The 113,545-nt window shown below is 62.5% G+C and carries 105 protein-coding genes, 4 tRNA genes and 1 pseudogene (1 of these 110 cut by a window edge); 63 read left to right on the plus strand and 47 right to left on the minus strand.

Annotated elements, in window-relative coordinates:
* A pseudogene (locus ABRA89_RS09400) lies at positions 1-443 on the plus strand (transposase); the annotation flags it as partial.
* Positions 444-693: 250 nt separating this feature from the next.
* Here the strand turns inward: ABRA89_RS09400 and ABRA89_RS09405 are convergent.
* Positions 694-1,320, minus strand: coding sequence for a regulator (locus tag ABRA89_RS09405; RefSeq protein ID WP_349941214.1), 627 nt, complete (start codon positions 1,318-1,320; stop codon positions 694-696).
* Between the two features lie 90 nt (positions 1,321-1,410).
* On the opposite strand from ABRA89_RS09405, the gene ABRA89_RS09410 reads away from it, so the two are divergent.
* Entirely contained in the window at positions 1,411-2,337 is a 927-nt protein-coding gene (locus ABRA89_RS09410) for an AraC family transcriptional regulator (protein ID WP_349941215.1), read from the plus strand.
* A 248-nt stretch (positions 2,338-2,585) separates the two neighbouring features.
* On the opposite strand, the gene ABRA89_RS09415 is transcribed toward ABRA89_RS09410, so the two are convergent.
* Positions 2,586-5,762 (minus strand): bifunctional cytochrome P450/NADPH--P450 reductase, encoded by a 3,177-nt coding sequence (locus tag ABRA89_RS09415; protein ID WP_349941216.1) that lies wholly within the window; start codon positions 5,760-5,762, stop codon positions 2,586-2,588.
* Between the two features lie 251 nt (positions 5,763-6,013).
* Between ABRA89_RS09415 and ABRA89_RS09420 the strand changes: the two genes are divergently transcribed.
* Positions 6,014-6,652 (plus strand): TetR/AcrR family transcriptional regulator, encoded by a 639-nt coding sequence (locus ABRA89_RS09420; protein ID WP_349941217.1) that lies wholly within the window; start codon positions 6,014-6,016, stop codon positions 6,650-6,652.
* 372 nt (positions 6,653-7,024) lie between these two features.
* Here ABRA89_RS09420 and ABRA89_RS09425 read toward each other — a convergent pair whose 3' ends face one another.
* Positions 7,025-7,693, minus strand: a complete 669-nt coding sequence (locus tag ABRA89_RS09425; protein ID WP_463671271.1) for a TetR/AcrR family transcriptional regulator — start codon at positions 7,691-7,693, stop codon at positions 7,025-7,027.
* Between the two features lie 289 nt (positions 7,694-7,982).
* Here ABRA89_RS09425 and ABRA89_RS09430 point away from each other — a divergent pair, with 289 nt between their 5' ends.
* Positions 7,983-8,747, plus strand: a complete 765-nt coding sequence (locus tag ABRA89_RS09430) for an SDR family NAD(P)-dependent oxidoreductase (protein ID WP_349941219.1) — start codon at positions 7,983-7,985, stop codon at positions 8,745-8,747.
* Between the two features lie 75 nt (positions 8,748-8,822).
* Positions 8,823-9,221, plus strand: a complete 399-nt coding sequence (locus ABRA89_RS09435) for a DUF4260 domain-containing protein (RefSeq protein WP_349941220.1) — start codon at positions 8,823-8,825, stop codon at positions 9,219-9,221.
* Positions 9,222-9,550: 329 nt separating this feature from the next.
* On the opposite strand, the gene ABRA89_RS09445 is transcribed toward ABRA89_RS09435, so the two are convergent.
* Complete coding sequence (locus ABRA89_RS09445) at positions 9,551-9,895, minus strand: Atu4866 domain-containing protein (RefSeq protein WP_349941221.1); 345 nt, start codon at positions 9,893-9,895, stop codon at positions 9,551-9,553.
* A 19-nt stretch (positions 9,896-9,914) separates the two neighbouring features.
* A complete protein-coding gene (locus tag ABRA89_RS09450) occupies positions 9,915-10,637 on the minus strand; it encodes an SDR family oxidoreductase (RefSeq protein WP_349941222.1) in 723 nt (240 codons plus the stop codon).
* 99 nt (positions 10,638-10,736) lie between these two features.
* Between ABRA89_RS09450 and ABRA89_RS09455 the strand changes: the two genes are divergently transcribed.
* Together ABRA89_RS09455 and ABRA89_RS09460 are read left to right on the plus strand one after the other, a co-directional pair.
* A complete protein-coding gene (locus tag ABRA89_RS09455; protein ID WP_349941223.1) occupies positions 10,737-11,660 on the plus strand; it encodes a LysR family transcriptional regulator in 924 nt (307 codons plus the stop codon).
* A 1,281-nt stretch (positions 11,661-12,941) separates the two neighbouring features.
* A complete protein-coding gene (locus tag ABRA89_RS09460) occupies positions 12,942-13,574 on the plus strand; it encodes a LysE family translocator (RefSeq protein ID WP_349941224.1) in 633 nt (210 codons plus the stop codon).
* Here the strand turns inward: ABRA89_RS09460 and coaE are convergent.
* From coaE to ABRA89_RS09475, 3 genes are read right to left on the minus strand one after another with little or no spacing between them, the layout of a single operon-like run.
* Complete coding sequence (gene coaE / locus ABRA89_RS09465; protein WP_349941443.1) at positions 13,571-14,158, minus strand: dephospho-CoA kinase; 588 nt, start codon at positions 14,156-14,158, stop codon at positions 13,571-13,573. The genes ABRA89_RS09460 and coaE overlap by 4 nt on opposite strands.
* 16 nt (positions 14,159-14,174) lie before the next feature.
* Complete coding sequence (locus ABRA89_RS09470; protein WP_349941225.1) at positions 14,175-15,203, minus strand: shikimate dehydrogenase; 1,029 nt, start codon at positions 15,201-15,203, stop codon at positions 14,175-14,177.
* Positions 15,196-15,795, minus strand: coding sequence for a Maf-like protein (locus ABRA89_RS09475; RefSeq protein WP_349941226.1), 600 nt, complete (start codon positions 15,793-15,795; stop codon positions 15,196-15,198). Before ABRA89_RS09475 ends, ABRA89_RS09470 begins: the two co-directional genes overlap by 8 nt.
* A gap of 204 nt (positions 15,796-15,999) precedes the next feature.
* On the opposite strand from ABRA89_RS09475, the gene ABRA89_RS09480 reads away from it, so the two are divergent.
* Positions 16,000-19,689, plus strand: a complete 3,690-nt coding sequence (locus ABRA89_RS09480; protein ID WP_349941227.1) for a hydantoinase B/oxoprolinase family protein — start codon at positions 16,000-16,002, stop codon at positions 19,687-19,689.
* The gene (locus ABRA89_RS09485) at positions 19,686-20,747 is read left to right on the plus strand and encodes a Gfo/Idh/MocA family protein (RefSeq protein ID WP_349941228.1); all 1,062 of its coding nucleotides are present in this window, start codon (positions 19,686-19,688) and stop codon (positions 20,745-20,747) included. The genes ABRA89_RS09480 and ABRA89_RS09485 overlap by 4 nt, the downstream gene beginning before the upstream one ends.
* On the opposite strand, the gene ABRA89_RS09490 is transcribed toward ABRA89_RS09485, so the two are convergent.
* Both ABRA89_RS09490 and guaB read right to left on the minus strand, forming a co-directional pair.
* A complete protein-coding gene (locus ABRA89_RS09490; protein ID WP_349941229.1) occupies positions 20,736-21,887 on the minus strand; it encodes a Gfo/Idh/MocA family protein in 1,152 nt (383 codons plus the stop codon). The two genes, ABRA89_RS09485 and ABRA89_RS09490, sit on opposite strands and share 12 nt — an antisense overlap.
* A 279-nt stretch (positions 21,888-22,166) precedes the next feature.
* Positions 22,167-23,669 carry an IMP dehydrogenase gene (gene guaB, locus ABRA89_RS09495; RefSeq protein ID WP_349941230.1) on the minus strand — a complete coding sequence of 501 codons (1,503 nt, stop codon included), beginning with the start codon at positions 23,667-23,669 and terminating at the stop codon, positions 22,167-22,169.
* Positions 23,670-23,978: 309 nt separating this feature from the next.
* On the opposite strand from guaB, the gene ABRA89_RS09500 reads away from it, so the two are divergent.
* From ABRA89_RS09500 to ABRA89_RS09515, 4 genes are all read left to right on the plus strand, one after another.
* Complete coding sequence (locus ABRA89_RS09500) at positions 23,979-24,983, plus strand: adenosine kinase (RefSeq protein ID WP_349941231.1); 1,005 nt, start codon at positions 23,979-23,981, stop codon at positions 24,981-24,983.
* A 172-nt stretch (positions 24,984-25,155) separates the two neighbouring features.
* Positions 25,156-26,118, plus strand: a complete 963-nt coding sequence (gene mepA / locus ABRA89_RS09505) for a penicillin-insensitive murein endopeptidase (RefSeq protein WP_349941232.1) — start codon at positions 25,156-25,158, stop codon at positions 26,116-26,118.
* A gap of 122 nt (positions 26,119-26,240) precedes the next feature.
* Positions 26,241-27,722, plus strand: coding sequence for a peroxidase family protein (locus ABRA89_RS09510; protein WP_349941233.1), 1,482 nt, complete (start codon positions 26,241-26,243; stop codon positions 27,720-27,722).
* Between the two features lie 159 nt (positions 27,723-27,881).
* The gene (locus tag ABRA89_RS09515; RefSeq protein ID WP_349941234.1) at positions 27,882-28,913 is read left to right on the plus strand and encodes a glucokinase; all 1,032 of its coding nucleotides are present in this window, start codon (positions 27,882-27,884) and stop codon (positions 28,911-28,913) included.
* A 26-nt stretch (positions 28,914-28,939) separates the two neighbouring features.
* Here ABRA89_RS09515 and ABRA89_RS09520 read toward each other — a convergent pair whose 3' ends face one another.
* Entirely contained in the window at positions 28,940-30,133 is a 1,194-nt protein-coding gene (locus ABRA89_RS09520) for a D-alanyl-D-alanine carboxypeptidase/D-alanyl-D-alanine-endopeptidase (RefSeq protein WP_349941235.1), read from the minus strand.
* A gap of 100 nt (positions 30,134-30,233) precedes the next feature.
* Positions 30,234-31,658, minus strand: coding sequence for a Si-specific NAD(P)(+) transhydrogenase (gene sthA / locus ABRA89_RS09525; protein ID WP_349941236.1), 1,425 nt, complete (start codon positions 31,656-31,658; stop codon positions 30,234-30,236).
* Positions 31,659-31,823: 165 nt separating this feature from the next.
* On the opposite strand from sthA, the gene gshB reads away from it, so the two are divergent.
* Together gshB and ABRA89_RS09535 are read left to right on the plus strand one after the other, a co-directional pair.
* Positions 31,824-32,765, plus strand: a complete 942-nt coding sequence (gene gshB, locus ABRA89_RS09530; protein WP_349941237.1) for a glutathione synthase — start codon at positions 31,824-31,826, stop codon at positions 32,763-32,765.
* 197 nt (positions 32,766-32,962) lie between these two features.
* On the plus strand, positions 32,963-34,495 hold the full coding sequence (locus tag ABRA89_RS09535; RefSeq protein WP_349941238.1) for a YifB family Mg chelatase-like AAA ATPase: 1,533 nt from the start codon (positions 32,963-32,965) through the stop codon (positions 34,493-34,495).
* A gap of 51 nt (positions 34,496-34,546) precedes the next feature.
* Here the strand turns inward: ABRA89_RS09535 and pheT are convergent, their stop codons facing one another.
* Together pheT and ABRA89_RS09545 are read right to left on the minus strand one after the other, a co-directional pair.
* Complete coding sequence (gene pheT / locus ABRA89_RS09540; RefSeq protein ID WP_349941239.1) at positions 34,547-36,967, minus strand: phenylalanine--tRNA ligase subunit beta; 2,421 nt, start codon at positions 36,965-36,967, stop codon at positions 34,547-34,549.
* 232 nt (positions 36,968-37,199) lie between these two features.
* On the minus strand, positions 37,200-37,676 hold the full coding sequence (locus ABRA89_RS09545) for a hypothetical protein (RefSeq protein WP_349941240.1): 477 nt from the start codon (positions 37,674-37,676) through the stop codon (positions 37,200-37,202).
* A 280-nt stretch (positions 37,677-37,956) separates the two neighbouring features.
* On the opposite strand from ABRA89_RS09545, the gene ABRA89_RS09550 reads away from it, so the two are divergent.
* The 6 genes from ABRA89_RS09550 (at position 37,957) to ABRA89_RS09575 (ending at position 42,409) form a co-directional block, all read left to right on the plus strand.
* Positions 37,957-38,478, plus strand: a complete 522-nt coding sequence (locus ABRA89_RS09550) for a L,D-transpeptidase (RefSeq protein ID WP_349941241.1) — start codon at positions 37,957-37,959, stop codon at positions 38,476-38,478.
* A gap of 217 nt (positions 38,479-38,695) precedes the next feature.
* Positions 38,696-38,772: transfer RNA gene (locus ABRA89_RS09555), tRNA-OTHER, on the plus strand.
* Positions 38,771-38,843, plus strand: a tRNA-Asn gene (locus ABRA89_RS09560). Before ABRA89_RS09555 ends, ABRA89_RS09560 begins: the two co-directional genes overlap by 2 nt.
* A gap of 455 nt (positions 38,844-39,298) precedes the next feature.
* A complete protein-coding gene (locus ABRA89_RS09565; protein WP_349941242.1) occupies positions 39,299-40,453 on the plus strand; it encodes a slipin family protein in 1,155 nt (384 codons plus the stop codon).
* A gap of 154 nt (positions 40,454-40,607) precedes the next feature.
* On the plus strand, positions 40,608-41,285 hold the full coding sequence (locus tag ABRA89_RS09570; RefSeq protein ID WP_349941243.1) for a DUF1007 family protein: 678 nt from the start codon (positions 40,608-40,610) through the stop codon (positions 41,283-41,285).
* A 5-nt stretch (positions 41,286-41,290) separates the two neighbouring features.
* Entirely contained in the window at positions 41,291-42,409 is a 1,119-nt protein-coding gene (locus tag ABRA89_RS09575; RefSeq protein ID WP_349941244.1) for a nickel/cobalt transporter, read from the plus strand.
* 33 nt (positions 42,410-42,442) lie between these two features.
* Here the strand turns inward: ABRA89_RS09575 and ABRA89_RS09580 are convergent, their stop codons facing one another.
* The 7 genes from ABRA89_RS09580 to ABRA89_RS09610 form a co-directional block, all read right to left on the minus strand.
* Positions 42,443-42,625 carry a hypothetical protein gene (locus ABRA89_RS09580; protein ID WP_349941245.1) on the minus strand — a complete coding sequence of 61 codons (183 nt, stop codon included), beginning with the start codon at positions 42,623-42,625 and terminating at the stop codon, positions 42,443-42,445.
* An 85-nt stretch (positions 42,626-42,710) separates the two neighbouring features.
* Positions 42,711-43,181 (minus strand): NfeD family protein, encoded by a 471-nt coding sequence (locus ABRA89_RS09585; protein ID WP_349941246.1) that lies wholly within the window; start codon positions 43,179-43,181, stop codon positions 42,711-42,713.
* Between the two features lie 4 nt (positions 43,182-43,185).
* Entirely contained in the window at positions 43,186-44,244 is a 1,059-nt protein-coding gene (locus tag ABRA89_RS09590) for an SPFH domain-containing protein (RefSeq protein ID WP_349941247.1), read from the minus strand.
* A 110-nt stretch (positions 44,245-44,354) separates the two neighbouring features.
* Positions 44,355-44,738 (minus strand): diacylglycerol kinase, encoded by a 384-nt coding sequence (locus tag ABRA89_RS09595; RefSeq protein ID WP_349941248.1) that lies wholly within the window; start codon positions 44,736-44,738, stop codon positions 44,355-44,357.
* Between the two features lie 209 nt (positions 44,739-44,947).
* Positions 44,948-45,023: transfer RNA gene (locus tag ABRA89_RS09600), tRNA-Glu, on the minus strand.
* A gap of 114 nt (positions 45,024-45,137) precedes the next feature.
* A complete protein-coding gene (locus ABRA89_RS09605; RefSeq protein WP_349941249.1) occupies positions 45,138-46,202 on the minus strand; it encodes a YcbK family protein in 1,065 nt (354 codons plus the stop codon).
* 345 nt (positions 46,203-46,547) lie between these two features.
* On the minus strand, positions 46,548-46,988 hold the full coding sequence (locus tag ABRA89_RS09610) for a VOC family protein (protein WP_349941250.1): 441 nt from the start codon (positions 46,986-46,988) through the stop codon (positions 46,548-46,550).
* A gap of 230 nt (positions 46,989-47,218) precedes the next feature.
* On the opposite strand from ABRA89_RS09610, the gene ABRA89_RS09615 reads away from it, so the two are divergent.
* The 6 genes from ABRA89_RS09615 to rplT all read left to right on the plus strand — a co-directional run bounded on the left by ABRA89_RS09615 (position 47,219) and on the right by rplT (position 50,647).
* A complete protein-coding gene (locus ABRA89_RS09615; protein ID WP_349941251.1) occupies positions 47,219-47,737 on the plus strand; it encodes a hypothetical protein in 519 nt (172 codons plus the stop codon).
* A gap of 96 nt (positions 47,738-47,833) precedes the next feature.
* Entirely contained in the window at positions 47,834-48,193 is a 360-nt protein-coding gene (locus tag ABRA89_RS09620; RefSeq protein ID WP_349941252.1) for a hypothetical protein, read from the plus strand.
* A 390-nt stretch (positions 48,194-48,583) separates the two neighbouring features.
* Positions 48,584-49,159, plus strand: a complete 576-nt coding sequence (locus ABRA89_RS09625) for a cold-shock protein (protein ID WP_349941253.1) — start codon at positions 48,584-48,586, stop codon at positions 49,157-49,159.
* Positions 49,160-49,318: 159 nt separating this feature from the next.
* Positions 49,319-49,789: a DUF192 domain-containing protein gene (locus ABRA89_RS09630; protein WP_349941254.1), complete on the plus strand. Its 471-nt coding sequence runs from the start codon at positions 49,319-49,321 to the stop codon at positions 49,787-49,789.
* A 190-nt stretch (positions 49,790-49,979) separates the two neighbouring features.
* Positions 49,980-50,180, plus strand: a complete 201-nt coding sequence (rpmI, locus tag ABRA89_RS09635; RefSeq protein ID WP_007068519.1) for a 50S ribosomal protein L35 — start codon at positions 49,980-49,982, stop codon at positions 50,178-50,180.
* A gap of 44 nt (positions 50,181-50,224) precedes the next feature.
* On the plus strand, positions 50,225-50,647 hold the full coding sequence (gene rplT / locus ABRA89_RS09640; protein ID WP_349941255.1) for a 50S ribosomal protein L20: 423 nt from the start codon (positions 50,225-50,227) through the stop codon (positions 50,645-50,647).
* Positions 50,648-50,751: 104 nt separating this feature from the next.
* On the opposite strand, the gene ABRA89_RS09645 is transcribed toward rplT, so the two are convergent.
* Complete coding sequence (locus ABRA89_RS09645; RefSeq protein ID WP_349941256.1) at positions 50,752-51,141, minus strand: GFA family protein; 390 nt, start codon at positions 51,139-51,141, stop codon at positions 50,752-50,754.
* Between the two features lie 137 nt (positions 51,142-51,278).
* Positions 51,279-52,181, minus strand: coding sequence for a LysR family transcriptional regulator (locus ABRA89_RS09650; protein WP_349941257.1), 903 nt, complete (start codon positions 52,179-52,181; stop codon positions 51,279-51,281).
* Between the two features lie 69 nt (positions 52,182-52,250).
* Between ABRA89_RS09650 and ABRA89_RS09655 the strand changes: the two genes are divergently transcribed.
* The 13 genes from ABRA89_RS09655 (at position 52,251) to ABRA89_RS09715 (ending at position 64,907) form a co-directional block, all read left to right on the plus strand.
* Positions 52,251-53,189 (plus strand): DMT family transporter, encoded by a 939-nt coding sequence (locus ABRA89_RS09655; RefSeq protein WP_349941258.1) that lies wholly within the window; start codon positions 52,251-52,253, stop codon positions 53,187-53,189.
* Between the two features lie 430 nt (positions 53,190-53,619).
* A complete protein-coding gene (locus ABRA89_RS09660) occupies positions 53,620-54,114 on the plus strand; it encodes a hypothetical protein (protein ID WP_349941259.1) in 495 nt (164 codons plus the stop codon).
* The gene (locus ABRA89_RS09665; RefSeq protein WP_349941260.1) at positions 54,114-54,869 is read left to right on the plus strand and encodes a hypothetical protein; all 756 of its coding nucleotides are present in this window, start codon (positions 54,114-54,116) and stop codon (positions 54,867-54,869) included. Before ABRA89_RS09660 ends, ABRA89_RS09665 begins: the two co-directional genes overlap by 1 nt.
* Before the next feature lie 121 nt (positions 54,870-54,990).
* Positions 54,991-56,505, plus strand: a complete 1,515-nt coding sequence (locus ABRA89_RS09670) for a type II and III secretion system protein family protein (protein WP_349941261.1) — start codon at positions 54,991-54,993, stop codon at positions 56,503-56,505.
* Complete coding sequence (locus ABRA89_RS09675) at positions 56,486-56,767, plus strand: hypothetical protein (protein WP_349941262.1); 282 nt, start codon at positions 56,486-56,488, stop codon at positions 56,765-56,767. Before ABRA89_RS09670 ends, ABRA89_RS09675 begins: the two co-directional genes overlap by 20 nt.
* A gap of 143 nt (positions 56,768-56,910) precedes the next feature.
* Entirely contained in the window at positions 56,911-57,750 is an 840-nt protein-coding gene (gene cpaB, locus ABRA89_RS09680) for a Flp pilus assembly protein CpaB (protein WP_349941263.1), read from the plus strand.
* A gap of 3 nt (positions 57,751-57,753) precedes the next feature.
* Positions 57,754-59,043 carry an AAA family ATPase gene (locus tag ABRA89_RS09685; protein ID WP_349941264.1) on the plus strand — a complete coding sequence of 430 codons (1,290 nt, stop codon included), beginning with the start codon at positions 57,754-57,756 and terminating at the stop codon, positions 59,041-59,043.
* A 75-nt stretch (positions 59,044-59,118) separates the two neighbouring features.
* Positions 59,119-59,574 (plus strand): TadE/TadG family type IV pilus assembly protein, encoded by a 456-nt coding sequence (locus ABRA89_RS09690; RefSeq protein ID WP_349941265.1) that lies wholly within the window; start codon positions 59,119-59,121, stop codon positions 59,572-59,574.
* The gene (locus ABRA89_RS09695; RefSeq protein WP_349941266.1) at positions 59,571-59,960 is read left to right on the plus strand and encodes a TadE/TadG family type IV pilus assembly protein; all 390 of its coding nucleotides are present in this window, start codon (positions 59,571-59,573) and stop codon (positions 59,958-59,960) included. Before ABRA89_RS09690 ends, ABRA89_RS09695 begins: the two co-directional genes overlap by 4 nt.
* Positions 59,961-60,188: 228 nt before the next feature.
* A complete protein-coding gene (locus ABRA89_RS09700) occupies positions 60,189-61,619 on the plus strand; it encodes a CpaF family protein (RefSeq protein WP_349941267.1) in 1,431 nt (476 codons plus the stop codon).
* A complete protein-coding gene (locus ABRA89_RS09705) occupies positions 61,619-62,632 on the plus strand; it encodes a type II secretion system F family protein (RefSeq protein WP_349941444.1) in 1,014 nt (337 codons plus the stop codon). Before ABRA89_RS09700 ends, ABRA89_RS09705 begins: the two co-directional genes overlap by 1 nt.
* Positions 62,633-62,652: 20 nt before the next feature.
* Positions 62,653-63,618: a type II secretion system F family protein gene (locus ABRA89_RS09710; RefSeq protein ID WP_349941268.1), complete on the plus strand. Its 966-nt coding sequence runs from the start codon at positions 62,653-62,655 to the stop codon at positions 63,616-63,618.
* Positions 63,615-64,907, plus strand: coding sequence for a TadE/TadG family type IV pilus assembly protein (locus ABRA89_RS09715; protein ID WP_349941269.1), 1,293 nt, complete (start codon positions 63,615-63,617; stop codon positions 64,905-64,907). The genes ABRA89_RS09710 and ABRA89_RS09715 overlap by 4 nt, the downstream gene beginning before the upstream one ends.
* A 221-nt stretch (positions 64,908-65,128) precedes the next feature.
* Here the strand turns inward: ABRA89_RS09715 and ABRA89_RS09720 are convergent, their stop codons facing one another.
* The 8 genes from ABRA89_RS09720 to ABRA89_RS09755 form a co-directional block, all read right to left on the minus strand.
* Positions 65,129-66,055: a carbohydrate ABC transporter permease gene (locus tag ABRA89_RS09720; RefSeq protein ID WP_463671272.1), complete on the minus strand. Its 927-nt coding sequence runs from the start codon at positions 66,053-66,055 to the stop codon at positions 65,129-65,131.
* 40 nt (positions 66,056-66,095) lie between these two features.
* On the minus strand, positions 66,096-66,947 hold the full coding sequence (locus ABRA89_RS09725) for a carbohydrate ABC transporter permease (protein WP_349941446.1): 852 nt from the start codon (positions 66,945-66,947) through the stop codon (positions 66,096-66,098).
* A 412-nt stretch (positions 66,948-67,359) separates the two neighbouring features.
* On the minus strand, positions 67,360-68,679 hold the full coding sequence (locus ABRA89_RS09730; protein WP_349941270.1) for an ABC transporter substrate-binding protein: 1,320 nt from the start codon (positions 68,677-68,679) through the stop codon (positions 67,360-67,362).
* A 118-nt stretch (positions 68,680-68,797) separates the two neighbouring features.
* Positions 68,798-69,862 carry an ABC transporter ATP-binding protein gene (locus ABRA89_RS09735; protein ID WP_349941271.1) on the minus strand — a complete coding sequence of 355 codons (1,065 nt, stop codon included), beginning with the start codon at positions 69,860-69,862 and terminating at the stop codon, positions 68,798-68,800.
* A 193-nt stretch (positions 69,863-70,055) separates the two neighbouring features.
* Positions 70,056-71,027 carry a D-erythronate dehydrogenase gene (denD, locus tag ABRA89_RS09740; protein ID WP_349941272.1) on the minus strand — a complete coding sequence of 324 codons (972 nt, stop codon included), beginning with the start codon at positions 71,025-71,027 and terminating at the stop codon, positions 70,056-70,058.
* A 30-nt stretch (positions 71,028-71,057) separates the two neighbouring features.
* A complete protein-coding gene (locus ABRA89_RS09745) occupies positions 71,058-71,855 on the minus strand; it encodes a FadR/GntR family transcriptional regulator (RefSeq protein ID WP_349941273.1) in 798 nt (265 codons plus the stop codon).
* 522 nt (positions 71,856-72,377) lie between these two features.
* Complete coding sequence (locus ABRA89_RS09750) at positions 72,378-72,695, minus strand: antibiotic biosynthesis monooxygenase family protein (RefSeq protein ID WP_349941274.1); 318 nt, start codon at positions 72,693-72,695, stop codon at positions 72,378-72,380.
* A gap of 135 nt (positions 72,696-72,830) precedes the next feature.
* The gene (locus tag ABRA89_RS09755; RefSeq protein ID WP_349941275.1) at positions 72,831-75,053 is read right to left on the minus strand and encodes a TonB-dependent hemoglobin/transferrin/lactoferrin family receptor; all 2,223 of its coding nucleotides are present in this window, start codon (positions 75,051-75,053) and stop codon (positions 72,831-72,833) included.
* A 194-nt stretch (positions 75,054-75,247) separates the two neighbouring features.
* Between ABRA89_RS09755 and hemP the strand changes: the two genes are divergently transcribed.
* The 4 genes from hemP to ABRA89_RS09775 are packed head-to-tail and all read left to right on the plus strand — an operon-like array spanning position 75,248 to position 78,245.
* A complete protein-coding gene (gene hemP / locus ABRA89_RS09760; protein ID WP_463671273.1) occupies positions 75,248-75,436 on the plus strand; it encodes a hemin uptake protein HemP in 189 nt (62 codons plus the stop codon).
* Between the two features lie 11 nt (positions 75,437-75,447).
* On the plus strand, positions 75,448-76,350 hold the full coding sequence (locus tag ABRA89_RS09765) for a heme/hemin ABC transporter substrate-binding protein (protein WP_349941276.1): 903 nt from the start codon (positions 75,448-75,450) through the stop codon (positions 76,348-76,350).
* Between the two features lie 53 nt (positions 76,351-76,403).
* Positions 76,404-77,432 (plus strand): FecCD family ABC transporter permease, encoded by a 1,029-nt coding sequence (locus tag ABRA89_RS09770; RefSeq protein WP_349941277.1) that lies wholly within the window; start codon positions 76,404-76,406, stop codon positions 77,430-77,432.
* A gap of 24 nt (positions 77,433-77,456) precedes the next feature.
* The gene (locus ABRA89_RS09775) at positions 77,457-78,245 is read left to right on the plus strand and encodes a heme ABC transporter ATP-binding protein (RefSeq protein ID WP_349941448.1); all 789 of its coding nucleotides are present in this window, start codon (positions 77,457-77,459) and stop codon (positions 78,243-78,245) included.
* Between the two features lie 142 nt (positions 78,246-78,387).
* On the opposite strand, the gene ABRA89_RS09780 is transcribed toward ABRA89_RS09775, so the two are convergent.
* The 3 genes from ABRA89_RS09780 to ABRA89_RS09790 form a co-directional block, all read right to left on the minus strand.
* A complete protein-coding gene (locus ABRA89_RS09780; protein ID WP_349941278.1) occupies positions 78,388-81,819 on the minus strand; it encodes an acyl-[ACP]--phospholipid O-acyltransferase in 3,432 nt (1,143 codons plus the stop codon).
* 154 nt (positions 81,820-81,973) lie between these two features.
* Positions 81,974-82,264 carry a YiaA/YiaB family inner membrane protein gene (locus tag ABRA89_RS09785; protein WP_349941279.1) on the minus strand — a complete coding sequence of 97 codons (291 nt, stop codon included), beginning with the start codon at positions 82,262-82,264 and terminating at the stop codon, positions 81,974-81,976.
* A 36-nt stretch (positions 82,265-82,300) separates the two neighbouring features.
* Positions 82,301-82,990, minus strand: coding sequence for a PspA/IM30 family protein (locus ABRA89_RS09790; protein WP_349941280.1), 690 nt, complete (start codon positions 82,988-82,990; stop codon positions 82,301-82,303).
* 105 nt (positions 82,991-83,095) lie between these two features.
* Here ABRA89_RS09790 and ABRA89_RS09795 point away from each other — a divergent pair, with 105 nt between their 5' ends.
* On the plus strand, positions 83,096-83,692 hold the full coding sequence (locus ABRA89_RS09795) for a TetR/AcrR family transcriptional regulator (protein ID WP_349941281.1): 597 nt from the start codon (positions 83,096-83,098) through the stop codon (positions 83,690-83,692).
* 383 nt (positions 83,693-84,075) lie between these two features.
* Here the strand turns inward: ABRA89_RS09795 and ABRA89_RS09800 are convergent.
* Positions 84,076-84,165, minus strand: a tRNA-Ser gene (locus ABRA89_RS09800).
* A 339-nt stretch (positions 84,166-84,504) separates the two neighbouring features.
* On the opposite strand from ABRA89_RS09800, the gene ABRA89_RS09805 reads away from it, so the two are divergent.
* The 7 genes from ABRA89_RS09805 (at position 84,505) to ABRA89_RS09835 (ending at position 92,342) form a co-directional block, all read left to right on the plus strand.
* The gene (locus tag ABRA89_RS09805; RefSeq protein ID WP_349941282.1) at positions 84,505-84,783 is read left to right on the plus strand and encodes a hypothetical protein; all 279 of its coding nucleotides are present in this window, start codon (positions 84,505-84,507) and stop codon (positions 84,781-84,783) included.
* A 71-nt stretch (positions 84,784-84,854) separates the two neighbouring features.
* Entirely contained in the window at positions 84,855-85,523 is a 669-nt protein-coding gene (gene msrA / locus ABRA89_RS09810; RefSeq protein ID WP_349941283.1) for a peptide-methionine (S)-S-oxide reductase MsrA, read from the plus strand.
* 235 nt (positions 85,524-85,758) lie between these two features.
* Entirely contained in the window at positions 85,759-86,700 is a 942-nt protein-coding gene (locus tag ABRA89_RS09815) for a nucleoside hydrolase (RefSeq protein ID WP_349941284.1), read from the plus strand.
* 228 nt (positions 86,701-86,928) lie between these two features.
* Positions 86,929-88,206 carry an imelysin family protein gene (locus ABRA89_RS09820; RefSeq protein ID WP_349941285.1) on the plus strand — a complete coding sequence of 426 codons (1,278 nt, stop codon included), beginning with the start codon at positions 86,929-86,931 and terminating at the stop codon, positions 88,204-88,206.
* 345 nt (positions 88,207-88,551) lie between these two features.
* Entirely contained in the window at positions 88,552-90,084 is a 1,533-nt protein-coding gene (locus ABRA89_RS09825) for a di-heme oxidoreductase family protein (RefSeq protein WP_349941286.1), read from the plus strand.
* Positions 90,084-91,211, plus strand: coding sequence for an imelysin family protein (locus ABRA89_RS09830; RefSeq protein WP_349941287.1), 1,128 nt, complete (start codon positions 90,084-90,086; stop codon positions 91,209-91,211). Before ABRA89_RS09825 ends, ABRA89_RS09830 begins: the two co-directional genes overlap by 1 nt.
* A 6-nt stretch (positions 91,212-91,217) precedes the next feature.
* Positions 91,218-92,342 (plus strand): DUF1513 domain-containing protein, encoded by a 1,125-nt coding sequence (locus ABRA89_RS09835; protein ID WP_349941288.1) that lies wholly within the window; start codon positions 91,218-91,220, stop codon positions 92,340-92,342.
* Here ABRA89_RS09835 and ABRA89_RS09840 read toward each other — a convergent pair.
* The 4 genes from ABRA89_RS09840 to ABRA89_RS09855 are packed head-to-tail and all read right to left on the minus strand — an operon-like array spanning position 92,312 to position 95,120.
* Positions 92,312-92,731, minus strand: coding sequence for a helix-turn-helix domain-containing protein (locus tag ABRA89_RS09840; protein ID WP_349941289.1), 420 nt, complete (start codon positions 92,729-92,731; stop codon positions 92,312-92,314). The two genes, ABRA89_RS09835 and ABRA89_RS09840, sit on opposite strands and share 31 nt — an antisense overlap.
* Before the next feature lie 10 nt (positions 92,732-92,741).
* A complete protein-coding gene (locus ABRA89_RS09845) occupies positions 92,742-93,284 on the minus strand; it encodes a Smr/MutS family protein (RefSeq protein ID WP_349941290.1) in 543 nt (180 codons plus the stop codon).
* Entirely contained in the window at positions 93,281-94,387 is a 1,107-nt protein-coding gene (gene mltA, locus ABRA89_RS09850; protein ID WP_349941291.1) for a murein transglycosylase A, read from the minus strand. Before mltA ends, ABRA89_RS09845 begins: the two co-directional genes overlap by 4 nt.
* 13 nt (positions 94,388-94,400) lie before the next feature.
* Positions 94,401-95,120: a Tim44/TimA family putative adaptor protein gene (locus ABRA89_RS09855; RefSeq protein WP_349941292.1), complete on the minus strand. Its 720-nt coding sequence runs from the start codon at positions 95,118-95,120 to the stop codon at positions 94,401-94,403.
* A 213-nt stretch (positions 95,121-95,333) separates the two neighbouring features.
* On the opposite strand from ABRA89_RS09855, the gene ABRA89_RS09860 reads away from it, so the two are divergent.
* Both ABRA89_RS09860 and secB read left to right on the plus strand, forming a co-directional pair.
* Positions 95,334-95,894, plus strand: coding sequence for an FxsA family protein (locus tag ABRA89_RS09860; RefSeq protein ID WP_349941293.1), 561 nt, complete (start codon positions 95,334-95,336; stop codon positions 95,892-95,894).
* Positions 95,895-96,113: 219 nt separating this feature from the next.
* The gene (gene secB, locus ABRA89_RS09865; protein ID WP_463671276.1) at positions 96,114-96,635 is read left to right on the plus strand and encodes a protein-export chaperone SecB; all 522 of its coding nucleotides are present in this window, start codon (positions 96,114-96,116) and stop codon (positions 96,633-96,635) included.
* 261 nt (positions 96,636-96,896) lie between these two features.
* On the opposite strand, the gene rsmD is transcribed toward secB, so the two are convergent.
* Positions 96,897-97,454: a 16S rRNA (guanine(966)-N(2))-methyltransferase RsmD gene (gene rsmD / locus ABRA89_RS09870; protein ID WP_349941449.1), complete on the minus strand. Its 558-nt coding sequence runs from the start codon at positions 97,452-97,454 to the stop codon at positions 96,897-96,899.
* A gap of 3 nt (positions 97,455-97,457) precedes the next feature.
* Entirely contained in the window at positions 97,458-99,323 is a 1,866-nt protein-coding gene (locus tag ABRA89_RS09875; RefSeq protein ID WP_349941295.1) for a pseudouridine synthase, read from the minus strand.
* A 179-nt stretch (positions 99,324-99,502) separates the two neighbouring features.
* Between ABRA89_RS09875 and ABRA89_RS09880 the strand changes: the two genes are divergently transcribed.
* The 4 genes from ABRA89_RS09880 (at position 99,503) to minE (ending at position 102,064) form a co-directional block, all read left to right on the plus strand.
* Positions 99,503-99,949 (plus strand): nucleoside deaminase, encoded by a 447-nt coding sequence (locus ABRA89_RS09880; protein ID WP_349941296.1) that lies wholly within the window; start codon positions 99,503-99,505, stop codon positions 99,947-99,949.
* A 208-nt stretch (positions 99,950-100,157) separates the two neighbouring features.
* Positions 100,158-100,943 carry a septum site-determining protein MinC gene (gene minC / locus ABRA89_RS09885; RefSeq protein ID WP_349941297.1) on the plus strand — a complete coding sequence of 262 codons (786 nt, stop codon included), beginning with the start codon at positions 100,158-100,160 and terminating at the stop codon, positions 100,941-100,943.
* A gap of 42 nt (positions 100,944-100,985) precedes the next feature.
* Positions 100,986-101,801 carry a septum site-determining protein MinD gene (gene minD, locus ABRA89_RS09890; RefSeq protein WP_349941298.1) on the plus strand — a complete coding sequence of 272 codons (816 nt, stop codon included), beginning with the start codon at positions 100,986-100,988 and terminating at the stop codon, positions 101,799-101,801.
* Complete coding sequence (gene minE / locus ABRA89_RS09895; protein ID WP_349941299.1) at positions 101,798-102,064, plus strand: cell division topological specificity factor MinE; 267 nt, start codon at positions 101,798-101,800, stop codon at positions 102,062-102,064. Before minD ends, minE begins: the two co-directional genes overlap by 4 nt.
* A gap of 293 nt (positions 102,065-102,357) precedes the next feature.
* Here minE and putP read toward each other — a convergent pair whose 3' ends face one another.
* The 6 genes from putP to ABRA89_RS09925 form a co-directional block, all read right to left on the minus strand.
* Positions 102,358-103,863, minus strand: coding sequence for a sodium/proline symporter PutP (gene putP / locus ABRA89_RS09900; RefSeq protein ID WP_349941300.1), 1,506 nt, complete (start codon positions 103,861-103,863; stop codon positions 102,358-102,360).
* 87 nt (positions 103,864-103,950) lie between these two features.
* Positions 103,951-105,294 (minus strand): glycolate oxidase subunit GlcF, encoded by a 1,344-nt coding sequence (glcF, locus tag ABRA89_RS09905; RefSeq protein WP_349941301.1) that lies wholly within the window; start codon positions 105,292-105,294, stop codon positions 103,951-103,953.
* An 84-nt stretch (positions 105,295-105,378) separates the two neighbouring features.
* Positions 105,379-106,626, minus strand: coding sequence for a glycolate oxidase subunit GlcE (gene glcE, locus ABRA89_RS09910; RefSeq protein ID WP_349941302.1), 1,248 nt, complete (start codon positions 106,624-106,626; stop codon positions 105,379-105,381).
* Positions 106,623-107,168 (minus strand): Uma2 family endonuclease, encoded by a 546-nt coding sequence (locus ABRA89_RS09915; protein WP_349941303.1) that lies wholly within the window; start codon positions 107,166-107,168, stop codon positions 106,623-106,625. Before ABRA89_RS09915 ends, glcE begins: the two co-directional genes overlap by 4 nt.
* A gap of 47 nt (positions 107,169-107,215) precedes the next feature.
* Positions 107,216-108,709 carry an FAD-linked oxidase C-terminal domain-containing protein gene (locus ABRA89_RS09920; protein ID WP_349941304.1) on the minus strand — a complete coding sequence of 498 codons (1,494 nt, stop codon included), beginning with the start codon at positions 108,707-108,709 and terminating at the stop codon, positions 107,216-107,218.
* A gap of 121 nt (positions 108,710-108,830) precedes the next feature.
* Positions 108,831-110,111 (minus strand): DUF3422 family protein, encoded by a 1,281-nt coding sequence (locus ABRA89_RS09925; RefSeq protein ID WP_349941305.1) that lies wholly within the window; start codon positions 110,109-110,111, stop codon positions 108,831-108,833.
* 150 nt (positions 110,112-110,261) lie between these two features.
* Between ABRA89_RS09925 and ABRA89_RS09930 the strand changes: the two genes are divergently transcribed.
* The 5 genes in view from ABRA89_RS09930 to ABRA89_RS09950 are tightly spaced (at most 13 nt apart) and all read left to right on the plus strand, a layout consistent with a single transcriptional unit that may run on beyond the window.
* Entirely contained in the window at positions 110,262-111,056 is a 795-nt protein-coding gene (locus ABRA89_RS09930; protein ID WP_349941306.1) for a (Fe-S)-binding protein, read from the plus strand.
* A complete protein-coding gene (locus tag ABRA89_RS09935) occupies positions 111,053-111,592 on the plus strand; it encodes an O-acetyl-ADP-ribose deacetylase (protein WP_349941307.1) in 540 nt (179 codons plus the stop codon). Before ABRA89_RS09930 ends, ABRA89_RS09935 begins: the two co-directional genes overlap by 4 nt.
* Positions 111,589-112,053, plus strand: coding sequence for a DUF29 domain-containing protein (locus ABRA89_RS09940; protein ID WP_349941308.1), 465 nt, complete (start codon positions 111,589-111,591; stop codon positions 112,051-112,053). The genes ABRA89_RS09935 and ABRA89_RS09940 overlap by 4 nt, the downstream gene beginning before the upstream one ends.
* Before the next feature lie 13 nt (positions 112,054-112,066).
* Positions 112,067-113,518, plus strand: coding sequence for a LutB/LldF family L-lactate oxidation iron-sulfur protein (locus ABRA89_RS09945; protein ID WP_349941309.1), 1,452 nt, complete (start codon positions 112,067-112,069; stop codon positions 113,516-113,518).
* Positions 113,515-113,545, plus strand: the beginning of a protein-coding gene (locus ABRA89_RS09950; protein ID WP_349941310.1) for a LutC/YkgG family protein. It continues 641 nt past the right edge of the window; 31 of the gene's 672 nt are visible here — the first part of the coding sequence; it begins with the start codon at positions 113,515-113,517; its stop codon lies beyond the right edge, outside the window. Before ABRA89_RS09945 ends, ABRA89_RS09950 begins: the two co-directional genes overlap by 4 nt.

A 113,545-nucleotide genomic window follows, 5' to 3' on the forward strand; every position in this document is an offset into this window, starting at 1 on the left:
CGATCGACCGCCGTCATGGCGTCATCCGCAAGTCTCTCGTTACGGACGCTGCGGCCCATGACGGCGCACGTCTGCGCGAGGGCCTGATCGATCCGGACAACACCGCGTCCGACGTCTGGGCGGGTGAGACAGGCCCGTGACTGTCGAACGCGTATCGCTCGGCCGAGAACGAACGCTTTCTGGGCAAGGCGGGCAAGACCAGCCGCATTCACCGGCGCAAGCCGAAAGGCAAACCCATGCTGGTCGCGACCCGCAAGGCCAACGCGGCGAAGTCGGCCGTCCGATCATGTGTCGAGCATGTCTTCGCCCGCCAGAAGGGGCCGATGGGCATGGTGGTCCGAACGATCGGAATCACCAGAGCGAAGGCGACGATCACGCTTGCCAACATGGCCTACAACATGAACCGATGGCGATGGCTCGACAGCCGAACTGCGTCCGCATGAGCCAGAAACGGCGGTAGAGCACGCCGTTCGGCCCGGAATTGGCATCAGAGAACAGCCGATTGGGGCAAGAGGGAACCAAATCCGCCTACCAAACGGAAATCATCGGGTTTCCGGAGGTGTCCATCTTCATTGAGAGTGAACTGACGCGGTGGATGCCCCCACCCGTCGGCATCTTGTATGCCATCACGGTTCTATAGGAACCAAGCGGAGGGTGCATAGAAGCTGTACTACGAGAATGATCAACGTCGGTTCAATATGGGATGTAGGGTTGAACAGGTGTTTCTTGACCTTCCAATAGCCCCTTGAAATCATTCAGTCCAAGTGTCGCGATCGTCTCGTGATCTGGTCCGAGTATTTCGTAAATCGTGCCATCTGTGCCGCGATTGCTGAACCAGGCAATGCAGTCCACCTCTCCGCCGCCTTCTGTGTGAGGCGCCCCGCCAGCTGGCTTTTCCACGAAACTCGCAGTCGGGCGCACCTCTCTTAATGCGCCTGTCTCGTCGTAGATACGCAGTTCGCCCTGAATGACGAAGGTGCTGTAATCGGCGTGATGGCGGTGCAGAAGAATGCGCTGATTGGCTGCGAACTTCAGCAGCAAGTCGACGATCTTGGCTTCAGGATCGACTTTCAGAATATGGTACCAAACGTGCTCGATCCCCTCCAGCACGTTCCATTTGATGTTGGAGTCATCGAAAATGGCTGCAGCGGGAATCGCCGATGCCGCATCTGTCTTCGTCACATCAGACGCCGCGGCTGTTTCGCTGTGCGCCATTTCCTCGCGCTGATTGAATATTGCTTCGTTCACAGTTCCCTCCCGATCGCCATGCCTTTCCATCATCGCATACGCCGACTTTGAGTTCTTGCCATTTGGTGCCAATCTTCCTCGAGGAGGGAAGACATGAGAGGTTACACTCGCGCGAGCGCACTGGGACCGATCTCCGACTTCGTCGAGTCGCGCGGAGGTTCGATGAAACGGGTATTTCAGCGCGTGGATCTGCCCTTAAAACTGCTCGATGAACCCGACCTGCCATTTCCTCTCAAAGTTCAGTTCAGTGTGCTGAGCGAAGCGGGACGAGAAATTGGTGACCCTTTCTTCGGCGCGTCCCTCGGGCGTTTCGCCCGAATGGAGAAGCTGAGCGCCTTCGGGGCGTGGGTCTCTGGCGCGGCGACGCTTGGAGGAGCAATTGATCGATCGAACAGAGGTCTCAATCGGTACTTCCAGACAGCGACGGCTCTTCAGCTTCGAGTCTTCGGAAATACGACGCGCTGGTCGATCGAATTTCTCGATCCTGGACGTGACGGCCGGTTTCAAAATGAACTTCTTGGCGTCAGCTATCTTATCGATGGCGTGCGATATTTTGCCGGGCCCCGATGGATGCCGGCGTTGGTCAGATCGACTTGTCGGACCTTGAAGCAAGCCGCTGCCCTCGAAGAGCATTTCGGCGCGTCCGTTCTGCACGGCTGCGCAGTGACGGCGGTCGAGTTCGACACGGCGCTTCTTACGGCCAGGAGGTGGCGGCGACCTGACCCACATGTTGAATTGGAACCTCTGATCCCGCTGCTTCGCGGTTCTCGCGCCGAGGTCACCGCGCTTCTTGCGATAGCCTTGCTCGAAGGGCACCCGAAGATCGATTGGGTCGCATCCAAGCTGGAAACGAACCGCCGCGCGCTTCAGCGTTCGCTTGACCAGGAAGGTTTCAATTTTTCGGGCTTGCTGGAAGAATTGCTCAAGGAAAGGGCGATTACCCTGCTGCGGTCGACCGACCTCAATGTGACCGATGTGGCGCTTCAACTGGGTTACAGTGACAGCGCCCATTTCTCACGAGCATTCAGACGTTGGACGGGAACGCCACCTTGTCGTTATCGAAGCGAAATAAGGCTGCCGAACCAATAGCGCAGTGGGGTTACGGCAGCAGCCGATCGCGAACAAACGCCATCCCTGCGCCCATTGCGGGCGCTCCGATGAATGCGTCGGCCGTTTGAAAGCGGACCATCGATGCGACGGGAGTAGCAGCTCCATTGTGGGATCGAACGAGTGCTGAAGAGCGTGCCACTCATCCCGATGTCAAAGCTTGAGCTCATATCGCGTCACGCGTAGCGAGGGTGCGTGCTGGATCGGTCACACTCGTCAAGCACGGTCAATTAGACGAATACATCCGCGACATAGCGGATCGCCTCGCGCTCGATCCGTTCGGCCCAGCTTTCCGCTTCTGCCCGGCTGATCTTCATGACTTCCTGGTAGATGCGCACGAAGGTGTCGCGCACGGTAGGCGCCATCTTCGCGCCGTCGCCGCAGACGAAGACCCGACCGCCCACGCAAAAGAGATCGGCGATTTCGGTTCGATCGCGCCAGATCGCGTCCTGCACGTGAGCCATCCTGTCGACGGACCTTTGCGAGAAAGTCATGCGTAGATCGATTACGCCTTCGGCCTGCTGCTCCTGCAGGAAATCGCGATAAAGGAAGTCCATGTCGGGGTCGCGCACGCCGAAGAACAAAAGGGCGGGACCGATGGGGGCGCCGGTCTTCTTCAGTGCCGCGCGCTCCTCGATGAAGCCGCGGAAGGGCGCAATGCCGCTGCCGGCTGCCACCATGACGATCGGAAGGCTTGGATCTTCGGGCACATGGAATCCGCTCTGGCTTGGCCGGACAGCCGCCGCGAACGTGTCTCCCGCCGAAAGACAAGAAAGAAAGGTCGATGCCACACCTTGATAGAGGTGATCGCCCCCGAAGGCGTTCGCAGACAGGACGGAAATCGTCAGTGCGCATCGCGTCGGGTCGACACGCGGGGAGGATGCAATGGAGTATTGCCGAGCCCGCATCGGCGGCATGGCGGCAATGAAATCGGCCAAGGCGTAGTCGGCCGAGGCAAAGCGCTCCAGAAGATCGAGCATGGTCACGCGCCTGTCGAGCACCTCCGCTTCATAGACACTCGCACTGGCAAGACGCTGAGCGGCCTCGCGCTCCGGGAGACAGGAGATCGTGTCCGCCAACGCCGAGACCTGCCCGGCCGTGGCAGGCTGCTGAAGTTCCAGATAATCGGCGAACAGCGTCTCGGCGGGCACCGGACGGTCCACCGGAAGCGAGGATGACACGCCCGGCGCGCCGTGAATGAAGATCTCGCTGTCGGGAGCAAGAGAAAATCGCGCGAGGGCGCGCCGCACCGTGCGCGGCGGATTGCTCGGCAGAACCGCCAGATAATCTCCCGGACGATAGCTCGCCCCTTGCGGCAAGGCGATCTCGATATGGCGCTTCGACCGGGCGCCGGGTTTGGAAAGATCGACGAGTTCGTGGTTTGCGATGACGGTGGCGCGCTGAAGCTCCGTGAGCTTTAGTGCCTCCTTGCGCGTGTCGTGCCGCACATTGATCTTGAGGGAGGCCAACCGGGCCGCGCTCGCTTGGCGCCCCTCGCGGGCGGCGAGCGCCGGCCAGAGCGCGGCATCCCAGCTTTCGAAATCACCGAACAGATTGCCGGCGGCATCGCCCGCGCCGCGCGGCAGAACGGCCTGTCCGCCAGCCTTCTTCAGCGCCGCCTCGACGCGTTTTGGAATGGCCTGATATGTCCGTGCCCATTGCCGGTTGCCGCAGCCGAAGACGGCGAAGCGGCGGGAGGCAAGGGCGCCCTTGGGCAAGGCTTCGATCGCCGCCAGAAACCGGCCGGCATTGGCGGGCGGGTGCCCCTCGTAGGAGGCCGTGACGACGATGAGAGGACCTTGCGCCGGCAGGTTTTCGGCATAGTCATCCATCGGCGCGATGGAAACCTCGTAGCCCCGCGCGCTCGCTTCGCCGGCGATGCGCTGCGCGAAGGCCTCGCTCGTGCCGGAATTGCTGCCGTAAAGAACCGCGATGGGTCCGAGATCCGCCTTGGCTTTGGCCGGTTCGGACGCTGGGACCGGCTCCGCCATCGCCGCGCGCACTTGATCGAGCGGGTTGCGAGCGGCCGAGTCGCGGCGTCGGGCGTAAATCCTCAAGCCCTTGGGCTTCAGGGTCAGCGTCTCGCTGACCATGAGCTTGTAATCGCGGTCGGCAAGCTCGATGTCGAAGCGCTGCAACATCATGGCAAGCACGAGCACCGCCTCCTGCATGGCAAAGCCTCGGCCAATGCAGGCTCTCCGGCCGTTGCCGAAAGGCTTCCAGGCGTTCGGTGGCAGCTTTGCGGCGGCCTCGGGCGAGAAACGTTCGGGACGGAAGGCGTCCGGCGCGTCCCACACCGTCGGATCGCGGTGCAGAACCGGCGTCAGGATCAAAAGCGTATCATAGGGGGTAACGCGATAACGTCCGCCGATCGTCGTTTCTCGCCTTGCTTTCACGCCGAAGGCCGGTGCCGTAGGCCACAAGCGCAGGGTCTCCTGCAAGACCTGCTCGATGTAGGAAAGTCGGCCGATATCGTCGACGCTCGGCACCCTGCCTTCGAGAACCGCATCCACCTCAGCGCGGGCCTTTGCCAGCACATCGGGATGCGTCAGAAGCAGCCAGGTGGCAAAGCTCAGGAGCCCGCTGGTCGTCTCGTGGCCGGCGACCAGGAAGGTTATCATCTGATAGCCGATATTCTCCCGGCTCAGCGTCTCGCCGGTCCCGGGATCCTTGGCGGTCAGCATACGGTCGAGAAGGTCGCCGCGTTCACCCAGTCGCGGATCATGCATGCGCTCTTCGATCAGCCGGTCGGCGACCTCGCGTAGAACGCGCGTATCCGCATCGAACATGCGGGCGCGCAAGAGGTTGAACCGGCCCATGTTATGGGGCAGACGCGCCCGTCGCCCTGCTTCTTCCAAGGCTCTCGACATCGCCGTGACGAAAGGATGCAGTTCACTCTGGTAAAAGCTGTTGAAGCGGAAGTCGAAAGCCGACAGCGCTATGGTGTCGAGGGTGAGCCGCGTCATGTTATCCGCGACGTCGATCGCCTGCGCCTCGCCGAAACGCTCCCAGCGCGTCATCATCTGTTCGGCGATGTCGAGCATGCGGCCGAACATCGAACGCAGGCCCATCGGGCCGAAAGCCGGCATCAGCAACCTGTGCGCCTTGCCCCAGTTCGGCTCCTCGTCTCGGGCCGTGAAGAGGCCGTCACCGGCCACGGTGCGCGCCTCCTCGAGCGGGCGATGGAGGGCCTTCTCAAAGCGGGTCTCGTCGCATAATTCGTCGGTCAGCGCCTGACTGCCGACGATCAACAACGCGTTTCCAAGCAGCTCGATCCGGAAGAACGACCCGTTGCGCTCCGCGAGGCGGACAATGCTTTGAACGGGGGCTTTGGGATCGATATCGGCTATGTTGCCGATCAGGGGCAATCCCTTGGCCTGCGGTATCGCCACGCTCATGCTTTCCATGGCTCTGTCTCGTTCTTCGGGGGCGGCGAGCACGCGTCATTAAACGCCGCATGTTCGCACTCCATACCTGATATAGGTGCCTGTCGGGCTTCTGGAAACCAGCCGGTTTCCTACGCTCGCTTTTGAAAGCATCGGTGACCTTCTCGGAGTTCAGTGGATCGCATCTCGCAAACGAACTTTGTTGCCGCGGCAAGCGTAGCGCCTGTTAAGGTCCGCCGAATGAACGAGGTGACCAAACCCAATATCCGGACATGACCGATGTAACCCCGACGATCGAACTTCCTGAGCCTTTGCTGGAAAGCGCGCTTGCCGAGTTTCGGCAGCATGGTTTTTCCGAGGCGAATGTCGCGAGGATCGCCTCATCAGCCGGAATATCGAAGAAGACCGTTTACCGGCATGTGGAGTCGAAGGAAGCTCTTCTGGAGGCGGTGATGGTCGTCATGGTCACGCGATCCGTCGGTCCTGTCGTTACCGCCGATCCTGATCTCGAACCCTCGCAATGGCTGAGGTCGTACATGAAGGCTTTTGCCGCGCTCACCTTCTCCGACCATGGGATCGCGTCCTATCGGGTCGTGATGAGCGAGGGGCAGCGCTTTCCTCACGTCGCACATCTTTATATCCAGACTGTCAGGCGCCTTGCGATCAAACCGCTCGCCGAGCAACTCGAAGCTTACGGCGAGCGCGGAAAGATTCGGATCGTAGCGGCCGAACGAGCTGCCATGATGCTTGTCTCTATGATCGTCGCCGATGGGCTTCGCGATGCGGTTCTCGGTCTCGCCGAGCCACCTCGAGGCGACGCGCTGGATGAGCTGGTCAACGAGGGCGTCGATGTTTTCCTGGGAGGCATCGCACGCGAAGCGCCCAAGGAAGAAGTGCCACTTGCAAGGTGATCCTTCGCGCTCCTCGGGTACGACCCGCCGGGAAACCGAATTTGCGTGTTGACGATCGGTCCGCCCGATGATGGCGCACCATCGACCATCACCTTCGTAGTCCTCCGACAGACCGAATAGGTTTGTCAGCATGCCCCTCTTTGCGAGAAGCCAATCTGCTCCAGAAGAAGCGAGAGCCTAAAGGCAGCTTACGGCTTCTGCCTCTTACGAGCCGCCGGTCAGCACACGGCGCATCCGAGGTCTAGCCGTTCTGGACGAGCTTCCGGCGAGGTCTGGTTCGTGGCGGCCTCACCGATGTCGAGCGGGTGCGCTCGGTGCCGGACTTCGGCGACACCTGTTGTGTTTGCGGATGTCGTCTGACGTGGGCGCTTTTCAGCCGTCTTTTTGCGCTTTCGACTGCGTCCGGGCATCCCAACCGCACATTGCGATCTCCGCCACGGTTTCCAGTTCGCTCTGGGTCGCGCCGTCCCGAGCAAGGATGGACATGCCAGCCTGAACCGACTGAACGAAACGCGCCAGCGCCTGGGGATCGGCCGATGCCGCGATCTCGCCATCCGCAACTGCCTGCGAAAAACGTGTCTCCAGCCTTTCCAGCGTTACGCCTCGTGCGCTGCGAACGATCTCTCCGAGTTCGGCATGCCCCTCGCTTCCAACGGCCGAGAGTGTGATCATGCAGCCCCGCGGCGCTTTTTCGACGCCGCCGGTCAGTGCTGCGGCGGAATCCATGAGATACGCAGCAACTGCATCTCGGGCGGTGACAGCAGCCTGGAACCTGGCCCAGACGAAATGCTCATTGGCCTCTGCATAATGCCGCAGAGCTTCGGTGTAGAGCCCCGCCTTCGACCCGAACGCCGCGTACAGGCTGGGTGAACCGATGCCCATCGCCTGCGCGAGGTCGGAGATCGACGTGGCCTCATAACCCTTTTCCCAGAACAGCCTGGTCGCCTGGGCAAGTGCGGCGCCCCGATCAAACGCACGAGGCCGCCCACGTAAACGGGGCGCATCATTCCTGATCTTCACTGAGTCCGACTTATTTTGCATCGGCCGTTACATAAATGCGTTGACCGCCCACGACAAGGCATATACGTATTATGTAATGATCGACACAGAAAGATACGGCTATGAGTGAATTTACTGGAAATCTTGCCCGGAAAACACGAGGAGTCGGCGCTGCGCCAGCCCGAACTCTCACTCACACAGAAGGAAAAGGCCCGCGCAATTACGCGCGAACGGCCGAGGTCGTGAACATGAATGAGACGGCAGGCAGGGGTCGTTTCGCAGGCGTGACCCGGTTTCAAAATCTCGCCCCCCAGCCGAGGAATTGCGCGGCATGACTTACGATACTGCAAAGACCCGTTCGGGGAATAACAACGCGGCGCAAGTCGTCCTCATTACTGGCGGAACTTCGGGCATCGGCCACAGTCTTGCAAAAGCCTTTCTGGCGCAGGGTGCCCAGGTTGCAATCTGTGGCCGGTCAGAACAAGCGCTCGAGCAGTTCAGGACGGATCATCCAGAGGGGCTTGCCATAAGGGCGGACGTGACGATCGCCGCGGACAGAGCTTCGATGCTGGACGCCGTTGCAGACAGGTTCGGCAGGCTCGATGTCCTGGTCAACAATGCGGGCACATTTGTCGAGCGAGATTTCGCCGGGAGCGCGGAGGCGACCCAAGGCCTCGAGGCGGAGATCGCGCTCAATTTGACCGCACCGATCCAGTTGACGAGCGAGGTTCTCAATCGCTGGCCCGCGGTTTCGTCCCTGATCTTCGTCACGTCCGGATTTGCACTGGTGTCGCCGACGAGAGCTCCGACCTATGGCGCGGTAAAGGCCGGCCTGCACGCCTTTTCAGAGTCGCTTCGCCGGCAGCTTGCCCCTCGCCGGATTCACGTTCTCGAGCTTCTGCCGGGCCTGACGGACACGCCGATGAACGCGACCCATCCGGGCAAGAACAAGATGTCGCCTGAGGCGGTCGCAGACATTACACTCAAAGCCCTGGCGAACGGCACATCATTGGCGCTCCCAGGCATTGTCAAGGCGCTTCCGATACTATTACGCCTTGCGCCCAGTATGACGAAGCGAATGGTTTCTCAAAGTTGATGCAGCTGCTCGGGGGTAATGGTTTTAACCTTGCACGCCATGCGAGCGATCAGGCAATGAAGGGGGCTGCACATAATGACTGGGTTCGCGACCGGAACACCAAAATTGTTGCTACGTGCGGAGGCCGCAATTGTGTTGGCGGTCGCAATTTCAATCTACCATCATATCGGCGCCAGCTGGACGCTATTTGCGCTTTTGCTACTGGTGCCCGATCTGTCGATGCTTGGCTTCTTGGCCGGACCTCGGATCGGCGCAAGAGTTTACAATGCAGCGCACTGGTACGGAACGCCGATGATCGCTTGCTACGTGGGTTTCCTCTGGGACGTTCCCATGCTGCTCGCCATCGGCCTTATATGGATTGCTCACATCGCCTTCGACCGCCTTATCGGCGCAGGCCTCAAATACGAAAACGGATTCCGGTTCACTCACCTTGGAGAATACGGGGCGAAGCCGCTCCAGACTCGAAGCGATTGAGTGCGATGATCTGTGGCGGTTGGCGCGGAGAACCGAAATTCGGCCGAGGTTATCCGTCCTTTGGCCGCGACGGCCGAAAAAGTTATTCGGGCGCGCTCTGTTCTTCTGCAAGAAAACCCGCTTGGCCGCAAAAGGCCATTTAACGCCGCGGGAAATCCGGCATAGACCGACATCTGGATCAGAATCTCCACGATTTCATCGCGCGTCAACCCCAGTTCAATCCGGCGCGATATCGGCCAGTTAATCGATAACCGCCTGGCCGGCGGTACCGTCGATCCTGTCCAGCATCCACTTGCCGCGATCCAGCCGCGTTTCACTTGTTTCGGTCATTATTTTGCTCGGTCGCGCGATTGTACCCGTTGCCGGTACAGAACCATACCGGCGTGATAGAGGACGTCGTCGATGAAATCGCCATCGGCGGTGAAGCCGGTGTCATCCCAATACTCGATATGGGCACCAGTCACCTCGTAGCGCCCCTCATAGGCCCGTTCACGCGATCCGCGCGCCTCGACGTATCGGCTATTCGGCAGAAGTTCGTGTCGAATCCGGTCGTCTTCGGTAGCCCAAAGGCCGACGTAAGGGTGATCTGCTGTCATGTCTTTCTCTTCAGCGGTGGCAGACTGGACGGTGACAGTTGCGGCAAGAACGGCTGCTGCTGCGGTTGTGCGTTTCATGTCCGGATCCTTTCGCCGCTCAGTTGGGGGATGCGGTCGGGCGGATGGTGATCTCGGTCGTGTCCACGCTGTCTGGCGCTTCGATCACCTGCCGCAACGCGCGGGCGATGTCGGCAGGCTGAAGGGCGATGGCGCGATAGGCTTCTATCGCCGCCACGGTCTCGTCGTGGGTGATCGTTGAGGCGAGCTCGCTTTCCACGACGCCGGGGTTGACGCAGGTGACGCGGATCTTGGCGCTTTCCTGCCGCAGCCCATCCGAGATTGCGCGAACCGCGAACTTGGTCGCGCTGTAAACGGCTGCCGTGGGGACCACGGATAGCGCTCCGATGGAGCCGATATTGATGATCTGGCCGTGACCTTGCGCTTCCATGACAGGGAGCACTGTCCCGATGCCCCAGAGCACGCCCTTGATGTTGACGTCGATCATGCGGTCCCATTCGTCCAGCTTCCCGGCGGCGAGCGGCGAAAGCGGCATGATACCCGCATTGTTGACCAGAACGTCGATACGGCCCCAAATCTGCAGGGCAGCCTGCGCGAATTCATGCATCGATGCACGACTGGTCACGTCAAGCGCGACAGCCCTGGCGGTGCCGCCCGCAGCGTTGATCTCGGCAGCAGCGGCTTCGATCCGATCAAGCCGCCGGGCGCCTAACAACACCTTCGCGCCTGCGGCCGCAAGTTCCTTCGCGATTCCTTCACCGATACCACTGGATGCGCCGGTAATCAGAATGACCTTGTCCATAATCTTGCTCCTTGCTCCAAACGTTCAGTGAGTATGGACCCGGCGCAGTGTTCCCGGTACTCGTCCTGTCTTTGACTGGGTGGTTAGCGAGACTGGACAATGAAGCTTGATCTCAACCTCCTCCCGGTCCTTCTCGCTGTTGCCGAGGAGCCAAACTTCCGCGCTGCCGCCGATCGCCTCGGTGTCACGCGCTCCGCCGTAAGCCAGGGTATTCGGCGGCTGGAGGATGCGCTCGGCACGGCATTGGTTCTACGCACCACCCGCTCTGTGCGCCTCACAGAGGCGGGAGAGCGCCTGCACGACGCGCTGCGTCAGCCGCTTGCGGATCTCGGAGAAGCGATAGAGCAGATCGCCGAGGAGACTGCCCCAAGTGGGCTTCTTCGGATCGCGGCCACCTCCATCGCCGAACAGTTTCTGTCCGGGCCGCTCATCGCCGCCTTCGCGGAAACCCATCCGCGGATTACCCTCGACATTACGGTCACCGATGAGGAGTTCGATATCGTCGCCGCGGGGTTCGACGCCGGCGTCCGGCTCGGCGACGTGATCGAGCAAGACATGATCGCGGTGCCGCTGACCGGGGCGCAGCGCGAAATGGTGGTCGCGGCCCCCGCTTATCTGGAGACGCACGGAGCGCCGGCTCATCCGCGCGAGCTGATCCGTCACCGCTGTATCGGCTGGCGCCCCGCGCCGAACACCGCACCTTATCGCTGGGAGTTTGAGGAAAACGGGGTGGCCTTCGACGTGGCGGTTGAGCCGCAGATCACCACGAACGATCTGCGACTGATGCTCCGCTCCACGCTATGCGGCGGCGGCATTACCTTCGCGATGGAGGAGACATTCACCCCTTATGTGAAGAATGGCGACCTCATTCCCCTACTCGAAAATTTCCTGCCCCAGTTTCCTGGCTTTTTCCTCTACTTTCCGCACCGTCGGAACATGGCACCGAAACTTCGGGCCATGATTGACCATGTTCAGGATTGGCGTAGCAGAGCACCTAGCTCGTCGCTCTCGAGGACGACCTGAAGCACGAACAGGAATGCTGCGCGATATTACCGGAAGCTCGACGCGACCATTTTGCTGAGACGATGCATGTGCCACACGGCTTAGCCTGCGAGGGTCGGATTTACCGCCAAGTTGAGCTGAGAGTTTGCCAAGAGCAACGCGATGCGGCTCTCATATTTGTCGCTGGTCTTGTTAGTGCGGGAAGGCGGCTATTCAAAAAACGCGGCGAAGTCAATTGCTTGAAGAGAGATCGCCATCCCAGCGCGGCCTCCAGAGTCCAGTGCCCAGTTTTGTCCTCTGGGGCACGCCATTGCCCGCGCGGCCCATTCCGATGAAATGGTTTGAAGTTCTACCCCATAGGATGGACCCGATGCACAGCTTGTTGGTCCCGGCATGGGCGACCAACTAGGGTTGTTCTATCCAGACCTTGTAGATCGCTTCGTATTGAGCTTGGAGCTTTTCCGCATGTCGCTCCCGATCTCAGGCAGAGATAAGATGCCATGGCGGAGAGGGCAGCGATGCAGGCACGACCGTGTCAGGTTCGGAACGTCACCTCGAGAACATGGAAGCGGCCGTCGAGCGATTGCAGGAGATGGCGCAGCAAGGCTACGGAGACCGCCGCCTCTCCGCCGAACGGCACGGCCAACTGTGGTTCCGTCGGGCCAATTCTCCCATTAGCGGTCGAAATTCGCCGCTTCCACTTCACTTCAGTCTTGGGATTGACACTGCAACACTTGTTCAGCCCCTCAGCCGCTCTTGAATAAACTGTATAGCTCGACGGAGGACTACCGCTGCGCCGTAGCGCTTGCGTGGTGAACCTGTCCTACAGCGCGCCTAAACGTGACCAGGAAAGTCTGCACCACCGAGGCCCCGCATCAAACGGCCATCTCATATCTTGCGCGCAAACAAAAAGGCCGCCCCCTTTTGGAAGCGGCCTCCGTGATTTCGAGCCGGTGGGGCCATCGGCTAGCGATGAAACCCGGCCGTAAACCATCAGGCGAAGCGAAGAGGCTGCTCCCCGCGCACCGTCAGACTCAAAGACCCAACCGGCTTCAGACAATCACTCGACATTGGATCACCTCCTTTCGCTTCGTTAAACACAGTCCGAGTATGGGGACGGCAACAGGAACGCGCAAGCGTGAACTGTTGGCATGGTTGATCTTTTTCGCCGCAGGCTGGCTGTTTCGAAGGCAGATCGAAGCTGCTCTCGGCACCAAAGCATATCCCGGAGCTTACATTTTCGTCGGCGTCCGGTGGATTGTCGGACGGCCTTAAACACTTGCTGCTTCGGGAAATCCGCGAATGAACCATCTTCTCGTTCTCTTGCCGATCTTCGCGGTGTTCATTCCGGCCCTGATGACCCCGGGTCCCGATTTCGTCACTGTCGTCCGCGCGTCCATGAGCCGCGGGGCAAGGGCCGGAATTCTGACGACGATGGGTGTGTCGATCGGGCTGATCTTCTACGCAAGCCTCAGTCTTTGCGGCCTTGCGGCCTTCATGGCCGAATATGTCTGGGCGACCTGGCTGGTTCGGGTGATCGGCGGCGCCTATCTCATCTATCTCGGCATCAAGCTCTGCTTCGCACAACCCAAGGCGATCGACCTGGCGGAGGCCACCCAGCCGCCGCGCGGCCGAACGTTGGTGTTTGGTCTTCTCGGGACGCTCACCAATCCGAAGGCGATCATCCTGTTCTCAAGCGTCTTCGCGACCGGCGTCAGCGCGACGACGCCCCTCTGGTTGCTGTGCTTCATGGTCGCGCTGGTCGGCTTCAGCGCATTCTCCTGGTATTGCCTCGTGAGCCTCTTCATGGCTTCGGCACCAGTCGTGCGGCGTTTCGAGAAAACGAAGCACTGGATCGAGCGCCTTGCCGGCGCATCTTTTGTTGCGCTCGGCGGCAAGGTTCTGATGGATGCGAGAAGCCCGGTGAACCCTTAACGCGCAGCGCGGAGCTCTTCGACGATCCGCCGAACATCCGCCCTCGCCGCATCTATCCCCGTCGACGTATCGATCAGGAAATCGGCCCGTTCTCGCTTTTCCGCATCCGGCATCTGGGCAGTAAGGATGCCCTCGAACTTGGCCTCGGTCATGCCGGGCCGCGCAAGAACGCGCTCGTACTGGATATCGGCTGGTGCGGTGACAACCACCACCTTGTCGCAGCGGGCGTCTCCACCGGTCTCGAAGAGAAGAGGGATATCGAGCACGGCGACGGCAGCGCCATCCTCCCGAGCACGGTCGAGGAATGCCATCTCCTCCTCGCGCACCAGCGGGTGGATGATCGCCTCCAGCCGCTTCATCGCCGCGCGATTGCCGAGGACGGCTTCGCCGAGCTTCTGCCGGTCGACCGTTCCATCGACCACCGTGCCAGGAAAAGCGGCTTCGATCAGCGGCGCGGCGCGGCCCGAATAGAGGCGGTGGACTGCCGCATCCGCCGAATAGACCGGCACGCCTTCGGCCTCGAACATCTCGGCGGTCGTCGACTTGCCCATGCCGATCGAACCGGTGAGGCCGAGGACCATCAACGCGACCACCTCCACATCAGCCTTCGATCCCAAGATCCTTGAGGACGAGCGTCCGCAATTCCTCCGTCACCTCCGGGCGCTTGCCGAACCAGCGCTCGAAGCCCGGCACGGCCTGATGCAGGAGCATACCGAGGCCGTCGCAATGCTTCAGCCCCTCCTTCTCGGCCGCCCGAAGGATCGGCGTCATCAGCGGCGAATAGACGATATCCGTCACCATCGCGTCGCGCTTCATCATGGAAAGATCAGGGAGCTTGTCAGGAAACCAGGCCGGCAGTTCGGGATCGCGCTCGGGCACCGGCGCGGTGTTGACGACGAGGTCTGCGATCTTGAGGAGATCGTCACGCTCGTCCTCGCCATGGGCGGAAAGCTTGAGGCCGAAATCACGCACCAGGTTCTCCGCACGCGAAACCGTGCGGTTGATCAGGAAGATGTGGGTCACGCCGCGCTCGATCAGCGCGTGGATCACCGCCCGCGCAGCGCCACCGGCGCCGATCACGACTGCATATTCAGCAGCGTCCCAGCCTTGAAGCCGCTCGTCGAGATTGGCCGCGAACCCGTAGGCATCCGTATTGCCGCCGATCAGTCGGTCATCCTCGAACCAGAGCGTGTTCACCGCGCCGATCGCCTCGGCCGCAGCGTCCCGCTTATCAACATGGCGGAAGGCGGCCTCCTTATGCGGGATCGTGACGTTGCCACCGGCAAAGCCCTTTTCACGCAGCTTCTTCAGGAAGAACGGAAACTCCTCCGGCGGCACGCCCTGCCGGCCGTAGGAGCCAGCGAGATTGTGCGTCTTCAGCCAATGGCCGTGGATCATCGGCGAACGCGAATGCCATACCGGCCAGCCAGTGATGAAGGCGGATGGGCCTTCGATCTTCGGCTTGTTGAAGTCCGGATCGAAGATCGAGTTCTCGCCTCTCGTGCGGATCTCACCGCTGACATAGGGTTTCGGCTCCCAGGCCGCGTCCCGCTCGGCAATCGTCTGCTTGCGCCGTTCCATCTCGGCGGGATCGAGCTCCGCCGGATGGTCGTCCTTCGTCTCAGCCATCGATTTCCCCGCGAGCCCGGAGTTCCTTCAGGAGCGGCAACAGCGGCAGGCCGATGATGGTGAAGTAGTCACCCTCGATCTTTTCCATCAGCTGGATGCCCTCCTTCTCGATCTGGTAGCCGCCGACGCTAGTGAGCGACTTCTGTCCGCACTGGGCGAGATAGCGGCCAACGAAACCGGGATCGAGTTCGCGCATGGTAAGCGCCGCGATCGAGGTGTGGCGCCACACGACCTCGCCGTTTTCGACCAGAACCACGGCGCTGTTGAGATGGTGGGTCTTCCCCGACAGCGTCAGCAGCGCCCGCCGGGCCTCTTCCATATTGGCCGGCTTGTGAAACACGGTATCGCCAAGGGACAGGGTCTGATCGGCGCCGATGACGAGGCTTTTCGGATGCCGCTCGGAAACATCGACCGCTTTGGATTCGGCGAGGATCTGAGCAATCTCGTCCGGCGACACGCCGCTATCCTTCAGCGGAGCCTCAACGCTGCGCTCATCGATCTCCGCCGACTCGGTGATGAAGTCGACGCCGGCATTCTTCAGAAGCTCGCGGCGATGGACGCTCGACGATGCGAGCACGATGCCTTTCGACATGGACTGATGCCTCCCGGAAATCTCGATTGCCGGCGTTTGTCCGAGTTGCGCCGGTCGTTTGTCTGGATTGCTTGTCGTGATTTTCGTTTTTCGGCGCAAGGGGGCTTCACCGGAACATGCCCATCTGGTCTCCTGCGCCATATGCACCGAGGGTGGGACCGCAGCATGCGGTCGCCTCGTTGAACGGGTCAAGGAATGCCGGCAATGACGACTGAAAATGCGGCGACGGGCGCTTACGATTTCTGGATCGACCGGGGCGGCACGTTTACCGATGTCATTGCAAAGGGGCCGGACGGCACGCTCTCGCCGCTGAAGCTGTTGTCGGAGAATCCCGGCGTCTACGAGGATGCAGCGCTTGAAGGCATCCGCCGGACACTGGGCATCGAGCCCGGCGCGCCGATCCCACCCGCACGCATCGGGACGGTGCGCATGGGCACGACGGTCGCCACCAACGCGCTGCTCGAAAGGAAAGGCGACCGGACTCTGCTTCTCATCACAGAAGGTTTCCGTGATGCCCTGAAGATCGCCTATCAGGCGCGGCCTGATATCTTTGCCAAAGAAATCATCCTTCCCGAGCAGCTCTACGAGCGCGTCGTCGAAGTGCCGGAGCGGGTGCTCGCCAACGGGACCGTCGAGACCGAATTCGACGAGAGCGCGACGCGTGAGGCACTGAAGGCCGCAAAGGCGGACGGCATCGATGCCGTCGCGATCTGCTTCATGCATTCCTGGCGCTATCCGGACCACGAGAAGCGGGCGAAGGCGCTCGCCGAGGAGGCGGGCTTCAGCCAGGTCTCGACCGGCCACGAGGTTTCACCGCTCGTCAAGCTCGTCGGGCGCGGGGACACGGCGGTGGTCGATGCCTATCTGACGCCGATCCTGCGCCGCTATGTGGACAAGGTCGCCTCCGCGCTCGGGGCGGAGACCGGCGACGATAAGGCCCCGTCGCTCCAGTTCATGATGTCCTCGGGCGGCCTGACGGCGGCCGAGATGTTCGACGGCAAGGACGCGATCCTGTCCGGTCCCGCCGGCGGTGTGGTCGGCATGGCCGAGACGGGCAAGGCGGCCGGCTTCGAGAAGATCATTGGCTTCGACATGGGCGGCACCTCGACCGACGTCACCCACTATGCCGGCTCCTTCGAGCGAGCGCTCGATTCGGAGGTCGCGGGCGTGCGCATCCGTGCGCCGATGATGCGTATTCACACAGTGGCGGCGGGCGGCGGTTCGATCCTATCCCTCGATCAGGGCCGCTTTCAGGTGGGCCCCGCCTCGGCCGGAGCCCATCCAGGCCCGGCGGCCTATGGCAAGGGCGGGCCGCTGACGGTCACCGATGCGAACGTCATGCTCGGCAAGCTGCGGCCCTCGCTCTTCCCCGCGGTCTTCGGCGAAAACCAGGACCAGCCGCTTGATGCCGATGTCGTGCGCGAGAAGTTCGAGACCCTGCGTACGGAGATCGGCGGCGAGCGTTCGCTGGAGGAGATCGCCGAGGGTTTCCTCACCATCGCGGTTGAGAACATGGCGAATGCGGTGAAGAAGATTTCCGTCCAGCGCGGCTACGACGTCTCGACCTATCTCCTCAATTCCTTCGGCGGCGCGGGCGGCCAGCATGCCTGTCTCGTCGCCGACGCGCTGTCTATGGAGACGGTGCTTATCCATCCGATGTCGGGGCTTCTTTCCGCCTACGGGATTGGCCTGTCATCGCTGTTCGCGAGCCGATCCCAGGCGCTGGTGATCGCTCTCGATGAGGACGCTCCAAGCGAAATCAAACCCCTCGAAAACCGCCTCACCGACGAGGCGACCGGCGAACTGACGAGCCAGGGCCTTTCCGACGATCGCATCGAAAGAGAAACGATCCTCCAGCTTCGCTACGACGGTACCGATACGACCCTGCCCGTCACCTGGGCCGGCGATCTCGACGCGGCGCGGGGCGATTTCGAGGCTGCCCACAAGGCGCAGTTCGGCTTCATCTACGAGGGCCGGGCGATCACCGTCGAGACGGTGTCGCTGGAGGCGAGCGAAATCCGTGAGGGGGAACCGTCCGAGAAGGGCGCGGCTCAGGCCGGAGCGGACGCCGAAGCCTCGGAGACGGTGGAGATCTTCACCGATGGCAAGCATCGCTCCGCCGGCGTCTACCGCTCCGAGACGCTGTCCACCCATACGACCCTCAACGGCCCCGCGCTCATTATCGAGCCGAACCAGACGATTGTCGTCGAGCCCGGCTGGCGCGCCGAAAAGACTGAAGCCGGCGACATCCTCATGAAGCGGACCGAGAAAAAGCCGCGCCTCGCCGCGCTCGGGACCGGGCAGGCCGGCAAAGAGGGGGCCGATCCGGTACTGCTCGAAGTCTTCAACAACCTCTTCATGTCGATCGCCGAGCAGATGGGCGTGACGCTGCAGAACACGTCTTCCTCGGTGAACATCAAGGAGCGGCTCGACTTCTCCTGTGCAGTCTTCGACGAGAGTGGCGCGCTTGTCGCGAACGCCCCGCACATGCCGGTCCATCTCGGCTCGATGGACCGTTCGGTGGAAGCGATCATCAAGGCGAACGAGGGCAAGATCCGGCCAGGCGATGTCTTCGCGCTGAACGCGCCTTACAACGGCGGGACGCATCTGCCGGATATTACGGTCGTGACGCCTGTCTTCGAGGAGGACGATGGGCAGGAGAAAAGGCGCATCCTCTTCTACGTCGCCTCGCGCGGGCATCACGCCGATGTCGGCGGTATTGCGCCGGGCTCGATGACACCGCGTGCCACCAAGGTCGACGAGGAAGGCGTCCTCATCGACAATCTCAAGCTTGTCTCAGAAGGAGCGTTCCAGGAAGACGCCGTTCGCAGCGTCCTGACGGATCATGCCTACCCCGCCCGAAAGCCCGAGCAGAACATTGCCGACCTCAAGGCCCAGATCGCGGCCAATGAAAAGGGCGTCACGGAACTTCGCCGCATGGTGGAAACCTTCGGCCTCGACACCGTGCAGGCCTATATGGGCCATGTGCAGGATAATGCGGCGGAAGCCGTGCGAGGCCTCATCGAGAAGCTGTCGGATTGCGAATGCGATTATCCGACAGATACCGGCCAGACCATCCGCGTGAAGATCACCGTCGACCGGAAGACCCGAACCGCGAAGGTCGATTTCTCCGGCACGTCCGAGGCGCGCGAGAACAATTTCAATGCGCCCGAACCGGTGACGCGCGCAGCGGTGCTCTACGTCTTCCGGGTGATGGTGGAAAAACCGGTCCCGATGAATGCCGGCTGTTTGCGCCCCATCGAGATCGTCATTCCGGACGGCTCCATGCTGAAACCGAGCTACCCGTCCGCCGTCGTTGCCGGCAATGTGGAGACCTCCCAGCATGTGACGAACGCGCTGTTCGAAGCCTTCGGCGCGCTCGCCAACCATCAGGGCACGATGAACAATCTCACCTTCGGCAACGAGACCTATCAGTATTACGAGACCATCTGCTCCGGTTCGCCGGCCGGGCAGCGCAACGATGGCACCGCCTTTGCAGGCACTTCGGGCGTCCACTGCCACATGACGAATTCTCGGCTCACGGACCCCGAAATCCTCGAAATGCGCTATCCTGTCGTGCTGGAAGATTTCCACATAAGAAAGGGCTCGGGCGGGAATGGCGCAAAACGTGGCGGTGACGGCACCGAGCGCACCATCCGCTTCCTCGAATGCATGGACTGCTCGATCCTCTCCTCCCACCGCACGCGCCCGCCGGAAGGAATCGAGGGCGGAGAGCCGGGCGAAAAGGGCGCGACTCTCGTCCGGCGCTCGAACGGCGAAATGGAAGAGCTGAAGCCCTGCGACCAGACGGTGCTCGAAGCGGGTGAAGCCGTGATCGTCCGTACCCCGACATCCGGCGGCTTCGGCAACGCGAATTCGAGCGAGGAACGATGAGCGAGCCGAAACTGCGCTGGGCGATCATCGGCACCGGTCATATCGCGCGAAAATTCGCCTCCGATCTGCGTTATTCGAAGACCGGAACCCTCGCGGCCGTCGGCTCCCGCCGGGCCGAACGCGCCAAGGAATTCGCGGCTGCGATGGGCGGCGTCGAGATCGCAGGCGACGAGACTGCTGCCGTTCTCGAACGCAGCGATATCGACGCGGTCTATGTCGCAACGCCCAATCCGGACCATGCGAGAAGTGCGATCGCCGCGCTTCAAGCCGGCAAACCGGTTCTGATCGAAAAACCGGCCGCGATCTCGGCAGACGAGGCACGCTCGATCCGCGAGGCGGCAGAGGCAGCAAACCTCCTTGCCATGGAGGCGATGTGGATACTCTTCACGCCAGGCATTGTCCGCCTGCGCGAGTTAATCCGAGAAGGCCGGATCGGCGCCATGCGGTCGTTTGCGGCGAGCCTTTCCTATGCCCGCCCGCATATCGAGGGCGACAAGCTGTTCGATCCTGCCTCCGGCGGCGCGCTTCGCGATCTCGGCGTCTACCCGGTCGCGCTCGCACAGAATTTGCTTGGGGCGCCGGATGAAGTCTCCGGTCTCGTTTCCCGGCGCGAAAATGGCAGCATCCGGCAGGCCTCGCTCTCCCTACGCTTCGGAGACGCAATTGCGAACATTGCCTGCGGCTTCGAGGCGGAAGGACCGAACACGGCGACAATCACCGCCACCCAAGGCTATGTCTCGACCAAGGGCCCGCTTTTGTGCCCACCGGCCCTCGCCTTCAAGACAAAATCTCCGCCCGCGCCCTATATGCCTGCAGAGCAGAAGCCTGTCGCGCCGCTCGACAAGCCATCGCGTTTCTCCCGGATTTCCAATGCCCGAAAGATCGCCTCGGCCTATCGCGAGAGGCTGATCACGACGCCGTTCGAAGGCACCGGATTGCACTATCAGGCCGATCACTTCGCAGATTGCCTGCATCGTGGCGCGACCCAAAGCCCGATCCATCCGCTGACGGCGACCGAGGCGGTTCTCGAAACGATCGAGAAAGTCTCAGGCCGGTAGGGCGAAACTCGATTTCGGCCGATAGGGCATAGGGTGCTTGTCTGCGTTCTGGATGATCAGCGCGAGTTCGGTGACATGAAGCGCGAAGTCCGCGCCGAAGTCGAGCGTACGCCCCTTCCCCGCTGCCTCGGCGATCGCCGCCGGGCCGCGCGAAAAATCCATCTTCGAATTCGTGGCCGGCAGCTTGTCGGCCGAGCGCCGGGTCTTCACCCGCGTTCCAAACCATTGCCGGCCCGGCATGAACGGCTCCAGCCGGCGTACCACCTTGCCCAGCGCGGCCGGCCGGCTCAACCATCGGCCTAGAACGTCGCGCCGGTAGATCGAGGACCGGTAGTTCCAGCCGTCCGAGAGCGCCAGCATGCCCTCCGTGCCGATGACGTGGATCGACCTGTCCTTCGGCGCGGCGAGCCCGCAGGTGAGACGCGCGGTGACGCCGTTATCGAACCGCATACAAGCAACGGAAAAGTCGTTGGCGAGGTTTTCGGCCAGTTGCCCTGTGCCCTTGTCGTCGAAGCAGAGTGCAGCGAAGGCCGTCAGCTCGCGCACCGGCCCGAAGAAGGCGCAGAGCCAGGTGAGATAATAGCCGGCATGCTCCAGCGTCGCACCGATCTCGAATTCATGCGGCCCAGGCCACGGCGCGCCGGAGGGGCTCTTCCAGCTTTCGTAATTGTCGCGGAAGACCATGGCGTCCTCCATCTCGGCATAGACGAGCCGGGGCTCGCCGATCCGGCCCGAACGAATTTCCGCGTTCAGCGACTCGGCCGCCTCGCCCAGATAGGAGCAGGGCGCCGCGCCCAGCATCAGCCCCTTTGCCTTGGAGAGTTCGACGAGCACCTCCGCATCCTCGAAGCTCATCGCAAGCGGTTTTTCGGAATAGACGTGGTGACCGGCTTCGAGGCTTGCTCGCGAGATCGCGTAATGGCTTTCCGGCGTCGTGAGGTTCAGCACCAGTTCGAGCCCCGGCGCCTGAAGCAACGCCTCGAAGCTCTCGAACATCGATACCTTGAAGTAATCGCCGAACCGCTTCGCCGCCGCCGGATCGCGGTCATAGGCGCCGACCAACTCCAGTTCGGGATGGTTCGCGAGCGTCAGCATATAGTAGTCGGCGACATAGCCACAGCCGACGATCGCGATCTTCATGAGGCAGGCTCCGGTACCAACGAGCGTTCTTCCCACGGATGCGATCACCTGCGGGCAACGTCCCAGTTCATACCGGCAGGCGAATAGGATTTGGTAAACCGTACGGAAGGGATTCCGGCGGTAATGTGTGTACAGGGCAGCGCGTTCGTTCGCGGCGTGTCTTTGGTGGTGAGGGCCTTTCGTGGAGCCACACTCCCCCGACTCTCGTCATCCTCAGGCCCCGTCCCGAGGATGACGAACCGCCAGTTTAAAGGTCTGTGTCCGAGTAGAGCAGAGCAATCAGCCCGCCATCGGGTAGTTCGGGCTTTCCCGCGTGATCGTCACGTCGTGGGCGTGGCTCTCGCGCAGGCCCGCATTCGAGATGCGGACGAATTCGGCCTTGGTGCGGAATTCCTCGAGATTCTTCGCGCCCACATAGCCCATGGCCGCCCGAAGACCGCCGGCGAGCTGGTGGAGGACTCCGGAGACCGGTCCCTTGTAGGCGACCTGACCCTCGATGCCTTCCGGCACGAGTTTGAGCGTGTCGCGAACTTCCGCCTGGAAGTAACGGTCGGCCGAGCCGCGCGCCATCGCGCCGACAGAGCCCATGCCGCGATAGGCTTTGAACGAGCGGCCCTGGTAGAGATAAACCTCGCCGGGGCTTTCGTCCGTGCCCGCGAGCAGCGAACCAACCATGGCGCCAGCAGCGCCTGCGGCGAGCGCTTTCGCAAGATCGCCCGAGAACTTGATGCCGCCATCGGCGATCACCGGTACGCCCTGCTTGGCCGCTTCCTCTGCCGCGCCCATCACTGCCGCGAGCTGTGGCATGCCGACGCCGGCGACGACGCGGGTGGTGCAAATCGAGCCCGGCCCGATACCAACCTTCACGCCGTCCGCACCGGCATCGATCAGCGCTTTGGTACCGGCGGGCGTCGCGACGTTACCGGCGATGATCTGAACGCTGTTGGAGCGCGCCTTCACGCGGGAAACCATGTCGAGAACACGCTGGGAATGGCCATGCGCGGTGTCGATGACGAGAAGATCGACGCCGGCATCGATCAGCCGCTCTGCGCGCTCGAAGCCGTCTTCGCCAACGCTCGTTGCGGCGGAGGCGAGTAGCCGACCCTGCTGGTCCTTCGCGGCCATCGGATGCAGCTGCGACTTCTCGATGTCCTTCACAGTGATGAGGCCGATACAGAAGCCCTGGGAGTCCGTCACCAGAAGCTTCTCGATGCGGTGCTGGTGGAGAAGACGCTTGGCCTCCTGCTGGGTCACGCTCTCGTCGACGGTGACGAGGTTCTCCTTGGTCATCAGCTCGTGGATCGGCTGGTCGTCGTCGGAGGCGAAGCGCACGTCGCGGTTCGTCAGGATGCCGACGAGCTTACCGCGCGCGGTCCCGCCATTGTTGCCCTTGTCGACGACCGGGATGCCGGAGATGCGGTGTTGCGCCATCAAGGCTCGGGCGTCGCCAAGGGTCGCTTTCGGGCCGATCGTCACCGGATTGACGACCATGCCGCTTTCGAACTTCTTGACCTGACGTACCTGTTCAGCCTGCTCGACCGGCGTGAAATTCCTGTGGATGACGCCGATACCACCCGCCTGGGCGACGGCGATCGCAAGGCCGGACTCGGTCACCGTGTCCATCGCGGCGGACAGGATCGGGATGTTCAACGCGATTTCGCGCGTGATCTTCGTTGCGACTTCGACCTGGCCGGGCATGACTTCGGAATGCCCTGGCTGTAGTAGAACGTCGTCGAATGTAAGAGCGGTGGTGCCGGAAGCGGTCTCGATGATGCGGGCCATGCCAGTCCTTTCGAAGAGCCTCTAGACGACACGCGGGCGGACGCGCGTGCGGTGCAAAAGGATGGCGGCATCCGCTAGCATGCCTCCTTGACATTGGGAAGACGAAGAGCACGAGCAAATCCGCGCTCGCCCTGCAAACCGGACACGCTTGCGTCAGATCGCAGGTGCGTTTCGCCAGGTCATGACGGCCCTCGCCTAGCCAGATGCGCCTCATTTCGTTAACTAGATGGCCGAACCTCGTCATCGAGAAGCGCGTGGCGCCAGGCTGAACGGCGACGCGCCTCGGGCAATCAGAGACAAAGGATTTTCATGGCCGAATACGACCTCCTGTGCATCGGTAACGCGATCGTCGATGTCATTTCCCACTGCGAGGACGACTTCCTGACCACAGAGTCCATCCAGAAGGGCGGCATGACGCTGATCGACACGACCCGTGCCGAACAGCTCTACGGCGCGATGCCCCCCGGCATGGAAGCCTCCGGTGGCAGCGCGGCCAATACGATCGCCTGCTTCACCAGCCTCGATGGCAAGGGCGCGTATATCGGCAAGGTCGCGGACGACCAGCTCGGCTCGATCTTCAGCCACGACATCCGCTCGATCGGCATCGCGTTCGATACCGCACCGAATACCGGTGAAGGCGAGCCGACAGCGCGCTGCCTCATCCTCGTAACGCCCGATGGCGAGCGCTCCATGAACACCTTTCTCGGCGCCTGCACCGAGCTTGGCCCGGAGGATATCGACGAAGAGCTCGTGAAAGCTTCGAAGATCACCTATTTCGAGGGTTACCTCTGGGATCCACCGCGCGCCAAGGAGGCGATCGTCAAGGCCGCCAAGGCCGCGCACGAGGCGGGCAACGAGGTCGCCATGACGCTCTCGGACTCCTTCTGCGTCGAGCGTTACCGCGCTGAATTCCTCGATCTCCTGCGCTCAGGCACGGTCGATATCGTTTTCGCCAACGAGGCCGAAGCTCTGTCGCTTTACGAGACCGACAATCTCGACGACGCGCTCGACGGGCTCGGCCGCGACGCGCCGAAGCTTGCCGTCGTCACGCGCAGCGAAAAGGGCTGCATCGTCGTCGAGGGACAGGCCCGCACGGTGGTACCGGCCCAGAAGGTGGAGAAGGTCGTCGATGCGACGGGCGCAGGCGATGCCTTCGCCGGCGGCTTCCTGAAAGGCTATATCGACGGCATGCCAAGCGAGATCTGCGGCCGCCTCGGCGTCGAATGTGCCGCGCATATCATCGAAAAGGTCGGCGCGCGTCCGGACAAGCCGCTGAAGGAGCTCTCCGCGATCAAGACCATGCTCGCGGCCTGATCCTTCGAGCTAGCGATTTGAAAGCGACGGCCCGGATTTCGCTCCGGGCCGTCATCGTTTCGACCAACCGTTTCGCCATGAAATCTCTTAAGCTCCGCGATATCGGAGTTGCATAACTTCCGGGCCGGACAAGCTGATTGCGGCGCGGCTACACGGATCAACGAGGCGAATCATGGGCGTTTCACGGATGTTTTCGGCTTTGCCGAAGGCGGTCATTCTCGGCTGCGCGCTGAGCCTTGCTCCCTTCACAGCAGATGCGGAACCTGCCGCCAAGAAACTCTTCGAGACCGCGCATTCACCCGCGCCTCTGCCGCCCGAAAGCCTCGGCTTCTACTCCAAGGGATGCTTGGCGGGCGCCGCCCAGCTTCCCGCCGACGGTGAAGCCTGGCAAGCCATGCGCCTCTCGCGAGACCGGCGCTGGGGCCACCCGGTTCTCGTTTCCTTCCTGAAGAGCTTTGCCGCCGAGGCTCAGCGCCGCGGCATCTGGCCGGGCGTCCTCTTCGGCGACATGTCGATGGCACGCGGCGGCCCCATGCCCTTCGGTCATTCCTCCCACCAGATCGGCCTCGACGCCGATGTCTGGCTTCGCCCCATGCCGCGCCAGTGGCTCAGCCCGGCACAGCGCGAGGATTACCCGTTCCGCTCGGTGCTGAAGGAAGGCGGCCTCACCGTCGACGATAATGTCTGGAACGACAGCTATCGCGACATCATCCAACTCGCGGCATCCGACTCGCGGGTCCAGCGGATTCTGGTCCATCCCGGCATCAAGAAGAAACTGTGCGAGACGACGCGCGGCGACCGGCGCTGGCTGAACAAGATCCGCCCTTATTACGGCCATGACTCCCACTTCCATGTCCGCCTGTTCTGTCAGCCCGGATCACCGAACTGCGAGCCGCAACGCTCGACCGGCACCGGCGACGGCTGCGGCGATCTCGACTGGTGGTTCGATGTCGCCCTCCAGCCGCCTCCGCCGAATGCAAAGCCCTACAAGCCAAAGCCGGACCTGACGATGTCCGACCTCCCCCGTGCCTGCCAGCGGGTTCTGACGGCAGGACCAGCCGGCGCGCCGGCGCTGGCTGCGTTGACGCCCGACCTCGGCGATATTCCGCTGCCGAAACCGCGACCACGCCGCTGACCAAAAAAGCGCGCTCCAATCAGAAAAGAAACCGCTTTTACCTCATTCGAGGCATGAAGCGCTGGGCCGTGCATTGGTAATGTAGCCTTAAGGGACGTCTTACTTCCTTTGAGGAGGCGTTGATGCGCCACGGTTTAAGCAAGTTCGAAACACTTCTCGTCGAAGCATCCGATGCTCCGAAGGTCGTTCTTCCCGACACCTTCGGCTATCTTCTGAAGCGCAATCCGCTGACCGGAAATCTCAAGCGCAGGGCGATTGTCGAGGCCTACGAAAAGCTCGTCGACGGCATGTCCAGCAGCGACACCGTCGAAGGGCCGGCCGATGCCGGGATGACCTTCCTCGGCCAGTTCATAGACCACGACATCACGCTCGACGCCACGAGCGAGCTCGGAACGCTGATCGATCCTCGCTCGATCCGCAATCTGAGAACCCCCAATCTCGATCTCGACTGTGTCTACGGCGATGGCCCGGAAGCCTCGCCCTACCTCTACTCACACGAGGAGAAGACGAAAAACTTCCTCATTTTCGGCCGTAAAGACAGCCCCCTGGACCTGCAGCGCAATTCCTATGGACCAGACTCCCATGGCCGCGCCCTCATCGGCGATCCGCGCAACGACGAGAACATTATCGTCAGCCAGATTCAGGGCGCCTTTATCTGCCTTCACAACATCCTCATGAGCCATGCGAAGGCGGGACAAGGCGTCGAGCACGACATCGAATCCTGCGCCCTGATGAACGTGCGCAGCAAGGCGTGGGAGGATTTTGTCCCCGACCACAAGAAGCTCTTCGAGGAGGTTCGGCGCTTCATCCGTCTCCACTATCAGTGGATCATCCTCAACGACTTCCTGCCCTCCTTCGTCGATCCAGCCGTCATCCGAAAGGTCGCCAATCACGATCCGTTCGGCGCCCATGCGCCGATCATGCCGGTCGAGTTCTCCGTCGCCGCCTATCGCTTCGGCCATGCCACGGTTCAGCCGACCTATTGTCTGCGCGATGGCACCAGTCCGGTACAGCTCTTCAAGATGGAGGGTTTCAAGCCGCGCGGGACGGAACAGGATATCGAAATGGGACAGTTCTTCTCACATGGTGGTGGGAAGGCCCAGAAGGCCCGGCCCGTCGGCCCTTCGATGGCGGATATCCTCTTCACGCTGCCGGACAACGTCGCCAATGACATGCCGGAATGGGGCGGCGTGAAACTCACAAAGGCCCAGGGCAAGAAACTTGGCCTGCGCAACATCCTTCGCGACCGCGCGACGCTCGAAGTTCCGTCAGGCCAGCAGATGGCCCGCCATCTCGGCATCAAGGAACTCGCGGCGCCGCCGGCTCTCAAGGAAGCGCATATCGACAAGACGCCGCTCTGGTTCTACTGCCTTCAGGAGGCTGGCGAGATGGGCCATGGCAAGCTCACCGGCGTCGGCGGCACCATCGTCGCCTCGGTCATCATGCGCATCCTCCGATTCGATCCGGACAGCGTCCTCCACGTGCCCGATTTCAAACCCTGGGCAGGTTTCGGCGGCGAGAACTGCACTTTCGCCTCCATGGTGCATTTCGTCGAAGAGCATCGCGACGCGATCCCGGAGCGCAAGGACCTCTATTACAAATAGGCCAGGACGCCGCACGTCCGCGTCTTTCCCGAATGGATCGGATGATCGACCGGCCTCGATGCCGGTGGGTCGTCTGCCCTTGAAGATCGGCCCATTCCCCGCTTTGCCTTTGAACCAAGGCCGGCTAAATGGCTGTGTGGTCAGAATGGGGATCTAGACATGGCATCGCGGCGCCAACCAGACACGTTCCTGAAGTTTCCGATCCTGATCGGTGACATCGGCGGCACGAATGCCCGCTTTGCCATTCTGAAGGACGCCTTCGCCGAACCGAAGCTCTTCGAGATCGCCGAGACCGAGAAGTTCGAGACGATCGACGAGGCGATCCAGACCAATGTCCTCGACCGGACCTCCATCCAGCCCAAGAGCGCCGTCCTCGCCATCGCCGGGCCGATTGACGGAGACGAGATCGATCTCACCAACTGTCACTGGGTGATCCATCCTCGGCGTATGATCGCCGATCTGGGGCTCGAGGAAGTCGTGGTGATCAACGATTTCGAGGCGCAGGCCCTCGCGATCTCCTCGCTCGGCGAGGACGCGCGTGAGGAGATCGGCAGCGGCATCCATCGGGAGGGCGCGAGCCGCGCCGTTCTCGGGCCCGGAACAGGCCTCGGCGTCGCCGGTCTCGTGCGTGCCCGCAACATGTGGATTCCGGTCGCCGGAGAAGGCGGGCATATCGATCTCGGCGCCCGCACCGAGCGCGACCGCGCAATCTGGCCCCATCTCAAGACAATCAAAGGCCGGGTTTCTGGCGAACAGATCCTGTGCGGCCGCGGCCTCGTGAACCTTTATCAGGCGATCTGCAAGGCCGACGGCGTGGACCCGACGCACACCAAGCCCGCAGAGGTGACCCAAGCGGTGGAAGCCGGAAACGATCCACAGGCGCGTGAGGCGGTCGATCTTTTCTCCATCTATCTCGGCCGGATGGCGGGCGACGTCGCGCTGATCTTCATCGCGCGCGGCGGCGTCTATATCGCTGGCGGCATCTTCAAGCGCATCATGAAGCTGGTGGATCAGGCGAAGATCCGCGAGGCCTTCGAGGACAAGGCACCCCATTCCGACCTGATGCGCGAGATTCCGCTCTATGTGATCACCGAGCCGCAGCCGGCCCTGACGGGCCTTGCCGCCTTCGCCCGCTCACCGCGCTTCTTCGGCCTCGAAACCACCGGCCGGCACTGGGGCAACGGGAAATAGGCCGAACCGCCAGCCCTCCTCCACAGCTACAGCCCGCGCTCGATAGCTGATAGAATGCGAAAGCGCAGCTTGCCCGTATTTCCCGTGAGCGAAATCACGAAGGGAGCGCTGCCGTGGCCCGAGGTCTTGGCAAAGCCCGCAAGCGTGCGCACGCCTGAAAACGTCCCCGTCTTGTAACGCGAGCCCGCTCGCGTCGCGCGCAGCAATTCGGCGTGGGGCCTGAAATCGTCGAGTAGTTTGGCGAGGCCCCGCGCGGTGAAGCTGTTGTCGCGGCTGATTCCCGAACCTTCGACCAGCTGAATGGCATCGGATAGGCCCCGCTCGGCCAGGAGTTCGTTGGCGACCGCGAGCGATTTTCCGAGGCTCACCGGTCCGCCTTTCTCATGGGCTCCGACTTCGAGGAAAAGCTGATTGGCGATGTAATTGTTCGAGCCGAGCAGCATCTGAGAAACGATCTCTGACAGCCTGCGCGACTGCTCATGAACATAGACCGGCTCAAGTTCCTCGGGCACGCCGCCCGTCGTGATCTCGCCTTCGACCTGACCGTCTGCGCGTTCGATAAAAGCTCGCAGCAGTTCTCCGGCATAAAGAAGGCTCACCTCCGGGTCTTCCTGGGCAAGGCTGATGCGGCTGCGGCCATTCGGTCCCCGCGCCAGGAACTGGCTGATCGCGAGCGGGGTAATCGGCGTCTGCTCTTCGGCCGAGCGCACGGTGCTTCCCCGGCGCACGGCGTGTATCGTGTTGAAATTCACCGCGAAGGCGGAATTGCGCGCGTCATAGGCCTCGTCGGTATCCTCGATCCCGGGAATACGAAGATCATCCGGATAGTAGCTCGCATCGAGCACCATGCCAGTCAGCGGCTCCTCGCCGACAGCCCTGACGAGCTCCAGCGCGAGGAGCGCGAGTTCCTCCGAAACCAGAAACGGATCGCCGCCGCCGCGTACGTAAAGGACACGATCTTCGTCCATGTAAAAGCGTGTCTTGAAGCGGTAGTCGCCGTTCAGAACCTTTATCGCAAGCCATGCCGTGACGACCTTGGCGACGGAGGCCGGTACGAACGGCTTGCCGGTATTCTGGGCGACAAGATCCTCGCCATCCTCGTCGAGAACGAGCACAAGCCCCGACGGCGCCATCGCGGCGATCCTGTCGGCGGTATCGGCGGAGGCCGGAACGATCAGAAGAGCGAATGCGCAGACAAAGGCGAGCGGCTTGATCAGCATGGCGTATCCGGATGTTGGAAGCAGTCGCGGCCAAAGATGCGACACTACAGACATCCGGGCGCCGGGCCAAACTCAGGCTATCGCGATGCAGCCCAGCGCTCTACTCCGCTGGCATGTCGCTGACTTCTGCGACCTTCGTACCACCCATGCGGTTGTAGGCGTCGAGTGCCGCGATCTTGTAGGCTTCCGCGAGCGTCGGATAGTTGAACGTATTCTCGACGAAGTATTCGAGCGTGCCTTTAAGGTTGAGAACCGCCTGACCAATATGGATCAGCTCCGTCGCCCCCTCGCCGACGATATGGCAGCCTAAGAGGCGCCTCGTCTTCAAGGAAAAGATCATCTTCAGCATTCCCGAGTCGAGGCCCATGATATGACCGCGCGAGGTTTCGCGGAGTCGGGCGACACCAATTTCGTAAGGGATGTCACGTTCCAGAACCTCTTTTTCCGACATGCCGACGGTCGAGATTTCCGGCACCGAATAGATGCCGTAGGGAAAGAATTCCGGCGGCTGGTGGGTCGGTGCGTTGAGCGCGTGGCAGGCGGCTATCCGGCCCTGTTCCATTGAAGTGGACGCAAGGCTCGGGAAGCCGATCACATCCCCCGCGGCATAGATATGCGGCACGTCCGTCTGGAGCGTCTTCGGATTGACCGAAAGCCGGCCGCGATGATCTGCGGAAAGACCGGCCGCTTCGAGACCCAGCCGATCGGTGGAGCCCATACGCCCGGCGGCGAAGAGCACCATCTGCGCGCGAACCTTGCGGCCGCCTTCGAGCGCAATCTCACAGCCCTCGCCCACGCGCTTGACGGCCTCCACCTTCTGGCCGAACCGCATTGCGACCCCCCGATCCCGCAGATCGTAGGTGAAATCGTCGAGGATATCGTCGTCGATGAAGTCGAGCATTGTCTGGCGCGGCTCGACCAGCGTTACCTTGACGTCGAGCGAGTTGAAGATCGAGGCGTATTCGACACCGATCACGCCCGCACCGATCACCGCCATGGAACGCGGCAATTCAGGAAGCTCCAGAATCTCGTCGCTGTCGAAGATGCGTTCTCCGTCGAAGGGAATATAGTCCGGCCGAAAAGGCTGGGTGCCGACGGCGATCATGAAGGTATCGGCAGTAAAGCGCTTTGTCTCTCCGCCCTCGCTCTCCACCTCAACCGTATGGGGATCCACGAAGCGCGCCTCGCCACGCAGCGTCGAGACCTTGTTGCGCGCGAACTGGTGTTCGAGCACCTCGACCTCGTGGGTCAGTGTCTTGTGGAGCCGCTCACGCAGATCGCCGGCGGTGATGTCCTTCTTCACCCGGTAGGAGCGGCCGTAGAAGCCGCGCTCTCGCCAGCCTGACAGGTTGAGCGCCGTCTCGCGGATGGTCTTCGACGGGATCGTGCCGGTGTGCACAGAGACCCCGCCGACCCGGCGGCCGCGCTCCACGACGAGAACACTGCGATTGAGCTTGGCGGCCTGGATCGCCGCCCGTCGGCCCGACGGCCCGCTGCCGATCACCAGAAGATCGAAATGGTCCACGTGATTCCCCTCAGATCGTGTGCCCTTCCCTGCCGCACGCGACATTCCAATGCCCGGCACCCAATTACAAGAGCCGGAAGCTCGGTAAGCTCAGCCCATTGCCATGGCGAGCGGGCCACCTTACCTCGCTCCTCGTTACAGTGGTGCTCGCAGAAAGGTCAGGGCATGGGTCTCAAAACCGCCGTCCAGATGGATCACGTGTCCTCGATTCAAATCCGCGGCGATTCGACGTTCGCGATCGGCCTGGAAGCCCAGAAGCGCGGCCACGAGCTCTGGCACTACACACCTGACCGCCTTTCCATGCGCGGCGACACGCTCACCGCCCGTGCCGAAAAGATGGAGCTTCGCGAGGTAGAAGGCGATCACTTCACGCTGGGTGAAACCGAAAAGATCGATCTTGCCGAGATGGACGTCGTCCTCCTGCGCCAGGATCCGCCCTTCGACATGAGCTACATCACGTCCACCCACCTTCTGGAGCGGGTTCATCCGCAGACGCTCGTCGTCAACGATCCGGCCTCGGTGCGCAACGCGCCGGAGAAGATCTTCGTCACCGAGTTTCCCGATCTCATGCCCGAGACGCTGATCACCAAGGACATCGAGGAGGTGAAGGCCTTCCGCGCCGAGTTCGGCGAGATGATCATGAAGCCGCTTTACGGGAACGGCGGCGCCGGCGTCTTCCACATCACGAAGGAGGACAAGAACCTCTCCTCCTTCATGGAAATGTTCGGCATGCTCTATCGCGAGCCGTTTATCTGCCAGCGCTATCTTCCAGGCGTTCGCAAAGGCGACAAACGCATCATCCTGATCGACGGCGAGATTGCGGGCGCCATCAACCGGGTGCCGGCAGAGACCGACGCGCGCTCCAACATGCATGTCGGCGGACGGGCCGAGGCGACCGATCTTACCGAGCGGGATCGCGAGATCTGCGCACGCATCGCGCCAGCGCTCAAGGAACGCGGGCTGATCTTCGTCGGCATCGACGTGATCGGCGACGTGATGACCGAGATCAACGTCACCTCGCCCACCGGCATACGCGAGGTGAAGCGCTTCGGTGGCGCCGATATTGCGGCGCTTCTGTGGGATGCGATCGAGGCCCGCATCGGTTGATGTTCGCTGCTTCACTCGCGCGATAGAAACGAACGGTAAGGTACACGATCAGAAGGGGCACCACATTGGATGTTCCTATCCGTGATCGCCCCGCCATTTTGTTCTTGTTTTATTCTTTTCACTGTGCTTACCTCGGGTCGCATAGGCGCGACTTCTTCGCTTCTTTTGGAGGAGTCGCTCTCGCTAGGAGGCTCGTCATGGTCGCGCGCGTGAAAACCGTCGCTTTTCAGGGGATCGAAGCCCGACCGGTGGATGTTCAGGTCATGGTCGCGCCGGGTAAGATGGGCATTCAGATCGTTGGCCTGCCGGACAAGGCGGTCGCCGAAAGCCGGGAGCGCGTTCAGGCGGCGCTCCACGCTTCGGGCCTCGCGATGCCGCCCAAGCGCGTTACGGTCAATTTGGCGCCAGCCGATCTTCCGAAGGAAGGCAGCCATTACGACCTGCCGATCGCGCTCGGCTTGATGGCGGCGCTTGGCGCGATTCCCGCCGATGCCATCGCCGGCTTCATGGTTCTCGGCGAACTCTCGCTCGACGGAGCGATCACCTCGGTAACCGGCGTTCTGCCGGCCGCCATGGGGGCAAACGGTCTCGGCTTAGGCCTCATCTGTCCGGCCGAATGCGGCCCCGAGGCGGCCTGGGCCGATTCTGAGATGACGATCGTGGCGGCCCGAAGCCTCATTCAGATCGCCAACCACTTTCGCGGAACACAGGTCATTTCACGACCGGAACCTGCCGTGCGCGCCCTCCCCGCCAACCTCCCGGACCTTGCGGAGATCAAAGGCCAGATCGTCGCCAAGCGGGCTCTGGAAATCGCTGCTGCGGGCGGGCACAACCTGCTGATGGTCGGGCCACCCGGCTCCGGCAAGTCGATGCTGGCCCAGCGCCTGCCCTCGATCCTTCCGCCGCTCGGCGCGCGGGAACTTCTCGAATGTTCGATGATCGCCTCGATCGCGGGCGAACTGTCCGGCGGCAAGCTATCGGACCGCCGGCCGTTCCGCGCGCCGCATCATTCAGCCTCCATGGCCGCGATGGTCGGTGGCGGCCTGCGGGCCAAGCCCGGCGAAGTCTCGCTGGCGCACAGAGGCGTCCTTTTCCTCGACGAGTTTCCCGAATTCAGCCCGGTGGTTCTGGATTCGCTCCGCCAACCTCTCGAAGCGGGAGAGAGCGTGATCGCACGAGCCAATCACCGGGTGACCTATCCCGCCAAGATGCAGCTCGTCGCGGCGATGAATCCCTGCCGGTGCGGGATGGCAGGCGAACCCGGCCACACCTGTTCGCGCGGCGCCAAATGCGCCTCAGACTATCAGGCTCGCATCTCAGGCCCGCTCCTCGACCGCATCGACCTGCGCGTCGATGTGCCGGCCGTCACGGCGAGCGATCTCATCCGGCCGCATGCCGCCGAAACGTCCGAAACCGTCAAGGCACGCGTCCTTCGGGCACGCGCCATCCAGACCGAGCGCTATACGAGCCTCGGTCTTGCAGCCGAAACGGTCAACGCCCATTGCTCGGCCTCTATGATCGAGACGATCGCGGAGCCGGATGCGGGCGGGCGCCAGCTTCTCAACGACGCGGCAGAACAGATGAAATTCTCCGCGCGGGCCTATCACCGCATCCTGAAAGTGGCGCGAACGCTCGCCGATCTCGACGGCAGCGACGTGGTCCGAAGAATTCACCTCGCCGAAGCGATCTCATACCGCATAGCCGGCGAAAGGCTGCCGGCCGCGGCCTGAGCCATGACTTGGCTCGCCTGTGATCTGAGCGAGCCAAGCCGTTCCGGCGTTTCAGCCCCGCAAGGAGCCGCCGGTCGCTTTTTCCACATTGGCAACGATCTTGTTCGAGACCGCCTCCAGGTCTTCCTCCGTCAGCGTCCGCTCCACCGGCTGCAAAGCGACCTCGATCGCGACCGACTTGTTGCCTTCGCCGAGTGCCCCGCCGGTGAAGACATCGAACACGCGGACTTCGTTGATCAGCGTCTTATCGGCGCCGCTTGCTGCCTTGATGATCGCTTCGGCCTCGATATCGCTTCCGACAACGAAGGCGAAATCCCTGCGCACCGGCTGCAGCGTCGAAATATTGAGAACGGGCTTCGTCTTGGTCGCCTTGCGCTTCGGCTCCGGCAGAGCATCGAGAAACACCTCGAAACCGCAATGCGGACCTGCCGCGCCAAGCTGCTTCAGCACCTTGGGATGAAATTCGCCGAATTCCGCCAGAACGACCTTGGGTCCGAGCTTGAGCCGGCCGGACCGCCCTGGATGATACCAGGCGCTCGCCTCGCGATCGATCATCAGCCGCTCCACCGGCGCGCCGGCTGCTTCCAGAACCGCAAGAGCATCGGCCTTCGCATCATAGATCGAGACGGCAGCGGCAGCGCCGCTCCAGGCACGTCCCGGTCCTTCGAGGCCAGCCGTGCCGCGCCGCATACCGCCGGCGACCCGTTTCTGATCTCCGGGCGTATCGCCGCGATAGACGCCGGCCACTTCGAAGATCGCGGCATCGCCATATCCGCGCGCGGTGTTGCGCGCGGCAGCGGAAATCAGACCCGGCAGCAAGGACGGCCGCATATCCGACATGTCGGCAGAAATCGGGTTCGTGAGGCGCAGCGCATCGACCCCGCCGCCGAAAGCCTGCGCATGTTCGCGCGGAATGAAGCTATAGTTGACCGCCTCGACCATGCCGCGCGCGGCGAGCGCCCGACGAGCCGCGCGATCGCGGGTCTGTGCAAGGGTCAGGATGCGCGTGTTGACGGCACCCGCCGCCGCAAGCGGCTGCGGTGCGATCTCGTCGACGCCGACGATCCGCATCACCTCCTCGACAAGATCGGCCTTGCCGTCGATATCCGGCCGCCAAGTCGGCACGGTCACGCGGATTTCGGCGTCATTTGCGCCGGGATCAAGCTTGAACCCCAGACCTTCCAAAATGGCGCGCTGGCGTTCCGGCGGAACTTCGAGGCCAGTGAGGCGCCGAACTTCCGTAAAGGGGAAATCGATTACCGGCATCCCGACCGGCGCGACACCTTCGACGACACGCTCGGAGGCAGCGCCGCCGCAGATATCGAGAACTAGCTTCGTCGCAAGATCGAGGCCGGGTTCCATTTCAGCCGGATCGACGCCACGCTCGAAGCGATAGCGCGCATCCGTCACGATGCCGAGGGAACGCCCGGTGCGTGCGGTCGCCAGCGGATCCCACAGCGCAGATTCGATGAGAACCTCGGTCGTCATATCGTCACAGCCCGAGGCTTCGCCACCCATGACGCCGGCCAGCGATTCGACGCCGTTCTCGTCTGCGATGACGCAGATCGTTTCGTCGAGATCATAGGTCTTCTCGTCGAGTGCAAGCAGTTTCTCGCCCGCCCTCGCCTGCCGGACGACAAGATTACCGTGCACTTTCTTCGCGTCGAACACGTGCAACGGCCGGGCTCGATCGAAGGTGATGTAATTGGTGATGTCGACGAGCGCATTGATGGGTCGCAGGCCGATCGCCTTCAGCCGCTTCTGCATCCAGTCCGGCGACGCGCCGTTAGCAACACCCGTTACCATGCGCAGTGCGAAGCCGCGGCAAATCTCGGTCTCGACGCTGACCGACACAGGGCAGGTGCCCGCGCCCTCGATCCGCTCAATGGGCGGGGACTTCACGGTGCCGAGACCGGAGGCGGCGAGATCGCGGGCGATGCCGGCAACGCCCATCGCGTCCGGATGGTTGGGCGTCAGATTGATCTCGATCACCGGATCGGCGAGCTCGGCATAGTCGGCAAAGCGCGCACCCACCGGCGCATCGGCCGGAAGATCGATGATCCCGTCATGCTCTTCGGAGAGTTCGAGTTCTCGCTCCGAGCACATCATGCCGAAGCTTTCGACGCCCCGGATCTTACCGACGCCGAGCGTCGTATCGAGGCCCGGAACGTAATCGCCCGGCCGGCCGAGAACGCCGACGAGACCCTCGCGGGCATTCGGCGCGCCGCAGACCACCTGTATCGGCTTGCCCTCGTTCACCTCAGGCCCGGCCTCGACCATCAGGACGCGCAGCTTGTCGGCGTCCGGATGTGGCTTGGCAGAGACGACCCGTGCAATTCGGAACGCGTTGAAGACAGCGCGGTCGTCGACAGCCTCGACATCGAGACCGATCGCCGTCAGGCGCTCGCAAATCTCTTCCAGCGTTGCATCGGTCTGAAGATGATCCTTCAGCCAGGACAGGGTGAACTTCATCGGGTCGGATCCCACAGAATGAATGCGGCACAAAATCCTGCCGCGCATGATGGGCCGCAACGAACGACGGGACGATCGGCAGGATGCCATCTTCCATGCAGACCATCTGGTTCGAAGACGATCGGGACGATGGCGCTGGTGATTTCGAACCGTCGCGGCGCCGGCGACGGTTACGCACTAGAACAGGGGGCGGAACAGAAGCAAGACGCCGGAGAGCGCTGCCGCATCATCGTCAGTTGCCGGAGCCACCATCTCCGCCGGCGCCGGCATCACCATCATGTCCACCATCGCGATGATGCAGCGGACCACTATCCGCTGTACCGCTCATGTCGCCCGCCACCTTTCGAACCGCTGCATTCGCGTGGACGAAGCGATAGGTGAGGAGCGCGATCGCCGAGAACAGAAGTGTCATGAAGACAAGGACGGGGGTCGACTGGCCACTCTCGAAGGCGAGGCCGAAGAACATCCAGGTGATGATGGTTCCCACAAGGAGACAAGCGAGCGCAGCCGGTGTCGCAGGAAGCTTATGATAGATAAGCGAAAAGATGATCACCGTTGCGAGAGCCACGATCCAGCGGCCCGGCGAGGCGAAAAGATCGAAGAAGCTCTCATCGAAGAAGAGAGCCGACACCCCGTCGAAAAGGAGTTTGCCGATAATCGTGCCCGACAGTACGGCAATGACTTCGAGGGTGAGCGAACGCGGACTCATCGATGGGCGGCCTTATGCTTCGGATATCTGAGGGAATGACCGGCAGGACTATCATGTTCCGACCTAGCACCGATCGGGCAGCGGACAACGGCGACACCGGGATACCAGTGTGAATTGTCGGAACGGCGTTCGGACAGCGTGAATCGAAATCGGCGCCGCGTCGCGCCGGGCTCGAAGACTGCTGCGGAAAAATCACAAGGGGATCACTCCGCGCACATTTTCGGGCCGAGGCATAGCCCATTAACACAAGCTCCACGCAAGCTGTGCTAGCCAACCGGCTATGACAACGACCCTTCGCCTCGCTCTGTGTGCCATCCTCGCGCTGTTTTCTTCGACGCCGTCGCAGGCGGCGATCGGCACGCTCGAAGCGCGGCCCGAAATCAGTTTCCAGGCAGAGGCCGACCCCGGAACCATTGTCGTCAAGACATCGGAGCGGAAGCTCTATCTGATTACGGCGCCCGGCAAGGCCATGGTCTACGACATCGCGGTCGGCAAGCCGAGCGAGCAGTGGTTCGGAAAGAGCTGGGTTTCGCGTAAGCGCCGTGCTCCCACCTGGGTGCCGACACCTTCCATGCGCGAGCGGAATCCGCGTCTGCCCCAATCGATCGGGCCGGGACCGAAAAATCCGCTCGGCGAGCGCGCCATCAATCTCGGCTGGGGTGCATACCGCATCCACGGCACGAACAATCCGCGCTCCATTGGCAGCGCGGCCTCGGCGGGGTGTTTTCGTATGCGCAATGCGGATGTGAAGGACCTGTTCGAGCGCGTTCATGTGGGGGCCGAGGTGCGGGTCCTGCGCTGACGAAGCAAGGCGAAGGGATTCGACCATCGACCTTTTTAGAAAAATTCTAAAAATTTTTACTTCTGCGGGTTGCGGTGACGGTCGAGCCGGCTTATAGGCGCTCTCCCGGTCGTCGGATCGGGGATGGATGGCAACGGTTCGGGTCTTCACATGGCCCGCCCGCACGGGGCGCTCTGCGCTGTTCCGTGTACGGCCGGCATCCTCGGAGGACTGGTTTCGGAATGTAGCTCAGTCAGGTGAGAGCGCCGGCTTTTCGTCCGGAGGTCGCGAGTTCGAATCTCGCTTTTCCGTCCATTGGATAGCTCAGTGGGTTAGAGCAACGAACTGTTAATTCGTTCAGCGCGGGTTCGAATCCCGCTCCAAAACGCTGACTTGAAAATCAGCACTGGCTTTCGACGCCAGCCGCCTACAAAGCGGTTTCAAATGAGGGACCCGAAGGATGGTCCGCCGAAGGCAGGATGGTGCGGGACCGGCTCCAAAGGGGCTGGAACCGACCGGAATGCCGCACGCCATGGTCGCATTGGCCGAATGCCGGTGAAGGCCGGGCCGCGCATTGCGCCGCAAGGCACCGTTTTCGAATGGTGCCGAGCCGCCTTTCGCGCCGCTCGCGCCCTCTCACCCGCGTGTTCCGCCGGGCATCATGTCCATCCTTCGGTGTTCCGCAGGTTTTCGCGGGCATCCGAACGGGCGCCCGCCCTCGCGCCTTTGCGCGAAACGAGCTCCGGTTCACTGAATGAACCCGAGGCAACCGGCCGCTTGCGGCCAAACGGAAAAACGAAAGGAGGCCGCGTGACATAGGTTGCGACGGAAGGTGAGTGTGATGATGAAGACGCTTTTTCAGCGGCTTATGGGCCGCCAGCGCGTGACGGTGATGGAGAACCGTCGTGCGCTCTACCTCAAGGACGGACAGCTTGACGCGATCCTGACGCCCGGTCGGCACTTTGTGCCCGCGGGGAGCGATCGGGTCGAGCTCGAATGGCATGATCTCGCTGCGCCCGACTTCAAGTCGCGTTACGAGACTGTGCTCTTCGACCGCCTGCCAGACGATGCCTCGCGTCATCTCACCGTCTTTCGGACCGATGCGCACGAAGTCGCCGTGATCGAGCGCGACGGCATGGTCGCGAGCGTGATGGGCCCGGACACGCGCCGGATCGTCTGGACCGCCGCAGGCCCGTGGACCGCGACGCATATCGACGTTTCGGAGATGCCCGCCATCGCCCCGAAGCTGATGCGTCGGCTGGCCTCGGCTGGCCGGACTGCGTTCACGTTCGTCACGGCCGCCGACGTGCCGGAAGGCCATGCCGGTCTTCTGTTCGTCGACGGTGCGCTCGTTCACCGGCTGTCGCCCGGCGCGCATGCCTATTGGACGCCGGGCCGTCAGGTGCGCCTGAAGCTTGTCGACCTTCGGCTCATGCCTCTCGAGGTCTCGGGTCAGGAGATCCTGACGAGAGACAAGGTGTCGGTGCGGGTGAACATTGCCGCACAGTACCGGGTCACCGATCCGGTGCTCGCGGTGACGACCGTGCCCGACTTCGGCCAGGCGCTTTACGGCGCGCTGCAGCAGGCGTTCCGGCGCATGCTCGGCGGCGAGACGCTGGACGCGCTTCTCGAGCGCAAGAGCGCGCTCGACGAAGAGCTGACGGCCGAGGTGCGGACTGCGATGGCCGAGATCGGCATCGAGGTGACCTCGATTTCGCTGAAGGATGTGATCCTGCCCGGCGAGATGCGCGAGATCCTCAACCGCGTCGTCGCGGCGGAGAAGGAGGCGGAAGCCAACGTCATCCGCCGGCGTGAGGAAACGAACGCCACGCGTTCGCTGCTCAACACGGCCAAGGTCATGGCGGAAAATCCCGTCATGCTGCGGCTGAAGGAGCTCGAAGCGCTGGAGACGATCGCTGGCCGGGTGGACCGCCTGACGATCCACAACGGTGCCGATGGCCTGATGAAGGGCCTCGTCAACCTTCAGGACGCCTGATCGTCCAGGATGAGACCAGCCCCGGCGGACCGATCCGCCGGGGTTTTCTTCGCCCGCAGCTCATAAGGTCAATTGTGGCCCGCCCCAAACTTCGGCCATTCTTTTCCGGCAGATGATCCGGCACGGGGATGATTTCGAAATAATCGGGGGATCGATGGGCGCTCTTTCGCGACTGACGACACTGGCGGCTCTCGGCGTGGCCGGAGCACTGGCTTCGACACCGGCGCTCGCTCACCCGCATGTCTTCGTCGAGTCCAATGTCGAGATTGTCGGCGACGAGACTGGCAAGTTCACCGCGATCCGCAATGTCTGGCGCATGGACGAGCTTTTCTCGTCCTCCGTGGTCGTCGACTTCGATGCCAATGCCAATGGCACGCTGGACCCGGAAGAACTTGATGCGGTGGGCGAAACGATCCGCGGCTCGATCGCCGAATGGGGCTTCTACACCTTCGCCGAGCTCGGCAGCCGCGACGTGAAATTTACCGCCCCGGAAAAGATCCATACGCTCTTCGAAGACGGCCAGCTCATTCTCTTCTTCGAAATGCCGGTCGCGGAAGAAATCGACCTGCGCACGCAGCCGATCAAGGTCTCCAATTTCGATGAGAGCTTCTTCGTCGCCTTCGACTTCAAGGATGTCGATGCATTCAAGCTGATCGATCTGCCGGATGGCTGCCGCAAGTCGCTGAACGTTCCCGACGAGGACGACGCGGCCCAGCAGTGGATGGACAGCATCGCGACGCTCGGGCCGGATGAGGAAGTGGGCGATGCAGGCGCCCAGTTTGCCGATGTGATGGCGACCCGTCTCGAAGTCTCCTGCGGAGCGCAGAGTTGAAACCCATGACGGTTCTGCGGATTCTCGGTGGCGGCCTTCTCGTCGCGATCTTTCTTGTCGCGGATGCGGTCGCAAAATCATCGCTCGGCATCGGCACAGCCGATACCACTGCACCTGCCGGCGGCGGCCTCTTTTCCGGCATTTTCACCCAGATCGCGGTCTGGCAGCGCGACTTCTTTTCCGCGCTACGCCATGCGCTGGTCGGGCTGAAGCGCGGCGATGGCGCGCTCCTCTATCTCGTCGGGTTGTCGCTCGCCTATGGCGTCTTCCATGCGGCCGGGCCGGGTCACGGCAAAGCGGTGATCTCGGCCTACATGCTGGCCAGCCGCGCGCAGCTGAAGCGCGGCATCCTCCTCTCGTTCGTGTCCTCGGGCGTGCAGGGCCTCACGGCCATCGTCGTCGTCGGCGGAGCCTGGTATCTCCTGCGCGGCACCGGTATCTCGATGACCGATGCGACGAACGGCGCGGAGATCGCATCCTATGCGCTCGTCCTGCTGGTCGGGCTCTATCTTCTCTTCAAGGCACTGAGAAAGCTGGCTCGCGATTCGATCGTGACGGCCTTCGCGCGGCGAAGCTTCGCGCCATTCCAGCGCCTCTTGAAACGCGAGCGTGAAACCGGGCTCTCCCTCGCCTTTTCCGGAGCGGGTACGGCGGACTGGCGTAATTCGGACCACGCGGCCCCAATCCGCACTTCCCGCTTTGCCGCGTCCGAAGGCTTCGAGAAGGGCACCATCTGCGCGGAAAGCCCGGAGGCCTGCGACTGCGGTCGCGCGCATATGCCGGCGCCGGACGCCGTCTCGCAACCGCTGACGCTGCGCTCGGGCCTTGCCGCCGTCTTCGCAGTCGGGCTTCGGCCCTGCACCGGCGCGATCGTCGTTCTCACCTTCGCACTTCTCAACGAGCTTTATGCGGGTGGCATCCTGTCCGTCTTCGCCATGTCACTCGGAACGGCGACGACGGTCTCGATCATCGCAACCGTTACCGTGCTGGGGCGCGGCGGGCTGGAGCGGGTCGGCGGGAAGACACGCTATGCCGGAATACTTGGCCGAAGTCTCGAAATCACCGGCGCCCTCCTCCTGACGCTGGTTGGCATCGGCCTTCTCGGCGGAGCACTTGCGGGCTAGGCTTCCGAAGCCAAACGAAGCCAGATCTGATCCTCAGCCTGCGAATGCGGCGAGCGCGGTATCGACTGCCAGAGGAAAGAGCACCAGGCCCATTGGCGCGAAACAGAGCGCCAGAACGTTGAAGACGACGACCCAAAGCACGAGCCTGTCGGAGCGCGACATGGGCTGTTTGGCGGGTTCCGGTGGATGCCACTCGTTCTTTTCATCGAGAAACATTGCGATCCGCGCTCTTTTGATCCGTCGAAACAAGCACTTATCTTAACCTATCGACTGATCACTGTATCGGCTACGCAACTTTCTGTCACACCGCATCTGGAGGCCTTGCCGCTTCGACCGGGTCCACCTTTAGGATGCTCGACGAAGCGTCGCGCACGCGAACGCGGGTGCCTTCGGGCAAATCCGGCCCTTCCACCGTCCACCAGCTGTCGCCGATCTTCGCACGCCCCCTGCCCAAGATGATCGCCTCGCTGAGGATCGTCTCCCGCCCCACGAGACGCCGCGCCGGATTGTCGGGTTTGTCGCTCCCTTTGCCGCGGCTCGAGCGATACCACCGCCCACCGAGATAGATCGCCGCTGCGCTGACGGTCGCGAAGGCGATCAGCTGCTGGCTGATGCCGAAAAGGCTTTCGGGCAGGAAGAACGCGTTGGTGCCAACGACGAGGGCTGCAAGGCCGAAGAACAGCAGGTAGACGCCGGGAGAGGCCAGTTCGAGGGCGAGCAGCACGAAGCCCGCGATCCACCACCAATGTTCCGGCTCGAAGGATCCGAGCATCGGTTCAGCCTCCGTTGCCGTCCCAATTCGAGCGGGTGGTGAATTCCGGCGGGCTGGCCTGCGGACCAGTCGGCCCGCTCGGACGGCTCGGCCGCGATCTCGCCGGACTTGCTGCAGGTTTCTGAGCCGTCGGAAGGTCGCCGAAGGTCGCTCGAGCCAGTTCCGAGATACCGGCAATCGAGCCCATTAGTGAGGATGCTTCGAGCGGCATCAGGACGACACGCTGATTGGGTGCGGAGGCGATCTGGCCGAGCGCCTCGGTATATTTCTGCGCAACGAAATAGTTGATGGCCTGGACATCGCCGGCGGCGATCGCCTCGGACACCATCTGGGTCGCCTTAGCTTCGGCTTCGGCCTGGCGTTCGCGGGCCTCCGCGTCGCGGAAGGCGGCGTCGCGCTGGCCCTCGGCCTTCAGAATGGCGGACTGCTTGTCGCCTTCGGCCCTCAGAATGGCCGCGCTCTTTTCGCCCTCTGCCTCCAGAATCTCGGCGCGCTTCTCGCGCTCAGCCATCATTTGCCGCGCCATGGCATCGACGAGGTTCTTCGGCGGATTGATGTCCTTGATCTCGATCCGCGTGATCTTGATGCCCCAACTATGGGACGCGTCGTCAACCACCCGCAGGATGCGCTCCGAGATCGAATCGCGGTTCGACAGCAGATCGTCGAGATCCATCGAGCCCATGACCGAGCGCAGGTTGGTCATGACGAGATTGAGGATCGCATATTCGAGGCCGGACACCTCGTAGGCAGCCGCCCTGGCATCGAGGATCTGGTAGAAGGCGACGCCATCGGCAGCGACCGAAGCGTTGTCCCGTGTGATGACCTCCTGGGTCGGCACATCGAGCACCTGTTCCATCATGTTCATCTTGTGCCCGACACGTTCGATGAACGGGATGAGAAGGCTGAGGCCCGGCGTTAGCGTCCGCGTGTAGCGGCCGAAATTCTCGACGGTCCAGTTGTAGCCCTGGGGCACGATCTTGATGATCGAGGACAAGATGAAGACCGCGATGATGACGAGAACGACAATGGCGATAAGGCCGGGAGAAACTGCGAAAATATCCATGCGATGACACTCGAAAAGATGCGGCCTTGAGACCAGTGACAGGGAGTATCATCCTCAGTGGCGGACGAGGCAAGCATTTGCCACCCCCGACCCGTGCACGATGGCGAATATCAGCTGAAGAAGACCGCCAGGGCGACGAGTCCGTTGGCGGTCAGCAGGCAGGCCACCGCAAACGAGCCGAGATCCTTGCCGTGCTTGGCCGTCTTGCTGAAGTCCGGCGAGATGTGATCGAGAAGTTCCTCGAGCGCCGTGTTGAGCGCTTCCACCGCGAAAAGCACCAGCGCGGCAACGCCTTGGACAACGAAAAGCCAGAGCGACGATCCGAAGGCGAGGTGCCAGATGATGACGCCGACGAATGCGGCGAGTTCCTGCCGAAATGCCGCCTCGCGCGAAAGCCTCACAAAGCCGGCAAAAGAATAGCGCGTCGAATGGAGGAGATGGCGCAGGCCCTTTTCCTTCTGCGGAACGTCGCGGTCGTTGTGCGGTTCGTTCAACGGGAAAGGTCCTGTCTGATGCGGGGTCTTCTTGGCACGCATCGACTATCGGCAGCACGCGGTCGCGGCAAGCATCGGTCGAGGGTCTCGCTCAGGACTGTTCTGGAAACCCGAATCGCAAGGCGCTGCCGAAGTCCGCGAGGCACTCGGCGATGATAGCCATATCGCGTTACGCGTCTGGCTTCAGCATCGATGACGTTGTGGGATGTTGGTACGCCCAACGGGACTCGAACCCGTGTTTCCGCCGTGAAAGGGCAGCGTCCTAGACCGCTAGACGATGGGCGCAACGCGGCGGTATCTACGAGGTGTGAGCCGATCTTGCAAGCGTAGATTTTCCAAAAACGAAAAGAATTTGGAAGGCCCGCTGCAAGTCCCCCCACGCGACGAATGCGCAGCCCCTCAGCGACCGCGCCGGCAGCGCCAGTTCCACTCGCGCCGTGGGCCGGTATCGATATGGATCGCCTTGGTGTGACAATAGGTGCCGACACCGCCACGCCCCGGAAGGCTCTTCGCGAAAGCGGCCACGGCCAGATTATTTGCGTTCGGAATGATAATGTCGGCGGCCTTGCACGACATATGCTGCGAACGCTTGGCGCCGCGCACCCGGCGATTGTGTGCCGGGCTGCGATAACCGGAGGTTACGATGACGCGCTGGCCGAATCGCTGTTCGATCGCATGGATCATGCCAACCAGCTGACGCGGGAAACAGTCGGTCCGCACGCTCTCGCGCTGGACCCGAAGGCCGTTCGGGCTGAGGCGCGCAAATCCACCGCCGAGCGATGCTACCTCATATGCGGCATCCTCGAGCGCATCTTCGTCGGCCGATGCCCGCTGCCCGATTTCGAAGATCGAGTTCGGATCGACGCCCGGCAGGGACTCATCGGCGCCCGAAGGCGCACCTTCACGATTGAGCACGACGCGGCGTCCCTTGCCACGCTCGGCATTGGCGATCGGCGTTCGTGCCTGCTTGCGGGCGAAAAGCGACTGGAAGAGCGATCCGCCACCGTTTGATGTCGCGCCGCTCGCTGCGCCACCCTCGCCCACGCGGCCGCCAGCATAGGCTGCAACGGTTTCGCCGCCCGTCGAAAGCGGGACGAGTGCCCCGTTCCGCTTCTCGGCCGTCGCTGGCGTCGCATCAGCGACTTCACGGGCTGCTTCTTCGGAAACTTTTGGCTCGGGCGCGGCCGCATCGTCACCAAGGGTGGAAACATCCACCTCGGGCGCATCGCTCACATCGACCGGCGCGTTGCTTTCTGCGACTGTCGTCGACGGTGTCAGGCCGAAGGAGCTGATGTCGCTGATTCCCGACATGCAACCGGACAGAAGAGGAGACAGGATCAGGGCGGTCCCGAGAAACACTGTCGATTTGAGACGGCGGGGCTTCACCCGGCTGAGCGAGATCGATCTCAGGTTATCCGCTTGCGCACAGGCGGATTGAGGACGGCATGCGTCGTCGGTCGTCACTCTATCAATCCCTCTCCAGCAAAGCGGCCCGTGCCCATACCGCTTCCCAAGTTCGAAACCGCCCCGATCATCCCCATGACCAAACCGGATCGATTGCGCGGGGCATATCTGCCACCGCTTCGGGAGCGCCTTTCCCAAGAGGCAAAACCGCTCCGTTCAAATACAACTCGCAATGCGGATTGTATTTCAAGTCCATTGCCGGACCGCGAACAGTCAACGCGAGTCCCGGCGAAGAGTCAAACGAGGCCGGAATTTTTCGGCCCCGCTTCGTCCCATGATGACGAAATCTTCATGATTGGAGAATGAGGCGGGTTTGTGGACTCGCCCGCCCTTTGACCGCCGCGATCACCAGGAACCGGTATTGCCCATGGACGCCCAGGGTTCCTTGGGTTGCAGCGCGTCGCCCTTCTGCAGAAGCTCGAAGGAGATGCCGTCCGGCGATTTGACGAAAGCCATATGCCCGTCGCGCGGGGGCCGATTGATGGTGATACCGTTGTCCATCAGCTTCTGGCAGATATCGTAAATATCATCGACGGCGAAGGCGAGATGGCCGAAATTGCGCCCGCCCGTGTAGTTCTCCGGATCCCAGTTATAGGTCAGCTCCATCAGCGGAGCCTTGGTATCCTTCGCCTGGGGCATGTCGTCAGGCGCGGCGAGGAATACGAGCGTAAAGCGCCCTTCCTCGCTTTCCTTCCGGTTTGTTTCGACGAGCCCCAGCTTGTTACAATAAAAGTCGAGCGACTGGTCGAGATCGCTGACACGGACCATTGTGTGCAGATAACGCATGACGGTTTCTCCGATTTTCGCATTTTCGGTAGACCCAAAACGAAAGGGGCCCTTTCGGACCCCTTAAGCTTGGTCTTTCAACCTCGAATGCCCAGAGGGCGCAACGAGGAAATTACATCATCGACTCACGTGCCTGCTCGACGGCGGCCATGCAGGCTTCTTCATTGCCCTCGTCGAGCGCCATCTGTGCTGCGGCGAGATGAGCCGAGACCATCTGCTGGTCACCAGCCATGTCGGATCCTTCTCCCATCGACGACGAGCCGGACGACGTCATGTCGCTGGAGCCGGCTGCCATATCCGACGAACCGGAGTCCGTGCTCATCGAAGAGTCCGTCGAAGAAGCGCTATCCGAAGCGGCCATATCGGTCGAAGCCGAGCTGTCCATGCTCGACGACGAGTCGGACGACGCCATGTCGCTGGAGCCGGCTGCCATATCAGACGAACTGGAGTCCGCGCTCATCGAAGAGTCCGTCGAAGAAGCGCTATCCGAGGCGGCCATATCGGTCGAAGCCGAGCTGTCCATGCTCGACGACGAACCGTCCGTCGAAGCAGAAGAACCTGTCGCGCCGTTAATCGAGGTAGAACCGCTCGATGCCGTATCGGACGAAGCGGTATCCATCGAAGAGCTATCGGACGTTGCCATGTCCGATGAACCGGAATCAGAGCTCATCGAGGATCCGGACGAGGAAGACGCGCTGCCGGACGCGGCCATGTCACTGCCACCCGAAGAAGCGCCTTCTTCTCTTTGACCGGCCTCGTCGGCAGCGGCCTGTTCGGACGCGTCGTCATTGCCCGACGCCTCGTCCGTCAGCGCGGGAGTTGGCGCGACACCGGAAAGAGCGCCGGTGGAATCTTCCGTATCGCTCTGGCCTTCGACATCGCCGGATGCCGTGAAGGTCGGATCGTCGGTGCTGACGGCAGTCTGGTCTGTCTCACCGGGAGTGGAACCAGACGATGCCGAGCTCGAGCTATCGGAAGACATGTCAGAACTCGAAGAGCTGTCCATCGAACTGGAGCCGGAAGCAGCCATGTCGCTCGAGCCGGAGGTCGAAGCGCTCGTATCGGTGTTCATGGTCGCCGAGCCGGTATTGGCCATCGAGCCGACCTCTTCCTTCAGCTGCGCGAGTTCGTCCGAACATGCGGCAATCGCGCCGCTTGCGGTGATCGTCGCAGCAGAGAGCGTCAGTGCAGACGCGAGAATATGAAGACGTTTCATGATCTTTCCTCCCAGGGAAAATTCGTCGTGCCCTCCCTCCAACCGGCTCTTGTCGGCATCGGTTCCCCCAGCGGCTCTTTTGAACGCCCGTCATTTTCGACAGGCGGCTAATTACTCTTTCCGATTTGAGATCAACGGCTTTTGCTGACCGGGCCACCCGCAAGAAGCAACCATCAAAATCTTCGGCCGTATTACTGATGAGATCGGCCACCCCGGCGAAAACATGCGGCGCAGAAGACACGCTTGCATGACGGTTTCGAGCGAACCTTGCGTAAAGATGGGGGCAATTCGCATTCGAATAACCTCTGCCCCTTGCGCCGTTGTGACCAATTAATGCTAAAGTCGAGCCAATTCGGTTGCGTAAAGGCGGATCATCCGAATGGCGGAGCGGACGTCCACTGGTCTGAACATTCACGACGAGGAAGTCGAGACGACGGCGAATATCGGCGTCGGTGTCGTGTCTGGTCATATCAAGTGGTTCGACGTCGCCAAGGGTTTTGGCTTCATCGTGCCGGATGACGAGAGCGAGGATGTCCTCATCCACGTGACATGCCTTCGCCGCGACGGATTCACGACGGCGCTAGAAGGCGCCCGGGTGGTCTGCGAGGTCCAGCGCGGCGATCGAGGCCTCAGCGCTTTCCGCATTCTCTCCATGGATACCTCCACCAGCGTCCATCCCTCACAGATGCCGCCGGCCCGGACCCATAACCAGGTCACACCGTCGAGCGACCTCGTCACCGCGACCGTGAAATGGTTCAACCGGACCAAGGGTTACGGCTTCCTGACGACCGGCGAAGAGGACGAGGACATCTTCATTCACATGGAAACGCTGCGGCGTTTCGGCATGGCGGAACTGCGGCTCGGTCAGGAGGTGAAGGTTCGCTACGGCATCGGCCATAAGGGAAAGATGGCGGCGGAGGTGCATCCGGTCGATGCGAGCCCGGCTTCGCACTGACAGCTCCTCCTGCTTCGCTTTCCATCCGGCTGAAGCGACGCGGTATTGCCTGCCCATCTTGATGTAGCTCTTCGACCCTGCCATGTCCTTGTCATGCTCCCGCCGATCGCATTCGGCGATTTTCTGGCCGGGTGCTTCGCTCAAAGGACGCCCTACCCCATGCGCATGCCAGTCCGGATCATCGTAGCCGCTTCGCTTTTGCTCGCAGGTTTCGCCTTTCTCGGCCCCAGGACGGCTACGGCCGATGAAGTGCGGCTCGTCACCGAGGAAGCCACCCATGTCATCGACGCCGAGATCGCGGACACCGAGGAAGAACGCCGCACCGGCCTGATGTTCCGTGAGGAAATGGCCGAGGATGCCGGCATGCTCTTCGAGTTCGGCATGACCCGCGAGGTCTCGATGTGGATGAAGAACACGCTCATCCCGCTCGACATGCTGTTCATCGAGGAGGACGGCACGATCCTCTCTATCGCACGCAATACAAAGCCGCTCTCGCTCGACGTCATTCCGTCCGGCGGCCCCGTACGATACGTGCTGGAGTTGAACGGCGGCGCGGCCAAACGCCTTGGCGTCGAACCCGGTGACAAGGTCGAGCACGAATCGATCCCGCCGGCTGAAAGCGATAGCTGATCGCCCTTGCAATAGCGGCTTTCAGGCGTTATCAGGCATCCGTTGATCGAGCCGTCCGGCAGGGCATGCCGTGGCGGCTCTCGATGCTTTCGCGGCGCTTTTGACGGGATCGCGGGTGGTTTTCCTTCTCGGAAAGCCGGACCGACGGTCTCCTTTGGCGCGAAGCGAACCTTAAGCCAAGGAGAGCAAAATGCCCAAGATGAAGACCAAGTCGAGCGCCAAGAAGCGCTTTTCCATGACCGCCACCGGCCGCGTCAAGGCCGGTCATGCCGGCAAGCGCCATGGCATGATCAAACGCTCTAACGACTTCATTCGCGACGCGCGCGGCTCGAAGCTTCTGTCGAAGCCCGACGAGCGTATCGTCAAGCTTTACATGCCCTACGACCGCTGAAGCGGCTTTTTCGGCATCACGAAAGAATTCAAGGAGATTAGATCATGGCACGCGTAAAACGGGGCGTAACGGCCCATGCCAAGCATAAGAAGGTTCTGAAGGCAGCGAAGGGCTTCTACGGCCGCCGCAAGAACACCATCCGCGCCGCAAAGGCCGCTGTCGACCGGTCCAAGCAGTACGCGACGCGCGACCGCCGCGTTAAGAAGCGCAACTTCCGCGCACTCTGGATTCAGCGCATCAACGCCGCGGTCCGCGAGCATGGCCTGACCTATGGCCGCTTCATCGACGGCCTCAACAAGGCCGGCATCGAAGTCGACCGCAAGGTTCTCTCGGACATCGCGATCCACGAGCCGGAAGCTTTCGCAGCTCTCTGCGATCAAGCCAAGACCGCCCTCGATTACCTCAAGGGCGACGGCCAGTTCCCGAACGCCTACGAGCGCGCTGTCGGCGAGAAGAAGGCCGCTTAAGAAGCGCAATCTTCCGCTATCGGAATTTCAAAAAGCCCGTGGTTCGCGTCGCGGGCTTTTTTGCATATCATTCAGGCACGAGAGAGCGGCACGGCAATCGCCGCCTACTCGGTCCGGACGCTCTCATCCCGATCCCGCTCGTATCGCGCCATGCCTGGAAAGTCCGGCAGCCAAGTTTCGCGACGGCTGGTCCAGAGTTCATATGTCGGCGTCATCTGGTCCGGCGCATCGAGCGAGCCGAGATTGATCTCGATCTCGTCGCCAGTTCGCGAAAAGACGGACGAGCCACAGCGCGGACAGAAGTACCGTCCCTCATAGCTGTCCGGATTGCCTTCAATGGTCACCGCACTCTCTGAGAAGATCGCCGACGCATGAAACAGAGCGCCGTGATGCTTGCGGCAGTCGAAGCAATGGCACAGTCCGACACGGTAGGGCTTACCGACTGCCACGAGCCGAACCGATCCGCAGAGACAGCCGCCGCTCACTCTATCCATGGCTGTGTCTCCCTTACGCGTTCGAATCTCACCAAGGCCAGGTCCGCTAAACCATCGTCAACAAAACGGCCGGAGGGCGAATCCCACCCGACGCCTACGCAATCGGGTAGCCCGGCAAATCGCGTACCATGCGTCCTTCATCGGACCTCGAACTCCTCGCGAAGCCATTGGATGAGCGCATCCGTCTCCCTGTGGTGACTGCGTCGCGTACCGCGAAAGACGGATATCTCCGTCGGGCGGAACACCGACTCGGCCGAGACCTGGACGAGTTTACCTTCTGTGATCAAGCCGGCCACCGTCCGCTTCCACCCGAGCCCAATTCCCTGCCCCGACACCGCCGCCTGGAGAACGAGAGGAAAGCTGTCGAAGGCGATGGTCTCTGTTGCAGAAGGATACGTCCATCCGATAGCGGCATACCAGTCCGGCCAATCCATCCAATCCTGCGGCACGACCCGATGCGACAGCCTCGGATAGGCTGCAAGATCACGTGGCGAGAGAGGCAATTCGGCTTGCGCGATAAGCTGCGGCGCGGCGACGGGAAAGACTTCATCCGACGCTGTAAAGACGAGCCGCCCCGCCCCGGAAGCCCGACCGCTCGTCTGGATCGCGACATCGAACGGCTCGGGGGATGCGGTGAGCGGCGCCAGAGAGCTGACGACACGCACCTCCAGCCCCGGATGACGCTCGTGAAAGCGCGAAAGCCGCGGCATCAGCCAATAGAAGGCCTCGCAAAGCTGGCAATGCAAGACGAGGCCGCCCCGCTGTAATCCGCCGGATAATCGAATCGCCTCCGTAGATATCTCGGACAGCGCCGCGCTGACGACCCGCCCGAATTCACGCCCTGCTTCCGTCGGAAAGACCGCCCTGTTTCGCCGCTCGAAGAGTTTCACACCGAGATGGTCTTCGAGCGCGGCGATCTGCTTGCTGACGGCCGTCTGGGTCAGGCCGAGTTCTTCCGCCGCGGCCGTGAAACTCTCGTGGCGCATCGCAGCCTCGAAGGCAGGCAATCGGGACAGCGGTGGCAACGCCCGTCGATCCATTCCTGATCCTCATGCATTTTCGCGAATTTCTCATTTTATGAGCACTCGCGTGACTGCTTTCAAAAGAAGATGGCATGGATAATCGACAAATTCACCAGCCGCGGCGGCGACACGGCACGCGGCATCGCTGCAATCAGTGCGGCTGTCTTTCTTCTTTCCTTCTCGGATGCACTGGTGAAGTTCGCAGGCGACGGCTTCGGGCTTGCCCAGCTTGTCTTCCTTCGATCTCTCGTGGCACTCGTCCTCCTCGCGGCCGGGCTGGTCGTCTTTCGCGGCCAAGCCGCGCTGAGGCTAAGGTGTAGTCGATGGGTCTGGCTCCGCAGCCTGTCTCTCGCGGCCATGTGGCTTTGCTACTATGCCGCCCTGCCGTCCATTTCCTTCGCGCTCGCGGCCGCCTGCTACTACACGTCGCCGGTCTGGATGGCGCTTATGAGCCGCTTCTTCCTCGAAACGTCGATGAGCGTTAGGGACTGGACGGCGATCGGCCTTTCCGTCGCGGGAGTCGTTCTGGCGGTCGATCCGCGACCGGACAACTTCTCCCCCACACTCCTGCTCCCGCTCGCGGCCGCCGGTTTCTACGCGCTCGCGGGGATCATCACCCGGAGCCGCTGCCAGCGAGATACCGCGGGCACCATGGCCTTGAATCTCAATCTCTGCCTGTGCGCCGTCGCCGGAACTGGTCTCGCCGCCCTCACACTTTTCGGTCCGCTCGACGATCGCAGCTTCGTCCTCCGCATCTGGCCGACGCTTACCTTGAACGACTGGGCACTCATTGTCCTGCTAGGCGGCCTTCTCACCATCATTACGACGCTTGTCGCCCTCGCCTATCGCCTGGCTCCGACGCCAACCATCGGCGTGTTCGACACCTCCTACCTTGGTTTCGCCGCCCTGTGGGGTCTCGTCTTCTTCGCCGATGTCCCAAGCGTGCAGGAAGGTTTGGGACTCGGCCTCATTGCAGCCGCCGCGATAGCGACGAGCCGTAAACCGAGAAGCAATAGGGGCGGTTGAAACAGTGGGTCGGGAAAATCCCAGGACTATGGCAGTTCCCAAAGTAGCATTGTCCGTCCCACTCCATCTCGCCGCTCAATTCTTCGAGCCTGAGGGAGAGGAAACTGAGCGACGCTATCGGATTATGATTCACCTCCGTCGTCGAGACGAAGGAGAATCGGAATGCCCCCGGATGATACCGCTCGGCTGGAGCATCGCCGTGAATGCGCTCGCAATCCAAGCGAATTGACGGAGTGGGAGTCGGCTCAAGGGATCGCCGGTGCGCTTATCTCAATGGCCTGCCGACTGCGAATCTATTACTCGCACATTCTTGGCAGCATCAATCGCCCATTAATAAGGCACCGATAATTTGCACGATTGAGGTTGGGCGTTTTTCGACTGCGTGAACGAACGTCCGTCCGAATGCATCGTTTGCGAGTATCGAGTACCGATGATCAGACCAATCGCATCCATCTACCTTGCAGGATTATTGGCGCTGGCCGGATGCCAGTCAGCCAGCCTCGATTCCGGCAGTTCGGTAGGGCTTTTCGGTTATCCGTCCGGCGCTTCAGAGGGATCGCAGGCGCGCAAGGTCGAGGCGAAGACGCAGTTTCGGGCCGAGAACTACAATGCGGCCTATGACATCTTCAAAGAGATCCTCGACGCCGATCCGAGCGACAGCGACGCATGGCTCGGCTTTGCGGCCTCGGCCGACAGGCTCGAGCGATTCTCAGCGTCCGACGACGCCTACGGCAAGCTTGCCAAGCTGAAGCCGGGCGATCCGACCGTCTACAACAATCTCGGCTATTCCCATCTTCTGCGCGGCAATGTGAAGCGCGCCTATGCCTATCTGGCGCAGGCCAAGCAGCTCGCACCCGGCAATCAGCGGATCGCCAACAACCTCGAGCTCCTTCGAGCAGGCGCGAAGTCGAAGGACAAGCGGTGATGTCGGCGATCCGCGCGGGCGAAACCGAAACACCTCGACCGACGGCCAAGCTCTTCTCGCTCGCCGATGCGCGTGCGGATGCGAAGGCCGAGCCTCAGATCACCGTCAAATCCGCTTCTGCCGCGACACGGCCCCGGATCGCATGGGAGAAGCCGGCCGCGACCGCTGGCAGCGGAGCAAAGGATGGCGATCGGCCTTGGAAATGGCCGTATATCGTTCTGTGTCTCAATGTCGCATGCCTCACGGCAACGGTATCGATCGGCGCGATCCTTGCGGCGAGCTACCAGCCCTGGCAGACGCTCGACGCCATGAACGAAAAGCTCGGCAGGATGGAAGGCGCCGAGCAGCGGCTGAGCAGGGAGATCATCCACACGTCCTCCCGGACCGACGGTCTCATCCAGCTGCGCATGGACCAGTCCGACGCCAAGCAGTACGAACTTCTAAGCGGCCTCGGTAGCCTGCGTGACAGCATCGACGATACCGTCGGCGCGATCCGTGAAAGCGACGTGCATGTCGAGGACCGACTGTCGGAAATGATGATGTCGATTTCCGACCTGCAAACCGCGTCGATTTCCACGCCGGGCGAGCGCCGGAGCGGTCCGAAAACGGTCTCGGCCGTGCTGCCAGCCTCTGAGAGCGAGACCACCAGCGTCCCCGCGCCGACACGCTCGCCCGGTCAAGTCCAGCAGGCGGCTTCTAAGTTCGAGCGGCGCGAAATGCCTGACGGTTCCGTCGCTTATCGGCGGATCGATTGAATTCGAAATTCCAAAAATTGATCATCGGTTAACCAAAGCCAGTGAAGATCAGGGCTTCAATGGAACCGATCCCGCGCGGTGCGAAACACTTCGCCCGCGCCAAGAAACGAAGGTTGGCTGAATGGCTGCGCTTCCCATCCCGGCGATGGCGAAACGATTGATGGCAGGTCTGCCGGCAATGTTGCCGGCGGTCCGGCGATATCTCATCTGCGCCCTCATCCTTACCGGTACGATCACCGGTGCGGCGCAGGCGCAGCAGAGATCGGTCACCATCGGCAGCGGCAATGTCTCCAACATCGTCGTGCGGCCCGGTTCGACGATGACGATCGCAACGAGCCAGCCCTTCGCCAATCTCGTCGTCGGCGACGTCGCGATCGCCGATGTCGTACCGCTGTCCGATCGGACCTTCTACATTCAAGCGATTGGCCAGGGCACGACGAATATCTCGATCTACGACAGCGGCGACCGTCTGCTCGGTGTCGTCGACACGCGCGTCCAGCTCGATCTTGGCGACGTCGCTAGCGCGGTAAAGGCGGCGGTGCCCGGCGGCAATGTGCGCGTCACGAACTTCAACAACCGCATTCATCTGAGCGGCACGGTGAAGAGCGCCCCGGACGTGGTCCGCGTCATCGAGGTCGCGCAGCAATATTCTGCCGAGCCGGTGATCAACGCCATCTCCGTCAGCGATGCCCAGCAGGTCTCTCTCGAAGTTCGAGTTCTGGAAGCCAGGCGCACGGCGGGCCGCGATCTCGGCATCAATTTTCGCGCGCAGGGCGGAACGAGCCTCAGTGTCGCGGGTTCGCGCCTTACGCTCAACGCCAACGAGAACAGCCAGCCGCAGGCTTATCTCACGGACAATGCTGGCCGGAATTCCCAAGGCACGCCCTTCGGCTCCATGGTCGCTCAGGTATTGGAAAGCGCCGGCGTGCGGGTGGACGCGGTCATCAATGCGCTGGAAAAGAAGGGCCTTGCCCGGCGGCTTGCCCAGCCGAACCTCACCACCGTCAGCGGCGAGAAGGCGAGCTTCCACGCCGGCGGTGAGGTTCCGATCCAGGCTGCCGTCACCGGCACCAGCGGGGCTGCGGCAACGCAGACCGACTACCGCCCCTATGGCGTTCGGCTCGAATTCCTGCCGACAGTTCTCGACCACGGACTGGTCAATCTGAGGGTGACGACGGAGGTCAGTGAGATCGATCCGGCCGTCACCGTCAATGGCAATCCAGGCTTCACCTCGCGCAAAGCCCAGACGGTTGTCGAACTGAGGGACGGCCAGAGCTTCGCGCTTGCCGGGCTCTTGCAGACGGTGAACTCGCGGACCGTCGAGCAATTGCCCTGGATCGGCAATGTGCCGATCCTCGGTTCCCTGTTCCGCTCGGTGAGCTTCCAGAAGCAGGAGACGGATCTTGTAATCGTCGTGACGCCGCGCATCGTGCGCCCCGCTGCCGCCGGCCAGCGGCTCGCCTCCCCACTCGACATGACGCGTCCCTCGACGGATTTCGAACTCTTCGGCCTGGGTCTTCTGGAGGTGGACAAGACGATTATCGGCTCGATCCAGCGGGGCGACGGCGTTGCCGGACCCTTTGGCCACTTCATCGATTTTCAGGAAGGGGCCGTGAATGCCGGGACCTATCGCTAGGCTTCTCCTCATCGCCCCGATGCTCGCGGTCACAGGCTGCACCGCGGACTACTTCAACACAGGCGACGGCATCTATGCCGGCGCCGGCTACGCGATGCAGCATAATCTCGCGATCCATCGCGCCGATCCTTATCCGCAATATGGCGCCGCGACCGGCATTTGGACGGACGGAAAGAGCGCGGCGGAGGCGGTTCGGAAACACCGTGCGGGACCGATCGCGCCGACAGCGCCGATTGCGACATCACCTCTTCCTGAGGGCTGATTGTCCCCAGCCATTTCGAAGCCACAAGCTCCAGATTTCGAAGGCGATTTCGCATTAACCCGCCTGCAAGAAGCGGCCGATAGACTTTCCAGTTCAAGGTCTCGTGCACGCTCTGCGAGACGATCGTGGAGAAGGTGGAGGCCATGCTTCGTTATCTCATTCTGGCTGCGGCCGTCTCCTCGGGAGGTGCCGCCGCCTGGCTGACCGTCGACGGTGGTCGCCAGCCCGAGATGACCGAGTCCTTCGTCGAGGCGCCAATCGCGACGACGGATGTTCTCGTCGCGGCTGCCGACATGCCGGAGGGCAGTCGGCTGTCGCCGGAAACCCTGCGCTGGCAGCCTTGGCCGGAGGCCAGCGTCAAGACGGGCTTCATCACACGTACCGCCAGTCCGAACGCGCTCGGCGAACTTGAGGGATCGCTCGTTCGCAAGCCGCTTCTCGAAAGCGACCCGATCATGGAAGCAAAGCTTGCGCCGAAGAGCAGCGGCTACATGTCCGCGCTTCTGCCTGCGGGCAAGCGGGCCGTGGCGGTCAAGGTCTCCGCCGAAAGCAGCGCCGGCGGCTTCGTCTTGCCGAATGATCGCGTGGACGTCGTCCACACGACGACGCGATCGCAGGACGAGGGTTCGACGACGACCAGTCGCGTCATCCTCGGAAATGTCCGGGTGCTCGCTGTCGACCAGAGCCAGATGGGCGAAGACGACGGCAAGCAGACGACGGTTCTCGGCCAGACCGCGACACTGGAACTCGATCTCGGCCAGGTGCGCACGATCACGGCCGCCCAAGCGACCGGCACGCTCACCCTGGCGCTGCGCTCCATTGCCGATGCGGCTGCCGAAACGCCGCTCGAACTGCCCGAGGAAGCACCGAAGCTGAAAACCAGGACGCCGCCGAAGCTGATGGTGACGGTGAGCAGGAACGGTAAAACCGAGACCGTCGAGGTGAACCGCCATACCCGCGTCTCCGCGCACAGGATGAACTGATCGATGCTCGAAGACGACCTCGAAACGGGCCGAGTTGCTTCGATGGACGCATCCGAAGGGACTGGCGAAGGCCCGGGACCCGATATCGCGCCCATCCTGACGCCCCGGATCGACATCGCCGTCTTTTCCGAAAGCGCGGCGCTGACCGAGGCCGGCCACGCCCTCAAGGCGGATCGGCGCATGCGGCGGGCGCGGCTGGAGATCCATGACGGCGCGATGGCAACCGCGATCGCCCATTATAAGACGAACCGTACGCCCAATCTGATCGTCGTCGAGGCGCCGGCGGACGAGGCGCTACTGTTCGAAGGGCTCAGCGCCCTTTCGGAGGAATGTCTCCAGAGCACCAAGGTCATCGTCGTCGGTCAACGCAACGACATCAAGCTTTATCGCGACCTGATCGATTTCGGCGTTGGCGAATATGTAGCACATCCGCTCGACAGCATCAGCCTTCTGTCGGCGATCGGCCGCCTCTATCGCAGCGAGACCAGGCATGCGCTTGGAAAGGTATTTGCCTTCTTCGGCGCGCGCGGCGGAGTCGGCTCCTCAACGCTTGCCCATAACACGGCCTGGTCGCTCGCGACCGACCAGCAGAAAGACGTTCTCCTCGTCGATATGGACCTGTCTTTCGGAACTTCGGGTCTCGACTTCAACCTGTCCCCGCCTGCCGGCGTTGCCGATGCGCTCGCCGAGGCGGCCAAGCTCGACGAGGCGCGGCTCGAACGCATGGTCGCCAAAAAGGGCGAACGTCTCGGCATCCTCGCCCCGCCGCTGACGATGGATGGCGACTTCGATCTAGCCGGCGAGCGGCTGGAGCATCTGATCGGCACTGCCCGCAAGGCGGCCCAGATCGTCGTTCTCGACCTGCCGCACACCTGGGCACCCTGGGTGCGCGAACTCCTCTTGGAAAGTGACGAGATCGTCGTCACGGCGGCGCCTGACCTCGCCAATATGCGCAATTTCAAGAAGGTTTCGGAATATCTCTCGAACTCGCGTCCCAACGATCGGCCGACGCGCCTCGTCCTCAACCAGATCGGCTTGCCGAAGCGCCCGGAGATCAAGATCGACGACTTCACTCGGGCGGTGGGCTGCAAGGCGGAGATGGAACTCGCCTATGACGGCGTTCTCTTCGGACGCGCCGCCAACAATGGCCAGATGCTCGCCGAGACGGGTCGCAAGGTGCCAAGCGCCCGCCTGATCGCAGATTTCGCCGACCGCCTTGCGAATGGCAGCGCGGTCAAGGCGAAGAAGGCCGCCTCCTCGCCTTTGACACGCCTCTTCAAGCGCGCCGGATAGATGGCGCGCGGCGATCCGATCCGTGGGAGCTCTCCCCTCGCACTTTGCCGAAACTGCGCCGCGGCGTGGAGGAATATGCTGCCGCCTTTACTGCGGGAGACCGATGGCGTCGCAGCCGTCGAGTTCGCGCTCGTCTCGCCGTTCTTCGTCTTCGCGTTTCTTGCGATGGTCGACGCAGGCTTGGTCCTCAACGAAAAGCTCGCGGTCGATCAGATCATGCGGTCCGGCGCGCATATCGCGATGACCGATCCCGGCACACAGGCGGTCTACGACTCGATCGCAGCGACCGCAGCCTCGGAATATACGGTCGTCGCTGCACCGCAGGAGGCGACGGTCGACCAGATCTCGCTCGCGGTCACCCGTTTCTTTGCCTGTCCGGAATCGCCGGACGTCTCCGTCGCCGCAGGCACCACCTGTGCCGGTTCGCAGCCAACCTCTGCCTTTTATCGCGCGGTCGCGACGAAACCCTACGACGAGATCCTGCTTCGCTATTTCGAGGTAAATTCGGTCATTCAGGTGCAGGTGCGATGAGGCTCAGGTGTTTCGGTTCTGATGAGAAAGGCGCGACCGCGATCGAATTCGCGCTCATCTTGTTCCCGATGCTACTTTTGTTTCTGGGGACCTTCGAATTCGCGCGCGCTCTTCAGACGAACAACAATCTGAGTTATGCGGCCGGGCTCGCAAGCCGGGCGATCCTCACGGACAATGCGATCACCGAAGACGCGCTTTCGGCAAAGATCCGAAATGCCTTCGTCGGAGGCGATCCGGATCGCCTCACCATAGCCTATGCGAGCGAGGTCTCGGGTGGCGTCACCTTCCGCGAGATGACCCTCAGCTATCCCTTCGACTTCGTGATCTCGGCGGTCTCCTCCAAGCCAATAACCCTGAGTGTGACGCGGCGCGTTCCAACAGAGTAAAACGTCGAAGAAACGGGATATTCATCCTGTTTTCAGGCACTTGGCGATCAATGCGGATCATCCGGCATTTTCCGCAACTATACTTCAAATTGAAAATACCGGCTTCATCCGCCCGAAACGACACGCCCCTAGCATCGGATCAAGTCAAGGCGACATGGGCTCCCCGCAAGGCTCCGGCGTGACGGGTCGAGCCGAAATGCGTCGCCGAACGCCGATCTGGAGAAGGCAATGTTTGGCAAGAAACTGGAGGAGGATTTCCTCGTCGCTGAGAAGCCGGTCGAGCCGACGCCGATGACGGCAGCGGAATCCGGCAATCCGAGCCCCCCGACGGCCGTCGTGCAGACACTCCCCGTTGCAAGAAACGCCGCATCCGAAAGACGCCGTGAACTGAAGGCACAGATCTTCGATGCCCTCGTCGACGCCATCGACGTCTCGCTGATCTCAACGATGCACCCGGACGAGGCGCGGCGGGAAATCGTCGCCGTCGTCAACGAGATCATCGTCGCCAAGAAGGTGCAAATCTCCGTCGTCGAACAGGACGCGCTCGTCACCGAAATCTGCGACGACGTTCTCGGCTACGGGCCGCTGGAACAGCTGCTTGCACGCGACGACATCGCCGACATCATGGTGAACGGCTGCGAGCCGATCTTCATCGAAGTGGGCGGCCGGGTTCAGAAGACCGATATCCGGTTTCATTCCAACGAGCAGCTCCTCAACGTCTGCCAGCGTATCGTCTCCAAGGTCGGCAGGCGTATCGACGAGTCGAGCCCGATCTGCGACGCGCGCCTGGAAGACGGAAGCCGCGTCAACGTGATCGCTTCGCCGCTCTCGATCCACGGACCGAGCCTGACGATCCGAAAGTTCAAGAAGGACAAGCTGACCCTCGATCAGCTGGTTCAGTTCGGCGCGATCTCGCCGGAGGGCGCGACAATCCTCCAGATCATCGGCCGGGTCCGCTGCAATGTTGTCATCTCCGGCGGTACCGGCTCTGGCAAGACGACTCTTCTCAACTGCCTCACCAAATATATCGATCACGACGAACGCATCATCACCTGTGAAGACTCCGCCGAGCTACAGCTCCAGCAGGAGCACGTCGTGAGCCTCGAAACCCGCCCGCCCAATATCGAGGGCGAAGGCGAGATCACCATGCGCGCGCTCGTCAAGAACTGCCTGCGCATGCGGCCCGAGCGGATCATCGTCGGAGAGGTTCGCGGACCGGAGGTGTTCGATCTCCTTCAGGCGATGAACACCGGCCATGACGGCTCCATGGGGACGATCCACTCCAACAGCCCTCGCGAATGCCTGAAGCGGATGGAATCGATGATCGCGATGGGCGGCTTCACCCTGCCGGCTGCCACCGTGCGCGAGATCATCGTCGGCTCCGTGGACGTCATCATCCAGGCGAGCCGCCTGCGCGACGGTTCGCGCCGCATCACCCACATCACCGAGGTTCTCGGCATGGAGGGCGACGTCATCATCACACAGGACCTCTTCGTCTACGACATGACCGGCGAAGGGCCCGACGGCAAGGTTCTGGGACACCACCGCTCTACCGGTATCGGCCGTCCGGCCTTCTGGGAGCGCGCCCGCTATTTCGGCGAGGAGAAGCGTCTCGCGGCGGCGCTCGATGCCGCCGAGCGGCGCGAGGTGGCCGCGTGATGCTCGGCCTCGATCCCATGATCCAGACGGGGCTAGTCTTCGCGCTGACGAGCGCGAGCGTCGGTGGCGTCGGTTACGTGCTATTGGGCGATCGCCTCAACGCGAACAAGAGCTATGACGAACGCTTTGCCTCGATCGCGGCGGCTGGCGCGAAGGCCAAGGCTTCGACCTCGACCCAATCGGACGGCGCGCGGCGCAAGCGTTCGGTCGAGGCGACCCTGCGGGAGGCAGAGGAGAAGCACAAGGCCGCCATGGCGAACAAGACTAGCGCACCCGGTCTGGTCCAGCGTATGCGGCAGGCGGATATTTCCTGGTCGAAGAAGACCTACTTCGCCATCAGCTTCGGCGTCGGCTTCGTGACGCTCGTTGTCTGCCTTGTGATAGGCATCGCCTGGTATGCGAGCCTCGGTTTCGGGTTCGCGGCCGGTCTCGCCCTTCCGCATCTCTACGTCGGCTTCAAGCGCGCTCGCCGCCTGAGCAAGTTCGCCAACCTTTTCCCGTCGGCGGTCGATGTCGTCGTGCGCGGCGTCAAGTCCGGCCTGCCGCTGCCGGATTGCCTGCGCATTATCGCCACCGAGATCCAGGAGCCCGTCCGCAGCGAATTCAAGACGGTGGTGGAGGACCAGACCATCGGTGTTCCGGTGGACGAGGCCCTGAAGCGCCTCGTCGAGCGCGTGCCGCTGTCCGAAACGAACTTCTTCGCCATCGTCGTGGGCGTTCAGGCACGCACGGGCGGCAGTCTCGCCGAAGCACTCGGCAACCTCTCCAAGGTGCTGCGCGAGCGCAAGAAGATGCAGGCGAAGATCCAGTCGATGAGCCAGGAGGCGAAGACCTCCGGCGCGATCATCGGCGCGATGCCAATCCTTGTCGGGCTTCTCGTCTATCTCAGCAGCCCGGAATTCATCTCGGTCCTCGGCACGGAGACCGCCGGCAACATCGTGCTCGCTGGCTGCGCGCTGTGGATGGCGATCGGCATCTTCGTGATGAAGAAAATGATCAATTTCGATTTCTAGGACGAAGGACGAAAGCACCCATGAACTTCCTCCTCGATCTCGCGAATGACACCGAGACACTGACCGCCGGCCTCGCCGCGATCGCGACGATGCTCTCGATCCTTGTCGTCGCCTGGCCCTACGTCGCCCCGGGCGACAATCTCAAAGCGCGCATGAAGCTCGTCGCCGAAGAGCGCGAGGCGATCCGTGTGCGCGAACGCTCCAAGCTCGGCGAACGCAGGGACGGCCTCATGCTGGCCGAGCCGCGCAAGCTCTACCAACTGATCGTCGACCGGATGAACCTGTCAATGCAGGCCGAGGACGGAAAGACGGTCCAGGCCTTGCGCGTCGCGGGCTATCGCGGGCGCGGCCCGATCGTCAAGTTCCTAGCCGCGGAGGTGATCTTCGGAGCGGTGGGCCTCATTATGAGCGTTTTCTACGCGTCGCTGCTGGCGGATCTACCACTCGTCGCGGACCTTGCGATCGGCCTCGCAGGCGGGCTGTTCGGATTCAAACTGCCGGCGATCCTGATCGCCAACAAGGGCAAGAAGCGCCAGACATCGATCCGCAGGGCCTGGCCGGATGCTCTCGATCTGATGCTCATCTGCGTGGAATCCGGCATGAGCATCGAGGCGGCCTTCAGGAAGGTCTCAGAGGAGATCGGCAGCCAGTCGATCGAACTCTCCGAAGAGCTCAACCTGACGACGGCCGAGCTCTCCTATCTGCCGGACCGGCGCAAAGCGCTCGAAAACCTTGCCTTGCGCACCGATCTCGAAGGCGTCCGCGCCGTCGTGACCGCACTCACGCAGGCGGAAAAATACGGCACGCCGATCGGCCAGGCGATCCGTGTCCTCGCTCAGGAAAACCGCGACATGCGCATGGCGGCCGCCGAAAAGAAGGCAGCAGCGCTGCCGCCCAAGCTCACCGTGCCGATGATCGTGTTCTTCCTGCCCGTCCTTTTCGCGGTGATCATCACACCGGTGGTGATTCAGGTGATGCACGCATGAGGATTGGTCATTTCAAATCAGAGGCTATTCGTCGTTCTCGGGCGCTGTGCCGCGAGCGGGACGGCTCCACCTCGATCATCGCCGCACTCGTGGTCCCGGTTCTGGTCGCCGCGATCGGCTTCGGCGTCGAGACCGGACTCTGGTACGCCGAGCAGAGAGGGCTTCAGCATGCCGCCGACGTCGCGGTGCATGCCGCGGCGCTGCGCAAGAACTCTGGCGCGGACGAGGCGACGATGCGTGCGGCAGCCCACTATGTTGCCGCGCAGTCGGGCTTCACGGTGGCCGACGACGTCTTCCGTCTGGATTCCCCCGCCGTGACCGGCCCGCATGCGGGCGAAGAGGGAACGGTCGAACTCCGGGTCTCTATCACGCAGGAACGCCTGTTCTCCGCGATCATCGACGACACGCCCACAGTTCTCGGAGCGCGGGCAGTGGCACGGATCGATCAGCAGTCCAACGCCTGTATCCTCGCGCTCGCGCCCACCGCTTCGGGAGCCGTGAGCGTCGGCGGTTCGACGGAAATCACGCTCGACGGCTGCGAGATCGCGGCCAATTCCAACGCTTCGGACTCCTTCGATATGTTCGGCGAAGCGAGCCTGACGACCGGCTGCATCCAGACCGTCGGACAGGCCATGACGACGGGCGGGCTCGATCTGACGGAATGTGAGAGCGTACGCGAGCACGCGGCGCCGGTCTCCGATCCCTACAGGACCGTTCCGGAACCCGCCCTTTCGGGCAGCTGCGAGAAGAACAATGTCGGCCACCCCAACAAGTCGACCACGCTGACCCCCACCGAGAACCATGCGAGCGGAGTGAAAGTCATGCGCTTTTGCGACGGCCTGGCGATAAAGGGCCCCGTCAAGCTGGAGCCGGGCCTCTACATCGTCGAGAACGGCGACGTGACCATGAACGGCGGCGCGAGCATCGAGGGCTCCGGCGTCACCATCTATCTGACGAACAATGCCCGGATGAAGCTGACCGGCAACGGAGACGTCAATCTCTCGGCACCGACCAGCGGGCCCTATTCCGGTCTTCTGGTCTTCGGCGGCCGCGACCAGACCGGTATCGAACACAAGATCGCGGGAACCACAGACTCGGTGATGCAGGGCGCCATCTATCTCCCGGCTTCGGATGTCGAATATCGCGGTAACTCCGCCCTCAGCGACGCCTGCACCCAGATCATCGCCAACACGATCGACTTCAACGGAAATTCGAGCCTCGGCGCCAAATGCGAAGCCGCAGGCGGTCGCGACATCGTTTCCAAGGCTGCCGTCACCATCATTGAGTAGGTCGGTGCCGAAACCTCCTTGGCGATCGACCGATACATGGGCCGCTTCGACAATCCCGTCCGGGCCCATTCGGTGCTCAGTTTCGTCAGCCCGCTTCGATTTGAAAGGCAGGCTGACTAAAATCACAGAACGCTCGACGTTTTCCTGATGCAAGTGCATTGCGCGAGTAGTGCGGAAGTCAGATCAATGCCTTGCAGGCTCAGCCATGTCGATCGGCAGTATCACTCCTTCACCGCACCCGTCATCGAGGACACGTAGTAGTCGACGAAGAAGGAATAGAGGATGACGACCGGGAGCGAGCCCAGCAGCGCGCCGGACATGAGCGCACCCCATTCGTAGATATCGCCGCGTACCAGCTCGGTGAGGACGCCGACCGGGACGGTCTTGTTCTCCGAGGAGGAGATGAAGGTAAGCGCATAGATGAACTCGTTCCACGACAGGGTGAAAGCGAAGATGCCCGCCGAAATGAGGCCGGGGACGGCCAGCGGCAGGACGACCTTGGTCAGGATCTGCCAGCGGTTCGCCCCGTCGACCAGCGCCGACTCCTCCAGTTCGAACGGGATCGTACGGAAATAGCCCATCAGCAGCCATGTGCAGAAGGGAATGAGGAAGGTCGGATAGGTGAGGATCAGCGCGAGCCGCGAGTCGAAGATGCCGACCTGGAAGACGATGAAGGCAAGCGGGATGAAGAGGATCGAGGGCGGCACGAGATAGGCCAGAAAGATCATCAGACCCGTCACCCGCGCGCCCGAAAACCGCACGCGCTCGATCGCATAGGCCGCGAAGACCGAGGCAAAGAGCGAGATGAAGGTGGAGGCGAGCGCCACCAGCATCGTGTTCCACAGCCAGCCCGGATAGGACGTCTCGAAGAGTAGATAGTTGATGTGCTCCAGCGTCGGCTCGACCACCCAGAACGGGCTGTAATTGTCGTAATCGGTCAGCTGGGCGTCCGGCTTCACCGCCGTGATCGCCATCCAGTAGAACGGGAAAAGCAGCACGAAGATGAAGCAGGCGAGCGGTAGATAGACGACGAAAATGCGCCGAGGCAGCGTGTTGAACTGGGACATCCCCTCCGAGTGATCCTCGGTGACGACGGCGCGTATTTTCTTGTCGCTGGCGGCTTGCAGGAGCGGCGTTTCCTGGCTCATGGTCGGCGAACCTTGCTCTCGATTTCATATGTTCCGTCCATCAGTCCCCCCCTCCCTGCTGCCATTTGCGGCGTTGCAGGCCAAAGAAGGAGAAGAGGATCGCGGCGAGAAGGAAGGGGATCATGGCGACCGCGATCGCCGCGCCCTCGCCGAGCTGCCCGCCCGGAATTGCCCGCTGGAAGGAAAGCGTCGCCATCAGATGCGTCGCGTTCACCGGGCCGCCGCGGGTCAGGACGTAGATCAGCTGGAAGTCGGTGAAGGTGAAAAGCACCGAGAAGGTCATGACGACGGCGATGATCGGCGTCAGCAGCGGCAGGGTGATCTTGGTGAAGCGCTGCCAAGAGGTCGCGCCATCGAGCGCAGCCGCCTCGTTCAAGGATTGCGGAATGGTCTGGAGCCCGGCGAGCAGCGAGATCGCGACGAACGGGATGCCGCGCCAGACATTGGCGGCGATGACCGAGGCTCTTGCCGTGTTCGGATCGCCGAGGAAGTTGATCGGCGTGTCGATCCAGCCCCATTCCATCAGCACCCAGGAGATGATCGAGAATTGGCTGTCATAAATCCACCAGAAGGCGAGCGCCGACAGAACGGTCGGCACGACCCAGGGCAGGAGGATGATCGCCCGGAACAGGGTCTTGAATGGCAGGTGCTCGTTGAGGATCAGGGCCAGCCACAGGCCGAGCGCGAATTTCAGGATCGAGGCGACGACGGTATAGAGCAGCGTGTTGTAGACCGAGAGCCAGAACACCGGATCGTCGAACAGCCAGGAATAGTTCTCGATGCCGATCCACTGGCCTGAGCGGCCGATCGAGGCGTCGGTAAAACCGAGCCAGATGCCGAGACCCAGCGGATAGGTGAGGAAGCACAGAAGGAAGACCGCCGCCGGCAGCATGAAGAGCAGGCCGAGCCCGTTGCGGCTTTCAAAGAAACGCCGGAAGATGTTGGGCCGCGCGACGGCGGACGAGGCCGGTTGCGCGGCGGTTGTGTCGGTGGTTGCCATCGGAGCCTTCCGTTTCACTCGTGCTTGCCGGCTTGGGGCTGCGTTTCCCGCTCATCCCTCGTTAGGATGACGCACGCAGCCGCAGCGGCAGCCCATTTCGCCACGCAATCGGAGCTTCGTCATCCTCGGCCACCGTGCCGAGGATCCAGTTCGGCCACTGCGTTTGTCTGCGGATTTTGGGAGAAGCGCGGAGCCTAGAAAGCCCGCGCCATTCTGCTTCCGGGTCCTCGGGCCGGAGCCCGAGGATGACGGCGTCGAGGGTGTTGTTGCGCCGGAAACTTCAGCCTCCGGCGCACGCCGCCAATTACCGGTAATACCGCGCAATGCGGCGTTCGGCGTTGGCGATCGCTTCCTCAGTGGTGCGCTGGCCGGTGACCGCCTCGGCGAACATGTCGACGATCACGTAATCGGCCATCACGCCTGCCGATGCGGGTCCTAGCGGGCCGGCATAGCCGTTCGGCTGAAGGCTCGCCGAGGCCTTGGAGTAAGGCTCGTGGATCGGGTCCAACGTCCAGACCGGATTGTCCTCGAAGGCCTTCAGCGGCTGGCAGCAATAGGCGCTCGCGCCTTCGAGCCAGGCGTTGAAGCGCTCGGGCTGGAACATGAAGGCGATATAGGCTTTCGCCGCTTCCGGATACTGACAGTGCTGGAAGACGTTGATCGTCGAGCACTGGTGCAGCTCGACCGACTGGCCCACCGGGCCGACCGGCAGGTTGGTCGAGCGGATGTCCTCGGCGATCTCGGCCATCGCCGGATCGTTCTTCGCCGCGTAGTAAAGCGAGACGCCATTCGCGGTCAGCGAGATCTGGCCGGCGAGGAAGGCGCGGTTGTTGTTGATGTCGAGCCAGCTTTCCGTTCCCGGAATGAAGGTCTCGTAGAGCGCCTTGGCGTATTCGATCGCAGCCTTCGTCTCGGGGCTGTTGATCGCCACCTCGCCGTTCTCGTCGACGGCCCGGCCGCCATGGCTCCAGAGCAGCCAGTGAGCATAGTTGTTGCCGTCGCCGACCGCCTTGCCGTGCGGGAAGCCTGCCGGCGTGCCCTTTTCCTTCATCGCCTGGCACAGCTTCAGGAAGCCGTCCGTATCGGTCGGGAACTCTTCGAAGCCCGCCGCCTTCATATGGCTGTCGCGGTAGCAGATGGCGTTGCCGATGGCGCAGAGCGGAATGGCGATGAACTTGCCGTCTTCGGTGGTGGCATAGCCCTTCAGGCCGTCATACCAGCCGCCATAGGCCTCGCCCAGAGCATTGCCGAGGTCGGAGACGTCGACCAGCTTGTCGGGATACTGGAACGGATCGTCGAACCAGCTCATCACCATGTCGGGGCCGGAGCCGACATTGGCGGCGACGGCGGCCTTCGGGCGCACGTCTTCCCAGCTTTCCTGGTCGATCCGCACTTCGACGCCGGTCGCCTCGGTGAAGGCCTTGGTGTTGGCGTTGAAGGCCTCTTCCTCGCCGGTGACGAAGGGCACCCAGCGCAGGAGGCGCAGAGACGCCCCCTCTTCGGGCTGGAATGTGGGCATCGAGCCTTGCGCGAAAGCCCGGCTCGCGCCGAACGGTCCGCTGAGCGCGGCGGTCGCGGCAAGGCCGGCGGTTCCCTGCAACAGGGTTCTGCGATTGATGATCATCGGGGTCTCCTCCCAGTAGATACGCGCGGATGGTTCCTCCTCAACGGCGGGGCTCCGCACCGGACCCTGCCGCGCATTCCAACGCCGGAGCACCGCCGAAGTGCGCCCCGCCGAATTCTCAGATCGACACCCGGTCTCCCGATTTGGCATCGAAGAGATGCACGGCCGCGGGGTCGACGGACACCCTGATCTCCTCGCCGGGTCCGGCCGAAATCCGCTCCCGGAAGACGCAGGTCACCGGGGTCTCGCCGAGCTTTGCGACGACGTGGGTTTCCGAGCCCGTCGGCTCGACGACCTCGACGGTGAGCGGCACGTCGCCGCCGAGATGGACGTGTTCGGGACGCATGCCGAAGACAAGCTCGCGGCCTGCCTCCGCTCCGCCCGGATTGGCAACCTTCAGCTCGATCCCGTCACCGCTCGTGAACCGGGTGCGATCCTCGCCAGAGACCTTGCCGGTCAGGAAGTTCATGGCCGGCGAGCCGATGAAGCCAGCGACGAAAAGGTTGTTCGGGTTGTCGTAGAGCTCCAGCGGCGCGCCCACCTGCTCGACGATCCCGTCATGCATGACGACGATCTTGTCGGCCATGGTCATCGCCTCGATCTGGTCGTGGGTGACATAGACCGTGGTGGTCTTCAGGCGCTGGTGCAGGTTCTTCATCTCGGTGCGCATCGAAACACGCAGCTTGGCGTCGAGATTCGACAGCGGCTCGTCGAAGAGGAAGACCTGCGGCTCGCGCACGATCGCCCGCCCCATGGCAACGCGCTGGCGCTGGCCGCCGGAGAGCTGGCGAGGATAGCGATCTAGAAGGTGGCTGAGGCCAAGGATCTCGGCTGCGGGCTTCACGCGCGACTCGATCTCGGACTTCGAAGCCCCTTTCAAGGTCAGCGAAAAGGCCATGTTGTCGGCGACGGTGATGTGCGGATAGAGCGCGTAGTTCTGGAACACCATCGCAATGTCCCGCTCCTTGGGCTGGAGCTGGTTCACCACCCGGTCGCCGATCCAGATCTCGCCCGAAGTGACGTTTTCGAGGCCCGCCAGCATCCGCAGGAGCGTCGATTTTCCGCAGCCCGACGGACCGACAAGGACCACGAACTGCCCCTCCTCGATATCGAAGCTGACACCGTGCAGCACCTCGGCCGCCCCGAACGATTTACGCACCTCTTTAAAGGACACCGGCGCCATAAATTCGCTTCCTATTCTCTCACGCGCAAGCATAAAGACATGCTTTTACAACGCAGATATTCTCTTCCAAGTAATAGGTGACTATTTCTAAAATAGTATCACACTATTGACCGACCCTCCGCAGGTGTCAAGTCGATTGATCCGGTTTCCTGACCTATCGTCCGCCCTGCCTGTCCTTGTTTTCATCCTGCCATCAGGAACCATCGGCTTCCTCCTCCAGGTAAACGCCGATGATCTCGTTGAAATCCGACTCCGCCACGAAACCGAGATCGCTGGCGCGCTTCGCCTCGAAGCGGGTCGCCCAACCTGCGACGATGCCCTCGATCGTCGCGTCCGGCTCGCGTTTGATCCGCGCGACCGCCTCCGGCCCGACCATCCGCTCCAGCGCCTCGATCTCCTCGCCGACGGTCGCCGAGAGTCCCGGCATGGTCAGGTTCCGGCGCGGGCCGACCGTGTCGAGATCGATCGTCGCGGCATGGACGAAGAAGCCGACCGCCGCGCGCGGGCTCGCGAACCAGTGGCGCACGCTCTCATCGACAGGAAGCACTGCCTCCTGGCCGTTGATCGGCTCGCGCAAGATGTTCGAGAAGAAGCTGGACGCCGCCTTGTTCGGCTTGCCCGGCCGGATACAGATCGTCGGCAGGCGGATGCCGATGCCCTCGAAGAAGCCCTTGCGGGAATAATCCGCGAGAAGCAGCTCTGAGATCGCCTTCTGGGTGCCGTAGCTCGTCAACGGCGTCAGGTGGAAGGCGTCGGGTATTTCGTCGGGGAACGGCGCACCGAAGACCGCGATCGAGGAGGCGAAGACGACGCGCGGGGTGTATCCATCCGTCTCATGCGCAGCCCGGATCGCTTCGAACAGCGCCCGCGTCCCGTCGAGATTGATCGCATAGCCCTTCTCGAAATCGGCCTCCGCCTCACCCGAGACGATCGCCGCGAGATGGAAGATCACATCCGGCCGCTGCGAAACCAGCTTTTCCGCCGTCCTCGCCGCCGAAAGATCGGCGGTCTCGCTCGTCACCATATCGCCAGGCGTTTCCGGCGCGACGACATCCACCAGATGCAGCGCTGTGATCGGCTTGCCGCCAAGCGCGCCTTCCGAAACCAGATGCTCCGCCAATTTTCGGCCGATCATGCCGGCAGCGCCAATAATCAGAACCTTCACGGGACCTCCCTCCCCTTCTTGCTCGCCGCCTCAAGCCGATAGCCGGGGCGGTACGCCTTCCTCCGATGCTTGATCGCTTGAGCCTTCCTCCCCCACATCCGCGATGACGGTCTTCGTCGTGCGGTAGATGCGGTCGAGATGGATGTCGAAGGCACTCACAACGGCCTCCCGGTCGTGTCGCTTCAGCGCTTCGACGATGGCGCGATGGTCGTCATAACTCTTTTCGATTGCGCCCGATTTCGACATCGCGAGCCGGCGATAGCTCATCATGTAGCCGTAGAGATCGGAGACGAAGTCGCCGAGCACACGGTTCGAACAGGACCGGTAGATCGCGAGATGAAACTCCCGGTCGATGATGAGAAAGCGCATCGGATCGGCGATCGCCTTGACCTGCGCTTTCAGCGACTGCTCAAGAAAACCGATCGCCTCCGCGTCGATCTCCTGGGATGCGATTCCCACCACCTCGCGCTCAACGAGGAGGCGGGAGGTATGAATATGGTCGATCCCGTATTCGTTGATCGCTTGGGTCTGACGAAGACCCGTGAACTCAGTCTCCACATCGGCAGAGACGACCTTCGTCCCGGCCCCGTGCACGACTTCGAGCAGCCCTTTGGCTGCCAGAATCTGGATCCCGCCGCGAATCGTCTCGCGGCTGACCTGAAGCGCGCCCGCCAGATCACGCTCACTCGGAAGGCCGTCGCCCACCTGCAGGATGCCGGAGGCGATCATCGCTCCGATCTTCGCGGCGACAGCATGGCGCACGCTCTGGCGGACGATAGCCTGCTGCAGCTCCGGCGCATTGTTCAAAACGAAGCTCGAACGCGACATCTCGAGCAAACCTCAATTGAGCAATTGGTTCATCCACTAGACCAGTTACGGGAAGATTGCTCGAGCGATCAATCGATGTCAAGCAAAGCTGCGAATAGCCAAGCTAGATCGGATAAAGTCATCTGGGCGATGCCAGGGCCAGATTCTCGACAATGAGACGATCGCGGATAAGGCGAGGAAATACGATGTGAGCGTGCCGCAGCTCTGCATCCGCTATTGCCTGGAACTCGGCCTTCTGCCGCTGCCGAAGACGGCCACGGACCATCCTGCGCACCTATGCCGCCATCGGCTTCACGATCTTCGAGGCGGACATGGAAGCCCAGATGACCATCGACCGGATCGGGCGTTACGGCGAGGTGAGCGTCTTCCCGGTCTAAAGCGGCAAGAACTGAGCCGGCGCGAACAGCTCCACGACCAGGCGGGAGGGGCCCATGGCACCTCCCGCCATCAGTGCGGGGCATCGCCTTCGATGAGCTGCCGCTCTTCAGCCACATCGTCTGGTGGGAGTCCGGCGCACTGACTTCACGCGGAGATATGCTGCAGGACTTCGAAGCCTTCGAAGTCAGGATGCCCCAGATAGAACGTTTTCGAACCTCCTCCTGCGCGCGCGTGAGATGCCCGAAAAGCGTCTGAACGGGTCCAGGCTTCGAAAGCGGTGCGATCCTGCCAGACGGTGTGGCTGACATAGAGGTGGTAGTCGCCGTGGTCGGCCCCCTTGAGCATATGGAATTCAACGAAACCGGGCACGTCCTTGAGAAACGACTCGCGTGTCTCCCAGACCGTCTCGAAATCCTTGAGGTGTTCGCTGGCAACCTTGAAGCGATTCATGGCGATGAACATGTCGGTGGTTTCCTTCTGGCGTTCGTGTCGGATGAGGAACTCGGCAGCCGAATTGGGCCGCGGGAACGCAGCGAGGCCAACCGGAGCCGCTTTGAAAGCGAGCTCCGGCTGAACTGATGAAAAGCGTTGCTGGGATCAGAACTGGTAGGACAAGGACGCTCTGAAGCTACGTCCTGGCTCGGAGTAGAACTCTTGCGGTTGGGCCGCATTGTCCGGAATGTCGAGCGCGTCGTAATAGGTCTCGTCGAACACGTTGTAGAGTCCGGCCTGCAGCTTTACGCCTTCGACGGCGGTCGGTTTCCAAAAGGCCGTCAGGTCGAGGACGGCGTAGTCCGGCGTCTTGTTGATATCCGCTTCGACCTCGTCGCGGGCCGCGGCAACGGTTAGGAAAGCGTCGCCGCCCCAAACTCCGTTGTCATAGCCGAAATTGAGGATGCCCTTCGCGGCCGGGACCGTGTTGAGATGGTCCCCCGTGTCCTTGTCGCGGCCCACCGTGGCCGCAAGGGTCAATCCGCTGTGCCAGACCTCAGTCATCTGCCAGTGGGCCGCGGCCTCGACCCCATAGATCTCCACATCGCGGCGATTGAAGTTGCGGGTAATACCGAACGGATACTCCCCGCGCGACAGGCCAAGCTCGTACGGATCGACCGTTTCGGTATCGATGAAGTTCTCATAACGGTTGTAGAAGCCCGAAACGCTCCAGTCGAAATCCTGATAACGCGCCCGAAGTCCGGCTTCGAAACCGTTGCTGGTTTCCGGTTCCAGATCCGGGTTCCCGATGCTGAGATAGGTGCCGGGACCACCGTAGCTCAGATAGAGTTCGCTCGCCGTCGGCGCTCTGAACCCTTGAGCCCACTGCCCGTAGATCGTGGTGTTCGGCGTAATGTCGAATTCCGCGCGAAGCTTGGGCGATACGGCGCTGTCGCTCGATGAATCCGGCAGGCCGTCATAAGTGACATTGTTCCGATAGGCCGCAGTTTCCTTCGGGTTCTGCTCGTAATAATCGAGCCTCACACCCGGCGTCACACGAAAGCGATCGGTGAGGGAGATTTCGTCCTCCACGAACAGGCCGGTCGTCACGCCGTGAACGTCCGGCATATCGGCCTGGTTGGTGTGGAGGAAGTTGCACGAATAGAAATACCAGAAGGCGTAAGGTCCCGGCGGGCAGCTATCCTCGCCGCTGGACATTTGGCCGGTGCGGTTACCGTAGACGTCGCCGCCGATACTGATCTTGTGATCGAGACCGGCGACGGACACATGCTTCATGACCGCGCCGTTGATCCCGAACGTCGTGTCCTCGATCTCGCTCAGACGCGAATAGGCACCTGCCGGTTGAGAGACCCGATCGCCGAAGAAATCATCCGAGAGTTCCTGACGCTGCCAAAAGACGACGGCATGGGCGGCGTCGAGCCAGGCGCCGGCGCCGACCCCGAGTTCGTATTCGGCGGAAATCCGTTCGCGCTTCTCGACCTGGCTTCGCGACGTAGAGCCTGGATCATAGGTCGCCTGTGATGCCGTTCTGTCGTCGATGTCCTCGTCCCGGTCGTAGATCTCTCCGGTCAACCCGATGACCTGATCGACGCCCAGATGCTGGCGCAGCTTCACCAGAACATTGCGCTGTTCGTAGTCCAGGGGATTGGGCTTCGTACGCGTTTCGCCGAAGCCTCCGACCTCGCCTTGATTCTCGCGTTCTTCGCCGCGGCGGTAGCCGCCCTGAAGGAACATGTACGTATCGCCGAGGCGGGCGGCGAGTGCCTGGTCGACGCCCCAGCTCTGGTCCTCGCTGTCGAAGGTCGCTCGCGAGAGCCCACCGAAGACCTGGTCTCCTTCCAGAAGGTCCTCCGGGTTCAGCGTGCGGACGGCGACGACGCCACCGAGCGATCCTGCGCCGAACACACTGGAATCACTGCCTTTGACAATGTCGAGAGCGCTCAAGGTATTGGTATCGAACGTGGCGCTGCCGCCGGTGACGCCTCGCGCGCCGTCATCGAGCCAGGGCAGGCGAATGCCATCGATCGTGGTCAGCACCCGGCTGTCACCGAGCCCGCGAACGTTGAAACCGCCGCTTGTATTGCTGAAACCGACCGACGGATCGATCCGGGCGATGTCGTCCGCGTCGAAGATCTGAGCGTCATCGAGGTCGGTGCGGGTGACGCGCTGCGTCAGGATGCTGGCCGCACGCGAGGCCGGTTCGTCAGCACCCGAAGCGCCTTCCCCATCGCCCACGACGACCACGGTGTCGAGAAAAATCGAGACATCGCCGTTTGCAGACTGCTGCGCCGCCGCAGGCCAGCCGAGTGCAATCGTCAGCGCGCAACCGGATGCGGTCGCTGCAAGTCCATGTTTGAATAGTGCCACTTCAATCCCCTTCAGATCAGATGATGGGACCTGGCTGGCTCATGCTCGATCGAGATTTGGCTTGCTAACGTCCGCAGCGGAGCGAGACGACCCCCCTCGTCTTTGACCCTGCCCATTGACGCCGATAAATAACATGATAATCGAAATCAAGTTTTATCTTGTTGAAAACGCTTGTAAAATAGAAAGGTTCTAATTTGGAGGAAGGTCGTGATGCGACGAATGTCGGTCGCGTTGGTCGCGCCGATGTATCGATGGCGCGGGACAAGACGGTTCTCTCTACCGAAGACCTTTTCGTCACCGGCAGAGAGGTCGAAATTCACCACCAGAACTTTGTCTACCGGTTGCGCCTCACCCGGACCGGCAAACTCATCCTGACAAAATGAAACCGAGACTCGTGCCCAATATCTCTCAGCTTGAAATCTCCAGACGCCGTGTGTTCCCGCTGCTGGGTGCCGCCATGGCCGGCCTTCTTTTCGTCTCTCCGTCCAAGGCCGAGGATGCCGAACAACCTGAACGAATCGTCGCGATCGGCGGTGCGGTGACGGAAACGCTCTACGCTCTCGGAGCAGAAGACAGGATCGTCGGCGTGGATACCACGGCCGTTTATCCTAGCGAGGCTCGGGACAAGCCTAACGTCGGTTATATGCGGCAGTTGTCGGCGGAAGGCGTCCTCGCCCTGTCGCCGGACCTGATCTTGATGGAAGAAGGGGCCGGCCCACCGCCCGCGATCGAACTCCTCAAAGCCTCCGGTCTCTCTCTGACGACCGTGCCGGGCGGGCATGGCAGGGCCGAAATCGGCCAGAAGATCAGAACAATCGCAGGAGCGGTTGGCCAGAAAGAGAAGGGCGATGCTCTCGCAACCGAGATTGAGAGCAATCTTGCGCGCCTCGACACGCAGCTGGAATCGGTCGAGACTCCCAGGAAGGTCCTCTTCATTCTCTCCATGGTCGACGGTCGACCGATGGCGGCGGGAACCGACACCGCGGCTGACGAGATGATAGGCCTTGCCGGTGGTACGAATGTGTTTGGAGAAATCTCGGGTTACAAGACTTTGTCTTCCGAAGCAGCGACCGAACTCGCGCCCGACGTGATTGTAATGGTCACCGGAGCCGGGCCCGACCACGGAGCTGCCGATCCGTTCTCCATTCCGGCATTGAAGGCGACCCCTGCCGGACAGACGAATTCGCTGATCCGCATGGATGCTGCCTATCTTCTCGGATTTGGCCCGCGAACCGCAGATGCTGCTCGCGATCTGTCGACGAGGCTCTATCCTGATCACATGCCATCCCCCGAATGAGTGCTGTAGCTCGCATCCCCCCGGTAGTTCCTGCCGCGGGAGACCGGTCGTTCGTGCAAGCGATCACGCTCGTTGGGCTGACCTTCGCCGTCCTCGTCTTCACTATCCTTGCCGTTGGCATCGGACCTTCGTCCCTCCCCCCGGAACGCGTCGTCGCGATCCTGTTTGCGGGGCCGAATGCGGAGAACTATCCTATCGGGGATATCGTGATCGTCTGGCAGATCCGGCTGCCGCGCGTGATCATGGCGATTCTGGTCGGCGCGATGCTGGCCCTGGGCGGAGCCGTCATGCAGGGGCTCTTTCGCAATCCGCTGGCGGAGCCCGCAATTCTCGGCGTCTCGACCGGCGCGGCGCTCGGCGCGGTTTCCATGATCGTTCTGAGCAACGGTCTTCTGGCGCCGGTCGCAATGCTCCTCGGCACCTTTTCGCTTCCCGTCGCAGCCTTTGCCGGCGCGCTGACCGCCACATCGATCCTCTATATGATCGCCACCCGTGAGGGATCGACCTCCGTTGCCACGATGCTGCTCGCCGGCATCGCTCTTGCCGCCTTCGCTGCGGCGATCATGGGTTACCTCGTCTATCTCAGCGACGATGCGCAGTTGCGCGACATCACCTTCTGGAACCTCGGCGGGCTCGGTGGCGTGACCTGGCAGAAGGTGCTCGTCTGCGCTCCGTTGATGCTGATGGTAATTGCCGTCGCGCCGGTGCTGGCGCGGGGTCTAGACGCGCTTGTGCTGGGAGAGGCGGAAGCGTTTCACCTGGGTGTCAGGGTTCAAGGGCTGAAGCGTTCGGCCGTTGTCCTTGTGGCGGCGGCGACGGGCGTCGCCGTGGCCGTTTCCGGCGTCATCGGATTCGTCGGTATCGTGGTCCCCCATGTCCTGCGTCTCGCAGTGGGTGCCGACCATCGCTTTCTCTTGCCCGCTTCGTGTCTGGGCGGTGCGCTTCTGCTGCTCGTTGCAGATATTGGCGCACGGCTTCTGGTCGCCCCGGCGGAACTGCCGGTCGGTATCATAACCGCGGCGATCGGCGCTCCGTTCTTCCTTTGGTTGCTGATGCGCCGACGCGCCCTGATGGGACATTAGACCTTGGTTCTCGATATCGAGAATGTGAGCGTTCGCGCCGGCGGAGCGACGATTCTCGGTCCGCTCACGACGCAATTCGCGTCAGGAACGATGGTTTCACTCGTCGGTCCGAACGGGGCCGGGAAATCGACGCTCGTAAAGGCGATCAGCGGGGAGCGTGATCTCCAGTCGGGCATCATCAGGCTACATGGCGAGGATGTTCGGACTGTTGCGCCGCACGAACTCGCGCGACGGCGGGCCGTGCTGCCCCAGGCAAGCGCTATCTCCTTCCCCTTTACCGTGTTTGAAATCATCGGCCTTGGCTTGCGCCAGAGGCGCGGGATCGCGGCCGCCGAAAGGCAGATTCACATATCGAATGCCCTTGATGCGGTCGATCTTGAAGGGTTCGGAGGGCGCCTTTACCAGCAGCTTTCCGGCGGTGAGCAGCAAAGGGTTCAGCTCGCGCGCATTCTCTGCCAGATCGGCGATCCCCTGGATGACGGGCCGGCGAAGCTCCTGATCCTCGATGAGCCGACGTCCAGCCTCGACGTGCGCCACCAGCTCGACGTCCTGTCGATTGCCCGAAGTTTCGCCGATCGGGGCGGACTGGTGATCGCCGTCCTTCATGACCTTAATCTCGCCGCGACCTTTTCCGACCGGATGCTCCTGATGCGTTCGGGCATGATCGTCGAGGACGACAGCCCTGCCGCACTCCTGCAATCCCACACGATCGACGAGGTCTTCGGCATCGCCATGGCGCGGGTCGACCGGGGCGAAGGTCATCTTCCGGTTCTGGTGCCTGAAGCGGCCCGGTCACAAACCCTTACCGCTTGAAGCTTCAGTGGCCGTGCTCGCTGATGTTCGCCCGCCCATAAGATTGGGCCGATGCCTTGATCTTGAACACGTTCGGTAACACGCGCGATGAAGCAGGCGGATGCCTCTGCGTCCGCCTGCCTCTTGGCAACTAAGATCTCGGTCAGGCCGCTACCGGTGCCGCTTCCATCTTTCGACTGCCCGCATCAGTTGGCGAGAGCTCAAGCGACAGGGTCTTGGCTGCGGTGAAGTCGGCCTTGCCGCTGCCGAGGAGCGGCATCTTTTCGACGACGTGAATTTCGGCCGGGATCATCAGGTCCATCGCACCCTTCGACCTTGCGAAGGCGGCGAAGGCCTGACGGTCCGCGCCGGCGGCACTCGTCAGGAGGATCAGTCGCTCGCCTTTCTTGGCGTCGGGGATCGCCGAAACGATCACCGGCTCGCCTGGCCACAACTCGGCCGCCAGCGTCTCCACGGCCGAGAGCGAGACCATCTCGCCGCCGATCTTTGCGAAGCGCTTGGCGCGGCCCTTGATGGAGACGAATCCGTCTATGTCGATCTCGACGATATCGCCCGTGTCGTGCCAACCGCCCTCCAGCGTTTCGAGGACGCCGGGCTTCTCCGCTTTCAGATAGCCCTGCATCACGTTCGCGCCGCGAATGAAGAGCCGTCCACCTTCTTCGACGCCCGGCACCGGTTCGAGGCGCGCCTCGATGCCCGGAAGCAGGCGGCCGACGCTTCCCGTTCGGGTTTCCATCGGAGCATTGATGGCGATTACGGGCGCAGCCTCGGTCACGCCGTAGCCTTCGAGAATGCGCAGCCCGAAACTCTCCATAAAGGTTGCTCGCGTCGAGGCACGCACCGGTTCGGCCCCGGCGAAGCAGTAACGCACCGATCGGAAATCATAAGGATGGGCCGTCCGTGCATAACCGGCGAGGAAGGTATCCGTGCCGAAGATGATGGTCGCATTCGAGCCGTAAATGAGCTCCGGCACGATCCGGTAGTGCAGCGGCGAGGGATAGAGATAGGCCGGAACGCCTGCCGTCAGCGGAAGGAGCGTGCCTGCCGTCAGTCCGAAGGAGTGAAAGATCGGCAGGACGTTGAAGACCTTGTCCGCACCCGAAAAGTCGATCCGCGCCGCCGCCTGGGCGGTGTTGGCGAGAATGTTGTCGTGGGAGAGGACGACACCCTTGGGCGCGCCTTCCGAGCCGGATGTGAAGAGGATCGCGGCCCGATCGCTGGCCTTCCGCGCGACGAGCGGCTTCGTGCGGCCCAGGAGCCCCGCGATCTTCTGCTTCATCCCGATGCCGAGGGCGATGTCTTCCAGATAGGAGATATGGAGTTTCTGCGACAGCGCGGCAACGAGCGGTTCGAGCCGTGCCTGCTTCACGAAGGCCCGCGCGGTGACGATCGTGTCGACTTGCGCCGCGCGGCAGCTCGACAGAATGTTCGCGGCACCGGCGGTGAAGTTGATCATGGCGGGCACCTTGCCGGCGCTCGTCATCGCGAGAAAGGAGACCGCGCCGGCATTGGAGGTCGGCAGCATCAGCCCGATTGTCTCTGCCTTCTCGAAGTGTGCAGCGAAGCGCTCGGCGAGAATGCGGGTGCGGGTGAGAAGCGCGCCGCGCGTCAGGGGCCCGGTGACGGGATCTTCCGTCGCGAGCGCTCCCATGCCGCCGCTTCTTGCCTGCTCAATGACCGCTTCGAGCACCGTGCGATCGGTCGGGCGCGCCTCGAACACGCTTTCGGTCATGATGGCATGGAGCGCTGCACCCGCCGCCTTGCGCCGCCTGCGGCCTTTGAACTCCGGATCGATCGTGAGGTCGCGGGGCGGCAGGATCGTCACCTTCACCTTCGGGAAGAGCTGCTTCTTGACGAGGGCATGGGTGAGGCGGGAAAACGGGCTCCGTTCGAGGCCATCGATGCGGATCGGGACGATCTTCGAGCCCGTCTTGTCGGCGACCATCCCGGCACCGTCATAGACCTTCATCAGGCTGCCGGTCACGGTGATCCGGCCTTCCGGGAAGATGACGAGGGGATTTCCCGCCTGCACCGCCTTGATCAGCGAACGTGTCGCGATCGGCTTGGTCGGATCGAGCGGAAGCGCGTTGGTGCGCTTGACGAAAGGCTTGACCCACCAGCGCTGGGCAATGGTGCGATCGATGGCAAAGACGGGATCGGCCTCGGTGAGGGTCAGCGCCAGCGGGCCGTCGAGGAAGCTGACATGGTTGAGGGCAAGGATCGGCGCAGGGCCGGCGGCATCGAGATGTTCAAGGCCCTCGACCTCCATCCGGTGGAAGAGGCGCATCACGACGGAGATGAGGTCGCGCAAAGGATTCGTCGGCAGGACTTTAAGCATGACGATCGCGGCTCCGAGATTGAGGGCGGCAAGGACGGTGAGGATAGGACCGAGGCCGACGCCTGCGGCCTGGACGGCGGCGACGAGGCCACCGGCGAGGGTCATGAAGCCGGCATTGACGATGTTGTTGCCAGCGACGAGGCGGGCGCGGCGGGCCTTGGGTGCCCAGGCCTGCAGGGCTGCGAAGGCGGGCACGACGAGGAGCGAACCGGCGATCGCCATGCCGGCAAGGTCGATCGCGGCTCGCACCGTGCCGTCACCTGCGAAGAAGGCGGCGAGCGTATCCGTGGGCGCGTTGCGGGCTTGACCGAGCAGCATGAGGCCGAGATCCAGGCTGAAGCCGGCGACGAGGACCGTGCCGACGACCGCCGGCAGGAGGACGATGCGCCCCTTCGAGACGAGCGCCGCAAGGGCAGAGCCGATACCGATGGCAACGGCGAACAGGGCCAGATAGGTGGTGACGGCAATTTCTGACCCGCCGAGGACGTCCTTCACCAGCGTCGGCATCAGGGACAGGACGATGGCCCCGACGACCCAGAACCAGGAGACCATGAGCGAGGCCTTCAGGATGCGGCCGTCGCGCGCCAGTTCGCGGGTGAGCCTCACCGTCGAGCGCAGGATGTTTCGGTCGATTGTCAGAGTGGGCGCGGCGGCACCGGTCTTCGGGATGAAGCGGCTCGCCGCATAACAGAGGATAGAAAGGCCGATCATCACCGGACCGAAGACCACGACCGTCGTGTCTCCAAGCGAAAGGAGGCCGCCGGCGATCGTGCCGGCAAGGATCGCGGCGAAGGTCGCGCCCTCCACATATGCGTTCGCGGCCGGAAGCTCCGAGGTTTCCAAGTGGTCGGGCAGGATACCGTATTTGATCGGACCGAACAGCGCGGAGACAAGGCCGAAGACGAAGAGCGCAGCCATCAGCACCGGCACCGAACCTAGCGCGATGCCAGCGACGGCCAGACAGGCACCGCCGATCTCGGCGAGCTTCAGACGCCGCGCGACGAGTGCCTTGTCGTAGCGGTCGGCGAGTTCGCCGCCGAGCGCCGAGAAAAGAAGGAACGGCGCCATGAAGACGGCACCGGCGAGGGTCACGAGCGGCGCGGCCTCCTCGCTGGCGAGCGTGAAGAGGATCAGAAAGACCAGCGCATTCTTCAACAGATTGTCGTTGAAGGCGGACAGGAATTGCGTAACGAAGAGCGGCAGGAAGCGCCGCGATGTGAGAAGATGTCTGCTCATCTGGAGTGTCCTTGGGACAAAAGCCCGACCGATCCGCGATGGGTCACCCCACGGCGGAAGGATCGCTCGTTTCGTTTGAGCTCGTGGAGCCGGGAAAACGTGAAGGCGTCGTGGAGCACAGCGCGCTCCTCGAAGGAGTTCATTCCCGCCGCTTCTACAGATCCTCGCGATTGCGACTTGCCTGCCGGAGGAGTTCCTCGGTGCGCGCCTCGTCGAGACGCGAGACCATGCTACGGCCCTCTTCCTCGTCTCGCAGAAGCCGCGTCACCGAGATCGCGCAGTGGACGAGCATGATCACCGCCATGGCGTAGAAGCCTTTGGCAGCGAAGCTCGCCTCCATGAAGAAGACGCCGCCGGCATTCATGACGGCCGCGAGCACGAAGCTGGCGATGGAATAGGCCTTCCACGCACGGGTGGCCTTTGGCTGGTAGGAAATATCGCTCATCGTTGAAATCCTTTGTCTGGAAGATCGCTGGAGATGTCAGGCGGCCGTGCCGGCGCGCTGGCGCAGGCGAGAGAGAACGCTCTCCGTGCTGTGCGGGGCGGCAGGACCGCATCCGGCGGAAGCGAGCTTTTCGGTCAGCCGCTCACCGGGATCGATCTCCTCGTCCGGATCGAGGCGATCGGCGATCGTCAGATCGTCTTCCTGACCGCGTAACAGGCGGGCGAGCGTCGCTTCGGCCTCTGAAAGCGTGGCAAGATGCGGGGCCGCCGGATCGGCAAGACGGAGCGAGACGCTGCGGCGAGTGGCATCGGCAAGGCGCAAGCCGCGCTCGAGATCGCGAATGCGCGTTTCGCTGCGGGTGATTGCGCGCTGGAGCCGCGCGAGCTCCGCCTCGATGACCGCGATGGCTTTGTCCGAAGCTTCGCGATCGGCCTCGAGCCGCCCGATGGCTTCCGCCGCTTCGGCAGCGAGCGCCTCATTGCTTTGCCGGATCGCTGCGACGGCACGCTCTTCGAGATCGGCGATCTGCCCGGAGATCGCATCGCGGCGGCGTTTCTCGCGGCGGTTTTCCGCACAGGCCCGCGCCTCCGCCACCTTGGCAGACTTTACCGTCGCCGAGACGTCGCGGATCTGCTGGCGCAGGATCGTGATCGCGTTTGCGTCGACGATGCTTTCGCGGCGGTCGTTTGCGGTTCCCCGCAGAAGGGTCATAAGAGATTTCAACATGGCTTCCTCTCATATTGAACATTGTTCATTTTGGAAGCTAGCAGAAAATGAACAACGTTCAAGATCTGAAATGAACGTCGTTCAAAATATTTTCAGGAGGCATATGTGGCGTCCAGACAGGCCAAGAGGGACGATCTCAAAGCCCGGCTCATCGCTGCGGCACGCGAGCGGATCGAAAGCCAAGGGGTCCGCAATCTGCGCGCCCGGGACATCACGCAGGATGCGGGATGCGCACTCGGCGGCCTCTACACGGCCTTTTCCGATCTTCAGACGCTGATCATTCACGTCAATGGCGAGACCCTCAATGCACTGAGCGGTCATCTTTCGAAGGCACGGGAGGGCACCAATGGGCCGAGGGACGAGTTGCGCGCCCTGGCGCTCGCCTATCTCGATTTCGCCGAAACCCATCGCGCGCTCTGGTTCGCGCTCTTCGATGCGACCTCCCTCGCCGATACCCCCATTCCCGACTGGCACCGCGCGCAACAGGCTGATCTCGTCCGGCTGATCGCCGAACCACTTTCGCGGATCGAGACCACCCTTGCGCAAGAAGCGCTCGTCAACCGCGCCCAGGCGCTTTTCGCGGCGGTCCACGGTATCGTGACGATCAGCCTGGAAGAGCGTGCGATCGGGCTTTCAGGGCAGGCGCTTCGGGATGAACTGATCCTTCTTCTCGACCGGATGATCGCGATCAGAGACGCGTAGCAGTGAAGCTCAACGCGCTTGCGAATGCACGTCACCGGTCTCTTCACGCAGCCAAGAGCTGCGTGTTCCAACTCCGAGCCCGGCGGCAAGAGAGGTACGCTCGTCAAGATCGACAAATTCCAGCGAAAGACAGGAGCGGTGAAGATGGTGACAAGGTGTCATGCCCGGAGATACGCATCGACCGCGACAGAATAACGACCGCGTGCTTGCACCCTATCGTATCGCGCGCCTGGATATCCAGCCAATCGGCACCGGGTCGATAAAGGGAACGGGGACAAAGTCTGCAGGTTCAGTTCTGCCGATCAGTCACCATGCCATCAAACAAAAGCCACACGCGATGCGGCGGAAGTCCTTTTAGAGGTCGAAAGCTTATGGAATTTAGATGGCGGTGAGAGAGGGATTCGAACCCTCGATACGGTTTCCCGTATACACGCGTTCCAGGCGTGCGCCTTCAACCACTCGGCCACCTCACCAATGTCCGTGAGCTTTTGCGCGATTTCGGCGCTTATCCGTCGAATGACTGAATGGACCGAACACGCAGCGTGAAAGCAGCGGACGGCGCGGGACCTAAGCCAGAAATCGCGTCGGTTCAAGCGTTTTGTCCAGACCAAGGCGCGGAAGTTCGATCTTTCTTTGAGGTATCGCCTGTTTTGAGGTCTGCCGAGCGACGGGCGAGGCGGAGGGAACACCATCAATAGCAGGATCGCCGCAGGCCCGGCCCATGCCGTTGCCAAGAGGCCGGCCAGCCCCCATCTTCCGGGTCTGAAACCATCCATGCGAAACGTCTCGCCAGACCGGAGCCCGCCCCTTCGATGCGCTTTTTCCTGCGGATGATCGGAACCCTGTTTCTTGCGATCGCCACCGTCTTCGCCGTCGGCGACGTCGCCCAGTACGTGGCGGACGACGTGATCCGCATGGCGACGATCGCCGAGATCGCACGGATGACCGGCATCGGCGCAGGCCTGTTCGCGGATGGTGCGTCCCCAACGGCCGCGGCAATCGGAACCTGGCCCTTTGCGATCACCTTCGCCATCATCGGCGCGGTGCTGACGCTGCTCGGACGCAAGCCACGCAGGATCGGGCGCGCCTGACGCGACCCACTCAACCAAGCCGGTCTTCGCGCATCTCACAGAGGCGCAGCGCCGGTGAAAGGAGCGAAACGATGTATATTCTCGACATGTTCGCCAAGAAGACGAAGATGGTCGACCCGGCCGAAGCCCTGAAGGGCCGATCGACAGAAATGCCAGTGCCCGAGACTCATTTCGTCAACGGGGCACCGATCAAGGCGCCATTTCCGGATGGGCTGAAGCAGGCCGTCTTCGGCATGGGCTGCTTCTGGGGCATCGAGCGCAAGTTCTGGCAGCTCGACGGCGTCTATTCGACGGCGGTCGGCTATCTCGGCGGCTATACGCCGAACCCCACATATCAGGAGGTCTGTACCGGCCAGACCGGGCACAACGAGGTGGTGCTCGTCGTCTACGATCCGGACAAGATCAGCTATCGCGAACTGCTGAAGACGTTCTGGGAAGGTCATGACCCGACCCAGGGCATGCGCCAGGGCAATGACATGGGCACCCAGTATCGCTCAGGGATCTACACCTTCGACGACGAGCAGGCGGAAATCGCCGAGGATACGAAGGCGGCCTATCAGCAGGCGCTGAAGGCCGCCGGCCATACCGGCACGATCTCGACGGAGATCAAAGCGGCCGAGGAATTCTATTATGCGGAGGATTATCATCAGCAGTATCTCGCCAAGAACCCGCGCGGCTATTGCGGCGTCGGGGGAACGGGCGTGAGTTGTCCGGTGGGGGCCGGTGTCGCGGCGGAGTAGGCTTTCCGACGAGACATAATTTCTGCGGCCGCCCTTCGGGGCGGCCGTTTTCTTAAGGTACGAGCCTGCGGTTCGTCATTCCAGGGCTGCGTCCCTGGAATCCAGGCGATGTCGATTGTGGTTGGGACCCGCCTCATCCCCTGTGTAGATGAACGACCGGAACCGAAGCCTTCCATTCCACCGTCAATAGGGTATGCCTCCGCACCCAGACAGGAAGCCGAGAGCAGGTGGCAGCATGGCCCAGAAGGTGATCTTCGATACCGACCCGGGGCAGGACGATGCGGTGGCGATCCTCACCGCCCTCGCCTCGCCGGATGAAATCGATGTTCTCGGCATCGTCACGGTGGCCGGTAATATCCCGCTCGATCTGACGACAAAGAACGCCCTCAAGCTGCTGGAGCTTGCCGGCCGCACCGAAATACCCGTTCATCCGGGCTGCTCGAAGCCTTTCGGCCGCACGCTCGTCACCGCCGAGCATGTTCACGGCAAGACCGGGCTCGATGGGCCGGACCTGCCGGAGCCGACCATCGCCGCCCAAAGTCAACACGGCGTCGACTATCTCATCGAGACGGTCCGCGCCCATGAAGCCGGCACGATCCGCCTGCTCTGCCTCGGACCGCTTACCAATGTCGCGCTGGCCTTCGCAAAAGCCCCGGATATCGCGGCACGCCTGCAAGACGTCGTCATGATGGGTGGGGGCTATTTCGAAGTGGGCAACATCACGCCGACGGCGGAATTCAACATCTATGTCGACCCGGAGGCGGCCAGCGCGGTCTTCAGGTCTGGCGCGGCGATCACCGTGCTCCCTCTCGACGTTACCCATGCCATGCGCTCGACGCGCGAGCGGATCGCGGCCTTCCGCGATATCGGCAATCGCTCCGGCGATGCGGTAGCTGCGATGCTTTCTTTTTCCGAGCGCTTCGATCTCGAAAAGTACAACTGGGAAGGCGCGCCGCTGCACGATCCATGCGTCACAGCCTACGTGCTGCAACCGGACATGTTCGAAGGACGAGAAGTGAACGTTTCCATCGAGACGGGTTCCGAGCTCTGCCGCGGCATGACCGTCGTCGATTATTGGGGCGTCACGGACAGGCCGAAGAATGCAGTCTGGGTTCGATCCGGTAATGCGGATGCATTCTTCGCACTTTTGGCGGAGCGCATCGCACGCCTGCCCTGACGATAAGCAAGCCATGCAATTTGCAAGAATAGAAGAGTTCTAAAGTCGATATCACAAAATAGAACTATTCCAATGTATAAGTAGAACCATTCCAAAGAGCTGATTTCTATTTGACAACGCTAACCCTGCCGCTTAGCCGAAAGGGCGGAAGGCGATCGTTTTTGCACTCATCAGACGATCCCTCGACCTTCATCGGACCTTGACCCCGGCAGGAGATTGACCCGTCCCATGGCCTTTTCAGCATCTCGCGCGTTAGCGCTTTCCGCTTCGATCCTCGCTTTCTCGGCGCCCGCTTTCGCGCAGGATGTCTCGAAGGAAGCGGTCCTCACCAATTACGCCGACATCGCGCTTGCCGGCTATTCCGATGCGCTGGAGACGGCCAAGGCGCTCGACGCCGCCACGGATGAACTGATCGAAAATCCGAGCGAGGAAACGCTCAAGGCGGCGCGTGAGGCGTGGCGCGAGTCGCGGCCGAGCTACCAGCAGACCGAGGTCTTCCGCTTCGGCAATCCGATTGTCGATGCCTGGGAAGGCCGCGTCAACGCATGGCCGCTCGACGAGGGCCTGATCGATTACGTCGACTCCAGCTACGGCACCGGCTCGGATTCCAACCAGCTTTACACGGCCAATGTCATCGCCTCCGACGAGGTGACGATCGGCGGTGAGACGGTGGACGTTTCGACGATCACACCTGCCCTCATCCAGGACAAATTGCAGGAAGCCGGCGGTATCGAAGCCAATGTGGCGACCGGCTATCACGCCATCGAATTCCTGCTATGGGGCCAGGACCTTAACGGCACCGAGGCCGGCGCGGGCGAGCGTCCGGCGACGGACTACGCCTCCGGCGAAGACTGCACCAACGGCGCCTGCGACAAGCGCGGCGAGTATCTCGACGCCGCGACCGATCTCCTCGTCTCCGATCTCGAAGAGATGGTTGCGAACTGGGAAGAAGGCGGCGAAGCCCGCGCGGCGCTTCTGGAGGACGAGGACAAGGGCATCAGCATGATGCTCACCGGCATGGGCTCGCTCTCCTATGGCGAAATGGCCGGCGAACGCATGAAGCTTGGCCTTCTGCTGCATGATCCGGAGGAAGAGCACGACTGCTTCTCCGACAACACCCATGTCTCGCATCTCTATGACGTGGTCGGCATCGAGAACGTCTATCTCGGCCGCTACGAGGGTATCGACGGCGAGACGGTGGAAGGTCCGGCGCTCGCCGATCTCGTCGAAGCCGAGAACGCCGATCTCAACGAAGAGATGAAGGGCGATCTGACCGAAACCCTCGAGGCCATGCGTGCGATTTCGGACGCTGCCGAAAACGGCGAGGCCTATGATCAGCAAATCGCCGAAGGCAATACCGAGGGCAACGAGCGCGTGCAGAACGCGGTCGATGGCCTCATCGGCCAGACCCGCACCATCGAGCGCATCATCGCCGCTCTCGAAGTCGGCGGCGTCTCGATCGAGGGCTCCGACAGCCTCGACAATACCGATGCGGTGTTCCAGTAAGCCGGACTACTGATGGTGGCCGCAGCGGTGACGCTGCGGCTGCCGATCCATCGTATGACGGCTTTTCCGACGGCCTTTCCGGCTTTCGGCGGGCGGAATCTCCCCTCGCTCGGTGGTCATCCTCGGGCCCCGTCCCGAGGATCCAGTCGGCTCTGCTCTTCGCGACGGTCCACCGTCACTCCGAACGGCATGAACCAGGACGCCTCCACAGCGCTGGATTTTTCGGGACGGAGCCCGAGAATGACGAAGCGGAGGTGAGGAAAGCGGAAAACGTCTGATCCCTTCCGAGCCGAGAAAGGCCTTGCGGAGAAACGCATCAGAACGAGGAAAGTCGAAACAGACCCCATGTCCAAGTGCCGTATCGCCGCCTTCGCAGCCACCTCCCTCACCGCCCTCCTCGCCCTGCCACTCGCCACCGCGGCCCTTGGCGACAACTCGCCGACACGTCAGGACCTGAGCGCGGAAGACCTTGAGCGGGTACGTAAGGTCACGGCGCCGACGACGGATTTCTCCGAGCCCGAAAAATTCGAGACCATGCAAGCGGGGGCCTCGACCTCCACCAAGACCATCAATCAGGACGCCTTCAGTCACGTCTCGGCCAATCAGAGCTTCGAGGGAGAGGACCGCTTCAAGCTCGGCAATGCGCTCTTCCGCAAGTTCTGGGTCTCCTCCCCCTCCTCGACCGAAGCTTCCGACGGGCTCGGTCCGCTCTACAACGCGCGCGCGTGTCAGAGCTGCCACATCAAGGACGGTCGCGGCCGCCCGCCGGTGGAAGGCGAGGACGCGGTCTCAATGTTCCTTCGGCTCTCTGTGCCGCCGCACTCCGAGGAAGAGCGCGAAAAACTGCGTTCGAAGGAGCTGACGCGCATCGCCGAACCCACCTATGGCGGCCAGCTCCAGAATTTTGCCGTACCGGGCTATCAACCCGAAGGCCGCATGGTCATCGACTACGAGGAGATGCCCGTCACACTCGCCGGCGGCACCGAAGTCTCTCTCCGAAAGCCCTCCTACAGTGTCGCGGACATGAAATACGGGCCGCTCGCCGAAGACGCACTTCTCTCACCGCGCCTGACTCCGCCGATGATCGGCCTTGGCCTCGTCGAGGCAATCGAGGAGGCCGATATCCGCGCGCTGGCCGATCCGGACGATCGCGACGGCGACGGCATTTCCGGCAAAGTCTCCGAAGCGCGCGATCCCGAAACCGGTAAGATCATGCTCGGCCGGTTCGGCTGGAAGGCTACGACGCCCTCGATCAAGGTGCAGAGCGCAGAGGCCTTTTCCGGCGATATCGGCATATCGACGCCGCTGAAGACGGACGCCTTCGGCGAATGCTCCAATGCCCAGGAGGACTGCCGCACAGCCCCTTCCGGCGTCCAGGAACGCCTTGGCGAGGTCGAAGCGCCCGATCCGATCCTCGATCTCGTCGCCTTCTATTCCCGCAATCTCGCGGTGCCCGCGCGGCGTGACGTCGGTGACGAAACGGTTCTGGAAGGCAAGCAGGCCTTTTACGACGCGGGCTGCACGGCCTGCCATCAGCCGAAATTCGTCACCTCCCGAAACGCCTTGAACAAGGCACAGAGCTTCCAGCTGATCTGGCCCTATTCGGACTTCCTCCTCCACGACATGGGCGAAGGGCTTGCGGATGACCGCCCGGTCGGCGATGCCTCCGGGAGGGAATGGCGCACGCAGCCGCTTTGGGGTATCGGGCTGACAGGCGAGGTCAACGGCAATACGTTCTACCTCCACGACGGCCGAGCGCGCACGCTGGAAGAGGCGATCCTCTGGCACGGCGGCGAGGCGAAGACCGCGCGCGACGCTTATGCCGCCATGGACGCGGCGAGCCGCAAGGCCCTGATCACATTCCTGGAGTCGCTCTGATGCGCCGACCGAACCGTCTCGCAGCCGCCCTTCTGGCCGGCCTGATCGCCGCCCCCGGCGCAGCGTTTGCTCAGGATACCGGCGAAGGCGATGCGCCCCGTTCAGCTACGCTGGACGACAGCCTTGCACTGGAGACGGTCGCCAGCGCGATCGACGATGCGATCCGGCCGGGCTATCAGGCTTTCGCGGACGCAACGCGTGAAGAGGCTTTAAAGGTCGAAACCCTGTGCTCGGAGCCGAGCGAAAGCGCATTGTCGAAAGCAAAAGAGGGCTTCGGCGATCTCGTTTCCGCCTTCTCCGGCGTGGAATTCATTCGCTTCGGCCCAATCCGCGAGGAGAACCGGTTGGAGCGCATCCTGTTCTTTCCCGATCCGCGCGGCGTCACTCGCAGGCAAGTCGAACAGCTGCTCGCAGAAAAGGACGAGACTGCTGCAGAAGTCGAGACCCTCGCCCAGAAGTCCGTCGCCGTGCAGGGCTTGCCGGCACTTGAATTCGTGCTCTTCGGCGAAGGCTCCGAAGCGCTTAACGGATCGGACGCCGCCTATCGCTGCGCCTATGGCGCGGCTATTAGCCAAAATCTGGTCAATATGGCAGACGCCATTACCGAGGCGTGGGGCGATGATAGCGGCATCTACCAACGCCTCACCGCGCCGGAAGCCGACGATCCGGCCTATCGCAGCGCATCCGATTCGATCGGCGAACTCGTCTCCGTCTTCACCGACGGTCTGGAGATTATTCGCGACCAGCGCATCCGTCCTGCCCTTGGCGAAGAGGGTAATTCGCCGAAACCCTATCTCTTCCTCGTCAACCGCTCGGGGAACGCCCTCAATGCGCTCAAGGCCGATTTCGCGGGGCTGAAATCGCTGTTCGAAGCCGCCGGCTTCGCCGAGGTCTTGCCCGAAGAGCAAGTTTATCTCCAAGACTCGATCGGCCTCGAATTCGAGCAGATCGTCGCGACCCTCGGCGACATCGAAGCGCCGCTCTCCGAGACGGCCGCAAGCGAAGAAACCCGCGGCAAGCTCGATTACGCGATGATCGCGGCGCGCAGCCTGCGCTCCCAGTTCGAGAACCAGCTCGCTGCTTCCCTCGGCCTCTCCACCGGCTTCTCCTCCCTCGACGGAGATTGACCGGCCATGCGCACCCGCTTGGAAACCGCCCTCGTCTCCCGTCGCAGCTTCCTTGCCGGAGCCGGCTCGGCCTTCGCGGCGGGGCTTCTGCCCCGGCAGGCGGATGCATTCGAGCGAGCCGACGCGCTTTACGCCTCGGCCGTACGCCGGGAGGACGGCAGTTTCGGTTGCGCTGTCTTTGCCGAAGATGGGCGCATCGTCTGCGACGTGCCGCTTCCCAATCGCGGCCACGACGTCGCCTTCGATCCCGTCAGCCGCCGCGCCATTGCGTTTGCGCGCCGGCCGCGCACCTTCGCGGTCGTCTTCGATCCGCTTTCGGGCGAGATCGAACGCACGCTGACCTCGGCGGAGGGCCGGCACTTCTTCGGCCACGGCTTCTTCTCGCCGGACGGCAAGCTGCTCTATGCAACGGAAAACGACTTCGCCGAGGCGCGCGGCCTCATAGGCGTCTACGACGTCGCGCGGGATTTCGCCCGGATCGGCGAATTCGAGACCCACGGTATGGACACCCACGAGGCGTTGCTGATGCCGGACGGCGAGACGATCGTAGTCGCCAATGGCGGGATCGAGACCCATCCGGATTACGGCCGCCAGAAGCTGAACATCCCCACCATGGACCCCTCGCTGGTCTTCATCGACCGGCAGACTGGCGACCTCATCAGCCAGCACCGGCTGCCGAACGATCTTCACCAGCTCTCGATCCGGCATCTCGCGATCGACGGGAAATCGCGCGTCTGGTTCGGCTGCCAGTACGAGGGCGCAAGTGTCGATGCACCGCAGCTTGCGGGCTTCGCCTCGCCTGACCGGGGCATGCAGCTCGCCGAACTGCCGCGCGGCCAGCTGGTGCAGCTATCCAATTATGTGGGCTCGGTCGCCGCGAATCGGGACGGCAGCCGCATCGCGCTCTCATCGCCCGTCGGCGGAACCTTGCTCATTCTCGACGCCGCGAACGCGAATATCGTCGAAGATCGCAAGATGGTGGATGGCTGCGGCCTTGCCCCCTCCGGCCCCGGCTTCATCGCAACCAGCGGCGAGGGCTTCATCGACGAGGTCGGCCGTCCGGCGCATGAGGCCAGCCGGACAGCCTACCACTTCGATAATCACATCCTGTCGCTACGCCGCTCGGCCTGAGAGCTGGGAACCGATCGCCGGCCCCGCGAACGAAGCTCCGCCTTTTCGACAATCGTCAGGATCTCCGCCCGCTCCTCGGTGTTGAGAAGCCCCATGGTTTCGGCCAGCCGATTGGCGAGGTGAGTAGCGTCCGGCGACAGCCCACCGGTATCGATCGTCACCCGCGGATGAGATTTTTCCGCAAGGCGCTGAAGCTCTTCCGCCTCGTCCCAGATCACGCCAAGACAGCCGATGATGCGATGGACGAGATCGAAGGTCGGTTTGCCGCGTCGTCCGTGTTCGAGGGCCGAGAGATAGGCGTTCGAAACACCGATCGCCTTCGCCATCTCGCCCTGTGTCATTCCGCGCTCCCGCCGGAGCGCCCTGAGATGTTCGCCGAAGGGGGTCATGTGTGCCGCCTCATCCTCGTCTGCGCACCCTTACATAGAGTGCGCCTTCCCCACCATGATGGCGCTCGGCACTCTCGAAAGCCGAGACCAGCGCACGGAACTCATTCCCGGCGAACCAAAGCGGCACCATGCGCCGCAGAATACCGCGTGAGCCGCCCGGCTTGCCCCGTCCTGTGATGACGAGCACATGCCGGAAGCCGAGCGCCTGGGCCTGGCGCAGGAAATTCGATAGTGCCGCATGCGCCCGATCCTGGGTCATCTCATGCAGATCGATCCGCGCCTCGATAGCGATCCGGCCCTTGGAGATCTTGCGCCGCGTCGGCCGCTCGATTGTCGGCTGCACCTGCATCGGCTTGGGTTGGGTGCGCTTGGCCGGCAGAGGCGCCAGTGCCGGGCGCGGCTCATGGAGAGCGGGATAAGCTTCTTCTTTCGGGTTCGGCACCGCCTCATTCGGCGCTTTCGGCACGGTCTTGTCCTTCAGAGGAACGGCCGTCCGCGCAACACTCGCCCACAGACGCTTATCCTCCGGCGAGAGTGTCTTCGAGCGCTTCATCCGAGAAGCTTCGCCGCCAGCGGGCGCGGCACCAGCACCGCAAAATCCGCAGCGTGCCTCACTGTGCCGGCGATGTCGCCCGCCTGATCGCCCGAGCCGAGGAAGATATCGGCACGCGCATTGCCGATAATCGCCGAGCCCGTGTCTTGCGCCACGGCGATCCGTCGATAGGGCGTGCCGTCGATCGTCAGCTCCGGGGCTTCGACGAGATAAGGCACGCCATAGGTTGCCCGCTCGCGATCGACGGCGATGGAGGCGAGCGGTGTCAGCGGCACCTTGGCCGCGCCGATCGGACCGAGGCTATTGTCGGTCACGGCGTGTTCGGCGAAGAAAATGAATGAACGGTTGTGGTCGAAGAGCCAGCGCAGCCGGTGCGGATTGCGATCCAGCCAGCCGCGAATACCCGCCATATCCGCCTCGGCGAGGGTCAGTTCACCGCTGTCTACCAGCACCTTGCCGATTGCCGTGAAGGGATGACCGGTCTTCGCCGCATAGCCGACGCGGCGGACGCTGCCATCGGTCATCCTGAGGCGCGCCGAACCCTGGACGTGGATGAAGAAGGCATCCACCGGACTTTCTAGCCAGACGATCTCCAGCCCCCGTCCACGCAACGCCCCACGCTCGATCGCAGGCCGATCAAGATATTCTTCCAAAAGCCCCGAAGGTAGACGGCGGGCGAAGCGGAAACTCTCATCCATGCCTGGCGGGCGGTTTACCGAATCGACCTTCACCAGATCATCCGGCTTGGCATAAAGCGGCGTCTGGAAAGCACTTGTCTCGACCGGCGATGCTTCAACCTCAGGCTCATAATAGCCGGTTACGAAGCCCCGCTCGCGTGGCGAATCCGCCTCCGGCTTAAGCTCTAGCGGAACGAAGTGCCGCTGAAAGAATGCCCTAGCATCGGTTTCAGCCAAATCGGCCGCCATCTTCAGCGCGGTCTTGGCCGCGTCCTCATAGGCTTTCGGATCAATCCCAAGAGTTCCGGCCTTATACCGGCCTGCGAGCAGTTCCCCCGCGCTGCGGCGAAACGCAGAGTACGCCTCGACATAGCCGAGATCGTTGTCGGGCAGAACGCCGTCGTCGAGCTTTGAGAACGGCCGCATCGGGCGGGCGGCGTTATTCTTCGGATTCGGTTCCGACCAGCTTCCAGTTCGGATCGCTGGACTTCGCGTCGCGGCCAAAGGTCCAGATGTCGCGGACCTCAACGACCGTTTCCATGTCGCCGTCGAGAACGTCACCGTTGGAATTGAGCGTCGCGGAGATCATCTCGGACACGATCCGGATCGTCACGAGCGCCTCGCGGCCGCGAAGTTCTGCCGAAACGATCTTCGCGTCGTCGATGCCAATGAACGAGGAGCGCATCGTCTCCCCGCTTTCCTCGCGCGCGGCAATGGCCGCCTCAAAGCCTTCGTAGACCTCCGGCGAGAGAAGGTTCCGCAGCGTGTTGCGGTCGCCCTGCGCGAAGGCGTCGACCACCATCTCGTAGGCGATCTTGGCACCTTCGAAGAACTCCTTCGGATCGAAGCTCGGATCGGCGTCCTTGATCTTGCGCAGTTCTTTGTTGAGCGGTGTTCCGGTCTCCGAGACCCGATCGATCTCGGCATAGCGTACACCAGCCGGAACATCCTCGGCCCTGTCGCTCGTGCGCCGGTTCGGCAGAGTCACGACGTTGTCGCCAGCCGCTTCCTCGCTCTCGCCCTGGCGATCGCGCGAACGATCGCGACTATAGGGATCGACGGGCGGTCGCTCGCTGCCAGTCCGCCGGCCAAGGACATTGTAAAGCTGAAAGAGGACGATCGCCGCGAACACGATAATGAAGATCGTCCCAAAACTCATAATTCGGCAAATCCTTGGTCTTCTGGTCGTCGTGATTTCTATCGCTTACGGCTTACGTCCATATAAGAGGAACAGGTCCCGCATTCAAATCATCGGTTTGGCTACCTATCTGAAGAAGAACCGCGCTTTGCCGCAGGCTGTTACGCGAGCGTTCGCGAATGCCTTCCATGCCGGGAAAACGCAAGTTCCAGCTTCGAAGAAGTGACGAAACCCATGCCTCTCGCACTGATCCCATTCCTGCTTCTCGTGGTGCCGATCGTGGAGATCGGCGTCTTCATCACGGTGGGCCAGCTCATCGGTCTCTGGCCGACGATCGGCTGTATCATTCTGACGGCCGTGATCGGCTCCATGCTGCTCAGAAGCCAGGGGATATCGACGCTCAATCGGATTCGCTCCGAGATCGACGCCAAGCGCGTGCCGGGCAAGGATCTGGTGGCAGGCGTGATGATCGCGATCGCCGGCGTCCTTCTTCTGACCCCAGGCTTTGTCACCGACGCGCTCGGCTTCCTCCTGTTCGTGCCGCAAGTGCGCGACGGCGTCTGGTCGTTCCTGAAGAACCGCGTGGTTGTCGTCGGTTCGCAAGGTGCGGGACGGTTCGGCAACCGTAATCCGTATGCCGGTAAACCGAGAGAACCGATCGACGACGGAGAGCTTCACCGTCCCTCGACCCGGCCCGACGTGGTCGACCTTTCGGGCGACGAGTTCAAGCGCCGTCCAGATCCGTCTTCGCCGTGGAACGCGGACAAAGACGACAACAATCCGACGATCCACTGATAGCCGGGCTTTTCAGCGCGGCCCGCATGCACCGACTTTCCGTGCGTCAATCAACCGCGTGACAGCCTTGTCCGTTTCGGGCGTGCGTGTTAGCTCGCTTGCAACACTCCCTGCCGCCCCGGTTTTCGAGGCTTCGCAGGCGACAGGATCAATCGACACGAACGGCACCGGGTCCCAGCAGTCAAAGAGCCTGCGTGCCTTAAATCATTTCTGGGAGATATCATGTCCAACACAACCGGCCAGACACCGAACGGCAACGGGGCGCAGACCGGCGAAGCTCAGCCGCAGCTCAACATCCTCACGCAGTTCGTGCGCGATCTTTCCTTCGAGAGCCCGCAGGCCCCCGCGGCTCTCAGGAACCGCGAGCAGGCACCTGGCATCAATATTGGCGTCAACGTGACAGCCAATCAGATCGACGGTTCCCAGACCGACTTCGACGTTCGGCTCAAGCTCGATGCCAAGGCCGGCGAAGGTGAGCAGACCCTGTTCCACGCAGAACTCGAATATGGCGGCGTCTTCCGCCTTCAGAACTTTAAGGAAGAGCATCGCGTGCCGATCCTCTTCATCGAGTGCCCGCGTCTGCTCTTCCCGTTCGCGCGCCAGATCATCGCCGATGTCACGCGCAATGGAGGCTTCCCGCCGCTGATGATCGACCCGATCGATTTCGCACAGCTCTTCCAGCAGCGCGTCGCCGAAGAGCGCGCCCGCCAGCAGGTGCAGCAGCCCTCGCAGCCAAGCTGAGTCGGCGTCGCAAGCTAGAAGTAGCCTAGAAGACACGAAGCCGGAGCGGCCCAGCTGCTCCGGCTTTTCTTATGCCGATTGTCCGGGCGACGAAGTCAGGATGACAGCAGCGTCATTCTCATTCCCCGTCAAGCCGTCCTAAACGGACACGGCAAAGATGTTCGGATGTATGTCTCATTGCGGCTTTGCCTTCACAGTGGAATGCATCCTGATCGCGCTTCGAGAACCAGTTCGCCGAAAGCTGGCTGGCGCCAATTTGCGTTATGAAGAAACCGCAAAGAACCTGAGCACCGTTTCGCCGATCCGGCGCTCGTCGGAGAGATCGAAGCTCGTCGGAACTTCGAACTCGCTCGTCGCGGCTTCCTCGACGACGCAAAGCGCGCCCGGTTTGAGCCAGCCGCCGTCGCGTGCAGAGATCAGTGCCTTTTCGCCGAGGCCTTTGCCGTAAGGCGGGTCGGCGAACAGGAGGTCGAAGGGTTCAAAGGTGCCGACGGCACCCAGCTTCGTCGCATCGCGCCGATAGATCTTGGTGCGGCCCTGCAAGCCGAACGTCTCGACGTTCTGGCGGATGAGGCCGCGCCCCTCGACGCCCTCTTCGATGAAAACGCAAAAGCGCGTACCGCGGGACAAGGCCTCGCAGCCGAGCGCGCCGGTGCCCGCGAAGAGATCGAGCACCCGGGCGCCGTCGAGGGTGACGCCCGGATGATGCGAGAGAATGTTGAACAGTGTCTCGCGCGTCCGGTCGGTCGTCGGGCGAATATCCTGCGTCGCAGGTACACTCAGCTTGCGGCCGCGGAACTCTCCGCCGACGATACGCATCACTCAGCTTTCGTTCGGACCGGACGGCTTGCGGCCTGTTCCGCGCGGACCGCCGGGCTTGCGCGGACCGCCAGGGCGACCCGGTTTGCCCTTGCCGGCGACCGAGGGCGGACGCGAGACGCGGCGCTTCGGATCGGCAAGCGCGCGCTTGCCGCCCTTGGCATCCGCGCCTTCAGATTTTGCAGGGCGTCCACCCGGATCGCGTTCGGGCTTGGAGCCCGGCGCCATCCAGACATTCGACATCCGGCGCCCTTGTGTTTCCGGCTTGCGCGTCGGACCATCCCGGTCGCCGAAGCCTTCGCGCCGATCGTCCTTATCGAAGCGTCCGCCGGGCTTGCGGTCCCGATCTTCGCCGAACTTGCGCTTAGGCCCGTCGCCGCGTCGATTGTCCTTTTGATCTCTGCCAGGCTTGTCACCGAACTTGCCACGCGGCTTGGTATCGAGCCGGCCGAGCGCCTCTTCGCGCTTCTTCTCGCCGAAGGTCTTGCGGTCGACACGCCCGCCAGCCGAAACCCAATCGCTCTTCTTCGTTGGCCGCGCGTCCTGCCGTGCCTCGACTGGCGCGTTGGAGAATGGTTTGTTGATCGGCCCGTCGAAATCGACGCCAGCCTCTTCCACCAGACGATCGCCCAGCTGATCACGCAGGGTCCGGCCCTTGACCTCCCGCACCGAACCTTCGGCAAGATCGCCAAGCTGGAACGGGCCGTAGGAAAGCCGAATCAGCCGGTTCACTTCGAGGCCGAGCGCGCCGAGCACGTTCTTCACCTCCCGGTTCTTGCCTTCGCGGAGGCCGAGCGTGATCCAGACATTCGAGCCCTGCTCGCGATCGAGCGTCGCCTCGATCGCACCATAGAAGACGCCATCCACTGAGATGCCGTCGCGCAGCTCATCGAGTCGCGCCTGGGTCACCGAACCATGGGCGCGCACCCGGTAGCGGCGCAGCCAGCCGGTAGAGGGCAATTCGAGGACGCGCGAGAGGCCGCCATCGTTGGTGAGCAGCAGGAGCCCCTCGGTGTTGATGTCGAGGCGGCCGATCGAAAGCACACGCGGCATGTCTTCGGGCATCATGTCGAAGATCGTGCGGCGCCCTTCCGGGTCCTTGTTCGTCGTCACCGCGCCTGCCGGCTTGTGGAACAGCCAGAGCCGGGTGCGCTCGGCCTGGGGAAGCGGTGCCCCGTCGACCTCGATCCGGTCGCTCAGTTTCACGTCGAGCGCCGGCGTATCGATGATCTTCCCGTTCACCTTCACCCGGCCGTCGACGATCATCGCCTCTGCATCTCGCCGCGAGGCGACACCGGCCCGGGCAAGCCGCCGCGCGATACGCATATCCGCCTGCTGGCCAGCGGCCGCTTCGTCCTCGACGGGACGTCGGTCGCGGCGCTGATCGTCGCGGCCCCGAGAGGGACCGCGATCGTCCCGCTTCTCGAAACGCTTGTTCGGGCGATCGCCAGAGCGTTCCGGCCGGTCGCCGCGCGGCTTGAACCCGCGATCGAGACGCTCACCGCCTTCCTCGCGAGGCGGCCGGTCGCCGGATGGGCGCCGTCGCTCGAAACCACCCTTCCGCTCGCCGCCAGCATCGCGGCCTTCGCCGCGCTTCTGCCAGTCGCGGTTTTCGCCGCGGGGTTTCTCACCGGCAGGCTTGGGTCGGAAAGAGCGTTCGCCCGAATTGGTCGAGGCATCGGCGCTGCGCGTGCCGTAGCTCTTCGGCGTGCGAGGGGCCTCGCCGTCGCGTGCTCCTCCATGAGACTTCATGCCTCGGCTTTTGGGGACGAACGGCTTCTTGCCGCCTTCGGTCTTGCCGCGTTTGAAACCGCCACCAGCCGGCCGGCCGCCTTTACCGCCGCGCTTGTCCTGATCGTCGTCGCTCATGTCGTCTTGTCCTGCGGGCCGTCGGCCTCATAAAAGCGCGTGCCCATACGTGGGGCACGCCGGCGGGCCGCCCAAATCCGTTTCAGCGCATCTCTGGCGCTTGCCTGCCGTGCGCTCTATCAGTTCGCGTGACGCTTGGCGAGAGACGACGCAAGGCAAGAAAAGGACCGCGCTGCCGCATGACACGGCGTTTCATGGACGAAGCCCTCAAAGAGGCCCGGCGCGCAGGGGAGCGCGGCGAGGTTCCCGTCGGAGCGGTGGTCATCCGAAACGGCGCAATCATCGCGACGGCCGGCAACGAGACCCGCGCCGGCAACGATCCGACGGCCCATGCGGAAGTCCTCGCCATCCGCCGCGCCTGTCTGGCACTCGGAACCGAGCGGCTCACCGATTGCGATCTCTACGTCACGCTCGAACCTTGCGCCATGTGCGCGGGCGCGATGTCCTTTGCCCGAATCCGCCGACTCTACTTCGGCGCATCCGACGAGAAGGGTGGAGCCGTCGAAAATGGTGGCCGCTTCTTTTCGCAACCGACCTGCCATCATGCGCCTGAGGTTTATTCCGGCCTCTCGGAAACCGCGAGCGCGGACCTTCTGAAGCGGTTTTTCGCTGAAAAACGATCCTGACGGGCGGTTTCGGCACCGATCGACGCGGCTCGATCGGGCGCCAACCCCATGTGCCACTTCGTGAAAACCCTTGAAAACGTCAGCTTTGCGCAGGGCTTGGCCGATAACTTCTCGTCAACCTTCTCGTGCTTTCGGGCACCTGAAGACGCCCCTTCAACCTTCTCCCGGTCCATGACGGCCCGGAAACCAAGCGGAAACAGACGAAAGAATGTCCGAGAGCCAGACCGACAAGCGGCCGATCCGATTGAAAGGGAGATCCTTTCTGGCGATCCAGCTATCGCCCGAACTGCCCTTCGACAACTGGCTCGCCCGGCTGGACGATCTTGCCAGACGCTCCACCGGCTTTTTTCTCGGCCGTCCTATCGTCCTCGATGTCGAGGGTCTCGACATCACCCAGGAGCAGCTGAAGGATCTCATCGGCGAACTCGGCGAACGCTCGGTCCGCATCATGGGCATCGAAGGCGCCAAGCCCTCCATCCTCGGCTTTGGCATGCCGCCAGCGATGAAGGGCGGACGCCCGGCCGGCGACGTCGAACCGCCGAAGGACGGCGAGGACGAGCCCGCCGCCAAGCCCAACCCGCTTCATTCCAAGGCGGCCGATACGGCGGCTGTTGCCGAGAAGGCAAAGCCGGCTCCGGCCACCGTGGTCGCCGCCGAGGCATCGCAGCTTCCTTCCATGGTTATCGACCGTCCGGTCCGCTCCGGCCAGTCGATCATCTTCCCGGAAGGCGACGTCACCGTCGTCGGTTCGGTTTCGTCGGGCGCCGAGATCGTCGCCGGCGGTTCGATCCACATCTACGGCACGCTTCGGGGCCGTGCGTTGGCGGGATCCGTGGGCAATTCCAATGCCCGCATCTTCTGCTCGAAACTCGAAGCGGAACTCGTGGCGATCGACGGGCTCTACAAGATGCCCGACGATCTCGATGCCGGGCTCGTCGGCCAGGCGGTCACAATCTGGCTCGATGGCGAAACCATCCGCGCCGACAAAATCTAAGACCATCCCGGCCGAGGAGCCGTGGAACAGGAGAGACTGAATATGGCAAAGACGATCGTTGTGACATCGGGCAAGGGAGGCGTCGGCAAGACGACGTCGACCGCGGCGCTCGGCGCGGCGCTTGCCCAGCGTGGCGAGAAGGTGGCCGTCGTCGATTTTGACGTCGGACTGCGCAATCTCGATCTCGTCATGGGCGCAGAGCGCCGGGTCGTGTTCGACCTGATCAACGTGGTCCAGGGCGATGCGAAGCTGCCGCAGGCGCTGATCCGCGACAAGCGTTGCGAGACGCTCTTCCTGCTGCCGGCCTCGCAGACCCGCGACAAGGACAACCTCACCGCCGAAGGCGTCGAGAAGGTGATGGACGAACTCCGCAAGGATTTCGACTGGATCGTCTGTGATAGCCCCGCCGGCATCGAGCGCGGCGCGACGCTGGCCATGCGCCATGCGGATATCGCCGTCGTCGTCACCAATCCGGAAGTCTCGTCGGTGCGCGATTCCGATCGCATCATCGGCCTTCTCGATTCCAAGACGGCGAAGGCAGAGATCGGCGAGCGGATCGAGAAGCATCTCCTTCTCACCCGCTACGACCCGAACCGGGCCGATCGCGGCGACATGCTGAAGGTCGAGGACGTTCTGGAAATCCTCTCGATCCCGCTCCTCGGCATCATCCCGGAGAGCCTCGAAGTTCTGCGCGCTTCCAATCTCGGAACGCCTGTAACGATGTCGGACAACAACTCCGCACCCTCGATCGCCTATTCGAACGCGGCCCGTCGCCTTTGCGGCGAAGACGTGCCGATGTCGATCCCGGGCGAGAAGCGGGGCCTCTTCGGCAAGTTCTTCGGCCGGAGGGCCGCATGAGCCTCTTCGGTTTCTTCCAGAAGCGCACGAGTGCGCCAGCCGCGCGCGAAAGGCTGCAGATCCTGCTCGCGCACGAGAGGACGAACGGTGAGCATTCCGATCTCGTCAATCTCCTTCGCGAGGAGATCATCCAGGTGATCGCCAAGCATGTGAGCGTCGACGGCGAGAAGGTCGCCGTCAAGATGGACAAGGGCGACCAATACTCGACCCTCGAGGTCGATATCGAACTCCCGGCCCATCTGGAACGCAAAAAGGCGGCTTAACAGCCGCCTTTTGGCATTAAGGGCCAGAACGCTTTGATTAGACCCAAAGTCATTCAGAACGCTCGGTGGCTTTGTTTTCAGACAGCTTCGCATGCGCCGAAGCTTTTTTGTCTTCGTTGAATTTGCGCCCCTGAACGAGACGGATCACTGAACCGCTCTTCAAGACAGGCCTCAACCCCTTTTCGGTTCACCCGGTCGAGAGTGAAAAATTTCACCTGTGCTTCGTAGGAACGCCTTGGGCGAGGTGTGACAATCGCCCAAGGTTTCGGTCGTACCCCTTTATCCGGCGCGGCTCACTCGGCCGCCTGAGCGCTGCCATGCGGACGGAACTCGACGCTCGTCTCCGTCGCCTTCGATACGACGACGATCGCGATCAGGGCGAAGAGGAAGCCCGGAATGATCTCGTAGATGCCGGGACCGCCGAGGAAGCTCGAATTCCAGCCGAGCGCGATCCAGACGATGACGGTCACCGCGCCTGTAACCAGGCCTGCGACCGCGCCGGCACCGGACATGGCAGGCCAGGTGAGCGCGAGGATGATCAGCGGGCCGAAGGCGGCGCCGAACCCGGCCCAGGCGTTGGAGACTAGACCGAGCACTTCCGAATTCGGATCGCTCGCGATGAAGGCGGCGACCACCGCGACCAGCACCACACACAGGCGGCCGACATTCACCATCTCCGTCTCACCGGCCTCTTTCCTGAGGAATAGCCGGTAGAAATCCTCCGTCAGCGAAGAAGAGGCGACAAGGAGCTGCGAGGAGATCGTGCTCATGATCGCAGCCAGCAGCGCGGCGAGCAGGAACCCGGTGATGAGCGGATGGAAGAGAAGTTCGGCAAGCACGATGAAGATCGTCTCCGAATCTTCGACATCGAGGCCGTTGCGCTGGGCATAGGCCCGGCCGAAGACGCCGACGCCGAGGGCGCCGATCAGCGAGACCGCCATCCAGCTCATGCCGATATTGCGGGCCGCCGGCACGTCCTTCACCGAGCGCACGGCCATGAAACGCACGATGATATGCGGCTGGCCGAAATAGCCGAGTCCCCAGGTGACCGCCGACAGGAAGCCGAAGAAGGTCAGTCCGTTGAAGAGCGAAAGGAAATCCGGGTCGACCTCGGAAAGTGTCTCGGAGGCACCGCCGAAACCGCTGCCTTCACCGGAATAAAGGACTACCAGAGGCATGATGATGAGGGCGAGCATCATGATGCAGCCCTGCACGAAGTCGGTGAGCGACACCGCGAGGAAGCCACCGACCACCGTATAGGCGAGGACGATGGCAAGCGTCAGCCAGATGCCGACCGAGTAGTCGCTCATGCCGCCGATATTGATGAATTCACCGAACGCGCTCTCGAACAGTTTGCCGCCGGCAACAAGGCCCGAGGCCGTGTAAACCGAGAAGAAGACCACGATGATGACGGCCGAAATCGTCCTGAGCGCCGTCGCCTTGGTCGGAAAGCGCTTGCCGAGAAAGGCAGGGATCGTCAGCGAATTGTCGTAGCGCTCTGTCTGTTCGCGCAGGCGCGGAGCGACGATGAGCCAGTTGAAGAATGCACCGACGAAGAGGCCGATGCCGATCCAGGCCTCTACCAGACCCGACGCGAAAAGCGCACCCGGAAGCCCAAGAAGCAGCCAGCCAGACATATCCGAAGCGCCAGCCGAGAGGGCCGCCACCGAGGGACTGAGTTGCCGTCCCCCCAACATGTATTCTTCCGAACTCGACGTCGATTTTCGCCAGGCATAGAAGCCGATGCCGAGCATCAGAATGAAGTAGGCTGCTAGACTGATCCAGACGCCGATTTGCATGGTTCGCTGCTCCGTCGTTTCGATCGATCGTTTGGCAGCTAGCGGGTTTCACGGATGCGTCAACACGATGTTGCCATCGGTATGACGCTATTCCGCCGCAATTGCAGCGCTCTCCTGGGGCGGCTCGACGCCAGTGAGGACAGCCGGCTTCCCGCCGCCATAGGCCCAATCGAGCAGCTCCGCGGTGTGGAGGATCGGGATTTTTGTGCCCGATGCGATCTGGGTGATGCAGCCGATATTGCCGGTGGCGATCGCTTGCGGGGCGACGCTCTCGATGTTCTTCACCTTGCGCGCTTTCAGCCGCGCAGCGATCTCCGGCTGGGTGATGTTGTAGGTGCCAGCCGAACCGCAGCAGAGATGGCCTTCGGGGATTTCGCGGACGTTGAAGCCGGCCTTCGTCAGCAGCGAACGCGGCGGGATCTTGATGCGCTGCCCGTGCTGCATGGAGCAGGCGGAATGATAGGCGACGTCGAGCCCTGTCGCGTTGACCGGCTCCGGCATTTCGAGCGTCGCGAGATATTCGGTGATGTCGAGCGTCTTCTTGGAGACCGCAGCCGCCTTCTCCTTGTAGTCTGGATCGAGCCGCAGCATGTGGGCATAGTCTTTCACCGTCGTCCCGCAGCCGGACGCCGTGATGACGATAGCATCGAGACCTTCGTCCTCGATCTCGCGCATCCAGATGTCGATGTTCTGCTTGGCAAAGGCGTGCGCATCGTGCTCCTTGCCCATGTGATGGACGAGCGCGCCACAGCAGGTCTCGCCCTTCGGCACCACCACCTCGACGCCCAACCTGTTGAGAAGGCTCACGGTTCGCTCGTTGATCTTCGGATCGAGCACCGATTGCGCGCAGCCCCGCAGGATCGCGACCCGGCCCTTCCGTTTCCCCTCGGCCTTGCGAACGCCCGGCTCGTTGATCTCCGATCTCGCCGGCACAGCGTCCGGGGCAAGCCGCAGCATCGCGCCCATGGGCTTCAGCGGCTTGATCCTCTCGATCAGCCCCGCCAAGGGCCGGCCTATCTTGGCGAGCGTCAGGCTCGCTCGGAAGCGGTCCGGATAAGGCAGGACGAGCGCCAGAAGCTTCCGCGTGATCCGGTCGATCAGAGGACGCTTGTAGGTCCGCTCGATGTGGTTCCGCGCATGATCGACGAGATGCATATAGTTGACGTCCGCCGGGCACGTGGTGATGCAGGCGAGGCAGGACAGGCACCGGTCGATATGCGTGACGATCTGCTTGTCCGCCGGCCGGTCGTTCTCCAGCATCTCCTTGATCAGATAGATGCGCCCACGCGGTGAATCGAGCTCATTGCCGAGCGTGACATAGGTCGGGCATGTCGCCGTGCAGAACCCGCAATGCACGCATTTGCGGATGATACCTTCCGAATGCGCGACCTCCGGATCGTCGAGCTGGGCGGATGTGAAATTGGTCTGCATGGGTCAGGCTCCTCCCGAAGCCGGTCTTATCGGACGAGCTTTGCGTTTATGGGCAAGCAAGAGTCGTTACAGGATGGATGCCGCTTACCCCATACGCCCCGGATTGAGCACGCCGACGGGATCGAATTGCTCCTTCAACCGCCGCGACAGACCTGCAAGCGCTTTGGGTTGTGGCTGAAACACTTCGGTCGCCGCACGTACCTGTTCGCTCGCGCGCACGAGCGTCGCATGGCCACCGCCAATCTGTTTCACTCCGGCGCGCACCAATTCGGCCTCCGGCTCGCCGCCTTCCATACGCATCCAGACGAGCCCACCCTGCCAGTCGTAGAAGGCGTCGATCGCCGCATGACGGCGAAGCCCCATAACGAGATCGTGGCCGGCGGTCGGAGCGACCGAGATGCGCCAGACCGGGCGGTCGGTCCCGTCGGCGAACGGGGTCACGTCCTTGATATCCCGCCAGAGCGCCTTCGATTCATTGCCGTGCAGGTGTTCGATCTTGCCGCGTTTTTCCAGCGCCTTGGCAAGATGGGTAACTCGCGCCTCGACCGACGGCCCGAATCCATCGAGCCTGATCGCCGTCGCCGGCTCGCCGCCGAGCGCGCCATCGAAAACCCGTTGGGCAACGAGCGCCGGCAGATGAGCCGCTCCGGAAACCTCGGCCGGCGATCCCGTCGCCTGTGCCATTGCAGCGCTTGCCTCCTCGTCGGAGAGCCCGCGTAGGATCAGCGTCGTCTCAGCTTCGGCCTTCGGGAGAACCTTGATCGTGATATCGCTCATCACGGCGAGCGTGCCGTAGGAGCCGGCCAACCCCTTGGAAAGGTCGTAGCCGGTGACGTTCTTCACGACCCGGCCGCCGGACTTGAAGGCTTCCGCCCGCCCCGAGACAGCCTGAACGCCGAGAATATGATCTCGCGCCGCGCCCTGTTTCAGCCGTCGCGGTCCCGCCAGATTGCAGGCAATCACCCCGCCGAGTGTGCCCAAACCCCGCTCACGGCCATGCAGCGGGCCGTAGTCGATCGGCTCGAATTCCAGACGTTGGCCGGCCTCGTCGACCATGGCCTCGATTTCGGCGATCGGCGTTCCGGACTTGGCCGAGAGAACCAGTTCGTCCGGCTCGTAGAGCGTGACGCCTGAAAGACTGCGCGTCGAAAGTGTCGCGCCGGCCTGAACTGGGCGTCCAAGACCGGATTTGGACCCCGTGCCTTCGACGGCGAGCGGTGTTTCCTCCGAAACTGCCGCAGCGATCACCTCGCGCAGCTCTTCGATCGAATGGGGCGCGTAGACACGGCCTTCGGGTTCGTCCGGTTGCTGGGCTTGTCGAAGCTGGTTCATACGAGGTCCGTCCAAGCATAAAGGTCGCTCAACAGAACGGAGAATCCGAATTCGGGAAGGTCGATCCGATCGTTGAGCGAGCGGAAGACGCGGCCCTTCCAGTCTTCGTTTCGCGACCAGACCTCTACGGCGATATCGGCTTGGGAAACGATCAGAACATAGAGACAGGACGGATGATCCGCGTATCGCGCGCGCTTGTTGCTGATAAATTCCGTCGTGTTCGACGCGGAGAGAATTTCAGCCGCGAGATAGAACCGTTCGGCGAAATAAGTCCCGTTCGGCATGCGATCGATAATCGCCAGATCAGCTTGCGGGCGAAACCCCGGATGGGCCTCGACGGAAAGCCCAACCTCGCGCAAGGCGTCAAGCTCCGAGCGACTCGCTTCGAGCGCATCGTTGAGCATCCGCTCCAGGTTCGAAGCGATCCTCTGATGCTTCAAAGTTGGCGGATGCATCATCATGATCGGTTCACCGTCGATCAGCTCCCATTTTTCGTCTTCCGAGCGCGACTCCAGAAACCGTAGGAACCGATGCTCGTCCATCGGCCCTATTTCCTTCAGCGTCGGAAGATGCTCGACCGCACTCATCATTAGAACCTCGGCAGGTCGGGGAAGGCGACCTCGCCCTTATGGACGTGCATGCGGCCGAGTTCGGCGCAGCGGTGAAGCTGGGGGAAGACCTTCCCGGGGTTGAGCAGGTGCTTGGCGTCGAAAGCGCACTTCACGCGCTGCTGATGCTTCATGTCCGTCTCCGAGAACATCTCCGGCATCAGGTCGCGCTTTTCGACGCCGACGCCATGTTCGCCGGTCAGAACGCCGCCCACCTCGACGCAGAGCTTCAGGATGTCGTTGCCGAATTCCTCGGCCCGCTCCAATTCGCCGGCATTGGCGTCGTAAAGCACCAGCGGATGCAGGTTGCCGTCGCCGGCATGGAAGACGTTCGCGACCTGAAGGCCGTATTTCTTCTCCATCGCCTTCATGCCGGCCAGCACCTTCGGCAGTTCCTTGCGCGGGATCGTGCCGTCCATGCAGTAATAGTCCGGCGAGATGCGCCCCACCGCCGGGAACGCCGCCTTGCGGCCCGCCCAGAATGCAGCGCGTTCCTCTTCGTTCTGAGAGACACGCGTCACCGTCGCGCCATTGTCCGCCGCGATTGCCTCCACCTCTGTCAGAAGGTGGTCGACCTCGGCTTTCGGTCCGTCGAGTTCGACGATGAGAAGCGCCTCCACGTCGCGCGGATAGCCGGCATTGACGAAATCCTCCGCCGCGTGGATTGCAGGCCTATCCATCATCTCCATGCCGCCAGGGATGATGCCCTTCGCGATAATAGAGGCGACGCATTCGCCCGCCTGCTCGGAAGATGGGAAGCCGATCAGCACGGCCCGTGCCGTCTCCGGGGCCTGAAGGATGCGGACCGTCACTTCGGTCACGACGCCGAGCAGGCCCTCCGATCCGGTCATCAGGCCGAGCATGTCGTAATGGCCGTCGGCATCGAGATGCTTTCCGCCGAGCCGCACGATCTCGCCCTCGATGGTCACGAATTCGATGCCGAGTACGTTGTTGGCGGTCAGGCCGTACTTCAGGCAGTGAACGCCGCCCGAATTCTCCGCAATATTGCCGCCGATCGAACAGGCGATCTGGGATGACGGATCGGGCGCATAATAAAAGCCGCGATGCTCCACCGCCTTGGTGATGCCGAGATTGGTGACACCCGGCTGCACGACAGCGCACCGGTTGTCGAAGTCGATGTCGAGCACCTTGTTGAACTTCGAAAGGACCAGAAGCACCCCGTCTTCCAGTGGCAGCGCGCCGCCGGAGAGCGATGTCCCTGCCCCGCGCGGCACGACCGGGATGTCGTTCTCGTGGCAGTATTTCAGAACCTTCGAGACCTGCCCCACATTGTCGGGCAGCACCACAACGAGGGGCAGCTGGCGGTAGGCGGTGAGGCCATCGCTCTCGAAGGCCTTCATTTCGTTGGTCGCATCGACGACGCCCTCGCCGGGAACGATCGAACGCAAAGCCGACACGATCTCCTCGCGCCGTGAAAGCACCGCCTCGGACGGTTTCGGCATCGCAATCGACATGGGCCAACCTCCTCAAATTTCTCGATTTAAACCTAAGCCGCAAGCAGAGGCGCGTCCACTGCGCGATAGCCGCACAAGCACATCCGGTCAGGAAGCCGACCGCAAGCCCCATGCGATCGACTTAATCGTCGTGGTGCTTTCGAATGCGTCGGACGACGAGCCAGACGGCGAGAAGCGCGACCGGTACGAAGGCCGCCGTCATTACGGTGGAGGAGACCGGAAAGCCTTCCTTTTCCAATGCTTTCGCCAGATATCCGAAGAGCCCGACCACGTAATAGCCAATCGCCGCGACCGAGAGGCCCTCGACGGTCTGCTGGAGGCGCAGTTGCAGCCGCGCGCGCCTATCCATCGAAGTGAGGAGGTCGCGGTTCTGGTGCTCAAGCTCCACATCGATCCGCGTGCGAAGAAGGTTCGCAGCCCGCGACAGCTTTTCCGAAAGGGTCGCGAGCCGGCGATCGATCGACTGGCAGGTGCGCATGGCGGGCGCGGTTCGCCGCTGCAGGAAGGCGCTCCAGCTTTCCGAGCCCGGCACCGGCTGCTCGCTCACCGAAGACAGGCGCTCCCGCACGATATCGTCATAGGCCCGGCTCGCGCCAAAACGATAGAGAACGCGCGCAGCAGCAGCCTCCACTTCGGCAGCGGCGAGCGTCATTTCCTGGAGAAGCCCACGGCTGTCCTCCGCGCCGCCCTTCATCTCGTTGGTGATGTGGACGAGCTGTTCCTCAAGACTCTGCACAGTCGGGCCGATATCGTGGGCGAGAGGCAGGCCGAGAAGGGCGAGCGTGCGATAGACCTCGATATCGATCAGCCGCATGGCGAGCGCGCCGGCACGGGCAGGCGTCAGCCCGTCGCTGAGAACGAGCATGCGGGTCAGGCCGTCGGAATCCTGCCGGAAATCGGTTGCGGCATAGGCGAGCCCGCCTTCCATCTCCGAATAGCAGAAGCTCGTCTTGTCGAACTGGCCGAGCGCGGTCTCGCTCTCGTCGTCCTTCGGGCGGATTTCCAGGTGGACGCCGGCGATCATGGGGCCCGGCGCGTCGAACTCGGCACCGAAGGGATGGCCTTCCACCGGCTCGCCGAAGCGCTCCGGCGGCGGGCCGTCCCAGGAATAGGTCGAGAACTCCGTGTGGCTTTCCCAGCGCAACCGGCCACGACCGAAGATGAGGGAATGCGTGCGGGCGTCGGCCGCAGGCGGCGGCACACCCTGCCGGCGCGAGAGTTCGGAGAGCGCTGCCCGGTCCCTTTCGCCGCCGTCTTCGGTCATGAAGGCGATGGTCACGATGACGCGCGGAAGGTTGATCAGCGGAAAGGGCCGCGCATGGATTTCGCCGAGCACGGTCGCGCGTCTCGGATCGGTCGGGAACCGGTCCCGTCCCATCTGTCGCAGCGTCCTGTCGCTCATGTGTCGTTCCGCCTCCCCATACCAGGATGCGATAGATTGAAAGCGCCCTCGAAGTCCATCGCGTTTGCGCTTTTTGCGCGAACGGGCCACATTCAAATCGACCCGGTGGTGTGCGACGCTCCCCGGACCCGCAGCTGAAAAAGGCAGCCCGTGACACGCGTTACACCCGATATCCGCCATCGCTCGGACGAGGCACCGGACGTTGCGCTCTTCGTGACCTGTCTCGTCGATCTTTTCCGGCCGAGCGTCGGATTTGCCGCGATCAAGCTCTTGGAGGATGCCGGCTGCACCGTCAGCGTGCCGGAAACCCAGACCTGCTGCGGCCAGCCGGCCTATAATTCCGGGGATCGCGAGGACACGCAAGCCATCGCCCAGGGTGTGATCGAGGCGTTCGAGGGTTTCGGATACGTGGTCGCGCCCTCAGGCTCCTGCGGGTCGATGATCAAGACCCATTATCCGCAGTTCTTTGCTGGTGATCCGACATGGGGCCCACGCGCGGAAGCTTTGAGCGAGAAGACGTTCGAACTCGTGAGCTTCCTGACCGACGTTCTCGGTGTCGAAGGGGTGACTGCGGCTCATACCGGCACGGTCACCTATCACGACGCCTGCGCAGGCCTGCGCGAACTCGGCGTATGCGAGCAGCCACGCAAGCTTCTGAAAAGCGTGAGCGGCCTCACCCTGAAGGAACTCCCCGACGCCAATGTCTGCTGCGGCTTCGGCGGTACCTTCTGCGTGAAATATCCCAACATCTCCAACGTGATGGTCACCAAGAAGGCGAACAGGATCGCCGAGACCGGAGCTGAGACCCTTCTCGCCGGCGATCTCGGCTGCCTGATGAACATGGACGGCAAGCTGAAGCGTACGGATGCGAGGATAGCCGTCCGCCATGTCGCGGAAGTCCTCGCCGGCATGACCGACGCGCCGCCGATCGGAGGCGAGAGATGAACACGCGGATCGAACGGAACGGCATCGCGATCGAGGTTCTGACGGGTGACATCACGACACTCGACGTCGATGCGATCGTCAACGCCGCCAACGAAAGCCTTCTCGGCGGCGGCGGTGTCGACGGCGCGATTCACCGCGCGGCCGGCCCGAAGCTTTTAGAAGAATGCCGCACCATCGGCGGATGCCCCACCGGCGAAGCCCGGATCACCAAGGCCCACGCCCTGCCCGCCAGACACGTCATCCATACGGTCGGCCCGGTCTGGCGCGGCGGCGACGCCCGGGAGCACGATCTCCTCGCCAGTGCCTATCGAGAGAGTTTCGCGCTGGTGCACAAGTACGATCTCGCCTCGATCGCCTTCCCGGCAATCTCCACCGGCGTCTACGGCTTTCCGAAAGATCAGGCCGCCCGCATCGCAGCCCGCGAATGCCTCATGGCTGCCGAACGCACGCCCCTCGCCCGCATCGTGCTATGCTGCTTTTCCGATGGCGACACAGCGGTTTACGCCGAAGCGCTCAACGAGGAGGCCGATGGATGAGTCTCGCGAAAGATCAGAGCCAAGTCGAGAACAGCGCTCGATACGAGGAAGATATCTATTCCTGGGCATCCGAGCAGGGTCGCCACCTGCGTCAGCTTCGGCCGACAGGACTCGATTGGGAAAATGTTGCCGAGGAGATCGAAAGCTTGGGCAGTGAGCAGCTTCATGCATTGGAGTCCTGCTACACGCTGCTGATCTATCATCTGTTGAAATGGCAATTCCAACCTGAGCGGCGCAGTCGGTCCTGGCAGCTCACAATCAACAATAGCCGCAGACAGATCAGACGACGCGAGGCTCGCAACAAGAGCCTCGCTGCGCGCAGCTGGAAAATCGTCGAGGAGGTTTATGGAGACGCAATCTCAGACGCCTCGTTGGAAACCGGCCTGCCCATCCTGACTTTCCCGGAAATCTGCCCCTACACGCTGGACCAGCTCCGCGACCGCGACTTCCTGCCCGAGTGAGCGAAGGCCAAAGATGCAGATCACCTCTCCCCAGTTCCGGCAGAACACCGTTACCGCCCTTGCCGACAAGGACCTTCAGCGAGCGTTGGCGAATGTCGAGAAGGGGTTCATCGGCAAGCGGCAGAAGGCGGTCGACAAGCTCCCCGAGTTCGATGCGCTGCGGGACTCTTCGGTCGCCATCAAGCAGCACACGCTGAAGCATCTCGATCTCTACATCGAGGCCTATGTCGCGAAGGTCGAGGCTTCGGGCGGCCATGTCCATTTCGCCGAGGATGCCGAACATGCCCGGCAGATTTTCCTCGATATCGCGCGGAAGCGGAACGCCAAAACAGTCACCAAGGGCAAGACGATGATCTCCGAGGAGATCGGACTCAACGGATTTCTCGAGGAGAACGGCATCACCCCGGTCGAGACCGATCTCGGCGAATACATCATCCAGCTGCGCGGCGAGCATCCGAGCCACATCATCGCGCCTGCGATCCATACCAATCGCGATCAGGTGGAGGCCGATTTCCGGCGCTTTCACACCGATCTAGAAGAGGGCCGCGATCTCACCGCGCCTGAGCTGCTGCTCGCCGAAGCGCGCGGCGTCCTGCGCAAGCGATACGGCGAAGCCGATATCGGCGTCACCGGCGCGAACTTCCTCATCGCCGAGACCGGCACATCGGTCATCGTCACCAACGAGGGCAACGGCGACCTCACCCAGCTTCTCGGCAAGTGTCACGTGGTGCTCGCCTCGATCGAGAAGCTGGTGCCAACCCTCAACGATGCCTCGCAAATCCTGCGCGTTCTCGGCCGTTCGGCCACCGGCCAGGAGGCGAGCGTCTACACGACGTTTTCCACCGGGCCCAAGCGTTTGGAGGACCCCGACGGCCCGGAGGAATATCACGTCATCCTCCTCGACAACGGCCGCACCAACATGCTCGGCACCGAGTTCGAGGACATGCTGCGCTGCATCCGCTGCGGGGCCTGCATGAACCACTGCCCGGTCTACCATGCGGTCGGCGGCCATGCTTACGGCTGGGTTTATCCGGGCCCGATGGGCGCGGTTCTGACGCCGGCGCTGATCGGCGTCGAGGACGGCAAGCTCCTCCCCAATGCATCCACCTTCTGCGGGCGCTGCGAAGAAGTCTGCCCAATGCACATCCCGCTGCCGAAGATGATGCGGCACTGGCGCGAGCAGGAATACGAAAAGCACCTTCAGCCGAAGCCCGCTCGCACGGGGCTCGGCATCTGGGCCTTCTTCGCGCGCCGGCCGAAGCTCTATCGCGTAGCCGTTTCCCTCGCGATGCCCACGCTGAAGCTGCTGGGCGGGCGAAAGCGGCGATTCAAAACCCTTCCCCTCGCCGGGGGATGGACGCAGTATCGCGATCTGCCGGCCCCCGAGGGCCGCACCTTCATGCAGGCCTACAGACAGGCGAACGGCCGCGACGAAAAGCCTGCGAGATCGGAGACCATGCATTGAGCCTCACCGCGAAGGACGCGATCCTTG

Origin of the sequence: Fulvimarina thalattae, from assembly GCF_040239565.1 — a bacterium.
Taxonomy (GTDB): domain Bacteria; phylum Pseudomonadota; class Alphaproteobacteria; order Rhizobiales; family Rhizobiaceae; genus Fulvimarina.

What these genes read in the sequence shown, in the direction of transcription:
- ABRA89_RS09675 (WP_349941262.1), top strand. Translation starts at nt 56,486, where the DNA reads ATGCCGGGACCTATCGCTAGGCTTCTCCTCATCGCCCCGATGCTCGCG.
- ABRA89_RS09700 (WP_349941267.1), top strand. Translation starts at nt 60,189, where the DNA reads ATGTTTGGCAAGAAACTGGAGGAGGATTTCCTCGTCGCTGAGAAGCCG.
- ABRA89_RS09820 (WP_349941285.1), top strand. Translation starts at nt 86,929, where the DNA reads ATGGCCTTTTCAGCATCTCGCGCGTTAGCGCTTTCCGCTTCGATCCTC.
- ABRA89_RS09785 (WP_349941279.1), bottom strand. Translation starts at nt 82,264, where the DNA reads ATGAGCGATATTTCCTACCAGCCAAAGGCCACCCGTGCGTGGAAGGCC.
- ABRA89_RS09825 (WP_349941286.1), top strand. Translation starts at nt 88,552, where the DNA reads ATGTCCAAGTGCCGTATCGCCGCCTTCGCAGCCACCTCCCTCACCGCC.
- ABRA89_RS09535 (WP_349941238.1), top strand. Translation starts at nt 32,963, where the DNA reads ATGGTCGCGCGCGTGAAAACCGTCGCTTTTCAGGGGATCGAAGCCCGA.
- ABRA89_RS09685 (WP_349941264.1), top strand. Translation starts at nt 57,754, where the DNA reads ATGCTCGAAGACGACCTCGAAACGGGCCGAGTTGCTTCGATGGACGCA.
- ABRA89_RS09780 (WP_349941278.1), bottom strand. Translation starts at nt 81,819, where the DNA reads ATGAGCAGACATCTTCTCACATCGCGGCGCTTCCTGCCGCTCTTCGTT.
- ABRA89_RS09750 (WP_349941274.1), bottom strand. Translation starts at nt 72,695, where the DNA reads ATGTTCATCGCCATGAATCGCTTCAAGGTTGCCAGCGAACACCTCAAG.
- ABRA89_RS09470 (WP_349941225.1), bottom strand. Translation starts at nt 15,203, where the DNA reads ATGGCTGAGACGAAGGACGACCATCCGGCGGAGCTCGATCCCGCCGAG.
- gshB (WP_349941237.1), top strand. Translation starts at nt 31,824, where the DNA reads ATGGGTCTCAAAACCGCCGTCCAGATGGATCACGTGTCCTCGATTCAA.
- ABRA89_RS09410 (WP_349941215.1), top strand. Translation starts at nt 1,411, where the DNA reads ATGAAACGGGTATTTCAGCGCGTGGATCTGCCCTTAAAACTGCTCGAT.
- ABRA89_RS09425 (WP_463671271.1), bottom strand. Translation starts at nt 7,693, where the DNA reads ATGCAAAATAAGTCGGACTCAGTGAAGATCAGGAATGATGCGCCCCGT.
- rpmI (WP_007068519.1), top strand. Translation starts at nt 49,980, where the DNA reads ATGCCCAAGATGAAGACCAAGTCGAGCGCCAAGAAGCGCTTTTCCATG.
- ABRA89_RS09855 (WP_349941292.1), bottom strand. Translation starts at nt 95,120, where the DNA reads ATGAGTTTTGGGACGATCTTCATTATCGTGTTCGCGGCGATCGTCCTC.
- minE (WP_349941299.1), top strand. Translation starts at nt 101,798, where the DNA reads ATGAGCCTCTTCGGTTTCTTCCAGAAGCGCACGAGTGCGCCAGCCGCG.
- ABRA89_RS09445 (WP_349941221.1), bottom strand. Translation starts at nt 9,895, where the DNA reads ATGAAACGCACAACCGCAGCAGCAGCCGTTCTTGCCGCAACTGTCACC.
- ABRA89_RS09570 (WP_349941243.1), top strand. Translation starts at nt 40,608, where the DNA reads ATGGGCGCTCTTTCGCGACTGACGACACTGGCGGCTCTCGGCGTGGCC.
- ABRA89_RS09450 (WP_349941222.1), bottom strand. Translation starts at nt 10,637, where the DNA reads ATGGACAAGGTCATTCTGATTACCGGCGCATCCAGTGGTATCGGTGAA.
- ABRA89_RS09490 (WP_349941229.1), bottom strand. Translation starts at nt 21,887, where the DNA reads ATGAAGATCGCGATCGTCGGCTGTGGCTATGTCGCCGACTACTATATG.
- ABRA89_RS09415 (WP_349941216.1), bottom strand. Translation starts at nt 5,762, where the DNA reads ATGGAAAGCATGAGCGTGGCGATACCGCAGGCCAAGGGATTGCCCCTG.
- ABRA89_RS09665 (WP_349941260.1), top strand. Translation starts at nt 54,114, where the DNA reads ATGTCGGCGATCCGCGCGGGCGAAACCGAAACACCTCGACCGACGGCC.
- ABRA89_RS09550 (WP_349941241.1), top strand. Translation starts at nt 37,957, where the DNA reads ATGACAACGACCCTTCGCCTCGCTCTGTGTGCCATCCTCGCGCTGTTT.
- ABRA89_RS09710 (WP_349941268.1), top strand. Translation starts at nt 62,653, where the DNA reads ATGAACTTCCTCCTCGATCTCGCGAATGACACCGAGACACTGACCGCC.
- ABRA89_RS09790 (WP_349941280.1), bottom strand. Translation starts at nt 82,990, where the DNA reads ATGTTGAAATCTCTTATGACCCTTCTGCGGGGAACCGCAAACGACCGC.
- ABRA89_RS09580 (WP_349941245.1), bottom strand. Translation starts at nt 42,625, where the DNA reads ATGTTTCTCGATGAAAAGAACGAGTGGCATCCACCGGAACCCGCCAAA.
- rsmD (WP_349941449.1), bottom strand. Translation starts at nt 97,454, where the DNA reads ATGCGTATCGTCGGCGGAGAGTTCCGCGGCCGCAAGCTGAGTGTACCT.
- ABRA89_RS09475 (WP_349941226.1), bottom strand. Translation starts at nt 15,795, where the DNA reads ATGTCGAAAGGCATCGTGCTCGCATCGTCGAGCGTCCATCGCCGCGAG.
- pheT (WP_349941239.1), bottom strand. Translation starts at nt 36,967, where the DNA reads ATGAAGTTCACCCTGTCCTGGCTGAAGGATCATCTTCAGACCGATGCA.
- ABRA89_RS09690 (WP_349941265.1), top strand. Translation starts at nt 59,119, where the DNA reads ATGCTGCCGCCTTTACTGCGGGAGACCGATGGCGTCGCAGCCGTCGAG.
- ABRA89_RS09840 (WP_349941289.1), bottom strand. Translation starts at nt 92,731, where the DNA reads ATGACCCCCTTCGGCGAACATCTCAGGGCGCTCCGGCGGGAGCGCGGA.
- ABRA89_RS09735 (WP_349941271.1), bottom strand. Translation starts at nt 69,862, where the DNA reads ATGGCGCCGGTGTCCTTTAAAGAGGTGCGTAAATCGTTCGGGGCGGCC.
- ABRA89_RS09515 (WP_349941234.1), top strand. Translation starts at nt 27,882, where the DNA reads ATGGCATCGCGGCGCCAACCAGACACGTTCCTGAAGTTTCCGATCCTG.
- putP (WP_349941300.1), bottom strand. Translation starts at nt 103,863, where the DNA reads ATGCAAATCGGCGTCTGGATCAGTCTAGCAGCCTACTTCATTCTGATG.
- ABRA89_RS09585 (WP_349941246.1), bottom strand. Translation starts at nt 43,181, where the DNA reads ATGCTCGGATCCTTCGAGCCGGAACATTGGTGGTGGATCGCGGGCTTC.
- ABRA89_RS09940 (WP_349941308.1), top strand. Translation starts at nt 111,589, where the DNA reads ATGAGTCTCGCGAAAGATCAGAGCCAAGTCGAGAACAGCGCTCGATAC.
- ABRA89_RS09630 (WP_349941254.1), top strand. Translation starts at nt 49,319, where the DNA reads ATGCGCATGCCAGTCCGGATCATCGTAGCCGCTTCGCTTTTGCTCGCA.
- ABRA89_RS09575 (WP_349941244.1), top strand. Translation starts at nt 41,291, where the DNA reads ATGACGGTTCTGCGGATTCTCGGTGGCGGCCTTCTCGTCGCGATCTTT.
- ABRA89_RS09745 (WP_349941273.1), bottom strand. Translation starts at nt 71,855, where the DNA reads ATGTCGCGTTCGAGCTTCGTTTTGAACAATGCGCCGGAGCTGCAGCAG.
- ABRA89_RS09805 (WP_349941282.1), top strand. Translation starts at nt 84,505, where the DNA reads ATGCGCTTTTTCCTGCGGATGATCGGAACCCTGTTTCTTGCGATCGCC.
- ABRA89_RS09815 (WP_349941284.1), top strand. Translation starts at nt 85,759, where the DNA reads ATGGCCCAGAAGGTGATCTTCGATACCGACCCGGGGCAGGACGATGCG.
- ABRA89_RS09460 (WP_349941224.1), top strand. Translation starts at nt 12,942, where the DNA reads ATGAACCATCTTCTCGTTCTCTTGCCGATCTTCGCGGTGTTCATTCCG.
- ABRA89_RS09720 (WP_463671272.1), bottom strand. Translation starts at nt 66,055, where the DNA reads ATGAGCCAGGAAACGCCGCTCCTGCAAGCCGCCAGCGACAAGAAAATA.
- ABRA89_RS09845 (WP_349941290.1), bottom strand. Translation starts at nt 93,284, where the DNA reads ATGAAGCGCTCGAAGACACTCTCGCCGGAGGATAAGCGTCTGTGGGCG.
- ABRA89_RS09835 (WP_349941288.1), top strand. Translation starts at nt 91,218, where the DNA reads ATGCGCACCCGCTTGGAAACCGCCCTCGTCTCCCGTCGCAGCTTCCTT.
- ABRA89_RS09435 (WP_349941220.1), top strand. Translation starts at nt 8,823, where the DNA reads ATGACTGGGTTCGCGACCGGAACACCAAAATTGTTGCTACGTGCGGAG.
- ABRA89_RS09880 (WP_349941296.1), top strand. Translation starts at nt 99,503, where the DNA reads ATGACACGGCGTTTCATGGACGAAGCCCTCAAAGAGGCCCGGCGCGCA.
- minC (WP_349941297.1), top strand. Translation starts at nt 100,158, where the DNA reads ATGTCCGAGAGCCAGACCGACAAGCGGCCGATCCGATTGAAAGGGAGA.
- ABRA89_RS09875 (WP_349941295.1), bottom strand. Translation starts at nt 99,323, where the DNA reads ATGAGCGACGACGATCAGGACAAGCGCGGCGGTAAAGGCGGCCGGCCG.
- ABRA89_RS09920 (WP_349941304.1), bottom strand. Translation starts at nt 108,709, where the DNA reads ATGTCGATTGCGATGCCGAAACCGTCCGAGGCGGTGCTTTCACGGCGC.
- cpaB (WP_349941263.1), top strand. Translation starts at nt 56,911, where the DNA reads ATGCTTCGTTATCTCATTCTGGCTGCGGCCGTCTCCTCGGGAGGTGCC.
- glcF (WP_349941301.1), bottom strand. Translation starts at nt 105,294, where the DNA reads ATGCAGACCAATTTCACATCCGCCCAGCTCGACGATCCGGAGGTCGCG.
- mltA (WP_349941291.1), bottom strand. Translation starts at nt 94,387, where the DNA reads ATGCGGCCGTTCTCAAAGCTCGACGACGGCGTTCTGCCCGACAACGAT.
- ABRA89_RS09925 (WP_349941305.1), bottom strand. Translation starts at nt 110,111, where the DNA reads ATGAGCGACAGGACGCTGCGACAGATGGGACGGGACCGGTTCCCGACC.
- ABRA89_RS09520 (WP_349941235.1), bottom strand. Translation starts at nt 30,133, where the DNA reads ATGCTGATCAAGCCGCTCGCCTTTGTCTGCGCATTCGCTCTTCTGATC.
- ABRA89_RS09625 (WP_349941253.1), top strand. Translation starts at nt 48,584, where the DNA reads ATGGCGGAGCGGACGTCCACTGGTCTGAACATTCACGACGAGGAAGTC.
- rplT (WP_349941255.1), top strand. Translation starts at nt 50,225, where the DNA reads ATGGCACGCGTAAAACGGGGCGTAACGGCCCATGCCAAGCATAAGAAG.
- ABRA89_RS09655 (WP_349941258.1), top strand. Translation starts at nt 52,251, where the DNA reads ATGGCATGGATAATCGACAAATTCACCAGCCGCGGCGGCGACACGGCA.
- ABRA89_RS09610 (WP_349941250.1), bottom strand. Translation starts at nt 46,988, where the DNA reads ATGCGTTATCTGCACACAATGGTCCGTGTCAGCGATCTCGACCAGTCG.
- ABRA89_RS09650 (WP_349941257.1), bottom strand. Translation starts at nt 52,181, where the DNA reads ATGGATCGACGGGCGTTGCCACCGCTGTCCCGATTGCCTGCCTTCGAG.
- ABRA89_RS09935 (WP_349941307.1), top strand. Translation starts at nt 111,053, where the DNA reads ATGAACACGCGGATCGAACGGAACGGCATCGCGATCGAGGTTCTGACG.
- ABRA89_RS09545 (WP_349941240.1), bottom strand. Translation starts at nt 37,676, where the DNA reads ATGAGTCCGCGTTCGCTCACCCTCGAAGTCATTGCCGTACTGTCGGGC.
- ABRA89_RS09695 (WP_349941266.1), top strand. Translation starts at nt 59,571, where the DNA reads ATGAGGCTCAGGTGTTTCGGTTCTGATGAGAAAGGCGCGACCGCGATC.
- mepA (WP_349941232.1), top strand. Translation starts at nt 25,156, where the DNA reads ATGGGCGTTTCACGGATGTTTTCGGCTTTGCCGAAGGCGGTCATTCTC.
- ABRA89_RS09915 (WP_349941303.1), bottom strand. Translation starts at nt 107,168, where the DNA reads ATGGACGAGCATCGGTTCCTACGGTTTCTGGAGTCGCGCTCGGAAGAC.
- ABRA89_RS09830 (WP_349941287.1), top strand. Translation starts at nt 90,084, where the DNA reads ATGCGCCGACCGAACCGTCTCGCAGCCGCCCTTCTGGCCGGCCTGATC.
- ABRA89_RS09615 (WP_349941251.1), top strand. Translation starts at nt 47,219, where the DNA reads ATGTCGGATCCTTCTCCCATCGACGACGAGCCGGACGACGTCATGTCG.
- ABRA89_RS09485 (WP_349941228.1), top strand. Translation starts at nt 19,686, where the DNA reads ATGAGCGAGCCGAAACTGCGCTGGGCGATCATCGGCACCGGTCATATC.
- ABRA89_RS09565 (WP_349941242.1), top strand. Translation starts at nt 39,299, where the DNA reads ATGATGAAGACGCTTTTTCAGCGGCTTATGGGCCGCCAGCGCGTGACG.
- msrA (WP_349941283.1), top strand. Translation starts at nt 84,855, where the DNA reads ATGTATATTCTCGACATGTTCGCCAAGAAGACGAAGATGGTCGACCCG.
- minD (WP_349941298.1), top strand. Translation starts at nt 100,986, where the DNA reads ATGGCAAAGACGATCGTTGTGACATCGGGCAAGGGAGGCGTCGGCAAG.
- guaB (WP_349941230.1), bottom strand. Translation starts at nt 23,669, where the DNA reads ATGGCCCGCATCATCGAGACCGCTTCCGGCACCACCGCTCTTACATTC.
- ABRA89_RS09730 (WP_349941270.1), bottom strand. Translation starts at nt 68,679, where the DNA reads ATGATCATCAATCGCAGAACCCTGTTGCAGGGAACCGCCGGCCTTGCC.
- ABRA89_RS09645 (WP_349941256.1), bottom strand. Translation starts at nt 51,141, where the DNA reads ATGGATAGAGTGAGCGGCGGCTGTCTCTGCGGATCGGTTCGGCTCGTG.
- ABRA89_RS09705 (WP_349941444.1), top strand. Translation starts at nt 61,619, where the DNA reads ATGCTCGGCCTCGATCCCATGATCCAGACGGGGCTAGTCTTCGCGCTG.
- ABRA89_RS09500 (WP_349941231.1), top strand. Translation starts at nt 23,979, where the DNA reads ATGGCCGAATACGACCTCCTGTGCATCGGTAACGCGATCGTCGATGTC.
- ABRA89_RS09715 (WP_349941269.1), top strand. Translation starts at nt 63,615, where the DNA reads ATGAGGATTGGTCATTTCAAATCAGAGGCTATTCGTCGTTCTCGGGCG.
- ABRA89_RS09590 (WP_349941247.1), bottom strand. Translation starts at nt 44,244, where the DNA reads ATGGATATTTTCGCAGTTTCTCCCGGCCTTATCGCCATTGTCGTTCTC.
- ABRA89_RS09455 (WP_349941223.1), top strand. Translation starts at nt 10,737, where the DNA reads ATGAAGCTTGATCTCAACCTCCTCCCGGTCCTTCTCGCTGTTGCCGAG.
- ABRA89_RS09430 (WP_349941219.1), top strand. Translation starts at nt 7,983, where the DNA reads ATGACTTACGATACTGCAAAGACCCGTTCGGGGAATAACAACGCGGCG.
- ABRA89_RS09945 (WP_349941309.1), top strand. Translation starts at nt 112,067, where the DNA reads ATGCAGATCACCTCTCCCCAGTTCCGGCAGAACACCGTTACCGCCCTT.
- ABRA89_RS09725 (WP_349941446.1), bottom strand. Translation starts at nt 66,947, where the DNA reads ATGCTGCCGGCGGCGGTCTTCCTTCTGTGCTTCCTCACCTATCCGCTG.
- ABRA89_RS09480 (WP_349941227.1), top strand. Translation starts at nt 16,000, where the DNA reads ATGACGACTGAAAATGCGGCGACGGGCGCTTACGATTTCTGGATCGAC.
- glcE (WP_349941302.1), bottom strand. Translation starts at nt 106,626, where the DNA reads ATGAACCAGCTTCGACAAGCCCAGCAACCGGACGAACCCGAAGGCCGT.
- ABRA89_RS09860 (WP_349941293.1), top strand. Translation starts at nt 95,334, where the DNA reads ATGCCTCTCGCACTGATCCCATTCCTGCTTCTCGTGGTGCCGATCGTG.
- ABRA89_RS09660 (WP_349941259.1), top strand. Translation starts at nt 53,620, where the DNA reads ATGATCAGACCAATCGCATCCATCTACCTTGCAGGATTATTGGCGCTG.
- ABRA89_RS09510 (WP_349941233.1), top strand. Translation starts at nt 26,241, where the DNA reads ATGCGCCACGGTTTAAGCAAGTTCGAAACACTTCTCGTCGAAGCATCC.
- ABRA89_RS09670 (WP_349941261.1), top strand. Translation starts at nt 54,991, where the DNA reads ATGGCTGCGCTTCCCATCCCGGCGATGGCGAAACGATTGATGGCAGGT.
- ABRA89_RS09420 (WP_349941217.1), top strand. Translation starts at nt 6,014, where the DNA reads ATGACCGATGTAACCCCGACGATCGAACTTCCTGAGCCTTTGCTGGAA.